The following is a 115,343-nucleotide window of genomic DNA, read 5'->3' as shown; positions in this document are numbered from 1 at the left end:
AGGTGGTCCGCCCTTATCAGCGGACTATTGCTGGCAGATACCCATTCGAGCCCAACGCGAGCAGAGAAGTTAGATTGAAAGACTTTAAGCGATTCTTTGGTTATGGAGGTACGCTTGACGCATTCTTCCAAGAATACCTCGAACCGTTTGTGGATACTTCGAAAAGTCGTTGGCGATTAGAAAAGGAAATTGGAGTTCGTCCAGAAACACTAATGGTCTTTCAAAGAGCGCAACGTATCAGGCAGTCTTTCTTTGAATCTGATAATTCATTACGCGTAGAGTTTGGGATGAAGCCTGTTTATCTAGACCAGCACATTACTCGATTTGTCTTAGAGTTGGGTGGACAAGATTTGGTTTATAAGCATGGACCAGCAAGAGCTAAATCGTTGAGTTGGCCTGCCGGTCAAGATCAGACTCGAATTGTGTTCACACCACCTGAATCTAAACGCGAAATTGCGCATACCTATGAAGGTGAGTGGGGCATATTCAAGCTTTTGGATCAATCACTTAAAGCAAGGCCAGAATCGCGTAAAGACAATATAGTTATGATTGATTTAAAGGGAAACAAGGTGCAACTAGAGCTTATTCCTTCTAGTGCCATTAATCCGTTTTGGTCAAATGAAATGGAGAGGTTCAGATGTCCACGAACCTTATAACATCAGGCTGGGGATATATCGGCAAAATGCCTGCAAAAGGGGACTTTGTGAAAGATGGTTTATCACAAGATTTCTCGGAGCGTTGGCATGATTGGCAACAGGCGGTTATTGCAGTCAGCAGGGAACAACTGGGTGAAAGCTGGAATGAGCACTTTTTAACGGCTCCTGTGTGGCACTTTGCTTTGGATATTAGCTATTTAGAAGACTCAACCTACATTGGTAGCATGATTCCTAGTGTTGATGCATGCGGTAGATACTTTTTCTTTACTATAGCTCGTGCCGTAAAAGGTGAAGCTGCGCAATATTGGGGTGACAGAGCTTGGACAGAGGACAGTGCCGCTCTTGCTCTTTCAGTACTTGAGGACGACTTTGTCTTTGATGTTTGGCATAAGAGTACTCAAGAAAAAAATGACCTCGTTGCGAATGTAACAAGTGAAGTGAGGCCTCTAGAGTTTCTTTATCAAAGCCAAATATCTACAGTTTTTCATGATCACGGCAATACTGATCAAAATACGCTTTTGAATTACCTCATTAAAGAAAAATTGAGTAAACCATGTTTTTGGTGGACTGAAGGTTCAACGAAGGTTGAACCATGCATGTTCATTACTAGTGGATTTCCTTCAATTGGTCAGTTTTCAGCCATGCTTGATGGCGGCTGGAAAAAGTGGAATTGGTAGGATAGAAGAATGAATTGGAACTATTTTACCTTTGCTAAATCGCACGCAGGAAAAGTACGCCCTTATAACGAGGATGCTCTGTTGGATATGACAGAACAGCATATTTGGGTGGTTGCCGATGGAATGGGTGGACACAGTGCTGGCGATATAGCAAGCCAGATGCTAGTGGATAGAGTCGCGCGCCACATGCAGGATGTCTCCAATACTAGTATCGATGATATCCGAAGAGTGGTTCAAGAAGCGAACTTAGAAATTTACCAATACGCACAAAATCACTTAGACGGTAAAACGATGGGAACAACACTTGTTTTGTTGTTTATTCAGGATGGGTATTACCACTGTCTTTGGGTGGGTGATAGCCGAATTTACCAGCTTAGAAGTGGTAATTTTGTCCAAAAAACACGTGATCATAGTCAAGTCATGGACTTAGTGGATCAGGGCTTATTGGCATTTGAAGATGCCGAATCTCACCCTCTTGCAAATGTTATTACCAGAGCTGTTGGGGTCGACGAAAGTGTCACTATTGATCAAGTTTCAGGGCAGTTGGCTGACGGCGATCAGTTTCTACTCTGTAGCGATGGACTCTCTAAGGAACTTACGAGTGAGGAAATTCATCGGACATTGTATGCAGACTCAGTCAACCAAGCTGGATTAGCGCTCATGCATTCGGCTTTGGTTCGGGGCGCAAGTGATAACGTAACTTGTGCTTTGATCAAAGTTCGCCAAGCGCAAACGGAGTGCGAAACAGTAACTAGAGAAGACGCGACAATACCTGTCTTTCTAAGAGGGAGAGCTTATGAGTAATGAAATGTTTGATTGGTATGAACAAGCGTTGGCCCCTATATCTCAAGAAAATCCTACAGGTGTTGATCCTAGAGAGGATGTATCACCACAGTCTGCTTACTATCGGTTGAAAGATCAGCGTATGGCCGCCCGCAACGCTGAACGTAATGCTCTTATAGAAGAAGAAAGTATCTATACCCACAGTAATTTATGGCGAGTATTTATTGAAGATGTCCCAGAAATACTCACGAATCAGTCTAAAGATTTGGAATTTGTTGCCTGGCTTATAGAAGCCCTAACTCGATTGTATGGTTTTCGTGGTATGGGCGTTGGCTACAAACTCGCAACCAGTTTAATTGAGAACTTTTGGGATGATCTGTACCCAATGCCTGATGAAGATGGTATTGAGACAAGAATATCGGCGATTATTGGCCTCAATGGTATCGATAGTGAAGGAACACTTATTTTTCCAATTGCTTGTATACCATTGACTGACTTAGGCGTGGAGCAAGCTTATGCCTATTGGGAATATCAGCAAGCTATAGAGCTTGAGCGCTTAGACGAAGATAAGCGCCGAAATCGAGTCGAGCTTGGAGCTGTTGAGCTATCTGAAATTACAACTACGGTTAAGTCGACTTCTGATACGTTTTATCGAGAATTAATCACGGATTTGGAGTTCGCTAAGGAATCATTTAATGAATTCAGTCAGCGATTAGATGAAGCGGTCGGTGATGTGACTCCTAGTTCTTATATATCAAAAAGACTTGAATCAATACACTCGGCATTAAAGCACCTTCTTGGAGATCGTTTTAATCAACCACAAGCAGTGATTGAAGAGCTAGAGGATCTTGATGAATCTTCTTCTGAACAACCGTTAAGTTCACAAAGTTGTGATGCATTATTAGCGACAAACATGAAATCACGAGAGCAGGCAATTAGACAATTGCAGCAAGTAGCTGATTTCTTCCGAGAGAGTGAACCTCACTCACCAGTTTCTTACTCCATCGAACAGATCATTCGTTGGTGTGGGATGCCTCTGCCGGAGTTACTGGCGGAACTTATCTCCGACGGGGATGCAAAGAAAAGCTACTTCCGTTTGGTTGGCATAGCAGAACAAAATGAAAATTAATAAAGGGAGAATGGTATGACGAGTATCCACTCGAAACTATCACGAGTACGGAAGCCTCGTGTCCACATTACCTATGATGTTGAAACTGAAGGTACAACTCTTAAGAAAGAACTGCCTTTTGTTGTAGGTGTAATGGGTGATTTCGCTGGTCAAAACACAGAAGCGTTGAAGCCATTAAAAGACCGCCGTTTTATTCAGATCGATCGAGATAACTTTGACGATGTACTCAAAAAAATGAATCCATCGGTGAAGTTTAAAGTTGCGAATAAGCTTGCGAATGACGATTCACAGTTTGAGGTCGATTTAAACTTTAAATCAATGCAAGACTTTGAGCCTGCTGCGATCGTAAATCAAGTTGATCCACTACGCCAATTGATGGAAACGCGTAATAAACTGCGTGATTTGATGACAAAAGTTGACCGCTCAGAAGAGCTTGAAAATATCCTAGAGGATGTTTTGAACAATACGGACAATCTGGCAAGACTTGCAGGCGAGTTAGATCTTGACAAGAAAGCGAAGTCAGACAGTACTGAAGGAGCGGAATAATGACGACTGAAGCTGAAAAACAGTTAGATCCAACAGTTAATGAACAGACAACTTCATTCTTAGATCAAGCTATTGGTGCGACTAAGCAGACCGAAGCTTCTCGTGCTGAGGAGCTGATTAAAACGCTCGCTGAAGAAGCAATGAAAGGGACAGTTACTTGGAACAAAAACCTAACAGTAACTTTTCGTGAAGCGATTAATTTGCTCGATAGGCAGATTTCTGATCAGTTGTCTGAAGTAATGCATCACCCAGAATTACAGAAACTCGAAGGTTCTTGGCGCGGCTTAAATTATCTAGTGATGAATTCAGAGACCAGCTCTACTCTGAAAGTTCGCATGATGAGTATGACCAAGAAAGAGCTACATAAAGACTTGAGCAAAGCTGTTGAGTTTGATCAAAGCCAGATCTTTAAAAAGGTTTACGAGTCTGAGTTTGGTAGTGCTGGTGGTGAACCGTATGGTGCATTGATTGGAGACTATGAGTTTACCAACCACCCAGAAGATATTGAGTCGTTACGCCTAATGTCAAATGTAGCGGCTTCTGGTTTCTCTCCATTCTTGTCCGCGGCTTCACCAGCACTATTCGGCTTTGATGAGTGGACTGAGCTGTCAAAACCACGCGACCTAGATAAGGTATTTGAATCACTAGAATACGCCCAATGGCGTTCGTTCCGCGAGAGTGCCGATTCGCGCTTCGTTAGTCTGACGATGCCAAAAGTCCTTGCTCGTTTGCCATACGGACAAGCTACCGCTCCAGTCGAAGAGTTTGGGTTTGAAGAGTTCGAAGTAGATCCTGTTTCAGGTATTGCTGTTAACGCTGAACATAACGACTACTGTTGGATGAACTCTTCGTATGTTCTTGGTGTTAAGTTAACCGACGCATTTTCAAAATATGGATTTTGTACTGCCATCCGTGGTGCAGAAGGCGGCGGTCGAGTGGATAACTTGCCAACGCATTTCTTCATGAGTGATGATGGCGACCCTGATATGAAGTGCCCAACAGAGATTGGTATTACCGACAGACGTGAGGCGGAGCTTGGTAAGCTTGGTTTCTTACCGCTTTGTCACTACAAAAACACCAACTATGCAGTGTTCTTTGGTGCGCAAACCTGTCAAAAACCAGCGAACCATGAATCCCCTGAAGCAACGGCCAATGCGGCCATTTCTGCCCGCCTACCTTATATGATGGCAACATCTCGTTTTGCGCATTATTTGAAAGTAATGGCTCGAGATAAAATTGGTAGCTTTATGGAAGCAGAAGACGTTGAGTCTTGGCTGAACCGCTGGATCCTAGGTTACGTCAATGCTTCTGAAGGCGGTGGTCAAGAGATCAGAGCGAAATACCCTCTAGCAGACGCTCGTGTTCAGGTTAAGGAAATTCCTGGCGCACCTGGTTCTTACAATGCCGTAGCATGGCTGAAACCTTGGTTGCAAATGGAAGAACTGACGACATCTTTGCGACTTGTGGCCAAGATCCCTCAGTCAGGTGGATAAGAAATGAATTGGCTGGTCGAAAGGCCAGCCATGACCAATCTTTATGTTCTAGATGGAATTAGCAGTGTCACTTAACTTTCGCGACCCTAGCAAGCTAAAACATGAGTTCAGTACCGGAGGCTACGCTGAACTTGATAGCCCGTGGTTGACTCGATTCAATGAATCTTCTGATCTTGTAGCGTCAGCGCGAATTTGGTTAGAAGGTACACGTTCAAGAGATTTGGACAGCTTTCGTCATAGTGTGATGAACACAATTAACCGCATTGATGAGCTATTAGAATCTCAACTCAATGAAATATTACATCATCCTGAGTTTCAACAGCTCGAAAGGGGGTGGGTTGGAGTTAGGTATTTATGTGAACAGGTTGATTCTCGTTCATCGGATTCTGTAAAAGTTAAGGTTTTAACGGCGACATGGAATGAAATCAGTAAAGATGCTTTAAAAGCCATCGAGTTTGACCAATCAGCACTATTTAAGTTGCTCTATCAAAATGAATATGGCACGGCAGGGGGAGAACCCTTTGGTGTGGTGGTTGGAGATTATCAGCTTCGCTGTGATCCTAGTAAAAATTATTTTGATAGAGATCTGTCTGTGTTGAGTAAGATCTCTCAGTCTGCAGCTGCAGCATTCAGCCCATTTATCATGTCTGCGTCGCCAGAGATGTTTGGTGTTGATAGTTTCGCTCAACTCTCTGCGATAAGAGATATAGCAGCCCAATTTGAACAGGAAGATTATGCAAAGTGGCGTAGTTTGAGAGACAACGATGATGCTAAATTTATTGGTTTGACTGCACCTAACGTCTTGTTCCGTCAGCCATACAAAAGTGATGGCTCGCGGAATGATAAATTCAACTTTCAAGAACACATCTACGACTCCAACCGAGATTTGCTGTGGGGGAGTAGTGCGTACTGTTTTGCTGCCGTATCAATTAGAGCATTTCAGGAACATGGTTGGTTCACGCATATGCGAGGGATTAAACAAGGCGATTACAGTCAGGGTATTATCGTCGCTCCTACAAGGAGCACGATGCGTGTTAATGGCAAGAATGACCGTGAAAGATGTCCGTTAAACTTGAAAATCTCTGAGAGAAAAGAACAAGAATTGTCTGAGTGCGGTTTTATTTCTATTTCTCCAATACCTGAGACCGATATGGTAGGGATGACCTCGAATGTATCTCTCTACAAGCCCAAACAATACGCAGAAAAGCATATTTCAACGAATGCAAAACTGACATCGATGTTGCAATACACATTGTGTGTATCGCGAGTCGCACATTATCTCAAGGTTATGGGGCGTGACAAAATTGGTGGGTATCAAGACGCGGAAAGCCTAGAGCGTGACTTTCAACGCTGGTTACACCAGTACACTACCGCATCAGATGAAGCGTCTGATGAGCTTCGGGCTAAATACCCCCTAAATGAAGCAAAAATTACAGTTCGAGAGAAAAGAGAAACTCCTGGACATTATTACTCAGTTATCCATTTGCGACCGCATTTTCAACTCGATCAAATGGTATCTAGCATTAAATTAATTACCGAATTATCACCAGAGCACATGGTGTAAGGAAATAACAATGACTCAATGGAAAAATGCTTTGTCCCAAGGCCTATTGCAACACGCTCTAGAGCAATTAATTGATGAAATTAAAGCAACGCCTAAAGATGCGAGCTTGAGAAGTTCTTTCATTGAGCTTCTGTGCATTGATGGGGACTTCGAGCGTGCGGACGCTCAGCTCATGCAATCGATTAAATTGTTTCCTGAGTATCTGCCTGGTGCAAGTCAGCTGCGACATTTAGTGAAAGCAGCTCAAGCTAGAAAGGATTTTATTAATGGTGCGGCTAGTGCCAAAGTATTAGGTGATGAGGAATTAACTAAAGATCTTGTTCGATTTAATCTTGCTCTCGGAAATCAAGAGTACGAAGAAGCGTCACGTCTATCACATCGCATTGAAGAGCATCGTACTATTAAAGGGTTTAACGTAAACGGCACAAACTACGAAGATGCTAGAGATATTGATGATCGTTTAGGTGGTTACATTGAACTGTTTTCTACAGCAGGTAACTATTTTCTTGTACCCATATCGAGCATCCATACGCTAGAAGTTAAAGCACCTACTTCTTTGTTAGAGAGTATTTGGCGACCTGTCGAGTTTGATATCGATGGACTTGGTGAAGGCGAAGGCCATATGCCTTTGACGTATGTCGACTCAGAGACCGATGCGCAAAAGTTAGGTCGAGAAACGGATTGGAAGCAGATTGGTGAGCAAGAATCTTTTGTTGGCTTGGGTCAAAAATGTTGGTTAGTCGGTGACTCAGCGCTTCCAATCTGTGATTTGACTACATTATTAGAACAGAAACAAATAGCGTAGAAATATCATGTCGTTAACCGTTTCTCTGCTCGACAAATTGATAGATAGTGATCCTCTCACTCGAGATGAGAAAGACTTCCCTGCAAGCCAGCAACAGATGTTGAGCAGCTTACTTAGAGATCTAGAGTCGATGCTGAATAGTCGTATTGGATGGAAAAACATTCCTGATGATCTTCTAGAGGTTCGTTATTCAATATTGAATTATGGGCTGCCAGATTTTTCCTCAATGCCCTATAGCAGCCAAGAAGGGCAGAATCAGCTTTGCGACATCGTTCATGATGCAATTAAAGAGTTTGAGCCGAGGTTAAGGAACCCTCATGTCCAGATTTCGGACGAGAAAAACGCTATTGATAGGGTATTGAGGTTACAGATAAATGCCACTTGCTTAATTGATAACAGTATTCATGAAGTGCGATTCAATTCTGAAGTAGAGCCGGTAAATTTAGGTATGAAACTGAGTAGAGCAAAATGAGTGAAGAGTTTCTCAAGTACTATAATCGCGAGTTAGCTTATTTGCGTCACAAAGGGCAAGAGTTTGGTGAGCAGTATCCCAAGATTGCCGCGAGACTTCGTATTAGTGAGGAACAGGTTGACGATCCACACGTAGAAAGATTGTTAGAAGGCTGCGCATTCCTAACAGCAAGGATTAGACAAAGCTTAGACAATAGTTACCCTCAGTTTACAGAGTCTTTGATGGGACAGTTATATCCGGATTTTCACGCCCCAATCCCGTCAATGTCAGTCATTAAAATGAGCTGTTCTAACTCCACTTCCTCTTATTTTGATGTAGAAGAAGGCGAGCGAGTTGTTATCGGTGCTCCTGGATATCATGAGTGCGAGTTTAGAACTTGTTATCCGGTCAGAATGTATCCTGTTGATGTGACCTCTGGCGTTTTTAAAAATGCGCCTTTCAAGCCAGTTGGCTCACGATGGGAAAGCAATGCTCATTCAGTTTTGAAAGTACAGCTCACGGCTCAAGATGAAGAGACTCCTCTTGGTGAAATGGGGGTAGAACGGCTGCGCTTCTATTTAAACGGTCAATCTCAATTGACTTTTAAGCTCTACCAAATGCTGTTTCAAAACCTAATTGGTTTATCTGTTGTTGTGGATGGCAAAGAAGTTCGTCCTTTAACCAAAAGACATCTTTCTGAAGTGGGATTTTCAGAAGATGAGAAAGTTGTGCCATACAGTAAAAGAAGCTTTTCAGGAGCAAGATTACTTGTTGAGTATTTACACTTTCCTGAGAAGTTTATGTTCTTTGATATCACCGAACTTGGATTATCAGAGCTAGATCTTAGAGAGCAAGTCGAACTGTATTTTTACTTTGATACCAACGATGACTGGCTTCCAAAGCAAGTGGACGAAGAAAGCTTAATGGTAGGCTGTGTGCCTGTGATCAACTTATTTAAAAGTATTATGGAGCCTAAGCGTATTCTACCAACTGAATACGATTACCACTTGTCTCCACAATACCAAGAAGCTGAAAGTAATGAGGTTGTCTCAATTTCTGACGTAACGTTGAGAAACTGGAACAAAACGTACCACAATTTGCCATGTTATCACGCTGGTGAGCACACGCATTATACGAACACTAGTGAGATTTATTGGTTGATGAGACGTGAGGATAAGAACTGGGCTGGTGGGTATGATGAGCCAGGTAGAGAAACTTACATTTCTTTTGTTGATAAAAAACATCAATTGTTCAGCCCGGATAGCCGGGAAAACTGGTTAATGTACGTGGAAGCTGAGTGCTGTAACCGCAACTTAGCGCAGAAACTTCCATTTGGAGGTGGGCTGCCGCAAGTATCTTTACCGGAGGTAAATGACAATTTCGAATCTGTTCGTTGTTTAGTTTCTTTATCAGAAACTATTCGGCCAGAAATGGATGAAAGCACACGATGGCAGTTAACTAAGCTTTTAACTTTAAACCATTTTACCGAGGAAGATGGTTTAGCAACTTTGAAGCAGACCCTTAATCTCTATGCATTTTCTGGGACAGCAGAAACGAAAGCGGTAATCGATGCTTTAACTAAGTTAGAGTTTGAGCCTACTACAGGAAGAATTAGTCAGAAAGGCAAAGTTGGATTTGCGCACGGTATAAAAATTATTTTGACGGTTTCTGATCAAATTTTACCTAAAGAGCAGATCTTTCTCTTAGGTAGTGTTTTATCTGTTTACTTCTCGCAATATGCTGAAATTAACATTTTTACGCAGTTAGAAATAAGACTTAAGTCCACAGGAAAGTCTTTCCACCTATGGCCCGCATTAACTGGCGATAAGGTGTTGCTATGAGCGCGGAACAATTTTATCGAGAATTAAAGCAACATCCATTGTTTGAAGCGATTCATCTTATTGAACACGAAGTTCTGCAAGCAGAGGCGCAAATAGGAACAGATGCGTTACCGAAGCATGAAAAGCTAAACTTAAAGGTTAATCCATCATTAGGTTTTGAAAATGCTCAGCTTTGTGAACTGAAAAATATAGATGACAGCAAGTTAGAGATTGAGACCAATTTAATAGGCCTAACGGGTGAGCAAGGTGTGCTTCCCCAGCACTATAGTGAATTGGCTTTACATCGCCAAAAAGAAGGTGATACGGCTATGGTGGACTTCTACGATATTTTCAATCATCGCTTATTATCTCTTTATTATCGATGTTGGCAATTGAGTCAGCTGACTGTTCAGTCTCGTGCGCATGCGCAGGGCGCGCGTTCGCCGTTAGAAAGCTGTAAATCGGCATTAACTGGGAAAAGGAGTTCACTGTCCCGGCACTATGGTGGTGTGTTTGCTTCACCAATGAGAAGTAAAGGTGGACTAAAAAGTATTCTTGAATGTTTATCTGGATGCCAAGTAAAAGTTCATGAATTTCAAGGACAATGGTTACACCTTACGAAAGAAGAGCAAACACGCCTTGCATCCCGAACTATGCCTGAAGGGCAGTTTGCTCAACTTGGTTTAGGAGCTTCTTTGGGTTCGAAAGCATGGAATATCAACGCGGGGACAACAATAGAATTTCTGCCAAAAGATAAACAGCTAGTTAGTAAATTGCTTCCTAACCAACCCAATATAGCAATCATTAAGAACGCTGCTTATGAGTTGATTGGAAAACATAAACAACTGAAGTGGCAGCTCACCACCAAACATAGTTTGCTACCACAAGCTTGTTTATCGAAACAGCAGGGGCAGTTAGGTATTGGTTCTGTGCTTAAAAAACACGAACGTACAAAAGATCGAACTATAACAATTACTATTTAAAGGAAATGTAATGGCTTCACTCTCACTTTCAGCGTTGGTCGAAAGATTGTCTCCTCAGGCTAAGGAAACACTTGAACAGGCAGCTGCGATGGCAAGCTCCCGAACTCATCACAGTATTGAAATGTCTCACTGGTTAATGATGATTATCCGCCATCCTGACGATATTTACTCTGAAGTTTTTGACGAATTTGATGTCGATAAAATCAAGGTTGAAACCGATATTCAAAAGGCATTAGAAAACTACAAAACAGGATGCCAGTCGGTGCCAGGGCTATCAGCTCATACGGTGACTGTTATGCAAAATGCCTTGTTATCTGCAACCATTGAATTCAATCAAGAACAGTTGGGGTGCATCCATCTTTTATTTGCCTACTTGTCTGATGATACGTTAGTCAACATGGCTGGTTCGATTAGTCCTGAACTAAACAAGATAGAACCATCTCGCTTATTGAACTTTAAAGAAAGTAATGCCCCTCAATCAAGATCGAATGACTTAGCGCAGTCAAACGCGAATTCCGCCTTGAATCAATTTACAACAGACCTTACTGAGCAAGCTAGGGAAGGTAAAATAGATCCGGTGATTGGTAGAGATAATGAAATTCGTCTAATGATCGATATTTTATTAAGACGCCGACAAAACAACCCGATTCTTACGGGAGAAGCTGGCGTTGGAAAAACAGCCGTTGTTGAAGGTTTGGCGCAAAAGATCATTGATGGCGATGTACCTCCCGCTCTGCAAAATGTGGCGATTAAGTCTCTGGATTTGGCATTACTGCAAGCCGGCGCAGGCATGAAAGGTGAGTTTGAAAACAGGCTTAAGAACCTTGTGAAGGAAGTAAACGACGCTCCACAGCCTATTATATTGTTCATTGATGAAGCTCATGGCCTAATTGGCGGTGGTGGGCAAGCGGGCCAAGGTGATGCGGCGAATATTCTGAAGCCAGCATTAGCGAGAGGCGAACTCAGAACGATAGCAGCAACTACGTGGGCAGAGTATAAAAAGTATTTTGAAAAAGATGCAGCTTTAACTAGGCGTTTTCAAGTCGTAAAGGTTGATGAGCCAGCCCCTGAGCTCGCGATCGAAATGTTACGAGGCTTACTTGATGTAATGGCACAACACCACGATGTTCATATCACTAACCAAGCTCTCAATGCAGCGGTCCAACTCTCAGCTCGATACATTAATGGTCGTCAACTGCCAGATAAGGCGGTTTCTGTTTTGGATACGGCCTGTTCTCGAGTTGCGTTAAGTCAGTCATCTACACCGGGAGGTCTAGATGCGAAAAGAAACAAACTTAAAGCAAAGCAAGCTGAGTATGAGCATCTTAGCCAAGAGAATCGATTAGGAGCATCTCTTGATGTACAGCTGCAAAGTGTCCGAAAAGAGATTGATGCGCTATCTAATGACATTATTGAATTAGAAGTACTTTGGGAAAAAGAAAAAGAATGGGTAAGTGAAGCTAAGTCACTTAGAACCCAAATAATCCAGGAGGGTTCTGAGACTGCGAGAGACAAGTTACAAGAGCTTGAAAATAACCTCTCCGCTAACTCACAGCCCTTAGTTTTTTCGCATGTAAATGAAGCGCTAATCGCAGAAGTTATTTCGGATTGGACCGGTATACCGCTGGGTAAACTTCAGGATGATGAAATCCAAGCAGTATTGGGTTTGAAAGAAAGTTTGTGTAAGCGAGTTGTCGGGCAGGATCACGCTTTAGAGCTCATGTCTGAAGTGATAAAAACCGCGAGTGCGCAGCTCACGGATGAGACACGACCAAATGGTGTATTTCTCCTAACCGGACCAAGCGGAGTGGGTAAAACCGAATCGGCTTTGGCGATTGCAGAGAAAGTGTATGGTAGTGAAGAAAATGTCACGACTATCAATATGTCGGAATTTAAGGAAGAGCATAAAGTCTCATTGCTATTAGGTTCTCCTCCTGGTTATGTCGGTTATGGAGAAGGAGGTGTACTGACTGAAGCTGTTAGACGTAAACCTTATAGTGTAATTCTCCTCGATGAAATGGAAAAAGCGCACCCTGGTGTTCAAGATATTTTTTATCAGGTATTTGATAAAGGCTCAATTAAAGACGGTGAAGGTCGAGATATAGACTTTAAAAACACTATTATTATTATGACCGCGAACACAGGGACCGAAACGACGATGTCTTTGTATTCTGATCCTGATTTAGCGCCTGAGCCGTCAGCACTAAAAGATGCTTTACGCGATGATTTGTTGGTTGACTTTAAACCAGCATTTTTAGGGCGTGTGAATGTATTACCTTATTTGCCTCTATCAAGAAAAGTATTGATAGAAATAACAAAATTAAAGTTGGATAAAATTACGACTCGTATTCGTAAGCACTATAACGCTGACCTGTTTTTTGATGAGGAACTAATTAATGATATTGTAGACAATAGCAATGAGTCTGGGAGTGGTGCGCGTGTGGTACAAACAACCATAGAAAATACATTGCTTCCGAAGATTTCTCATGAAATATTGCATGCAATTCTTAATGATAAGACGTTTGATGAAATTATTGTTAAAGGTACAACTAGTGGACTCGATGTCTCAATAGTTTAACATCCTTTACACTCTCAATAATAATTGGGAGTTGGTTCATATTAACTATTATTTTTTATAAAAAACGCTTAAATTCAATCTTATTTAAAGATATAACAGGGCGTATTTAAAATGAAGTTTTTGATACATTAATCACTAATTATCACCAAACGTCAGATAATTAAATTACTACGATATATGTCAATTAATAATGCTATAGGAGATTAGCATGCAGTCTAATACGTATCTTAAATACGCAGATATTAAGGGTGAGGCAACAGCCGAGCAATACAAAGATTTGATTACACTACTATCTGTAGATTGGAGTGTAGGTCGTGAGATCTCATCATACACTGGTACAGCGATGGACCGTGAAGCGAGCGCTACTCGTCTATATGATTTGACTATCACCAAACTTCAAGACCGTTCTTCTCCTGACTTATTTAAAGAAGCGACGATTGGTAAAGGTAAACCAGCGGTTTTCCATATTACTAAGCAGGGTGAGAAGGTTGAAGAGATCATGAAGATCGAACTGACTGATGCGATGATTTCTAACTACTCAGTTTCTATCCAAGACGATCGTCCAGTTGAAACTATCACAATTTCTTACACAGAAATGATGATGACAGTGACTCCTACTGACGATAAGAACAACACTTCTGCTCCATTGGTATACGGCTACAGCGGTGTTAAAGGTCAACAAATGTAATTTTCATGCGGGGGAGTATTCCTCCGCATTTTTTGAAAGAAGTATTTAATGAAAAGAGCAACTCAAGATAACAATTTCATCCGAATTTCTTCGCCATTCGGTAAAGATGCCATCATACTAAACTCGTTTGAGTATAGAGAAGAGATCTCAGAACTTTTTTCATTGCGTGCTAAAGCTTACTTTAATGATCAACGAAGTGAGTTAAACGAAATTATTGGTAAGGAAGTTACCATTACCCTTGAAAATAATGAGGATGTTTCTTCAAATCCTCGTTATATGCATGGTTATGTTTCTGCTGCAAGATTAGAAGGGAAAAGGGTTTCTAATACACATAAAGGCGAAAATTATAAAAACATAGAATTATTAATAGAGCCTAAATTACGTTTCGCTGAATATCGAAAAAATTGCAGAATATTTCAGCATAAAGATATAAAGGAAATTATCTCTGAAGTACTATCGGAGCATAGTGTTGCCTTTAGTTTTGAATTAACCAAGTCCTATCCTAAATACACATACAAAGTACAATATGAAGAATCAGATCTTGAATTTGTTCGACGTCTGTTATCGGAGGAGGGGCTATCATTTTGTTTTACACATACTAAGTCTGCCCATACGCTCAATATTTTTGATGACATCAGTTTTTATAAGCCGGGTACTGAGTTTTTAGTCGATTTTGATACAGGTACGGCGAAATCTAGCCACATTTCTTCTTGGCATGAAACGCAAATTCTGACTACTAAAGCGAGTCAAAAGTCAGGCTATAACATGCTCAAGCCTTCTTCGAATCCTAAAAATACTGCAAAGGGTGAAAGTGATTTTTTTACAGTACCTGGAAGCGAGTATTTTGAATACATGGGTGAAATGGAGAGCAATGATCAATACGCACTGAGAAACACGCATGCAATAGAAGCACTACAGCAAAATGCATATTTGTGTCGTGGCGTGGCTACGTGCAGAACATTCAGTGTGGGCAAGTGCTTCAAGTTTAAAAAGCATGAAGATAAATCTCGAGTCGGCAAAGAATATGTACTGTCTTCTGTTTTTTTGTCTGCTGCTGTTTATAACCAGACTGGTCAAGGTGGCACCGGTGCGCAAGGTGTCAAAGTCTCGTTTAGTTGTGTTGACTCAAAGACAATCCTGCGCCCTTCAGTTAACTACCCTAAACCTCAGATGAAAGGTTTGCAAACCGCAGTAGTTACGGGGAACAAAGATGGTGAAATTTACATAGACAAACATGGCCGTATCAAAGTTCAGTTTCACTGGGACCGTGTTGGTAAATACGATGTAAATAGTTCATGTTGGATTCGTGTTGCGCAAAATATTGCAGGTAACGGATGGGGGTCGGTGTTTCACCCTAGAGTCGGACAAGAGGTCATCGTCGAGTTTGTTAACGGAGACCCTGACCAACCAATCGTTACGGGGTCACTATATAACGGTAGTCAACTCCCTCCTTACGCTTTACCAGAGCAAAGTTCTCAGAGTGGTTATAAATCACGCTCTGTACAAAAAGGTACATCCAATTTTAATGAGTTGCGCTTCGATGATAAGCCTGGTGAAGAGCACATTTATCTTCATGCTGAAAAACTGTTCCAAATGCTAGTTGAAGACTGTGTTGATATCGCCGTTGAAAACAGTAAAACCGAAAAAGTGACCAATGATGTTAATCAAGAGGTTGGTCAGAACGCGAGCTTGAAAGTAGGTAAAAACTTTTCGAATGAAACGGGTGAAGTGCTGTCTTTTAATGCAGGAAAGAGCGTCGAGATCAAAGTAGGTGGTGCTTCTATTCAGATGTCTAGCTCTGGAGAAATCAATATCAAAGGTAATAAAATATCCATTAACGGCTCAGCTATTGCTCTTAAAGCTGGGCAAATTTCATTGAACTAAGGTGATTTAAAGTGGGTAAACCAGCCGCAATTTTGGGTAGCTTTCATCTTTGCCCTAAAAAAACAGGAAAGATACCGCATGTCGGTGGTCCCGTCGTTGTTGGTTCACCAAACGTAACGATTGGCGGGATACCTGCGGCAAGACAAGGCGACAAGCTTATTTGTATCGGTCCTCCGGATAGTATCTCAGCAGGTTCTTCTAGCGTAACAATCAACGGTAAACCAGCCGCGAGAGTCGGCGATTCAACGTCTCATGGTGGCAAAATTCTATCTGGTATGCCTACGGTTTTAATCGGAGGCTAGATGCCACTCGCATTTCAAACGCATCTTCTATCTTTTAATGGCCGTTCACACACCGTTCGCGAGATAGCTGATGATTCTTTTAGATTGTCCGAGGAAATCCGATCCCCTGACTTTGCTCAATCAATAGATGAGCATATATTAAGCCTCCTGCGCTCTGAGCGCGAGAGTCTTGAGCAAGCTGATATCAAGGGGAATCTCTGTGTTCTTTTACCATCTTCGGTAGACAAAAGTTTGCTTAAAGCATTGATAAGCGAGCTTTCTATTTTCGTTGACCAAACTGTCAATACTGAAATTTACTTTTATCCTTATGGCCAAGCTGCATTTTTGATGGCACTAAATCGGATAAATCGTGAAGTTAATGAAACGCAAGCGACTTGGATACTGGCTATAGAGGTTACGAGCGATGTAGAAGGGCATGTCAAACCTCAAAGCTCTATCATTTTAACCAAGTGTTTTTTTCGACATTCAGGTCTTGTGCCTGATGTTGTTCGAATTGATTTAGATGCCAAACAACAACGCATCGCCGTGGACAAGGTGTTTAAGCAATTAGGAGTAAGTTGTGAACATCCACTCAGTCAATTGTATTTATCCGTTAATAAGAAAGAACCGCAATGGTTAAACTCAATGCAATTCTTGTCTCCGTGGGTGACCGATCAAACTCAGTATCAATTTGTTGATATCAAACTTGGCGGATTGGGTGCATGTGGCGGCGTTTTAAAAGCGTTAGTGATTGATGAGCTTCAAAGAAGCAGCCCCTGCCCAGACTTTCACGTGTTGCAAGCCGACATCGAGCCAGATGGCTATGCGGTAGGAGTAATATACAATTGGCGTAGTGAATAGGTCTGGCTATTGCTTTTCCTTCTAGTAGCTGAGGTTTTAGTGATGCAAATGTTATGGGGGATTGACTCGAAATTGGCCCTTTAATGATGTTTGGACAATGACTAGTCGCAGCTTGCTTTTCAAAATAGCTTTGCTCACCGCGTTTTTACAGTGTTCTTCTCGCTTTCTGATTAAATAGCCAGCCATAGAACACAAACCACATGAAAAGCTGTTCGACTCAAGATATCCTTACCGATATAAAATAACTTGAGTTTTTGGCTTGTTCGAGATCCCACCCGTGACGCATTCCTGTTTATAAACGGTACATGGACTCTGACAGAAGCAAGCCTGCTCATAGAATTGGCGGAAAGTGAATTCGAATGAAGTTTATCCACACCTCAGATTGGCATCTTGGTCGACAATTCCACAACGTATCACTACTCGAAGATCAACAAGCAGTACTCGAACAACTGATTAACTATATTGAACACAACCCCGTCGATGCAGTTGTAGTGGCGGGAGATATCTATGACCGTTCGGTGCCACCAACGGTTGCAATAGAACTGTTAGATCGAGTCGTGAAACGCATTTGTACCGAGTTAGAAACACCAATGATATTGATATCTGGCAACCATGATGGTGCAGAAAGGCTAGGTTTCGGCTCAGAGCAAATGAAAAATGCAGGTCTCCATATTGTTAGCAACTTTGAAGATATGCTCACTCCCATCATCATAAAAACGGACTCTGCGGATGAGGTCGCGTTTTATGGTATGCCTTATAACGACCCTGAACAGGTTAGGTTTGCCTATAAAGCCTCGGTATCCACTCATGATGAGGCTCATCAATTGCTTGTTGAGCAAATTAAAGAGCGCTTTATCTCTAAGCAAAAGCGCGTGCTCGTGAGTCACTGTTTTGTTGATGGGGCCATCGAGTCAGACTCTGAACGACCATTATCTATTGGTGGCTCAGATCGCGTGAGTCATGAACACTTCGTAGATTTTGACTACGTCGCACTTGGTCATTTGCATCAGCCTCAAAAGAAAGGCGCAGAGCATATCCGTTACTCTGGCTCTCTCATGAAGTATAGCTTTGGTGAACAGAACCAGAGAAAAGGTTTCACGTTAGTTGAACTGGACAAGAAAGGATTCGTTTCTGCAAAGCATATTGATCTTACGGCTCCTCATGAAATGCGTATTGTAGAGGGCGAGCTGGATAAAGTTATTGAGCAAGGGAAAACAGACCCCAAGAATGAAGATTATTTGTTAGTTCGTTTGATGGATAAACATGCGATTTTAAACCCAATGGAAAAACTTCGTTCAGTGTATCCAAACGTTTTACACCTTGAGAAACCTGGCATGTTAATTGGGGTAGAGCAGGAAATGGCGCAAGCAAAGTTGGCGCGAAGCGAAATTGATATGTTCCGAGATTTTTTTATTGAGGCGCAAGATAGCCAGTTGTCTAAAGAGCAAGAGCAAGCTGTTACTGACATTATTAAGCAATTATCACAGCAATAGGGACCAAAGATGAAACCAATTAAACTAATCATGCAAGCCTTTGGTCCGTTTGCAAAAACTGAAATCATTGATTTTGAGAAGCTTGGCAGTAACCCTCTATTTTTGATTAATGGTCCTACAGGTTCCGGTAAAACGTCGATCTTAGATGCCATTTGCTTCGCCCTTTATGGTGAAACCACAGGTAATGAGCGACAAGGTATTCAGATGCGGTGTGACTTATCCGCGCAAGATTTACCAACCGAAGTAGTTCTCGAATTTTCGTTACACGGCAAACAATACCGAGTTGTTCGATCCCCTGAGCAGGAAGCGCCCAAGGCCCGTGGTGAAGGGATGACGATTAAAAAGCACACTGCGGCTCTTTATGAACTCGGTGAGACTGAAACGCTTATCACCAGCAAGACGACTCAGGTTAAAACTGAAGTTAGCAATATTATTGGCTTGAATGAAACTCAATTTCGTCAAGTTATGGTGTTGCCTCAAGGAAAATTCCGAGAACTGTTGCTTGCTAGCTCTAAAGAGCGTGAAGAAATTTTTGGCCAGCTCTTTCAAACTGACATATATAAAAAAATTGAGTACGCGCTCAAAGATAAAGCGAGTGCAATTAGTAAAGCGAAAGGCGAATTTGATAATCAAATTCGAGGTGCTTTACAAGTTGCAGAAGCGAGTTCTGAACAAGAACTATTACAACAACTGGAACAAGTAACTAAGCAATTAGAGTCTGATAAAAAGAATGAGCAAGCAGCGTTAGATAAGCTCAATACTGCTAAATCTGAATTGCAAAAAGCGGAAACCTTGAATGGAGAGTTTTCGAAACGAGAGCAAGCAGAAAGCGCACTCAAGCTGCATCTAGAACACTCAGATTCGATAAAAGCTCGTCAACAGCAATTAGAAAACGCTAAAAATGCCAATAAGATAGAGTTGCCCTACATCTCATTACAAAATGCAAAAGCTCAAACGCAAGAGCTTAGGCAAAAAATCGTAGCTTTGAAAGAGAGTCTCGAAAAAGCTCATGTCGTTGCGAGAGAACAAGAAAACTTGCAGCAAAGTGCAAAAGAGGCCGCGGCAAAGGTCCCGCAGTTAACGCAACTGCAGTATCAGCTTGAAAGTATGAAAAACAAGTTGGTCGAGAAAGACAATTTGGAAAGTAAAATAACGGCGGGTTATCAACAAAAACAACAATTTGAAGCAACGTTAAAACAGTACATAGAACTAAAAGATAAGTTAACGTTACAGGCCCAGCAGGGACAGAAGGAGCTAGAGAAAGCACGAGTTGATGTTGCGCTTATTGGCAGCATCGATGCGGAAATAAAACAAAAACAACGGCTGCTACAGGATCTACAAAAGCTGCATGATCTTACTTTAGAGCTCTCTAAACTCAATGCGCTAACTGTAGGTAAGCAGCAGTCACTAAACGAAGCCAGTCAGCGCTATATGCAGTGTCAACAAGACGCTGATACGATAGAGCTTAAGTGGCACAACGCTCAAGCAGCAGTATTAGCGCAGCGACTAAAAGCAGGTGAAGCATGCCCGGTGTGTGGTAGCGAAACGCATCCTAACCCCGCAACGTTTGTTGAAGAAGCCGTTACAAAAGAGCAAGTTCAGGCGGCTAGAGCGAAAGAGCGAGAAGCTCAAACCTTGTTGAACCAACTAAGCAATCAGCTAGAACAACATAACGTTGTCATTAGTCAGTATCAGAATCAGTATAACCAGTTGAAAGAGGAGTTGGGTGAGTATGCTACATCTGAGATCTCGACGGTTCAAAATGATTTGCAAGCGCTTAATGCTCAACTCCTACGTCTACAAGCTATTGATATTGAAAAATTAGAAAGGAACGTTGAACAGCTTAATCAACGCTGCGTCGTGGGTGAAAATAAAATTCATGAGCTGCAGAATCAAATGGCGGCAAATGAATCAACCGTTAAAGCGAACCATGAACAATTGGCTCAATTACAAGCTTTTATTGACCCAAAATACAGTTCCGCTGACTTGCTTGAACGTGAAATTTTGCTGACAAAAGAGCAAATTCTGAGTTTGAACACAGGCTTAGAAAAGGCGCAAAACGCTTTGCAGCAAGCGATATTGGAGAAATCAAATGCGGAAAGTCACTTAGCGACGAACAAGCAGTGGTTATCTGAGTCAGAGCAAAAACTTAGCCAAGCAGAATTAGCGTGGAATGAGGCACTACAGGCGAGTAAATTTGAAGATGAAAGCCATTATCTAAGTAGTCGAGTGGGAGATGATGAACTTCAAGCCTGGCAGCAAGAAATAGACAGCTTCAAACAGGCACAAACCAAGCTTGAGCAAACACTACATGATTTAAATCATGCATTGAAAGATCTTGAAAGGCCTAATTTAGAGTCGTTTAACGACAGGTTAACCACTCTGCAGGCGCAATATATTGAAGTAAGGAATCAACTTGATACCACACGCTCAATATTTGAACGTCTTGAAAAGGTTCGTAAAGATATTGCCGTGTTGCATGAGAAAAATAGTAAGTTAGAAGAAGAATACAAAGTCTTTGGTACGTTGTACGACGTTGCTAGTGGTAAAACAGGCAGCAGGGTTAGCCTACATCGCTTTGTTCTTGGTGTACTGTTGGATGATGTGCTGATTCAGGCCTCTCAACGTTTAAGCCTTATGAGTAAAGGGCGCTATATTCTTGCTCGAAAAACAGAGGGCTTCAAAGGTGCTGCGGGTCGCGGCTTAGATTTAATGGTTGAAGATGGCTACACAGGAAAAACGCGTGATGTTGCGACACTTTCCGGCGGTGAATCATTTATGGCAGCGCTTGCTCTGGCACTTGGTTTGTCGGATGTTGTGCAATCCTATAGTGGCGGTATTCGTTTAGACACTTTATTTATTGATGAGGGCTTCGGTAGTTTAGACCCAGAGTCTTTAGATCTTGCTATTCAAACGCTAGTGGACCTGCAACAGACTGGGCGCATGATCGGTGTTATTTCTCACGTTTCTGAGTTGAAAGAACAAATGGCGCAGAGGATTGATGTAGAACCATCAAGACTTGGTTCAACGGTGTCGATTAAATCTCAATGTCGCTTCGCTGTCTAATTCAGTGACTACTGTTAGATCAAAAAGCCCCTAATGTTGGGGCTTTCTGACTAAGTCGCTACTGTTCGCAAAAGTGGCCTTCTTTTGGCGATTGGGTAATCGCATATTCGCCATCGAGGTTGCGATAAACAATCGTGTTCCAAACAGAGCCATCATCCAATTCAAACTCAATAGCATAGTTGACGCCACTAACGATTTGCGCGTGAACATTCAGTATTTGTTTAAACGACGCTATTGTGTCCATTTTCTTTAAAACAAAGGCCATTGCCTTTTGTGCATCAGGGGTCGCGTTAAACTCATTCCACCCACCTGGCATGTTTCCTTGTGCATTACATACATCTGCCGAGGTCGTTAATTGTGTCGTTTCGCTCGGCTTTTCCTGCTGACAACCTGCAAGTAACACCAAAAGTGCACAAACTGACACTGTTTTTAATTTCATAACAATAACCTCTGTCTATAACGCAACGTATTATAGGAGGGTGATATGCCTACGAATGTCTATGTTGTGCAAAGTTTCTATATGCATAGGGTTAAATGCTGACAAAATATACAAGCATGGTCAGCTTGTAAGTCAAAAATAGAGCAATCTTGTTAACGATTTGCTGAGATGACGAGGTTTCGGTGTTCAGCGCGCTATTGATGATGAAGAATTGTGATGTGTCCCTATTAGGGCGATGGTGCGGCTTAGTGATCGATTTGTTATCTTCTAGAGTAAAATCAATCACTAATTAAAATTTAGGTGTTGTATGAAATCGATAAAAATATTTTTACTTTTGTCACTTGCAACTTTATTTGGTTGTACCTCGAAGCCGGATGGGGTGGAACCCGTGAATAATTTCGATTTAGAGCCATATCTAGGTAAGTGGTACGAAATTGCACGCCTAGACCATTCATTTGAGCGAGGCTTATCCAACGTTACCGCTGAGTATCAGGTTCGCGAGGATGGTGGGGTTAAGGTGATAAACCGTGGATATTCCGAAGAAGAGCGACAGTGGTCAGAAGCTGAAGGCAAAGCTTATTTTGTTGAAGATAAAACGGTTGGACACTTAAAGGTTTCCTTTTTTGGGCCAATATACTCTTCTTACATTGTTTTTGAGCTAGGTGAAAACTATGACTATGCGTTTGTTTCCGGTTACAACCACGACTATTTGTGGCTACTGTCTAGAACGCCTAACGTTGATGAGAAAGTAGTGGAGCGCTTTAAGTACGTAGCTAAAGAGAAAGGTTTCGCTATAGACGAGCTCATTTTTGTTGAACAAGAGAAACAAAGACAGCTTTAAGTTCATCAGCGTGGCTGAAAAAGCGGACAGAGGGGAAGCTTCCTAATTAAGAGCTCAGTTTGTCATTTCGCTTAACAGTAATTTGTTACCGCGTAACTTAATGTGGTCAAAATGGATATAGCCCCATCATTTGTGATTACTCGTGATGGGGCTTATATAAATTTGAGTGAGCGTCGAAAGGTTGATCTATCAACAAACGGTTATGGTTTACTTAATCAAACGAACGATCAGGGAACCTGGTGCTCGAATAGATTCAACATTGTGGCTAAGTACTGTGCCGCTTGTTGGGGCGGTGTAGCGTTTAATCTCAGCGCCAAAGCTGTCGTATTGAATCGCAAGAAGTTGGCCTTGCTCGACAAAATTCATCAAACTGACATGAGGCAGTACAAAGCCGCCGTGTGTCGCTTTCACACTGACGATTTCGTTTCCTTCCAAGCATGACGTAATAGGGTCCATATCACCTTCAACAATGTTATGCTTTTTCAGCACATTAAAAATGCCTGTTACAGTTCGGCTGATAAGTTCTTGCTCGGTGTATCGCCCCATACCTACTTCAACAGTAATACTTGGGACACCATGGTTATTCCAAACCGTTTCAAGGACGCCAGCATCTCCAGGATCATTTAAAATCGCATCAGGATTAATGAGGCGAGCCATTTCTAATGATTGCTCGATTCGGAAATCTGCAAACACGTAAAGTGGATAGGCCGCACCACTGGTTTGAGTGTGAAGGTCAATGGCTAAATCAGCATTTGGCTTGAGCAAATCATTCCACAATGCATATAAGTAACGTTGGGCCTCATTGCCGTTTTGGTCACCAGGAAAAAAGCGGTTTAAGTTTGCAGGAGACGCATCAGGGTCTGCGGAATAGAAATCGCGGCTGTGGTTTAGCATACCTGGCATGTTAATGGTTGGAACAATAGTGACAGTACCAGCGACTTCAGTGCCGATGAGCTCTCGAGCAGTTTTCTGCGCTGCTAACACACCATTGTACTCATCACCATGAACCCCTGCGGTAATCATGATTTTCTTGCCAGGTTTTTCACCTTTGAACACTAGTACAGGTAGGTGTTGCCACTGAGAGAGAGCATTCGTTGCGATGCGAAACCAAAACTTATGCTCGCCCGAATTTAGGTCTGCTACATTGAGAGATTGAATCACTTGATGACCCTGAATCACGTCATCGAGAAATTGTGTTGCCATTAAAGTTACCACTCCAAAACCATAAGCTAATCTAAAACCTTAGCGTCGTCATACCATGAATATTAATAAGGCGAGAACATGTCTCGCCTTAATTACCAATTGGTTTCGTTTTACGCAAAACCCATAATATGAGCTGCGATAACGACGATACTTGATAGGGTAAAGAGTAATAGAATAAATCGCCAGCAGAATTTTGCCCAGTCACCCCAGTCGATACGGCAGACACCAAGCGTTGCCATGAGAGATGCCGAAGTAGGGACGATAACGTTAGTAAAGCCATCGCCAAGTTGGAATGACAAAACTGCGACTTGGCGCGTAACTCCTGCAATGTCTGCCAGAGGGGCCAGTAGAGGCATCGTTAGTGCCGCTTGTCCGGAGCCTGAAGTGACAAAGAAGTTGAAGATAGATTGGAATACATACATTAACCATGCTGCAGCTACGTCAGGAAGCCCACTGATCACGCCGCCAGCACTGTTTAGAATTGAGTTCAGTACACTCGCTTCATCAGTTGTACCACCACCAAGGATCAACAATACCCCTTTTGCACAACCCACTAATAGGGCAGGTGCAAGCATAATAGCTGCACCTTCTTTAAATGCATCAGCTGCGCAGTTTAGCGTCATACCGTTCAGGCGGAAAATCGTACCGATGATCGCGACAACAAAGCCCATAGTGAAAAATTGAGACGCGATTTCTGGGATGTACCATGCGTTAGCGACTACGCCCCAAACGACCCACACCGTGGTCGCAATAACCGTAAGGATAACGAGTGTGTCACCTAGGTTCCAACGAGAATCTTGATTGCCAAGCTCTTGCTGACGGAAATACAGGTCTGTGCGATGGCTGTAAGAAAGTTTAGGATTTGACTTCACACGAGCGGCGTAGATCATTGTGAAAGCGATACCGATTAACGTAAAGCCAGCCCATAACCCCATGCGTACTGTCATGCCGGATAAAACAGGTACACCCGCAATGCCTTGCGCAATAGCGACGGAAAAAGGGTTCATCCAAGAAGTAGCGAAGCCAATTTGAGTCGCAACATAGGTAACCATTACCGTAGTGATACCATCATAACCAAGGCGAACCATAAGCGGCGCGATAATAATCGCAAACGCTACGGCTTCTTCACCCATACCAAATACCGCACCGCCTAGCGAGAACAGCAAAAATAGCACTGGAATGAATAGAGCTTCGTTACCTTTGGTCTTATCGATAAGGCGCAGGATACCGTTATCGATTGTGCCTGTGCGCATTACAACGCCGAAAGCACCGCCGATAACCAACATGAACATAATCACGCCGATTGCGCTGCCCCATTTAGAGCCAGAAACTAGCCCTTCGAAAGGGAAGTTCATTAGACCAATGCCACCACCAGAAGCAAACAGGCCAACCTTGTTGTAAACCAATTCACCGTTTTCGTCGGTTGCATAAGAGAAAGAAGAAGGATCGATAACTGTGCGAGTTTTTTCTGCACCGTCGACCATGTAGGTCACCTGTTGGCTATCAAAATGACCAGCAGGAATTAAGTAGGTAAGAATCGCAGCAAGAATACCAACAATGAAGATCAAAATGAGGGTATCTGGCATCTGCCACGACTTGGGGGTAGCAACCGAGTCTGCTGGTTGCGCATGTGTGTGAGACATAACTTACTTCACGTTAAATTCAATAAAGCATGAAATATCGATAAAATAGAATAAAAAGTCAATATTAATGCTTATGTTGAACTATAAATTCATCAAATATTTGAAGTGAAGTTAATTTGATTGTTTTGTGGTCAAATGTTGGCTTAATGTTTCAATATGCGTTGAGTTTGGATGATTCACGAGCTTTCATAGTACATCTACAGGTGATCTAATCACTTGATTTCTGTCTGTTCTGCATAAAAAGCAGCGACATCACGAAGGTCTTCATCATTTAACATTTTTAACTGTGCTGCCATCATTTCTGCAAGTGGCCCTTTACGCTCACCGGCTTGATAAGATTTCATGGCATTGTAAAGGTACTGAGCATTTTGACCAGCAAGGCTTGGATAGGTGTTGTTCGTTGCGATGCCTGTAACACCGTGACAATAGACACAGCTAGGTGATTTGATTTTACCTTTATCAGCATCACCAAACGGTTCGGCATAGATAGCGGAAGAGAAAATAAAAGAGATTAAAAGTACAAATCTGAGCATGGAAGTTATCTATTCGCTAGAAATCATGCCGATACAATAAAGCTTCCCCTTAGGGGAAGCTCAATGATCAAAATCAAATTAAAGTAGAGATTTTATACTTGATAAGAAAGTGTCGATGTCTTTCGCTGAAATATCTTTATGAGTTACAAAACGAATTGGATTTCCAGGGGTTATCGTGATGTTTTGTTCCTTTAGTTTCGCAGCGATACTTACTATGTCCACTTGAGGATCAAGCTTCGCGAACACGATGTTCGTTTGAACAAATTCAGGGTTGACTGAAAAACCAGGCAGTTCTGCTAAGCCTTCCGCTAAGGTTTTTGCGTTGATGTGATCTTGTTTTAGCTGTTCCACTTGTTCGGTAAGGGCAAGTTTGCCTGCTGCGGCAAGAATACCCGCTTGACGCATACCACCGCCGACCATCTTTCTTAAGCGACGTGCTTTTGCGATGTAGTCTTTGCTACCAAGCAGTAGCGAGCCAACAGGGGCAGCCAGACCTTTCGACAGACAGATCGTCATTGAATCAAAGTACTGACCGATCTCTTTTACCGGAACATCAAGTGCAACGGCTGCGTTAAAAACGCGAGCGCCATCTAGATGCATCTGCAAGTTATGTTTATTCACGAAGTCACGTGCTTCTGCTAAGTAAGACAGAGGCAGTACTTTACCATTAATTGTGTTTTCTAAGCTGAGAAGCTTAGTGCGAGCAAAGTGACAATCATCTGGTTTAATCGCAGCAGCCAGTTTATCAAATGGTAGCGTGCCATCTGGGTTATTTTCGACTGGTTGAGGTTGAATTGATCCCAAAACCGCCGCGCCACCAGCTTCGTATTTGTAGTTATGTGCTTGTTGCCCACATAGATATTCATCTCCCCGCTCGCAATGCGCCATTAAACCGAGCAGATTGGCTTGAGTGCCTGAAGTGGTAAACAAAGCTGCTTCGAAACCAGCAAGCTGCGCAGCAAATTTTTCAAGCTCATTGACCGTAGGGTCATCACCATAAACATCATCCCCAACGGGGGCCTTAAACATGGCTTCTCGCATGGCTTGGGTGGGCTGTGTAACGGTATCTGATCGAAAATCCATGAATGTCTCCTTGGTCAAAGTCCTAAATATATCCGCAAAGGCGCGCTTTGCTTAAGCAAGCGATCGTTTTGGCATCGGTGATCGTGCCATCGACAATCTTTTCTTCGAGTTGCTTGATTGACAAGGTGACGACCTCAATCACTTCGTCTTCATCGCACTCGTAACGGTTCGTTTTGTTAAGCTTTTCGGCAACAAATAGATACTGTATCTCATCACAAAATCCGGCAAGAGGGGTGACTTGGCCGAGAGACGTGAATTTCTCTGCACTAAACCCAGTTTCTTCCTCTAACTCTCTTTTGGCGCAGCAGAGTGGCTCTTCGTTGCCTTCTCTGGTACCAGCAGGAAGTTCCAATAGCCATTTATTAAGTGAAGGCCGAAATTGGTGGACAAGGACAATCTCACCCTCCGCTGTAATAGGGAGAATCACCGCAGCACCCGGATGATGGATTGTGGTGTGCGTAATTGCCTGTCCTGTAGGAAGCATAACGTCTTCTTCAATCAGAGAAATTTGCTTCCATTTATAAATTATCTTGCTCATGCAGTTATGAACCCTAGCTGTTACCGCATTTTTGACGTTTTTCGACATTAACCACAAATGGTGGGAAACAAAAGCAAAAAATACTGCAACACGACGAAAGCGTTTGCACTTTAAGTGAGCAATGTCTCATAAATGGAAACTTTGATTGCTTCGTCAAGAAGCGGAAAAGCATCTGCTATAAGGGGAATTCGACAAAATACATTTGTAACAAAGTTATAACAAGTGTATAAAAATGTTAACGCAATACCACTTCAGTAGCCGGAGAACGTATGACACAAACCTTATTTGCCTCAAATGCCGAAAAAGCGCTTCTCTCAGAACGCATCAATAAATTGGCGAAAGCGTTAACGGATGGCGTTTATGAGCGTGAACATACGATCAAGCTCTGCCTTCTTGCTGCACTTGCTGGTGAAAGTGTTTTTCTTTTAGGTCCCCCTGGTATTGCAAAAAGCTTAATTGCCAAACGACTCATCCAAGCGTTCGATAACAGCAGTTACTTCGAATACCTGATGACGCGCTTCTCAACCCCTGAAGAGGTGTTTGGGCCACTGAGTATCCAAGAGCTAAAAGACAACGGCCGTTATGTTCGCTTAACTAAAGGGTATTTGCCAACTGCACAAGTCGTATTTTTGGATGAAATCTGGAAGGCGGGGCCTGCAATTCTTAACACATTGCTGACAGTGGTTAATGAGAAAACATTCAAAAATGGCAGCGATATCGAGCGTGTGCCAATGCGCCTGTTAGTATCGGCTTCCAATGAATTACCCGATGAAGATAGTGGATTGGATGCGCTCTACGACCGCATGTTGGTGCGTGTGTTTGTGAATCGAATTCAGAATAAACAAAACTTTAAGTCGATGTTGACTGTGGGCACATCGCAAGAGGCACAAGTACCAGAAGGCCTAGCGATAACTGATGAAGAATATCATCAATGGCAACAACAGCTCGACAAATTGACGCTAACCGACAATGCATTCGAAAAGCTTTTCCAGCTTAAAACGATGTTAGAAAGCAAAGTTGAAGCTCAGTTTGGTGATGTGGCCAATACCGACATGTATGTCTCTGACCGCCGCTGGAAGAAAGCCGTGAAGTTGTTAAAAGCGAGCGCGTTTTTTAATGGTCGCGATGAAATAAATCCGCTTGACCTTCTACTGTTGCAAGATTGTTTATGGAACAGTCCTGAATCGCGAGATGTGGTACGTGAAGTGGTTCAAGAGTTCGCCTTAAAACATGCATTTGATCAACAAGACGCGGAGCAGGAAATTGAGTACTGCCGTGAGTCTTTGGTTGATGTTCAACATGAACTTGAAGATGCCTACCGCATGACGTTAACGTCTGAAGCGGCAACGGGTATTTTGCGTAAAGAAACCATGCGCTTTGATACCTCTAAAGCCAAGATGTACAAAGTTGGCGCAGCCGTTAACTTAGTTAAATTGGTTGTCTTGCAAAGCAACATGTCGGTTTCAGAATCAGAAAAAGGTGATAGCCGCTGGGTTTATGTACCCAAAGATGAGTTAGATCGAGTCATTAAAGAGGGAAGCGGTGATGTGTATGGTTACGTCAATCAAAACACCAACATGTGCCGTTTACGATTTGACGTTGACGCGGCGAATAACCTAGTTATCCGTGATATCGCGAACCGAGGCATTCTGGTTAGCCTAGTGACTCAAGAGGGCTTGGATGTAGAGCTCTACCAAAAGTGGTTAACGCAGAGCGAAAAAGCCGTAAATCAGCTTAGTGAGGCAGAACACCATATGCGCAAGGTGAAAGCGAACTTTCATGATGCGCTTCCGCATAGCTTTGTTGATCCTGAATTACCCCGCCTAATGGAGTCGAGTCTGCAACAGGTTAGTCAGAGACTTGAATCAATCCAAGCAGAAAGTGAAAAAGTTATCCAACGCTTTAAAAACTTACATCAGTTTTTCTCATAAGGAGACGACATGCTAGGTGCAGACGGACTTAACCTCGCGCTGATGGTGGCCGACTCCGGCATCATCGATAGCGCAGTTAATGATTTGATGGCGCGTTCACAAGTCATGATGATGGCAGAAAACAGAGGTGTTAAATCTTCGGTCAAAGGTCACTTGTTAAAGTGGCGAGGCAGTGTTAAAAAACGGATCACCAAGGTATGTGAGACAGAGCGTTTCCAACAAGAGCTGTCTTTATATCAAGAGGTTATTCATTGGGATGAAGAGGCGTTTTTTGAAAACATCGAAGATGTGATTAAAAAGCTGGAATGGCACTCTGCGTTTTACATGCAAGCTCGCCGAATGATGGAAAAGAACAAAGGGATGAATAACCCTATGTTCCCACATTACTTTTGTGATCAATGGTACCAAAGCCTCACCGATGCAATAAAACAAGCGCAAGTAAGCGAGCTTGAAGCCAATAAAGAAAAGGTGCTGAATGACCTGTATCAACGTATGGAAACCATGCGTAATATGGATAAAGTCACGGAGTCGGGTGACGCTGAAAGTGTAGGGCGCCTGTGGGATATGGCATCTGCCAAGTTGAGTAAAACAGACTTAACGGTGATGAAACGCCATGCTGAGTTTCTGAAGAAGCACCAAGGCTTGCAAGAAATTGCGGAGCAACTCGGTCGTATGGCGGGGCAAGTAAATGATCCTGAACTAAATCGTGCGCCCACTGAAGAACTTCAATTGGTCGAAGAGAAAAGTGATGAGGCGACGGATGATATTGTCGGTATTCACGAAAGCGATGATCTAAATAAGCTACTTCCCAACGAAACGATGTTTTTGGCGTATCCTGAACTTGAAGTTGTGTTCTATAAACACTTAGTTGATAAACGGCTCATGAACTATCGTACACAAGGCAAATCGCGCACGTTACGTAAAGTTAAAGCTCACCGACCTGACCATAAAGCGGTAGATATCGAAAAAGGCCCCTTCATTGTTTGTGTGGACGCGTCCGGTTCCATGAGTGGCTTTCCTGAGCAATGCGCCAAAGCCATGGCTTATGCTCTGATGCAAATCGCACTAGCGGAGCAACGTGATTGCTATGTCATTATTTTTTCTACGGAACACATTACCTACGAACTAACCAAACAAGATGGTCTGCGCGAGGCGGCGGACTTTCTAACTTATAGCTTCCATGGTGGTACAGACTTAGAGCCAACTTTGATTAAATCTATCGACTTGATGAGCGGTGATAAATATAAAAACGCAGACATGGTAGTCATTTCCGACTTTATCGCGCCAAAACAACAAGACGAGTTACTGGCCAAAGTGGATGCGCTCAAAGCGAAGAAAAACCGTTTTCACGCGATTAGCTTATCGAAATACGGAAATCCTGCATTAATGTCGATGTTTGATCACACTTGGTCTTATCACCCTAATGTTGTGGGAAGATTGCTAAAAAGGGTCAGCAACTATTAAACGCCTTAATGTTTCATGGGACAAAACGAACTGAAAGCGAGATTTATATTGCTTCGTTTTAAGCCAATAAGATCGAACTTTGGTCGAATTGACTTAAAAGAAATCAAACGAACAGAAAATGAAATATTTTTGTTTGACTATCTTCCCTCAATCCGTAAAGTAGCCACCAACGCAACGGGGTAGAGCCCTGAAGCGTAATAAAAAGGCGCCTTGGCAGAGTGGCTATGCAGCGGATTGCAAATCCGTGGACCTCGGTTCGACTCCGGGAGGCGCCTCCATTATTCTTTTGAGAGCGAATGGCTTTCGAGAAAAAAATGCGACACTAGCTCAGTTGGTAGAGCGCAACCTTGCCAAGGTTGAGGTCACGAGTTCGAACCTCGTGTGTCGCTCCAAATTATTCAGATATGGCCATGGCGGTATCTCGATGCCAAGTGCATCAACTTAAAACCAGCGAAAGCTGGTTTTTTTGTATCTGAAGACTGATAAATTCACACCATCTCTTTTTCATTACCTGTGAGCTTAGCAACACCATCTCTGTCACGAGTTTCTGATATTAAGTGTGACCCGATGTTTCGCACCTCAGCCAATTTCAGTTTACAATACGGGCTTCCAAAGGATTTGACGAAGACGCATGAGAAATACCGACGATTACATCATTTTTTATCACTTGATCGAGCAAGGTTCATTCAGTGCTGCCGCGAGACATATGTCACTGACCAAATCGGTCGTCAGTAAACGCATTGCCAAGCTTGAACAAGAGCTTGGTGTACAGCTTCTCTACCGAACAACGCGAACGCTAACGTTGACTGAAGCAGGACGAGCGTTTTTTACTCATGCAAAAGCGGTTTATCAAGCGGTGGCAACGGCGGAAGAATCCATTGTGGGTTTAGGTAAAAACTTATCTGGACACATTAAAATTTCGGTGCCTACTATCTCTGGTGAATTAATTCTTCCTCAAGTGATTAATGAATTTAATCAGAAATACCCAGACATCAATATCGATATGGATCTAGATAATCGTTTCGTCGATATCGTGAATGAACGTTTTGATTTGGCAATTAGAACGGGTGTGTTGCCAGATTCTAGTCTGATTGCAAGAAAGCTGGTGGATGCGAATTGGATCATTTGCGCGTCACCCCAATACCTAGCTAAACATGGCATACCTAAACAACCTCAAGCCTTGGCTAAACACAATTGTTTAGTCTATTCCTACCAAGAAACCGGAGCGCATGAGTGGGCGTTTAAAGATGGAGACGAGGTATATCAAATCACCGTCGACGGTAATCTCTGTACCAACAATTCTTCTGTATTGAGAAATGTGGCGCTGTTAGGGCAGGGAATCATCTATGTGCCGCGTGTCTTGGTTTATGAAGACTTAAAACAAGGCAGTCTGATTCAGTTATTTAAAGACGAAACAGCCAAATGTTTGGGTATTTATGCGGTGTATCCCTACACTCGTCAGCAACCAGAAAAAATTAAGATCTTTATCGATCATCTATACACAAGCTTTCAAAGTCAAAACCATCGATTTTAAGCCAATAACTCAACACCGATCGTTATATTGGTGTTGAGCTTATGTTTCCATCTTCATTTCTAAGAATCCTCTTAAATTTAGGGGCTTACGCTTCTCCTCGTTTTCTTCACTAATATTGATAACAAGATACCCCGCACAACTGTTAACAAATGGTTTTGCTATTGTTTCTTTTAAGAAACGGTCTGTTTCTTACTTTAAATTTCTCAAATGTGAAAGATAAGTGACAGAAAAATAAAGAATTATTTTGTTTGTTGTTTATTGATTACGTATTGCTCGCCCGTCTGACATAGACGCAGAGAAATGGACTGCTTATAGTGGCTCAAACGCCATGCCTGCCGCTAAGCGGTGTTGTGAGCGAAGTACAATAACTAGAGATACGGATATGAAACAAAAGCAGCTGATTGAAGAATTTAAAGCCATCGTTGGGAAAGAAAATGTTCTAACCGACGAGGTTAAAACGAAATATTACCGCTCGGGGTTTCGTTCGGGTAGTGGTAATGCGCTTGCTATCGTGTTTCCTAACACTCTTCTAGAACAATGGAAGATTATTAAACAGTGTGTTGAAGCAAACTGCATCATTATCATGCAGGCGGCTAAAACAGGTTTAACAGAGGGCTCGGCTCCGAGTGGTAATGATTATGATCGCGATGTGGTTGTGATCAATATTACCAAAATCAAGAAGATTCACTTATTAGATGGCGGTAAGCAGGCGGTTTGCTTGCCTGGTGCGAGCTTACACTCTTTGGAGAAAGAGCTGAAGGCAGTGAATCGAGCACCGCATTCTATCATCGGTTCTTCATCCCTAGGTGCCACTGTGGTTGGTGGTATCGCTAATAACTCAGGCGGTGCGCTAGTTAAGCGTGGTCCTGCTTATACGGAACTGGCGATCTACGCGCAGGTCGATAAGCAAGGCCAGTTACATTTGGTGAACCACCTTGGTATTGAAGGATTAGGTGAAACGCCAGAAGAAATTCTAACAAACCTGCAAGAAGGGAACTTTGACCCAGCGAAGATCATTCATGATGAGCGAATGGCATCAGACAGAGAATACGATGAACGTGTTCGAGACGTGACTTCTGACATTCCTTCTCGCTTTAATGCCGATGAACGCCGATTATTTGAAGCCAGTGGCTGCGCTGGTAAGTTGGGGGTTTTTGCCGTTCGGGTTGACAGCTACCCAGTCCCCGAAAAAGAGCAGGTTTTTTACCTTGGCACCAATGACCCTGCGAAACTAACGAAGTTGCGAAAAGACTTCTTATCTACGTTTGATAACTTGCCTGAGATGGGAGAATACTTGCATCGAGATATCTTCAACATGGCAGAGAAGTACGGCAAGGATGTGTTCTTATCCATCGACTTGTTAGGCACAGATAAGCTGCCAAAAATGTTCGCACTTAAAGCTAAGGTAGAAAACTTCTTAGAGCGCATCCCGTTTGTCAGTAAATATCTGCCAGACACCATTTTGTACTACGCGAGCAAGTTGTTCCCACAACATTTACCAGAGCGAATGCTGGATTTCCGTGACAAGTATGAGCATCACCTGGTATTGAAAATGAGTGATGGTGGTATTGCTGAAGCACAAAAATACCTCAAAGAAGTTTGGGCTGTTGAAGACGACTGTGATTTCTTCGAGTGTACGCCGGAAGAAGGTAAAAAAGCTTATTTACATCGCTTTGCAGCCGCTGGTGCAGCAATTCGGTACGAGACGATTCATCGAAAAGACGTAGAAGACATCGTTGCACTTGATATTGCTTTGCGACGCAATGATGAAGAGTGGCTAGAAACTTTGCCTGAAGAGGTGAGTAAGAACCTTGTTCAAGCGCTCTATTATGGTCACTTTATGTGTTACGTCTTCCATCAAGATTACATTTTCAAAAAAGGGACTGACACGAAGTTGATGAAAAAGCTGATGCTAGAGCACCTCAATAGCCGTGGTGCCAAATACCCAGCAGAACATAATGTGGGTCACTTGTATGAAGCCGAAAACTCGTTGCAGAAGTTTTACCACGAATTAGACCCAACCAATACCTTTAACCCTGGTATTGGTAAAATGGACAAATATAAGCGCAATTGTAACTGCTGTGCGTAATGTGCTGTCTCACTATGATTAATAATCGTTGTTCATCGTTCAAATGATGAGCATAAGATAAGCCCTGATGACACTTGTGACATCAGGGCTTTGTGTTTTGGGTCTTTTATTGATGACTGGTATCGGCGTTGAAACAGCGACTAAAGAGCACGTACCGCGGCGGCGGCGATGATGCCTGCTGCAATTGCTGGTAGAGGCTTTTTCACGATGAACATGACAACAGCAGTAGAAAACAGTGCTGCTCTAGCACCATTATCACCCTCTACTGCTAGCGGAGCTAAAAGGGCAACCAGTACGGAGCCTGACATCGCAGTAATGAAACGTTGAACCCGTTCGCTAATTGGAATGAATGACATAACATACACTCCGCCCCAGCGGGTTATGAGCGTGACTAACGCCATAGCGATGATGATAAGCAGTGTGCCACCTATGGTTGTTTCGATGTTCATGCTTTCTTCTCCTTCCAACAAGCACCCAAGACTCCGCCAGTAATGGCGCCAACCACTACGTGGCTATTCTCTGGCAAATACCAATACGCCAACATAGAAGAGGCTGCTGCTATGGCCCAAATTGCAAAGATTCTTAAGTCTTTCGGCCCAGCCACCACCATAGACAGCAGGAAGCATCCCATAACCATATCGAGCCCGAGGCCCACCGGATCTTTGATTGCGCTACCAAAATAAATGCCGATCCAGGTGCCCACAATCCAAAAAGACCACATCGCTAAGCCGCCACCAACAAGCAAACCAAAGCCTGGTTCTTTTCTACCAAATGCATTGAGTGCCATTGCCCAGTTAGCGTCTGATGCAACCAGCATTACACCGTAACGTTTTGTTGGTGGGAGTTGTCGTAACCATGGATAAAGTGTGGCTCCCATCAAGAGGTGACGAGCATTAATCGCAAATACAGTAATAAGAACTGGAATGAGAGGGACTTCTGCTCCCCACATTTCTAACGTGGCAAATTGTGAAGCACCGGCGAAGACCAGTGTGCTCATCAACATAGTGGGAAATACATCTAGTCCAGTCTGTACCGCAGCAACACCGAAAGCGAGGCCAAATATGACCACGAACATAGAGAGGGGTAAAAGTTGGGTGAATCCGTTCCAGACGTCAAGCCGATTAAATTCGTGCAACTCAGCGGAGGAGCGTTGAAGATGTTGAGTATTTTCTGTCATAGAGATACCTAGCTAGCAGGCAAAGGGGCAGTGCCATACGAGTGTGTTTGTTATTCTTTTGTAAACTTCATGTTTAACATCAATTAGAGGGGCTTTCAAACACTAAGTGCTATATAAAATTGAGCCATCCAAGCGGCTTTAAGAAACAGAGTGTAGAGAGTCGCACTTGGTAGTGCTAAAGGAGATTAAAACAACAGAAATGGTAAGCTCTGTTTAATTGATAGAATCACGAGCTAGTACAGATTAGTAAATAAGAAAGAAAGCGAGCACGAGGCTCGCTTTTTCGCTCTGTTACGAATAACTGAATAGGTTTATTTTACGTAAACACGAGGGTTCGCGCTTCCCCAAACCGTGTATAGTTCAGGGAAGATGACTTCTGCGTGTTTTTCCATCTCAGCAGCTGAAATCGTTTTGCCTTGTTGGGAGCCAAACAAAACAACTTCAGAACCAGGCTCAACATCTTTGATACCTGTAACATCTACCATTGTAGTGTTCATTGAAGCAACGCCCGCAACTTTTGCACGTTGGCCATTGATCAGAACTTCTGCCGCATTCCCCATTTTTCGTGGGTAACCATCAGAGTAACCAACAGGAATGTTCGCCATTAAGCTTTCTTTGCTTGTTGTGTAGCTACTGTCGTAACCGACTGTGCTATTTTTTGGCAGGTGGTGAACGGATGCCACGCGTGTTTTGAAAGACACGATAGAAGGGTACTCAGGGTTAGTCGGTAGGTCTCCGTATAAAACGCCACCAGGGCGAACCATATCAAGCTGCGCTTCAGGAACATTAAGCGCGGTGTAAGAGTTTGCTACGTGCAGTAAAATGTTGTCGCGTTTTAGATTCGCTTCTTTAATCAGCCATGCAGAACTGTCTTTGAATGAAGCTAACTTTTGGCGCACGTCGTCTGCATTGTAGTTAGGGAAATGAGTCATGATACCAACAATATTAACGCCAGCTTGTTGAGCGATTTCTAGCGCTTCTTTCTTGCCCGCTTCTGTCGTCATATCAACACCATTACGTCCCATACCACCGTCGTTCAGAGCTAGGTGAACTTTGATTTCTTTACCAGCTTTCTCGGCTAGTTTAGACAGTGCTTTAGCTTGCTCTGCTGTGCCTATCAACTCTTCGACATTTAGGTCGATTGCGGCTTCAATCTCGCCAATATCCGCTGAGCGTACACGCATAAGTTGGCCTTTAAAGCCACTGTCGCGAACAGTTTGTGCTTCGGCGTTACTTGCAACGGCAACGCAAGGAATTTGTTGCTCGATAATAGTCGGCATCAGGCCTGCGATACCATTGCCGTATGCGTCGGCTTTCATCACGGCGCAGATTTTCGTTTTGCCATCCATGTGCGATTTAAACTGCTCAATATTATCGCGGAACTGACCTAAGTTTATTTCTAGCCAAGCGTTAGCACCTTGAACTTGCTCTGCTTTTGCTGCTGTATTGCTAATTTGAAGAGGAGCGGCAGTGGCTTGCATTACAGGAACCGCGACTGCAGCAGCGATAGTCAGTGATAGTAAGGTTTTATTTAAGCGCATAAAGTCTCCGTACGCGTTTTTTGTATTGGTTATGTTATTGAGTACTTGGGGAAAGTACCTGACGAAGTAAAACGCTCCAAGTGGTGCTTTGGAGCGTTTATTAAGATAGTGATTTAATATATACCTAAATATACCTCAGTGATGACATTCAATTTAAGCAAATCGGGATTGATTTGATATCTACTAAGGTATCCACTGAGTTTAACTCAGTTTAAAGCGGCTCATTACATCTTTAAGAGAAATGGATAGCTGGCTTAGTTCGCGGCACGCCTGTGCGGTTTGCTCCGAACCTTGCGAGACCTCTTGAGATGCCAAATGTATGTTTTCAATGCTGCGGTTAAGCTCTTCCGCTACAGAGTCTTGCTGGTTACAAGCCGTGGCGATTTGGGTACCCATGTCTGAGATGTCCGAAATCGAATGCTCAATGTCGCTCATCAGCTGTTTTGATTGAATGCCTTGTTCTGCACATTCTGAGATACTGGTTCTAGAAAGTTCAGTAGCTGATTTTGCGTCTTTTGCAAGTGATTGTAGCTGCTCAATGATCGAAGTGATTTCACTCGTTGAATCTTGCGTACGGCCGGCAAGAGTTCGAACTTCGTCTGCAACGACGGCAAAGCCACGACCAGACTCACCAGCACGCGCCGCTTCAATGGCTGCATTAAGTGCAAGTAGGTTGGTTTGATCGGCGATGTCGCGGATAACATCCACGATCACGTTAATTTTATTCGATTGCTGTTCAAGCTCTGCTACGGTATCGCCTGCAGCGCCAATTACATTTGAAACTTCTTGAATCGCGTCAACCATACCTTGGGTCTCACGAACACCGTGTTGTGCGCGGCGGTTTGCTTCGTTAGCTTGGTTCGCTGAGTCTTCAGTGTTACGAGCAACATCGGCTACGGCCGCTTTCATTTCTGTCATTGCTGTTGCGATGTGCGTAATTTGCAGCTGTTGATCTTTCATACCAGACGCAGAAATATCGGAGATTTGATTCATCTCTTCGACAGCGCTGCTTAACTGAGTAACTGCAGCAATCACATTATCGATAACTTGGCGTAAGTCGTCTTGCATCTTAGTGGTCGCGTCTGCCAGTTCACCAAGCTCGTCATTGCCGATTGCTTTACGGTCAATGTCACTTGATAGATCACCTGTCGCGATGGCATTTGCTTGCTCAACAACAAGTTTAAGTGGGCCACAAATTAGGCGAGTCAGCACGTATGTCATGCCTACCATGATCAGTAGAATAATCACGTTACTTGCAATTGAAGAATTACTCAATCCATTTACAGAGGACAGGATATGAGTTTTGTTGCTATCCATAGCTTCTTTAAGGAGACGGATTAGTTCGCCTAACTCTGAGTCAACCGCTTCGAAAGCAGACAAAGAGTTCGCCAAAATAGGGTGGGCCTTGCTTTTGTCGTTAGCTAGCATCGCTTCATTGTACTGGTCCATAGTAATCAAGTACTTTTTCCACTGACGCATAAGACGCTGGTAAGTTTGCTGCTCTTCGCCAGGCCAGATAGTTTCACCGTAAGCGTTGAGCTCTCTAGTGATCTTTTCGCGTTCTCTAATATTGTTAGAAATTTTAGTTTTGACTTGGTCTGCGTCTTCATAAGTGTACGCAGCAAATTGAGCTCGGCGCCAGCGAGACAAATGATCTCGAATCGAATCGACCCTTTCCATTGCAGGAAGCGTATCATCGGTATAGTTTAAAAGCTCAGATTTGATGCTTTTGAGCTCTGTAGATAAAAACACGCCAAATGCAATGTTGACGATGGCAATGAGTAAAAACGATAGCGATATCTTTTTCGCTATAGAAAGATTCTTGATAGACATTAGTGATATACCTTGTTTTTCTTATGTTGTGTCGCCAAAGTAAACCACATCCTTATATGTGATATTTGTCCATTAAATTACTGCAACTCGTGTAACGTACCATTATTTATTGATATTTTCGATAATGAATTGAGCTTTGTTTGAAAATAAAAAAAAGTCAATGATTTTATAAAGGTACGACCACATTCGATATAAAGTTATCGGTAACAAAATATGATGTTCTGTACGCAGTCGTGCCAAGAGTAGGGAATCAAATTGTTACAGATGTTACAGCGGTGAAAAGATCAGCGTTCATAACGTGATAGTCGCGTGTTTACCTCGAAGCAGTTACGGGCACTAGTATGCGTATGACTTAATAGACAATGAAAGGGAACGGGTGCTTATTGGTCTAATTGAATGCCAAATGTACTAGTCAGATCGCTTTTTAAGCACTTAAATCAAAAAGATAAAATTTATTGTTGACCAGATAAATTAATCCGTTAAAGTACGCCTCGTTCTCACGGCAAAGGCCGCAGAGACAGATGGTGTCTAACCCATCGCATGATTGCGTTGCCCTGGTGGTGGAATTGGTAGACACAAGGGATTTAAAATCCCTCGGCGTTCGCGCTGTGCCGGTTCAAGTCCGGCCCGGGGCACCATCAAAATCTTTGGTGACAGAGATAAAAAATCAGAAAGGCGCCTTGGCAGAGTGGCTATGCAGCGGATTGCAAATCCGTGGACCTCGGTTCGACTCCGGGAGGCGCCTCCACTATTTCGAAAGCCAGTCTTAAATGACTGGCTTTTTTCGTTTTTAATCCGCCTTTTCGTAACCCTTCGCGCTTTCCTAAAGTCTCCCATGTTTTGATCACCATTCAATATTTTTAACGCGCTAATTATTGATTTTATAAATGTTAGACAACTCAATAATTGTATAGTGTGATTGGTGATAGTTTCTCTTCGATTGTAATCCGAACTTTTTGTATTACAGGCAGCAACCTAGCTAGCGTCATAGTTAGTATCGCTTGGTGCGTATATGCAGAAAGGAGGATTCTAGTCCTTAACGTGAGAGAAAAATAATGAAAACATTCAACCTTAAACCTACACTTTTACCCTTAACTTTGCTGCTCAGTTCGCCTGTAATGGCGGCACAAAATGGCACCATGATGCAGTATTTCCATTGGTATGTGCCAAATGACGGTGCACTCTGGACACAAGTTGAAAACAACGCGTCGGCACTATCTGATAACGGCTTTACTGCGTTATGGTTACCACCCGCCTATAAAGGTGCTGGTGGTAGCAACGACGTCGGTTATGGCGTTTATGATATGTACGATTTGGGAGAGTTTGATCAAAAAGGTTCGGTGCGCACCAAGTATGGCACCAAAGATCAGTACCTAAGCGCCATCAATGCTGCCCATAAAAACAATATCCAGATTTATGGCGATGTGGTGTTCAACCATCGCGGTGGTGCGGATGGAAAGTCTTGGGTTGATACCAAGCGAGTAGATTGGAACAACCGAAATATTGAACTTGGTGATAAATGGATTGAAGCGTGGGTAGAGTTTGATTTCCCTGGGCGCAACGACAAGTACTCAAACTTTCATTGGACGTGGTACCACTTTGATGGCGTGGATTGGGACGATGCTGGCGAAGAAAAAGCTATCTTCAAATTCAAAGGTGAGGGTAAGGCATGGGATTGGGAAGTGAGCTCGGAAAAAGGCAACTACGATTACCTTATGTACGCTGATCTAGACATGGATCACCCTGAAGTGAAGCAAGAGCTGAAAGACTGGGGCGAGTGGTATATCAACATGACGGGTGTGGATGGGTTTAGAATGGACGCGGTGAAGCACATCAAATATCAATACCTGCAAGAATGGATTGATCACCTACGTTGGAAAACAGGGAAAGAACTTTTCACGGTCGGAGAGTACTGGAACTACGATGTGAATCAGCTGCATAACTTTATCATCAAAACTTCTGGCAGCATGTCTCTATTCGATGCACCGTTACATATGAACTTCTACAATGCGTCTAAATCGGGTGGTAGCTACGATATGCGTCAAATCATGGATGGTACGCTGATGAAGGACAATTCAGTCAAAGCGGTAACCTTAGTAGAAAACCATGACACTCAACCTTTGCAGGCTTTGGAGTCGACGGTTGATTGGTGGTTTAAGCCGCTCGCTTACGCGTTTATCTTATTGCGTGAAGAAGGTTATCCATCCGTGTTTTATGCAGATTACTACGGCGCGCAGTACAGTGATAAAGGGCATGACATCAATATGGTCAAAGTGCCTTACATTGAAGAGCTAGTAACACTGCGTAAAGATTATGCGTATGGCAAACAACATTCTTATCTCGACCACTGGGACGTAATTGGTTGGACTCGAGAAGGTGATGCAAAGCATCCACATTCAATGGCCGTGATCATGAGTGATGGACCTGGCGGCTCGAAGTGGATGTATACGGGTAAACCAAGTGCTCGCTACGTAGACAAGTTGGGTATCCGAACTGAAGAAGTTTGGACTGATGCGAATGGTTGGGCTGAGTTCCCAGTAAACGGCGGATCTGTCTCGGTTTGGGTTGGCGTTGAATGATCCATTCCTGTGATTTTGATACAGAGTAGGCAATTCTTAATAAAACTTTTCAATGAATCAATGTGTTGTTTGATATTCATTCTGCAAATGAGTAACTTATATTTGAGCATAATCTAGAGGAAGATAAAGAATGGAATCTATTGCTGATGTATTGGTTGTGGCTATTGTGTTCGGTGCCATATTTGGGGGCGGGATAATAAAGTTAATCTTGAACCATCGTAAAGAAGTAAGAGCGTTGGAGATATCTGAACGTAATACGATGAGCCGAGAAGAACAAGATAACCTTAACAAGCAAATTGGTGACTTGAAGCGACGTGTTGAAGTGTTAGAGCGAATTGTCACAGATAACAAATATCAACTTGAAAAAGAAATTGCCTCTCTGTAGATCACCACTTAATCGTAAAGCCGGCGAAGTCCGGCTTTTTCGTGTCTGTACGTCAGACCTTTCGGATGTTTAACTCAGCGTTCATCAAAAAAGTCTTTGTCGCGAATGTATTTACTCATAAAGTGATAAGAGAACGGTCGCATTAACCAACTAAATAAGGAGCGCCCAAGCCGTATGAGCGTTGGGGTGTTCTCGTATATTCTCCCGTTATATAACCATAGCATTTTGCCTACATGCCAATACAAAAAAGGTACGGGCGGCATAAAGGTCACGATGTCGATGTCGCAACAAATCCTGTATGTTTTGTGCCCCAAACGGTAGCGTTTCTTAAACGTCCAATCCCCGACAGCGGGCTGTCCGAAAGTGACCACGCGTTTAATGCTTTTTGGGTATTTTTTCTCAATATAGTCAGCAAAAACACTGCCAATCGCGCCACCTGAAGAGTGGCCAGTAATAGTGATTCTTTTCCCCCTGAGAATAAGTGGTACAACGATACCTTCGAGGCGTTCGATCACGGTCAACCCTAACCGATCTTCATTCCGGCTCGGTAAACTTTCTTGGAACAACAGATGATAGAAACCCGCGTGAATGCGATAGTTTAGTCCCAACCTTCGACAGCTTCTCGTCCACATCGCGAAGTTCAACAACCAATCACTGATACTGTGTGAGCCTTTAATCACTACGACCACTTCACTCTGTTTTTTACTCCAGAGCACGCGAATCATAATCTTACCGTGTTCATTTCTAATGACTCGTTGCCCATTAGGATCGAACCCGTATTGAGTTTGCCTGAAGACGCGAGGGTAGGCGAGATTACAAAGCACCGCATAGCGCTCGTATTGGTATCGTTTTAATGGTTTCACGTTAACTTTCTTAGTGGAGCCTAACGGTTGACTGTAATTAATGAATATTAAAAATACGTGAATCTTGATTTAGGGTCGGTAGAGATTCTGTATATTGGTATCGCGAATGAAAGACTCAAACTGGCTTAAATGCGTCAAGATGGTTTGGCGAGAGAGTGCATGATGTTCGCTAAGCACGTTAATTAGCTTTTTCAAAGCCTTACGATCTTGTTTATTGAGATTTGCTGTCTCTTTGAGTTGTACGAAAAATTCAATTTGACTTGAAGTGTCGTTAAAGTCACCGAGCTTGTCTTGCAATAGTTTTAGTTGTTTCACGTTGTTTTTGTGCTGTTGGGAAGGATAGAGCGTGGAAAATCCTTCTAACAAATAACGCAGCGCTTTGCACTTTATCCGCATCGAATGAATCACACTGTCACGACTTTTGTCCGAGATCTTGCGTCGTGCTTTATCAACTTTTTTAAATTGGTCGGAGATTTTTTGGCTTGCGAAGAGTAACGCAGGTACGTTGCTATCCACTCGTTCGTGTTGCGTACTTCGCAGCAGACTATTCCTGACCAAAGTGCAGTGCGTTGTGTATTCTTCTGTAGCTAGCCAACGCGTAACTTTTGCCTGTTCGTAAGCACGTTCGGCTTCGATAAAGCCAAAAAGCTGCTCAAGAGACGATTTGTGGTTTGGGAGCATTTCAATGTATTGTTTTTTGCCCAAGATAAATACGTCCAAATCACGCAGCTTATTTGTTTTCTTCATCATTATTTTTAAATGATGTTTCAAAATACTCAGTTCAAAAGGAGGTATCAGTTCGCGAAGTAGTACGCATAGTGAGCGTATGCGCCTTAGTGTGACGCGATACTGGTGTGTATATTCAGGATCCAAGTCTTCGATGATTCCCAGCTCCAGAGAGCGTGCATAATCAAATTCACTAAGGAAGAAGTAGGGCGCTACGAAGTCGAGTTCGGAATCAGTATGTAGCGGTAATTGAAATGATGACTTTCGAAACATGATGAGCGCTTATTTGTCCCCTGCAGTACGAGTTAAGTTTATACCCATACTGCCAATTTGTGCGACTTGTCGATTCCTCATTGACATGAAGTGATGAAGCAAAGTAAACGAGAGCAAAGCATGCTGATGTTCTTGTGAGCAAAATGATCGCCCTTTGTTCGTTTGAGTTGGCTTTTTAACCATTTGAATAAAAAAGACTAATTTTTTGTTGACCAGATAAATTAATCCGTTAAAGTACGCCTCGTTCTCACGGCAAAGGCCGCTGAGACAGATGGTGTCTAACCCATCGCATGATTGCGTTGCCCTGGTGGTGGAATTGGTAGACACAAGGGATTTAAAATCCCTCGGCGTTCGCGCTGTGCCGGTTCAAGTCCGGCCCGGGGCACCATCAAAATCTTTGGTGACAGAGATAAAAAATCAGAAAGGCGCCTTGGCAGAGTGGCTATGCAGCGGATTGCAAATCCGTGGACCTCGGTTCGACTCCGGGAGGCGCCTCCACTATTTCTAAAAACCGGCCTTGTGCCGGTTTTTTACTATCTGGTATTGTCAAACTATTCTAATACACATTTATTATTGAATAATTAATTTTTGTACAAATACCAACCTCAATTATCAGTTAATCACTCTTTAACAGGTTTTCCTGAATTGCTATCTATAGCGTTATATTATCAATGTGATTTTAGTTCAATATTGAAAATAAAGTTGTGCATATATCCTGCTTGTTTCTCTATATGCCTCTAGTTGATATTCCACTGTATCGCTCAGTCTGTCTTTTAATCGAGTATAAAACTAGGTGAGCAAAAAACTTCCACCACTTTAATTTAACGTAAATTTAACAATTAAAGATGGATAATATTACTCATGAGTTGTTGAGGTATATTATTAGAATGACTCGCTATTAAGTTAATGAATTTAAAGGTTATAACTTTATGCGATGAAATTGAGATTGTTTTAGTTAAATTTATAATTGTTTGATTTTTAATGATTTAAATTGGCTGTAGTGCAAGTGATTTATTAAAGTCATTGTTGAATACAAAGGCTGTTCATATAAAACAATCATAAGATTATTTTAAGTAACTGACAAAAATGGATAAATTTATTATTACACAAACTTAACCTAAATTACTTATCACTCTGGTTGAATTTTGACCGGTTGCTTTGCTATGATTCCGGCTCTTATATTTTTGGTGGTTATCCTTTTATAACCATGTTGATGTATATAGGAACATATTTGGCTTTATAGGCTAGGGCATTTTATTTCCTAAAATTTATATTATTTTACCCTACCATTTCTGCTTATATTGGCGGGAGGGTGAACTCGTTATTAAATTAAAATTAGGTGAAGCAGTGATAAAAAATATTAAAATAAATAGAACAATCCTAAATAAAGGGTTGTCATTTTTATTAGTAATATTCGCTTGTTTACAGAGCATCCATTACGCCAGTGCAGCAGGAAGTACGACGGGACAGCAAAATACATTGGTTATCCTGCTGAACTTCAAAGAAAACCCAAATGAGCAGCCATTAACTTTGTCAGAGGCAAATAATCTAATCTTTGGCACAGTAAATGACTTCTACCGTGAAAGCTCTTTTGATCAAATGTGGCTGTCTGGGAAAGTCGTGGGTTGGTTTAATTTACCGTTGTCTAATCAGGTTTGTGATTTTACCGCTGTTCAAGATGCAGCGGATCAAGAAGCCATCGCAGCGGGAGTGAAGCTTGAAGAGTACGATCGTATTGTTTACTTGATGACAAAAACGGCATGTGGTGTCGCTGGATCCGCAACTATTGATGGCATGCCTTCACGCGCGCACATCAATGGTGATTTTTCTCCGATGAACATCGCTCATGAGCTTGGACATAACTTTGGTTTGCATCACTCTCGTGCTCTTGATTGTGGCGAGCATACGCTTTCAGACAACTGTACGTTGCGTGAATACGGTGATACCTATGATGTAATGGGTGGTCCAGACATCGGCTATTTGAATACTTTCCAGCGCGAGCGACTAGGATGGCTAGAGGGAGAGCACGCTTCAAAGACACTGGAAGTTACTCAAAATGGTACATACTCCATCGCGAATTACGAGACGACTAGTGCTCAGCCAGTTACGATAAAAGTACCTCGTGGTACTGATCCTTCTACAGGTGCAAAAAAATGGTTTTACATTGAATACCGCCAGTCTATTGGGTTTGACGACTTTTTAGATGCTCGTTCTTACTCGTTCTATCGTGGGGACGTTACGGATGGCATCATCATTCGAAGCGCTGTAGAAGGCGATGGGCGCAGCAGTAATCTGCTTCACTTTAAAACTGATTCTGAATATCGTGCGGTTTTTGGCCGAAATGACTGGTTTGACCCATCTATGCCGGTCGGTGGTAGCTATACTGACCCAGACTCAGGTGTAACATTGAGTTTGGTGAGTGCAGCGAACGGCATCGCCGAAGTAAGCGTTGTCTTTGACGGCTCTGACAACGGTAATATCGGGACTTGTACTGTAAATGCTCCATCAGTGACTGCGAAAGCTGCAACAAGCCACTCGGTTGCAGCCGGCGATGAGGTTCAATATCAGGTCACTATTACCAACAAAGATAGTGCAGATTGTTCAGCGAGCAGTTTTTCTGTAAACGCGTCAGTGCCAACTGGTTGGAAAGCGAGCAGCAGTGCAATCACGCTAGCAGCAGGTGAAACCGGACAAGTAATGATATCAGTCGTATCTTCGGTTGAGGCTAGTGATAAAGACTATGCTTTGAAGATGATCGTGACGCACGGAGAAGACTCAAGTCTGCAAACCGCAGCATCCGTGAACTACTCTGTAACCAATGAAATCTCGCCATCACCAGAGCTCGTTGCTGTTGATGATCAGGTGACTATGTCTTCGAAACAGTCGGTGATTATCGATATGATGGCAAACGATGTTGTTGGAGAGCAAAACTCTGCAAGCGTGGTTTCTCTTACTAGACCAAGTAAGGGGCGACTAGAGCTGTTATCAGATGGCACCCTGCGTTATACACCTGAGAAGAAATTCAAAAATAACGACAGCTTTACCTATACCATAGGTGATGGTCAAAGCAGCTCGACCGCTCAGGTCTCAGTGAAGTTAGAGTCCTCATCTGGTGGCGATTCTGGCAACTCTGGTAACAATGGGAAAGGTAAGAATAAATAGAACGGTATAGTTCGAAAGAAAACGCCTGACGAGTTAACGTCAGGCGTTGTTTTATTAAGTTGTAAGTAGACCTTATTCAGGGCAGTTAACAGGCTCTGGACAAGTTGGACATAGCGTACATTCTGCAGACGCTGTTATCGCTTCTACGACAACATTGCCGAAGATAGTTTCACCACTCGCATCCACAGTATCTGTAAACGCTCTGACTTCTTCACCCGGTAATGGAAGGCCTTCACCATCTCCTGGGATTGGCTCGTAGTTACCAGTAAAGTCGTAACACTCAGCAGGCGCAAGCATACCAACCTGGATTGGATTCGAGTCTTTGTTGTCGATTACGACAATGCCGTCAATGGTGACATTGGAGGTATTACATACACTACCACTGTAATTGACTTGAAGACCGTATTCATTAATACCAGTATCTTCAAATCGATTCACGACGACGACACTACAGTCTTTCTCTAGAGACAATGAACCAGGGATGTTTTGGCTTGGGCATTCCCAATCTGCGTTGTCAGAAACCGCAACACCACCACCAGTTTCAAGTGCTGCGCTTACTTCTGCATAGTTAGTGATACCGTTTTGGTCAATAATAAACGAACCATTAAACTCTTGCGTTTGTCCAACGGCGAGCATCGCTAAATTGAACACATGGTCACCAGCAGCCATATCGTTGTCAACGGCTGTAGTGTCTGTTGCCACAACATCATACAATGCAAAGTCACCGGTGTTTTCTACAGTGAGTTTATAGTTGTATTTCAAAGTGTTACCATTGACAATATCACCAAATGTACAAGTTTTAGTGATTTTAATGTCTGGTACGCCTGGTGTGTAACAGAATGAAATATGACTTAAGCCATAGTATCTACCATTTTTCCCTACAGGTGAATGCAGCAAGGCATCATCTTGATACAATAATCCATCTGTGAAGTAGTTATATAGGTTTCCGTCAGGACCACCTTTAACAAAGATAGCTTGCATAATCACAGGGCTATCACCTTGATCCCAACTGAAGGTTTTTGCCCCAGGTTGTTGATCAATAACCACTTCAAGCATGCCATCACCGAAAGTGCCGTCTGTAACTGGCTCAAGCTTGTATTCTATCAAACCATCGATCCCTGGAAGTAATTGTTGACAGGTGTTATTCCCTTCAACAAATATTGGTTGCACGCCTCGGCTTGAAGGGTCGCCAGCGGATGCGTAAACAATTTGAGAGCTCAGCACTAAACTAACCGCTATGACCCAAGTAAACAGCTTAAACATGCTGCTGATATTGATCGCTGTAAGTATATTCTGGCTACATAAAGTGGAACAACGGTAACTCTTATTGCCCCACCAAGAGTTAAATATGGTTTTCATAAAACCTCCTTGTGTAAGTGGGCTCGCTACGTCCTTGAGCCCACATACGTGATAGTTTTCTCACAGAGTTAAACTGCGTCGGTTGACTAGCATAGAGTGTTCCATATTTAACCTTTTGTATTTGTTGGTTATTTTTTATTTTTGTACAGAGGGGTGAACAGTTTGTTTATATTTTCATAAATGGTTGAGCTAAAACTTATTCGCTAAACTACTGAATATGTTTTAGTTAAATGAGTATTCAATTAGATGTGTAAAGGATGTAACACTATGCAAACAGGTGTTACACATCACCTTCACATTAGTTGGAACAGGTGAGTAAGCGTCTATTTCATATTCATAGTGGACAGTTTCAATACCGTCGTTTTTGTGCACCTGTCACAGGTGTAAACAATAAAGTGTCAATCTGTAACATTATCCTAGAACACGTATATATCTTTGTTATCGTAGGTTTTTTTGTCTCTTTTGTTTTCTTTCTCTTTCTTTAAAATTGAACACTCTGTTCATTCTCTTCGCTGTTGAAAATATTTAGTTTAATAAAATCATAACCTTAAGTAGTGGCATGCTCTATGCGTTATACAAGCCGAAACGAAAGTTGTATCTCGCTTTCACTCTTTCTTAAAAGGCAATTAATGACATAGGGACCTTCGTCTAGCTTTAGAAGCGTTCTAAGGAGTAGGTTATGAATTCTTGTAAGTCAGGTATCTGGCATACGATGAAGAGCTTTCTTTATGCAATATTTACAAGTTTGCTAATAGGTAGCTCTGCATTTGCAACACCAACAGATGGCGTATTTGAGTTAGAAGCAAATGCTAATGCGATAGATGACTCTGGAGTGGGAGCTCCAGATGACTGGTCAACGCCGCCAAACAGTGGTGGAGCATTAGTATTTAGCTTTGAGAATGACACGGCAACACCGGATACAATCTTTACTGGTGGTAATAAAGACATCAAAGACATACCAGAACTCGGTTGGAAGACTGGGACGGTACTCGATAAAGGGGATATTCTTCATGCGTATGCAGCGGCATACAACATTAATAATGACCTTGTACTCACCTTTGGTGCAGACCGCTTTGGTAACAGCGGTGATGCCTTCTTAGGTTTTTGGTTTTATCAAGACTCAGTCAGTACAAACCCAGACGGTACATTCACTGGTCAACATATTGCTGGCGACCTTTTGATTCAGGTGAATTATTTGCAAGGGGCAAATGAGGGGCCAGAAATTTTGGTTCTTGAATGGGACACAACTTGTGCGAAAGCTGATAACAATAATCCACAAGATGGTCAGTGTGCTGCGACAAACTTACGTTTGAAAGTTAAGACAAATGCACTGTGTTCACCGGGCGCGCAAGATGTGTGTGCTTCAACCAATACAACTGACTCACCTGCACCATGGGCGTATACGCCAAAAAGTGGTGTCGAAAATGTCTTCCCTCCAGAAACCTTCTTTGAAGGTGGTGTAAACCTTACTGAACTTCTACAAACAGACACCTGTTTTAGCTCATTTGCAGCCGAAACAAGAGCATCAAGCAGTATTACCGCTCAGTTGAAAGACTTCGTGGTTGGTGACTTTGAGTTGTGTAGTGTTGATATCACCAAAACATGTAATCAAGCGGTCGTGAATGATACAGAAGATGGTTACGTTTACTCATACAGCGGCGACGTGATTAATGATGGTGTTGGTACGCTATACGATGTTGTTGTAGAGGATTTAGAAGCAGGTACTACACATAGCTTAGGTGCCATTGCTTCAGGTGACAGTGCTTCATATAGCGGCAGTTTTGAAAGTACAAATAACGGTCTAACTAATACGGTAAGAGTCACAGCAGCTGCGACTCCGGGTGGCCAAGCGACCATTACTGATACCGCAAGTGATCCATGTGAGTCATTGAGCTTGTCTCCAATGATTAGTGTAACGAAATCATGTGAAAGCGGCTTCAAACTTACTGAAAACGGTATCATTGCAGAAGTGAGCTTCTCGGGAATGGTATGTAACACAACGCCTGGACTTACTTTAGTGAATGTTTCTGTTGTGGATGACTCAGGTACGCCTGAGGATACTTCTGATGACGTGAAAGTGGTAGATAATATCGAACTCGCTTCGGATCAATGTCAGTCTTATACTGGTAGTTATATCCCAACGGCATTTAGCAATGCAGAAACACAATCTTTCCGTGATACTGTGACAGCGGTTGGTTTCTTGAAAATCGATAATACTCAAGCGACGAATACAGCTTCTGCAGACTGTGACATTTGTCCTGCACCAAGCAACTAATTGACGTCTTGTGAATAAAAAGCCTGGAGTATTCTCCAGGCTTTTTCATATTGAATTGCGTGATTTAGTTCGGTTTCCCTTTACCGTTTCCACCACCATTCCCACCAGAACTCGATTGTAAGGTGATGCTAATCGTCGCGGTTGAAGAAGATTGACCGTCACTGATCGTATAAGTGAATGAATCATTATTCTTAAACTTCTTCGAAGGTATGTATTCAATGGAGCCATCGCTCAGTACACGGGCGCTGCCTTTGTTTGGCTTAGCGACCGTAATTGCAAGAGAAGTCGATTGTTCAAATGAGTCATTATTTAACTGTTGGATGCGAACGACGGATTTATCACTGATCGTTACGCTATCATTCACCGCTTCAAGTGGTGACGTTGACTCAGATAACACTGTGTAAGGTAGCTCGGTTTTGGCTGATTGTTCATTTTCAGCATCTATAACGTCAACGGCTATGCTGTAAGAGTTCGGTTGAGCATCGCTGTTTGACGTAACCATGACCGTCGTTTCTGCACTCATGCCGGAAGGAACCGTCAAGGCTCTTGCGTCATAATTCCAACCGTCAGGAACGCTTAAAGCTGTTGTATAGGTCGCGTCTGCACATTCTGTATTGTTCTGGTTCGTCACTTTAAGATTATACGCTAATGTTTCTCCGGCATTAGCATCAAAACCTGAAAGTGGGGTTAGAGAGAGTAGAGGCGATGTCGCAACGCATTGCCCTGATTCACCACCAAATATGACACTGACCTGTGCGTTTTGACCATTAGCACTTTCCAAAGTAATCGACACGCCTGTTTTTGGATCGGTGAACGTTCCACCAATCGGAAGAGCAGGGTCTTCCCAGTCATTACTCCCAAATAATTGTTTGAAAGTGGAGTCAGGCTTCATGTGTAGCAAGCGGCTACTTTTAAGATCACCGTCTGTCGCTAGGCGCACAACCACACCTTCTGTCACATCTTGGCGGTATACGATGTACGAACGGTCACGTAAAAAGCTGTCGTAGCCAAGAGCTTGTCGATATTCAACGTAAAACCATTGGCGCTGGCCTGTAATTGGATCGGTACCTCTTGGGATTTTTAAAACTTTTGATGAAGTACTTTCAAAGTCTTCATAGGCATCAATAGAGTAAACACCATCACTAGAAATGATTTGAGCAGGGGAGGTCTGCCACCCTAAGTTTTCCAGTTGGAAGGCGCTAAAGTAACCCATATCGTAGTTACCCATCGTATCGTAGCTATCACCGTACTCTATGACACGGCAATCACCAGCCAACGTACCGTCTTTACAGTCGAGTGCGGAAGCGTGATGCAATCCAAAATTATGTCCTAATTCATGGGCGATAACTCGAGGCTCGAAAACCGCATTTATTGACGCTCTAGAGGGAGTTACTCCTTGACTACCAGAGCCTTCTGATGCACATCCAGTTTTGGTTGTTAAGTAGATAAAACGGTCATAGTTTGATAGTTGATATCCCGCAGTTTCAGCCATTTTGTTGGCTTCCGCAGCTACAGCATCATCATCGCAAATTTGGTTTGATATCGGCAAGGTGAATGTTCCAGCAACATCACCAGTTAGCCAAAGTTGCCCCTGGGACATTTGCGAATAGAAGTCGCTAACGGTATTAAAAACAACATGATGGGCGTCTTCTTTAGAGATCGGGATCTCTTGAGGGTTTTCTTGGAAATTGACGAGTACAACTAATGTTTTTTGTTCACCACTAGCCACTTGCTCAACATAAGCCTCTGATGAAAAAGAATATGCTGGCACGAGGGTTACAAAGCCAAGAGCTAGCAAGCGTAAATTTGACGCAACAAAGCCCAATTGAGGGAGGATGACCTTCTTCAATTTATATACCTACTTAATATTTTGATATTAAATGAAATTACAAATTCATAATGTTTTAAATAAAATAAATAACGAGCTCTACCCAAATAGAACCAGTAATTATCAAGTGTGCATTATGTTTTATAAAGTTTGTTTTATATTTGTGTGTGTTTATTACTTTTAAACACGAGGCGAGATATTAGCAGAAGGGGTGGTTAAAATTCAACCATGCATTTCGGTTTTTATAAGTTCATGAATTATAATGTTTAACTAATTTTTACTGGTGGTTTTTATAAAAATAATAAGAGACAATATTGTATGCAACAAAAGTAGTTACAAAGACAGTAGTAATATTACACCGTGTAGTATGCAACACTCTTAATTATTTGTTATTTCTTTTGTTTCCTATATAAATGACTTATTAAAAATAAGATGCTATCAATTCCATAGAGAAAATTGTCAAATTAAAGAAATATTAATTTCAAAAAACAAGAGACTTATTATATCTGGATATAGGCAACGCCATTTTTGCCATTTTTCTTTATCTCATACATTGCATGATCGGCTTTTTGATAAACTTCATTAAACTGTTGTTTTCCTTTATCAAATAGACAAACACCGATGCTCATTCCAATCGTTACTTTATTTAAGTCCTGATTTATCACAGGAATGATGGAACTTAAGAGTCGATCACAAAGTTGAGATATTTCTTCTTGATTTGAATAAGAGCTTAAAACGACAAACTCATCTCCTCCTATGCGTCCGACTTGAGACTTGCTTGGCGCAAGCTCTGTTAAGCTATTGGCTATATTAATGAGGAGAGTATCACCAGTATGATGGCCTAGCTGGTCGTTAACTGCTTTAAAATTATCTATATCAACAAACACTAAGGCAGACTGCTGAGACGGCTTGGTTTGAGGTTGATGATTAAAGTTTTCCTCAATTGCTTTTCTATTTAATAGTCCGGTCAATGGATCACTCGAAGCTAACTTAGCCAGTTGCTGCTCATATCGCTTTTCTTTTGTAATATCGATATGAGTGCCCATCATGCGCAGTGGTTCGCCATCAGAACCATACTCGACGATGCGCCCTCGATCGTAGACCCAACTATCACTGCCGTCTTTATGAATCATGCGATGAACTACCTCATAAAGGTCGGTTTTGCCAGCTAGGTGATCTTCAAATGCACCCACCGCAAGATCATAATCTTCAGGGTGGAGATTGTTTTTCCACGTTTCAACCGTCGCGGTTAACTCATGGGGCTGATAACCTAGCATTTTGCCCCACTGCATGTTGAATATCGTCAAAGTACCTGAAGGAATATGCTGCTCCCACAAACACAGTCCATTACTGTCGAGTGCAGCATTCAACTTTTCTTGTAGTCGCGCATTCTTCCGCTTCAGCTCTTCATTTTCTTTTTCTAAGCAGGCAATTCGAGTTAGATATTCTTCCATTTTGCGCATAATTTACGTCGTTTTCGGAGCGACAATATACGAAAAATACTTTGCAATTTCTATGATTGAGCTTGGAGATATAAGTATTGAATATGCGGTAAATAATAAAGAATCGGTGATGTTACTTAAGAGCAGCAAAGTAAATGCTTGGAAAACAAAGAAGGAAATAGGGGGTAAGCGAGGGGCTCTCCTGGTGCAAAGTCTTAAATGGAGGCCTTTGCACCGGGACTACTGAGGGTTAGCGGTTTAGTGCACCACAACGCTCAGGTTGGTATGTGATATCGACAATTTCAATTGTCTTCACTTGATTATTTGGCATTGGCCATTCAAGTTTTTGGCCGACAGACAAACCGATCAGTGCGCTGCCTACGGGCGCAAAAATAGAGATATCATCACTGCTTTTCAGTTCAGAAGGGTAAACCAGTGTCTTTGTCATGGTTCTGTCTTCACCTGAAAATTTAAACTCTACAGTCGAGTTCATCGTGACCACGTTATCTGGCATTTGTTCTGGCTCAAGAACTGTTGCTCGGTCGAGCTCTGCTTCTAATTCCACAAGCTCCGCTGCGATGTTTGGCATTTTATCCAACAAGGCTGTGATTCGGTTCATATCTAAGCTTGAGATGTAGATAGAATTGTTTTCTGACATTTTATGACTCCCAAATAAAAGGCCGCCTCACAAAAATGGGACGGCACTCTATATGTCAATTACGGTATCAATCATATGGACGCTATTCCATATGAACTAAACCTGATTTTAGTCTTTATAGTGCGACTTAGCTAGTAAAAAATTTTTGTTGTGAAGCTTGATTTTTCTAAATCTTTCAATCACTTCAGATATTGTTCTCTGATCACCTTGAAACGGTGAAGTCAAGTGAGTGCGTCGTTTAGAAGCAAAGCAGGATTTATCGTAGGTGTGCTCGGTTTCGATGGTCAGCCTAACTTCATAAAAGCAAAACGGTATAGTCCGTTGCTAGCATGGCTTCGGTTATCTCAGTTTGTTAAAACTACCAATATCCGTTAATAAATTACTTTTTATTTCGCAATAGTCAGATAAATACGTTCATCTACCCCTTTAGGGTAGTTTGAAATTGTAATTGATTTACATCATGTATTAATTTTCTTTCACAATTAACAATGAGCTCAGTGATAAGAACCTAACCCTTAGGAATTATAATGAGCAAGTTGAAGCTAGTAGTCATCGGTAACGGTATGGTAGGGCACCGTTATATTGAAGACTTAGTCGAGAAAGCTGATATGTCTAATATGGACATTACGGTTTTCTGTGAAGAACCTCGTGTCGCATACGACCGTGTGCACCTTTCCTCTTACTTTTCTCACCATACTGCAGATGAACTTTCTTTAGTAAAAGAAGGCTTCTACGAGAAACACGGTATTAACATGTTGATCGGCGAACGCGCGATCAACATCAACCGTGAAAACCGCATTGTTTACTCAAGCACTGGTCGCGAAGTTCAATACGACAAGCTGATTCTTGCTACTGGCTCATTCCCATTTGTTCCACCTATCAAAGGTCACGAAAGCAAAGACTGTTTTGTTTACCGTACTATCGAAGATCTTAAAGCGATCGAAGCGTGTGCGAAGAAGAGCAAATCAGGCGTTGTTGTCGGTGGTGGTCTGCTAGGTCTTGAAGCAGCAGGCGCATTGAAAGCACTGGGTGTAGAAACGCATGTTGTTGAGTTCGCACCGAAGCTAATGGCTGAGCAACTTGACCTTGCTGGTGGTAACCAACTTCGACAAAAGATCGAGCGTATGGGCGTGAACGTTCACACTAGCAAAAACACGCTTGAGATTGCGGCAGAAGGCACAAACGCACGCAACGTTATGCGTTTTGCTGACGGCTCAGAGCTAGAAACAGACTTCATCGTATTCTCTGCAGGTATTCGTCCACAAGACAAACTAGCACGCCAAATGGAGCTAGAAGTGGCACCTCGTGGCGGTGTTGCTATCAACGATCATTGTCAGACTTCTGATGAGAACATCTACGCGATTGGTGAGTGTGCGTCTTGGAACGAAATGTTCTACGGCCTTGTTGCTCCTGGCTACAAGATGGCGACAGTTGCTGTTGACCACCTACTAGGTAACACAGAAAGCAAATTCGAAGGCGCTGACATGTCTGCGAAGCTGAAACTTCTAGGTGTAAAAGTAGGTTCAATCGGTGACGCGAACGGTCGTACTGAAGGCTGTAAGAGTTACGTTTACCAGAACGAAGAACAAGAAGTTTACAAACGTCTTATCGTTTCTAAAGACAACAAGAAACTGCTTGGCGCGGTTATGGTTGGTGACACCTCTGACTACGGCGACCTGCTTCAACTTATGTTGAACGAAATCGACCTACCAGAACACCCAGATGCGTTGATCCTTCCTGCTCACGCAGGCGCTGAGAAACCAGCATTAGGTGCAGACGCTCTACCAGAAAGCGCAGTTATCTGTTCTTGTTTCGACGTAACCAAAGGCAAGATCGCTCAGGCAGTTGCTGATGGTAATCATACGCTTGCTGACATCAAAGCAGTGACTGGCGCAGGTACAGGCTGTGGTGGTTGTATTCCTCTAGTGATGTCTGTTCTAAATGCTGAGCTTGCTAAATCGGGTATCGAAGTGAAGAACGACGTGTGTGAGCACTTTGCTTACTCACGCCAAGAGCTGTTCCACCTAATCCGTATTGAAGAGATCAAAACGTTTGATGAGCTTCTGGAGAAATACGGTAAAGGTTACGGTTGTGAAGTTTGTAAACCATTGGCTGGTTCTATCTTAGCTTCTTGCTGGGGTGAGCACATTCTTAAGCCACAACTGGTTAAGCTGCACGACACGAACGATAACTTCCTAGGTAACATCCAAAAAGACGGTACTTACTCTGTTATTCCACGTATGGCGGGTGGTGAAGTAACACCTCAAGCACTGGGTGCGCTAGCGAACGTTGCGGCAGAATACAACCTATACACCAAAGTCACTGGCGCTCAACGTATTGGTCTGTTTGGTGCTCAAAAAGACGATCTTCCAGAGATCTGGCGCAAGCTTATCGACGCTGGTTTCGAAACAGGTCAAGCGTACGCAAAAGCACTTCGTATGGCGAAGACATGTGTTGGCTCAACTTGGTGTCGTTACGGCGTTCAAGACTCTGTTGGTCTAGGTTCTTACATCGAGAACCGTTACAAAGGCATTCGTACACCTCATAAGATGAAGTTCGGTGTTTCTGGTTGTACTCGTGAGTGTGCGGAAGCACAAGGTAAAGACCTTGGTATTATCGCGACTGACGCAGGTTGGAACATGTACGTATGTGGTAACGGTGGTATGAAACCTCGTCACGCAGACCTACTTGCAAGTGACCTAGATAAAGAAACACTAATCAAGTACATCGACCGCTTCATGATGTTCTACATCCGTACTGCTGCGCCACTACAACGCACATCAGTTTGGATGGAAAACATGGAAGGTGGCGTTGACTACCTACGCGAAGTGATTGTTGAAGACAAACTTGGCATCAACACTCAACTAGAAGCTGATGTAGCGAAGCTTGTAGACGAGTACGAGTGTGAGTGGACTGCGACCATCAACGACGAATCACAACTGACTCGTTTCGCGCACTTCATCAACTCTGACAAGCGCGATGAAAACGTTGTGTTTGTACAAGAGCGTGAACAGCACCGCCCTGCAACCTTCACGGAAAAACATCCTGAAGCGAAAGGCGACATCCTACACGTAGCGATCACTGAAGCATAAGGGAAGGTTGATTATGTCATTTGAAAAGATTTGCCAAATCAGCGACATCGTACCGGGCACAGGTGTTTGTGCACTGGTTGATGGTCAGCAAGTTGCGGTATTCCGCCCAACACAAGCAGAAGAAGTGCTGGCGATCAGCAACACAGACCCGTTCTTCCAATCAAACGTGCTTTCTCGCGGTTTGATCTGTGAGCACCAAGGCGAGCTTTGGGTGGCTAGCCCACTTAAGAAGCAACGCTTTAACCTGACAACAGGTGCGTGCATGGAAGACGAGCGTTTTAGCGTGAAAGCGTACAAAACCCGCGTAACCAACGGCGAAGTAGAAATCTCTGCGTAAGCTTGGTTTTCATTCCCTCCTCTTAGGGGGAGGGAATGAACTGAAACCTAGATTCAATAGACAAAGGCTTTCCAAGCATCATCTCAGGGGAACAGGGAAGCGAGGTGTTGTAGACAGCGTTCAGGTGTCAACGGGAAGCCTTTCTCTATTCAATCTTTAACTTTTTAACTTTCAATTTTGGATAAGGACACATTCATGTCTACTGATTTTAAGCCTGCAGAATTCGTGCAAACCATGATCAATGTTGGTGAAGCGAAAACCAATACAAGCACGCGAGACCTTCTGCTTCGCGGTACGATGGCTGGCGTTATTCTTTCGCTTGCGGTGGTGGTTGCTATTACCGCGATTGTACAAACGGGTATCGGTCTTGTAGGAGCACTTGTTTTCCCCGTTGGTTTCGTAATTCTAAGTGTGATGGGGTATGACCTAGTAACCGGTGTTTTTGGTCTAGCGCCTCTGGCTAAGTTTGCTAACCGTCCGGGCATCACTTGGGGTCGTATCTTCCGTTGTTGGGGTCTTGTAGGCTTGGGTAACCTTATCGGTTCTCTGATCGTTGCTTACCTAGTGGCTATCTCTCTAACAGGTAACTTCTCTCTAGAACTGAACGCAGTAGCGAAGAAATTTGTGGCTGTTTCTACCGCGCGTAGCCTTGGTTTTGAAAACATGGGTATGGACGGATGGATCACGTGTTTCGTACGCGGCATCTTCTGTAACCTAATGGTATGTCTAGGCGTTATCGGCAACATGACAGCACGTTCAGTATCTGGTCGCGTAGCAATGATGTGGTTCCCAATCTTCATCTTCTTCGCTCTAGTATTCGAGCACACAGTAGTAAACATGTTCCTATTCCCACTAGGTATGATTCTAGGTGCGGATTTTGGTATCGCGACTTGGTTGAACTTCAACCTTATTCCAACCATTCTAGGTAATATTGTTGGTGGTCTCGTAATGACTTGTATTCCACTGTACCTAACTCACGCGAAAACAGCGCCTTCTATCAACGTAGTTGAAGAAGAAGTAAAAGCAGAGCCTGCAATCGCAAAATAAACCGCTTTTATCTGGCCCTACCTATGGTAGGTAGGGCTGTTCAACTCATTTAACTTTCGATAAGTATTGTATTGATTTAGCTATAAAAAGTAATAACTCCTTGGGGTGATTTTAACCTGGAGTTAATGACTTGAGTGTTACTTTTTATGTCCAAATTTTCGATAGGCGTTGATATGACAACTGTTAACTCATCTTTAAACAGCGGCTTTGTTTCTCTTGTTGGTGCAGGTCCTGGTGATCCTGATTTACTCACAGTAAAAGGCTTAAAAGCCATTCAAGCGGCTGAAGTTGTTGTGTACGACCGATTGGTATCAAAAGAGATTCTTGAGTTGGCCCATGCATCAGCAGAGATGATTTATGTTGGGAAAAAGCTCGATTTTCACTGTGTACCTCAAGATCAAATCAACCAAATCTTGGTGCAGAAAGCGCAAGAAGGTAAACGCGTTGTGCGCCTAAAAGGTGGGGACTCATTTATCTTTGGCCGTGGTGGTGAAGAGCTAGAAGAGCTAGCGGAATTTGGTATCAAATACGAGGTGGTTCCGGGTATCACAGCAGCAGCGGGTGCAACGGCTTATGCTGGTATTCCATTAACGCACCGTGACCATGCGCAAAGTGTTCAATTTATCACTGGTCATGTACAAAAAGATGGTCGTGAAATTGAGTGGCATTCACTAGCTCAGTCTAATAACACGCTTGTATTCTACATGGGTTTGAAGCAAAGCGGCCATATTATGGATAAGCTGATCACACATGGGTTAGATCCTGAGATATCATGCGCCATTATTGAAAACGGTACGCGCCCAGAGCAGCGCGTGTTCCAAGGAAAGTTGAACGAGCTATCGATCATGGCAGAGCAAGCCGTGAGTCCAGCATTGATTGTGGTTGGCAGCGTGACTCAACTTCACAACAAGTTGGATTGGTTCGCAAAGTAATACTGCCCAGAAGTGACTATATTTTACAGGGGCTTTGTTGCCTCTGCATTTCTTGCTTACGCATAGGCATTTGATCAATGAGGTTGTTGATAAACGACCAGTCTGTTTCTGCGCCCCAGCGGTGCTTTTCTAGACCATCTTTACCAAGCAAAATAGCGGTATGAGAACCTTTTTCGACCTCATAAAGACGAGCTAGCATTTTTAGGTCGAACTCTTCTTTAAGCCAAGCAGGAAAAGTATAACCTTGTTCTGTAATGACCAGCGTGACGACATCTCTGTCTTCCAACTCACACTCATTCATAAGTGTTTCTAGCAAGAATTGTTTGACGTATTCATCATTTTCTGGCGCAAAGTAGAGCACACTTCTATGTGGCCAGTATTTGGAGTGCGCTGGATAACCAAATGCTGTCGATGACAAGATACAAGAAAGCAGTATCACTAGTAACTTTCCGCCCATGACAGTTCCCCTAGAAACCCAAATAACTTTTTATACGTTAAGTTTAGTGGAATTGGCTCATTGTGCTTTTTCCAAAACTGGCATAGGGTAGGCAGCAAATAAATTGAGCGTAGAAATAGATGAGTTCGGAAAGCAAACAAAAAATCGCCATTTTGGTTGATGTACAGAATGTGTATTACACCTGTCGCGAAGCGTATCGAAGCAATTTTGATTACAACCAGTTTTGGTATGTTGCCACACAAGGGAAAGAGGTGGTAAGTGCTCGTGCTTATGCTATTGCGAGCAATGATCCCAAGCAACGTCAGTTCCACCATATTCTTCGGGGTGTTGGCTTTGAGGTGATGCTTAAACCCTACATCCAGCGTCGTGATGGTAGCTCGAAAGGCGATTGGGATGTGGGTATTACTCTCGATGCAATTGAAATTGCTCCCGAAGTTGAGGAAGTGATTCTAGTTTCGGGAGATGGAGACTTTAGTCTACTAGTAGAGAGAATTCAGCAGCGCTTCAATAACACGGTGACCGTTTATGGTGTACCTAAGCTAACATCCCAAACTCTGATTGATTGTGCCGACAATTTTGTCGCGATTGATGACGATTTCTTGCTGTAGTAATAGTGCAATAAAGAAAGGCGAGTCACTCAGGCTGTACGAAACGTACAATGACTCGCCTCTAATTTATCGTTGATTTGGCTAGTTACGAAGGAATGATCATTTGCCCTAGCAAGTAACCCAAGCAACACGCACCAATCACGCCGATTAAGCCCACAGACATGAATGAGTGGTTGAAGTACCACTTACCAATCTTAGTTGTGCCCGAGGTATCGAAGTTCACAGTCGCGATATCTGAAGGGTAGTTGGGAATAAAGAAGTAGCCGTATACCGCTGGCATCAAGCCGATAAGCAGCGCAGGTTCCAAACCTAAGCCGAGACCAACAGGCAGCATCATGCGAGCCGTTGCAGCTTGAGAGTTCACCACAACCGACACAATGAATAACGCAAGCGCGAATGTCCAAGGATAGTTGGTTACCATCTCAACGATGCCAGATTTAAATTGAGGCATAGCGTACTGGAAGTAGGTATCTGACATCCATGCAATACCGAAGATAGCAATCGCCGCCACCATACCAGATTTAAATACCACCCCATTTGGTACGTCACGAGGGTCAGTTTTGGTCGCAAGCAAAATGATACCGCCGAAGCAGAGCATCATCATTTGAATCACAACTGCCATGCTGATTGGCTTCGAGCCATCTACGATGGTACGAATGTCTGGCCACATCGCGATAACGACGATAACCAAGATAGAAGCAATGAACAGCAATACAGAGTTACGAGCACTTGTTGGTAGTACTTCATCAAGAGACGTTGCAGTTGTGTTGAGGATTTTTTCTCTCCACACAGGATCTTTCAAACGCTCTTGGTATTCTTCATCGTCGTCTAGCTCTTTACCACGCTTTAGGCTGTAAAGTGACATCAACAACGTACCGAATAGCGTTGCAGGTACGGTAACGAGCAGAATTGAGAGCAGAGTGATCTCGTGTTGAATGTTGGAGAGTTGCGCCAAGTAGTAAACCACTGCTGCTGAAATTGGCGAGGCTGTGATTGCGATTTGAGAGGCGACAGAAGCGGCAGCCATAGGACGCTCTGGACGAATGCCGTTTTTAAGCGCAACGTCGCCAATGATTGGCATGATAGAGTAAACCGCGTGACCTGTACCAAGTAGGAAGGTCATAAAGTAAGTCACGAACGGAGCAATAAGGGTGACGCGTTTTGGGTTCTTACGAAGCACACGCTCGGCAACTTGCAGCATGTATTTCAAACCGCCAGCGGCTTCAAGAATGGAAGCACATGTTACCACCGCTAAAATGATCAACATGACGGTGACAGGAGGAGAGGTTGGCGGCATCTTAAAGATGAATACTTCAATCACCAAGCCAATTCCGGATACGACCCCAAGGCCTATACCACCATAACGTGAGCCGATATACAGCATCACGAGCAAAAATAGAAACTCAAGATACAACATGTGGATTTCCTTATTCAAAACAGAGGGCTACATAGCCAAATTACCTCTTTGTATTGTCTCGATATTCAGAAAGAAAATACTTCATGTTGTTCACAATCCGCTGGATAAGAAACAGCAATATTCAATTATTGGCAATAACTCACGCTACACAGGGAAACTGTTAACACAGTTTTATCAGGGTGTTTTTATGCTGTGTATTTTTGCGATCATGTGAGCGTTAAATGCGAAGAGGTTTAAGAGTTTGTTGCTATTCATCGCATACGTAACCAGACCTTACAGCTCAACAGAACTCGGAAATACATTCATAACTAACCCTAAGAGTGCTTCTTTGTTATGAAAACGCAAAGGATAATAGTTTGCATTGCGATTGGTGCTTGGGTATAAAGGTGTCAGAATGACTACACCAACAATAAGCCATCATGTCTGAGCAATTTTTCCCGCAACTGTTTCAAACTTCGAGTGAGATTACACCTTACCTACACGGTGATATCGGCGAGATAGGGCAAGAAGCTATCCATATCGAGAATGATATCAACCCGATCATCCAAGGCCTTTACCAGCAAATCTCGGAGGCTCATCCGGAAGCGGGAAAAGCATATTGGTTGACAAGAACGTGGGATTTACTTTGTTGGCAGCCAGTTTATGTCGCATTCATCTCTATTTACGGTTACCACACGTTGCCAAACATTCGCGAGATAGCGCAGCACCTCAAACCTTGTTTTGTTTCTGGGTACCGATTCGCCGACGAAGCGCATATACATGGCGAGCCAGAAGCGTTGATAAAAGAGGCGGGGCGTCAAATCCGAGAACTGTTCGACTTCTATCAACAAGAGATGAGTCAATGGACACGCATTCGTCCTGGCTTCACCCATCAATTGATGTCGGACGGAATCATGGCTTGTTTAATTCGTCTCCAACAGCGCTTTCCGCAAATGACTAACTCGACACTTCAGGAGCATGCGGTCTTGTGGCTAAGCGCAATGGGTTTGGATGTTGATAATAGCCGCTCACTTCATGAGACGGAATCTGATCAGCCGCTAAAGTTAGTAAGAAAAAGTTGTTGTTTAGTCTATAAGTGTGAAGGCAGAAAGCTTTGTGCAGATTGTCCTCGTTTAGAGGAAAATCGACAGCTTATGAGCAAGAAGGTTCTTAATTAACATTTATTTAACTTGTGTAACAGTGCTCGATTTGAGAGTGAGAATAAGTATCATTGCATGCTCTTGTTGACAACAAAAAGATAAATACAATGATGAAAAGGACGTTTTCTTTCAATCTCATCGTACTTGCGATGAGCAGTGGATACGCAGTTAGCTCAATAGCAGCAGAAGATCTTCAACAAACATCGACTCCGAGCGATGAGCAATTGGTTGTTGTAGGCAGTGTGATGCCGAAATCGATCTCCGATATTCCAGGAACGGTTTGGTTTGTTGGCCAAGAAGAGATTGCTCAGCAATATCGTGCGGGCAAGACACTGGGTGATATTCTTTCTGCAACCATCCCTTCTTTAGACGTCGGCACCGGTGGTCGAACTAACTATGGTCAGAACCTTCGCGGTAGAGCAATGTTGGTAATGATTGATGGTGTCTCGTTACAGTCTTCTCGCCCGATTAGTCGTCAGTTAGACGCAATAGACCCATTCAACATCGAGCGAATTGAAGTACTATCTGGTGCAACCTCCATTTATGGGGCAGGCGCTACTGGTGGTGTTATTAACATTATCACCAAGAAAGCGTACTCGGATGACTTGTCGTTTGAATCCTACGTGAGTGGCACTACAGGCTTTAATAGCAGCGATGACTTTGATTACAAACTCGCTCAGTCTATCTCGGGTGGTAATGAGCGAATTACCGCTAGAGGTTCGGTTGTGTACACCGAGACACAAGGTGCATTTGACGCAAATGGCGACATTGTCACCCCAGACATTTCACAGGGCTCTTTGCAGTATAATTCAACGCTCGATGTTATGGGATCGACCGAGATTCAAATCTCCGATGCCAGCAAGTTAAACCTTGTCGCACAATACTATGACAGCCAGCAAGATTCGCCATACGGTTTGTACATTGTTAACAATAAATTTGTTGATGTACGAGAGGGGTTCGATTCCGACCGTGAACATGGTACAGAGCGAGTTCTCTTAAGTGCGAACTACGCTCACGACAGCGTATTCGGTCATCAACTGATAGGCGAGTTATCTTACCGTAGTGAAGACCAAACCTTTACTCCTTATTACCAAAGTGCCTCTCAACAAAAAACAGAAGTTTTTGCTGGGCGCTTAGCGTTAGCTAAAAGCTGGGAGTCATTCAAACTTGTTTATGGTGTCGATGCGTACTTAGACCGTTTTGAAAGTAACCAGGCTCTGTTCGATCCAACCATTGCGAACAGCTCTGGGAACTTAATTAATCGAACCTATGCCGAAGTGGGGCGTTATCCAGATGTTGATGTGGCGTCTTACGCAATGTTTGTCCAAGGGGATTACCAAATCAATCAAGATTGGTCAGTACAAGCAGGCTACCGCTACCAATACATGGACAATAAGATTGATGATTTTGTTGCCTATAGTATACAAAAGAAGATCGCATCGGGTAATGGTGTATCAGCGGATGCGGTACCAGGTGGCAGCACTGACTACTCTGTGAGCTTATTTAATTTGGGCACCATTTATCAGCTTAACGATGAATCTCAGCTTTGGGCGAACTTCTCTCAAGGTTTCGAACTCGCTGATCCTGCAAAGTACTACGGCCAAGGTAGCTACGATGCCGCGGATGCAAATGGTCACTACGCGTTGAACAATAGCATTAACGTATCTGACTCAAAAATGTCGGGCATCAAAACGGACAGCTATGAAATTGGTTACCGATTAGATACCGATACTGTCGCACTGCAAGCGGCGGGTTACTACTCGGTGTCGGATAACTCAATCAAGTATGACAAGAAGACGCTCCTAATCACCAATGTTGATGACGAGCAACGTGTATACGGTGCCGAAGCAAACATTAACTACTGGGTAAACCGTGATATTTTGTTAGGTGCATCAGGTCACTATGTGGTTTCTGAGCTGAAAACCAACGGTAAGTGGGAAGATCTAAGCGCGGGTAAAGCAAGTACATCAAAAGCGAACGCGTGGGCGGCTTACTATCAGGATGGCTATTCAGTACGTTTACAAAGCCAGACGATGTTTGATTACGAAGATGACGCAAACAATAAACTAGATGGATACACTACGTTTGATCTTCTTGGTAACGTAACACTACCTATCGGGCAGTTAGGTTTTGGTATTCAAAACCTATTTGACGAAGACTACACAACCGCTTGGGGACAACGTGCGCAGATTCTTTATGCAGCACACTACGATGCAGCAGCGTACGACTACAAAGGAAGAGGTCGCACATTCACACTGAACTACAGTGTCGAATACTAAAGCTAACTCTCTCCGAATATCAAAAAAGCCGCTTGAAGCGGCTTTTCTTTTAGGCTTGATCTGTCTGCGCTGTGTCTACAACGTTTTCCGTGTGTTCTGAAGCTTGGTTTTGTTCTTCAGCTTCCATTTTCGCGCGTTCAGCTTTGGAGATATAACGCGGCTTATTGCTCTTATGTAGCTTAGCGTTATGCTTCTTCTGCTTCGCTTTCAAGATCTGATTGATTTTCTTCTTGCGGTTCATGGTGGTGGTCCTTTAATTTAGCGAGGCAGGATAGTTACTTTTTTATCAAGTTACAACTAAATAAGCGCCGGTATCGGTCGCAAAATTCAAGTACGTTCCTATGTCCAATCATCTATCGCGTTTTAATGGAGCCCAAATGAAAACACTGTACACCGAACGTTTGATACTGCGTCTTGTGAGTGTAGATGATGCACCATTTATACTAGAACTTTATAACCACCCAGACTTCTACCGTTTTGTCGGAGACAAACAAATTCGTACCGAATATGAAGCGGCGCGTTACATAAAAGAAAACATGCTACGCATGCAACAAATTAAAGGCGTGAGTTTACTCGTTGTAGAGAAGAAAGAAGATGGGCAACCCATCGGGATTTGTGGGTTGGTTAAACGTGACACATTACAATACTATGATCTCGGATATGGATTTTTACCTTCCGCTTATGGCTTCGGCTACGGAACGGAGTCTGCAACCGCAGTGCTGGAATACGCTAGAGAGGAAATGAAACTCGATAATTTGGTTGCCATCACCAATAATGACAATATTCGTAGTATAAGTTTGCTCAAAAAACTGGGCTTTGAGTTTGAACGAGTTGAGCAGCAATATGATAATGGCCGCACGTTAGAACTTTACACAATGATGTTGTGATTTTTGGATAGCGCATGAGCGATATTTTACTTGGCAAACTCGCCACTGAATTTAAGACAGTAAAAGCCATGGTAGAGGTTTACTGTCATGACCATCATGGAACAAAACGTGACTTATGCTCAGAATGTCGTGAGCTGCTTGAATACGCAGAAGTGCGCCTCGACCGCTGTCCTTATGGAGAGAATAAACCGACGTGTAACAAATGTCCGATTCACTGCTACAAACCAGAGCCGAAAGAACAAATGCGTTTGGTCATGCGTTACTCTGGCCCCAGAATGTTACTGAAACATCCCATCTTGGCGGTTCGTCATTTGCTTCATGAAAAGCGCATGGTACCGGAAAAGCCTGCAGCGAACGCGTCAAACCGTCACAAGCGTTTATCTAAACAAAAATTCGAAGAATAAAAAAACGAGGGCGACATGCCCTCGTTTTCGTTGAGTAGAAGCGGCGTGGTTAGAGGCCAGCGGCCATACGCTGCTTGGTTTTGCTCGCAGCAAGTAGCATGTATACGCCAGTCGCAACCAAAGCGGCAAACAAGTAGCCTAGCAAGCCGTGTTCTTGGCCCATGAATTTATCAGCGACAACAGGACCAGCAACAGAGCCGATGCTGTAGCTAAACAGCATGACTTGTGTCGCAGAGACAATAAAGCGTTCATCAAGACCTTCGCAACCTAAGTTGATTGCAATCGGGTACAAAGCAAAAGTAGCTGCACCTAAAAAGAATAATGCAGCAGCCAATACCACGGCTGACGAGGAAATAAACGTCATACCGATCGAAAAAATACCCAAAATACAGAAAAACGCCATTAGCACTGTGCGGCTCATGTATTTGTTTAACGCGGTCACCATTGGTTGAACTAGCATGCCACCTAGAATCACTAGCGCCATCAATGTACCAATGTCTTGATGGCTAATTTTACGGTTAGTTAACTCAACTGGCATTAATCCGTAGATCGCGCCTAAGGTCAAACCTGAAACAACACAACCAATAATTGCTGCATGGTTTAGTTTGGCAATTTGCTTAAATGATAAAGCGGTTGATTCATGGCTGTTTGGCTGCTCACACTCAATGAACATTAGCACCAGCATCGCCATTAGGATCAACGTCGTGATCGCAATAAACGGAACGCCGCCACTTACGCCAAGCACGCCAATACCAAACTGGCCTAATGCTGAACCACCATAAAGCGATAGCATGTACAAGCTCAAACGTTTCGCACGCGATGCTTCGTCTCCAGACATTAGCCAAGACTCAACAATGACAAAAACACCAGCAACCGCGATACCCGCAATAAAGCGAGCGGCAAGCCACATCAATCCGTTAGCAAACACGGGTAGTGTGACGATAGTTAGCGAAAATACGGCCAAGCAACCAATAAACGCGTTACGGTGACCAACTTGACGTACGATACGTTCAATAAAAATAGCACCGGTTAATAAGCCGCCATAAAACACACTCGCCAACCAACTCGCGTAATCTGCTGAGATGTTGTATTCACCGAGCATGAGAGGGATCAAGCTCATTAAATAGCCCGAAGCCACCGCATAAAGAGACAGTGCGACGACTGGAACTGTAACTCGTGGTGATGCTGCAGGAACGACTGTGTTTTCCACTGTTTTGCGCCTATAAGTTAAATGAAATCTAAGGGTTATTCGGCGCGAATATGAGGCTAATAGTTAGGCAAGTAAAATGATAAATTTAAGTCGTTTCGATAAATAATATTTGTTAACTAGATAGGTTGATAAGTTGCATAAAAACGCCAACCTACAAACAAGGTTGGCGTGGAAGATTATTTAGTAAGTGCTTGATTTAACCATTGATCGAATTGAGTTTTAGGTAACGCACCATTGATCATATCAACGCGTTGACCATTCTTGAAAACCATAATGGTAGGAATACTGCGAATACCAAATTGCGTCGCAAGTTGTTGTTGAGCTTCGGTATCAATCTTAACAAAACGAGCCGTTCCGGCTTGCTCATGAGCAACATCAGAGAAAACAGGAGCAAAGCCAACGCACGGGTTGCACCATGGGGCCCAAAAATCTACTACAACAGGCATATCACTTTGTAATAGAGCAGAAAAGTTATCTTGTGTACCTTCGATAGGCGAGCCGTCTAAAAGTGCACTTTTACATTTACCGCAAGTTGCAGATTCGGCAACGCGCTCATTAGGGACACGATTTAGACCGCCGCACGAAGGGCAGCGAGTTTTAAACGATGACATGACTTCTTCCTTTATTACGTATTGATGAAAACATGACTTACCAGTCAGCCTCATTATTTGTATACTTATTTTTTAACCTGCCGAAATAACGCAGCGCAGGTTTGTATTTGAGCCTAAGGTTCTAAGAAATTTTATTAAAATACAACAATAAATAGGTCTGCGATGACAAATTACTACGCTGAAATTACAGGTTGGGGGAAATGTGTTCCGCCAGCCGTGCTCTCTAACGATGATCTTAGCACTTTCCTCGATACTTCCGATGAGTGGATTCGTACCCGCACTGGTATCGAAAACCGCCGTATTAGTCATGTAAACACGTCAGACATGGCGACCGTTGCTGCTAAACATGCATTAGCTCGAGCAGGCGTCGATGCAACAGACGTGGATTTAATCATTGTGGCGACTTGTTCACCAGATTCATTGATTCCAAATATCGCGTCTAAGGTACAGCAGAACCTAGGTATTCGTGCAGCCGCTGCCTTTGACTTAAATGCCGCATGTACGGGATTTGTCTATGGCCTAGAAACGGGCACACGTTTGATTCAATCAGGTAACTATCGTAACGCGATCATTATTGGTGCGGAAAGATTGTCTTTCTACATCGATTGGGCAATGCGAGATACCGCTGTTCTATTTGGTGATGGTGCGGGCGCCGTTGTGTTATCAAGAACGGAAAAAGAAACGGGTTTACTACAGTCTCAAATCGGTTGTGACGCAAAAGGCCGCGATATTCTGTCCGTACCAAAGTTTGGTACTTGTATGGATCGCTTTGCGGAAGACAACGGTTACTGGGATTTCAACTTTGTAGGACAAGAAATTTTCAAACGTGCGGTAAAAGGTATGGGGCTAGCTGCGAAAACCGTACTGAAAGCATCACAGTTAACGACGGAACAAATCGATGTTGTGATTCCGCATCAAGCGAATATTCGTATTATTCAAACCTTGTGTGACCTGTCTGGAATTCCACACGACAAAGCGTTTGTTAACATTCAAAACTATGGCAATACTTCAGCTGCGACGGTGCCAATTGCATTGTGTGAAGCGGTAGAGCAAGGTCGAGTTAACCCAGGTGATAATATGCTTCTTGCTGCGTTTGGTGCAGGTTTGACATGGGGTGCGGCAGTATTGAAATGGGGTGACCGCGTAACGCCAGTTTCTGAAAGTGATGCGGTTCTGCCTGAATGTGAGCAATCCGCGTTAGAATTACTTGAGCGTGCCATTAAGCTGTGTAACGAACGCCGTCGCGACGAGGTGTAACGGACACTCTGCAAACATAAGATGAGTAAGGGAGCGCGAGGCTCCCTTATTTGATGATGCGTTCTACAGCTAACCTGTAAAATATCTTAAGCCATAAAACCCAGGTTTGAATGAGTAAAATTACGGATGTTCGGGAACACGTATTCCAGTGCAGCGTTATCACTCACGCCCATCCAATGCGCTAGTGTTGAACCAACTTGATCAGCGGCAATTTTGGGTATGAGTCGGCCTTGAGAGTAATCATCGTTTCCGCCCAGTATTAGTTCCGGCCATGTACCGATAGGTTGTTTCCCATTTACCGCGCCTCCAATTAATAGTTGATGGCCACCCCAGCCATGATCGGTACCATTTCCGTTGCTCATCATCCGTCGACCGAAGTCAGACATAGTGAAAGAGGTGACTTGCTTGTTTAGCCCTAACCGTTCGACCGCACGATACATTGCTAAAAGGTTTGTCGCGAGATCCTCAAGTAACACTGGATGACGTGCCAGTTGCGAATCGTGTAGGTCATACCCAGAGTGTTTAACGAAAAAGACTTGTCGTTGCTGCTTCAGGACATCTTGGCTTGCTATCAATTTGTACACGGTTTGCATCTGCTTGCCGAGCGTCGACGACGTAAACAGCGGCTCGTCAGCAATGTGGTTGAGTTGCTCGCTCAGTACACTGCTCATTACCATCGACTCATCAACCATCAAATTAAAATGACCATTAAATGGATTGTCAGTTTGATGAGAGAGAAGGCGATCATAGATACCTTTGTATAAAGGGTTATCAATCGCGGTAAGCTGAACCGCGCGATCTTTTTTCAGGACGGTTTGGCGGTGTTCCATTGCCCGTAACCAAAGCGAGTTGCCATGCACACTGTATAGCGGTGTTATTTCTGATTCAGAGTTTAATACATCCAACATTCTGCCAGCCCAACCAAGATTTTTAGACTCGCTCATTCCACCAAGTAACCAAGCGTCTGTTTGAGAATTATGAGAAAACAGTTGCTCGGGAAGTGATGCTTCACCTTGCTCAATAGCTTGTTTGGTGACGGGATGGTTGAGAATGCCACTATTGAGCACGATGCTGGCATCGCCTTGTTCGAAAACGGAAGTTAACGCATTTAACTTTGGGTGTAAGCCGAGCTTCACTGGGTGATTTGAGCTATCGACAGCACTTAAATTGATAGGGAGTATGTCTTCTTTGGCGACAGAGAGTGGCCCTCTGACTTTGGAATATTGACGATAGTGCGCCTCCGATAATGGCAGTATGGTGTTGAATGCATCGTTTCCGCCTGCTAAATACACACATATTAATGCTCGAAAGTCATTGGATGGCGCTGCGAGAGAGTAACCTGGCAGACTAAGAGAGGCTAGTGCGCCCATCGATAGCGTGCTTTGTATAAAATGTCGTCGTGAAATATCCATAATTCACTCCTAATCCTGAATATAGAATTCGTCGCCAGAAATGGCGGTAAATATCACTAGAGCGAGTTTTGTTGTTGGCACATAGTCCCCACGATAATCATTCAGGGCGGTGAGCATGAGCTCTTTCAATTCAGCAGAAGCCGTTCCAGCAAAGAAACGCTCGTTAACCAATTCGACTAAGGCACGGTGATCGTCCAGAAGAAGATAAAACTCGTTAAGATCGAAGTGGTAGGAATCACCACCTCCTCTACGAGTGCTGGTTAACATATAGTTGACCAAATCGGTATAAACAGACCAATTGAGAAGTTCATACTCTGGAGAGTTAATACCAGACTCCGTAAACTCGTTAGACGGCTGATAGTCTGGAGAGTAAAAATTAAACACGGAAGGAGAACGAAGCGGCCCTTGATTAGCGATGTTCATCATCTTTGTTGCGTCTTCGTAACGTGATCCTTTAACCGTAAAACCTGATGCTCGATGAAAATTAGTCAGGACCAGTATCGGTTCTTTCACTTTTATAGGCGGGGTATCCGTCATCCCTAATGCTTCAGGGTCGAGCAATATGGCTCGAACAACGGCGGTTAGATCGCCTTTTTCTCCTTCCCCATTGTTGTTAAATATCGTAGCAACACGCGCGACGTACTCTGGGCTTGGATTTGAACTGACCAAACGTTGGATAAGTAACTTTGAAACAAATGGAGCAACATTTGGGTGAGACATCAACATATCAATCACTTTTGAAAGCTCTTCTTGTGCGGTTAGACCCGATGGGATCACGTTCCCTAGAAATCGCTTCTCGCCGGTGTCGTGTCTTTGACTGATAACTCGCATCGGTTTCACGAATGCGATGTCGGAATTTTTCCATCCAGTTAATGCTCGCGCGAGCTCTTGAATATCAGTTTGATTGTACGTGGGGATAGGTTTGCCTGTTGCGTGGTTTAGTTTTTTACTGCCATCTAAATTGAGTTCATACAAACCGATAGTGAATAACTGCATTAACTCTCGAGCAAAGTTCTCATCGGGAAGCGTTCCTGTCGTACTATTTTCTTTTGCACTACCGAGCATAGATAAATAGCTTCCCATGACTGGATGGATGGAAACGTCGTACAACAGGTCTCGGTAGTTGCCAAACGCATGTTCAACCAACAGATCGTAGTAATTCACCAACCCTGTAGGTTTGCTGGAAAGAACGCCGCCATAACGAGAAACGACTACGATCTGACTCAATGCATAAGCCGTTCGCTGCCTAAGCTGATCTTCAGCAGTAACAACAATTTGATACCAAGCATTTTCTCGGTTTGACTGTAGGCCTTTAGAAAAAGGCGTTTGATAAAGTGGTTGATGGTAGGTTGCTGGCAGGTTGATTTGTTTCTGTATCCAATCCTCTAACCCGTTTTCCCTAACCTCATTAATTAACGCAGGTGTTGGTCCAAAAGAGGTTTGATAGAGAAAACGCGCAACGGTTTGATCGGATGGGGATTGCTGTATTTGTGCTGATACATTAGACACATGGCTCAACAATAAGATAGCCAATCCTAGTACCCAAGCAGAGATTTTATTTAGCTTCTGACGTCTCATAGTTAACTCGCTTACCCGAAGTAACGATTTAAGTCCATTTAACGGGAGTTATTAAGCTCTTTTGAGCTGTTTAGTAAATTTATGAAAATCAAGCAGCTGCATAGGCGAGTATAGTAGCTATAAGTGGTGAACAAAAAACTCAAACGGTGAATTTGGTACTATAGTGCTAGAAGTTTTTGATGCTATTTTTTCTAAGATACTGATATTAAATATGGCCAATGAAGAGTGACAAGCAGAGATATCGCAATGGATATAGAAGGGGGACAGCTAAAGTACTGTTAACAAGAGATTGGTATGTTTGTTAAGGCTTAAGTTAGTTTCAAGAAATTATTGAGCCAATAAATAAAGTCCATTGGTTTACACAAGAGAAAACCACACGGATGTTCTCTTGTACAAAGCAACAAAGGTTATTTTCGGGCAAGCTTATGGTGAGCACGAGAGAAGTGATCGGCACAAAATGCGCCCACAATCGAGAGTTCGCCAGCTAGACAAAGCGAAGCTGCGACTTCGGCTAACGCTTTCGCATTGCCGTTGCCGTGCAAACCCAAAATATCCAAACATGCTTTTTGCGTTGGAAGGCCAGTACCACCGCCAACCGTTCCCACCATGATGTTTGGCAAGGTCACGCACGCGTACAAGTTGCCTTGAGCGTCCACATCCATACGAGTGATTCCAATGGCAGACTCTGCAACGCAAGCGGCATCTTGACCACAAGCAATGTACAGCGCGGCAAGGGCGTTTGCGTAATGCGCGTTGACGCCAATTGTCCCGCTGAGTAAACCGCCCACTGTGGTCATTTTGCCAAATTGAACCATAGACTCCGGCGTCGTATGCAGATATTTTTCCACCAACTCAGCAGGAATGGTCACTTCGGCGGATACTTTCTTACCGCGTACCGAGCGCAGTGTGTGTGCGTTTGGTTTTTTGTCGCCTGATAAGTTGCCATCCAAGAATGCTTGAGTTGGTTTGATTGGGCTGGTCGCCAAAATATGATGGAACACTTCGTTTGTTGCGATGGTCACCATGTTTTGTCCGGAAGCGTCACCAGTCACGTATTCAAAGACCAAATAAACATGGTTTCCTTCGATATTTACATTGATGTCTTTGAGTTTGCCATGTGAGGTGGTGGATTCCGCAATTTGACGAAATACGTCAAACTGGGTCACAACCCAACTGACGAACTGGCCGGCGTCAGCAAGGTGATTAAAGGCGAATACTGGTGTTCGGCTCACCCCTTCACTTAGTAACAATGCGCTCGCGCCACCAGCGGCGGTGATAAGATTTGCGCCACGGTTGTAGGAAGCGACTAACGCGGCTTCTGTCGTTGCGAGCGGAACCAAAAAGTCATCGTTCGCATACAAACCGTTGACGCGTAAAGGACCTGCGATGCCGACCGGCACATTGACAGTACCAATGAAGTGCTCGATGTTGTTGGAGTAAGCGTCGCAATGTGACTGTGTGAAAGGATCAAGAAGATGATCTTTATTGGTCACTTGTTCCAATACTTGCCAACGGCGCGCCAAATGCTTATCCGATAGGCCAGGGCTTAAGCAGAGACGTTTCTCTGGCTTGTGAAACTTCGGTTCTAATGCCGATTGAATCTTACTGCTGGTTTCGATATCGGAAAGGGCGGAGCTTTGAACAGGGTTATCTTGGTTTAACTTCGGCATACAAACGTTAACTGAAAAATCGAACCAGAGATTGTAGTGATTGGGGCTTTGATTACAACGTTGATTATACGTTTTGCAACAAATACCACTGTGCAAGCGCCTTTATTATCCAAGTGATTTTATATTGGAGCGGCGAATTTACCGGAAATAAATGGGTTTTGACAATGAATGTTGCAGTAAATGGCAGAGCCGGGAGGTTATGGCTCTTAGAGAAACTGGCCTGTAGGTGTTTGGATTCGGCAAGGTGTAAGCATGAGTGCCTTAAAAGCGGAATGGTTCAATCTATGAAAGGAATAAATTGTCTAACCCAGTCCCTTGGGTCAGACGTTAGTTTGAATCAGTTATTCAAAAACTAGTTGAAGGCGCGAGCCACACGTCCCGCACTTTGAATACGGTAATGGCCAACGTAAGCAGGAACAAATACAGATTGTCCTTTCGCAGCGGTTAACGTCTCACCGTTATCACTGATGAGTGTCAGGTCGGCATCAATCGCCATCAAAATCTCTGCGCTGTTTGCCTCAACCACTTCATTGTTCGGTTGGTTAAGAATGCTGAAACTAAAGTCTGCCACTGGGACCGGATAAAGGCTTTGGCAACCATTGGCATTGGGTTTAAGAACAAGGCTGTTAAACGGCTTAGGCACAAAATCTGTGCATTTAACCAGTTCTTCAACATCCATGTGTTTCGGCGTGAGTCCTGCACGCAAAACATTATCTGAGTTCGCCATGATCTCTAATCCCGTTCCTTTAATGTAAGCGTGTGGCGTTCTTGCGCTCAGGAACATCGCTTCGCCAGGTTGCAGCGTGATGACATTCAACAGTAATGGCGCAAACAAGCCGACATCGCCGGGGTATTGAGTGGATAGATCCAAGATGAGCTGGAAAACGTCGTTGTCAGTGCCTTGCTCTGATTGACGTGAAGCGTGGGCAAGAAGCTGTTTCAGTGCACGCGCTTTTGTTTCTCCTTCCATGGTCAGAATGTGCACAAAGAAATCGCGTAAACCTTGTGAGTTGATTTCGCGTTTGAATGCATCTAGCGGTGCGCGTAGCTCATCGATATCGCAAAGGCTAAATGCCTCAATAATCTCGGCATACGAGCGAAAACCGTTCATGGCTTGGTAACTTGTCAGCGCGTACACCAACTCAGGTTTGTGGTTTGGATCCTTGTAGTTACGATGGCTTGCGTTTAGTGGGATCCCGGCACTTTGTTCTTTTTCGAAGCCTATTTCGGCATCTTGTTTGCTTGGGTGAACTTGAATCGACAGTGCATGTTCGGCCGCTAAGATTTTAAACAGAAAGGGCAGGTCTCCAAATTTTGCTGCGGTTTCTGCTGATAAATAAGCGGGTTGGTTTTGTTTGATCAGTTCAGACAAAGGCAGCGTGTTTTGCTCAACCTGAACTTCAGAGCAGCCGTTTGGGTGAGTACCCATCCATACTTCTGCTTGAGGCTCATTCGTTTCGTTAGAAAAGCCAAACAAATCGTGAATAGAAGAGGTGCTTCCCCAAGCGTAGTTTTGGATTTTGTTGTTCATTTGAAAGAAGCTATGCGATGAAATAGTGTTCAAATTCATGAATTTTTCCCATAGTTAACCCTCCGAACTGAATCGGAAGAAAAATTGAGCAGAGATACGTTAAATAAGGAGGGCGAGCGCGGTTAGGTCACTCGCCAATTTGCCCGAGGGCGATAAGTCGATTTACAACCGAGGTTTTGGTTCGAGTGGTTTTCGTGAAGGTTGCGCTTGCAAAAATGGCAGCAACAAAAGGCCAATGACGGCTGCACAAACTGAAATGGTGATGAAGAAACCTGTCCAATGATATTCTTCAAGAATTAATGCCAGTGGATAGCCAGACAATGCAGCGCCCATGTAGGCGAACAAGCCCACGAATCCTGTTGCCGCGCCGGCAGAATCTTTGTGAGAGCACTCAGCCGCCGCCATACCGATCAGCATTTGTGGCCCAAAGACAAAGAAGCCGATGGAGAACAATCCCGCTGCTTGGAATGCAAAGTTGGTCAGAGGCATTAGCCAAAGCGCAGAGACAGATAAGAAAATCCCAATCGCGAACAGCAAGTTCATTGGTCCACGGTTACCGCCAAAGAGTTTGTCTGAGCCCCAACCCGCAACCAATGAACCAACAAAACCGCCGATTTCAAACATCGACAGAGCAGCGTTGGCATTAATCAGGCTATAGTGATGCTGCTCGGTCAAGTACAGGTTTCCCCAGTCATTGATTGCGGTTCGGACGATGTAAACCAACACATAACTGAACGCGAGCAGCCAGATGTATTTGTTGTTAAATACGTACGATTTCAGAATTTCGCGGTAGGTGAGGCCACGTCCGTAATTTTCTTGCGCAAGTTCTAGTGCGTCGTTGCGCCATTGGCCGACACTTGGTAAACCCATTGTTGTGGGTTTGTCGCGCAATCGCCAACAAACGAATAGACCGAGTAATACCCCGATGATGCCGGGTAGAATAAAACCTTCACGCCAGCTGTAGTGCAACGTTAAATAGCCCACCAAAATAGGGATCAGCGCGCCACCAACGTTGTGTGCGGTGTTCCAAATCGCCCATAAGAAGCCACGCTCGGAGCGTGAATACCAAGTGGTTAACAGCTTGGAGCATGAAGGCCAGCCCCAGCCTTGGAACCAGGCGTTTAAGATCCACAGAGTAATGAAAGCCGCGAGTGAGCTAGAAAAACCGAACGCGATATTGACCAGACCTGTCGCAATCAATCCTAATCCCATGAAATAACGAGGATTAGAGCGATCCGAAATCATGCCAGAAATAAACTTCGAACAGCCGTAAGTAATGTAGAAAAGTGTACCGATAAGACCCAAATCGCCTTTATCTAAGCCAAGATCGGTAATCATCGCTGGTGCGGCGTAGTTAAAGGTCTTACGGGTAAAGTAGAAACCTGCGTAGCCGATGTACATCCCCAACATAATGTGCAAACGCCAATGGTGGTAACGCTGGTCGATTTGCTCGTTGCTCAGGCTCGGTTGAGTAAATTTAGGTGAACGTAAAAATCCAAACATCTTGAGTTACACCTTAGGTAAAGTAATGCTGATTTGTGTGCCGATCACTTGATCGCTGGTGGAGTAGATAACCATTTTTCCACCTAACGCGTGCACACGTTCTTGCATGCCGCGAACGCCCATGCCTTTCATGCTGTCCTGAACTTTGAAGCCGACACCATCATCGTGAATCATCAGTGACACCGCCGTTTCTCCAATTGTCAGCTCAATATTGATCAACTGCGCTTCTGCGTACTTGGCTGCGTTATTTAATGACTCTTGGCATAAACGGAATAGGGTGACTTTGAGTGTGTCACTCAGGCTGGTGTAATCGCCTTGCCAGTTCAGTTGAACATTCGTTCCGTGATTGGCGAATTCCATCTCTCGCGTCAGTTGCTCGACGGATTCTTTCAAGTCCAAATCATCCAGCATTTTTGGTCTTAGCTTGCTTAACAGTCGCTTAGTGGTGTCGTACACGTTGAGGGAAAGCCCTTCGATCATGTCGGCGCAACCCACGCTTGTTTCGGCGTTATTTACCCGCTTAATGATGTTGGCTTGTGTGCGGATCGCCGTGATGTTCTGTCCAATTTCGTCATGTAGCTCGCGCGCAATATCGCGTCTTACCGATTCTTCCGCTTTGATAAGCTGGCGAGACAAATTCTGATTGCGTGCAAGCTCGCCGCGCAGTTTGTGATTGAGGTCTTTTTGTTTCTGAACCCCTAAACCGAGCATAATGCCAGTAATGGTTTGCGCCGAGAGAGATAATAACAAATCGGTGATTTCTAGATTCGATACGCCGCTACGAGCCGCAATCAGCGCTATGCTGTTGAGCATGGTGGCGAGCAGAGCACCTTGCCAACCGTAACGCAGAGCAAGCACGATGATTGGAATCGCCATACAAAACGGCGCAAATCGTTTTAGCTCTTCAGGTAAACTGGTTTGCACCAAAATACTGCCGATCAAAAGCAGCGCATAAAGCACGATATGACGCACCTGAAATACGACGGCATTACTAAGTAGGAGAGAGCTAAGCGGAGACCAACGACTTTGGAACAAATAGCTCCACAACAGGTAGCACATAGGCACCACGAGCAAGCCTCCAGAAATGCTAGCCAGCCATACCATGTAAACAGAAGGCACGTGAAATCCGACCGCCATTACGTTGATGAAGGCGGTAATGATGATCACAATGCCCATGACGGCTAAGTGGCGGTTTTGGTCTCCGTAGTAGTATTTTTTCGCAATCAGAGTGACCGGGATACTGGCAATGCTCGCAATCAGCACGGTAAGCCACTGCGGTTGACCCAGTAACATTGCAAGTGCGATGGAAAGTCCCCACTCCGAAAGGTAAATCGTCGGCCAATAAGCGGTGCGAGTGTGTAGGGCGACACCTAATCTTAAAGCGAAAGGAAACAATAAGATCGCCAGTTCGGGATCATTGACAAAGTAATAGGCAATCACCCATAAGCAGAACCAGGCGCAAGCCATAACAAATAGTCCGCAAATGGTGGTAACAGCGCAAGCTCGCATTAAAAGGACTCTTGAGAAAATAGTTTGGCGAGCTCAACGTTGTTTTTCACGCCGAGTTTGTCGATGGCATTCGCACGATGCACATGCACGGTCTTGTGGCTCAAGCCAAGCTCTGCCGCGACAGACTTTACATCCAACCCGGTCGCAAGTAGCTGACATACCTCGTTTTCACGTTTTGTCAGTTGGCATAGAGAGGTGGTGTTGTCGCTAGGCGTTGCAAGTTTAAGTGCAATATCTGATGTGAGGTAACAGCCGCCAGAAGCACTGGTTCTCACGGCTTGAATAAGTTCGTCTGGGCTACAGCGTTTACTAAGATAGCCTTTTGCACCTAGCTTTAGTGATTTTTCCACCATCGCAGGGGAGTCATGCACGCTAAGCATCACGCAGGCAATGCCAGTTGGTATTTCGCTAAGAAAGTTTAAGCCGCTTTCATCTGGCATGGAGATATCTAGGATGACGACATGAGGGTGTACCGCAGGCAAGCCTTTGCGCGCTTCGGCGACAGAGCCGAATTCACCGACAACGGTAATATCACTTTCTAAATTTAATAATTGTGCGAAACCTGAACGCACGATGACGTGATCATCAACTAGAGCAACATGAATCATTATTACAACCAAATAGAGCAGACGACTAACAACAATAAGCTCCAACAGGAGCCAATAGAAAAACCTTTAATGATACTGAATTGATCAACTCATTTTAATGATCTTGCGCGCTTTACCGAAGTAAAGCGCGCAGAGAAGTTAGGCTTGGTTTTGTGCAAGTTGAAGCTTCTTCGCGTGTCGAATCTTCTTCTCTTCCGCGATAGCGACGAAAGCAAGCAAAACAATACAAATCATGGCGGAGGTATCTAGAGCTGCGAAGGTACCTTTCCAACCTGTTAAGCCGAAGATAGGTGTACCGTCTGCAATCATACCGAGACCAAGTTTCGCGAAGCTGTCACCGATTAGGTAAGCGAATGTACCTTTTACGCCGTCAGCCACACTGATTGCTTTTTTAGGGACAAAACCAACCGCGGCAACACCGATAAGAAGTTGCGGACCAAACACCAAGAAGCCCAATACAAATAGTGAGGCTAAGTACATGAACTCGCTAGTGGCGTGTTGGTAGAACTCAAGCGATACGATGATCAAACCAAGAGACACACAAGCAACCAATGCGCGGCGACCGTTTGCTAAGTCAGATAAGTAACCCCACATCAAAGTACCCACAAGCGCACCGACTTCGAATAGAGTAAAGCCAGAGATTGCCGTTTCTTTTGACAGACCAAGTTCTTGGTACGCGTATACCGTTGACCATTGGTCGATACCGATACGAACGATGTAAAGGAAGATGTTGGCAAAGCAAAGTAGCCAGATAACTTTGTTTTTAAGAACGTATTCAACAAAGATTTCTTTTTTGGTCATCTGGTTTTCTTCAGCGGCGGTGTCTTCTTCACTCACTGCTTCATCGAAAAGTTCTTCTACTTTACCTAGACCGTAAGCTTCTGGAGAGTCGCTACCAAAGCGCATACCGATAAAACCAACGATGATCGCGATGATAGAAGGGAACACGAACATGCCGATTACGTGTCCGTCGAATAGGTAGTTGGCACCGAAAAGAGCAACACCCGCTGCGCCCGCACCACCAACGTTGTGTGACATGTTCCACAAGCCTAGGTAAGAGCCGCGTTTGTTACGAGGTGTCCATTTTGTAATGGTTGAGTAACTAGAAGGGCCACCAGTACTTTGGAAGAAACCACTCAGAGCGTAGAAAGCCACCATCAAGAACAGGCTTGCACTACCGCCGCCCATGCTGAAGCTGAAACCAAGCATTGCAAGACCAGAAAGGATCAGCATAAAAGGGAGGAATTGCTTGGTGTTCTTACCGTCAGCGTAGTAAGAGACAACGGTTTTACCGATGCCGTATGTGATGGAGAAGCCAAGGCCAATAAGACCTAGGTCTGTCATGCTCAAACCGTAAGTTGAGATCATGTCGTTTTGCGCGACATTGAAGTTCTTACGAATCAAGTACATGGTTAGGTAGCCGATAAATACGACCAAGTAAGATTGGATGAACGGTTTAAACCACATCTTTCTTCTAACTTCGACAGGAAGATCGAGGGTCGGCTTCCGCACCTGTTCGAGGAATTTTAACATGATGAACTCTCTTGTAATTGTTTTAGAAACACAACGGCGACCGTTATGTGCTCTTGTTACCTTTGACTGAGCGGAATTCTAGAGAGTGGTTTTGTGAGGCACATGAGATGGTTGCCTAGATCGGCTAGGAAAAATTCCTAGAAATGCCTAGGAAGGCGGAAAAGCGTGAAAAGAGTCACACAAAATCCTTACTAATTTATGGGTTTTTGACAGGGTTCTTATCGGATTGGAAAGCGTTCAAATGCAAGCAGGTTAATATATGCAAGCTTAGTGCTGACAAGGGGTGAGCACGTTTGGTTGGAGAGAATAGTGTCTTGTCGCTAAGTATCAATTGGGAACGAGAAGCAAACAACAGAGACCCAGAGGTCTCTGTTAGAAATATTAGGGATTTGGCTAGGTTGACGTGTTAAGGCGCAGGGCTGTATAGACGTGGCGAGCCGTGTTTTGGTAAGTGAATTAGGTTCAAATGGTTTCTTCTTGCCCATTCGACAGTTAACGCTGTAGGTGCAGATAAGCAAACCAGAGTGGGGATACGCGCGCGAACGGCTTTGTGGATCAACTCTAAGCTGCAACGGCTTGTCATGATAGCGAAGCCACTTTGAGGCTCGATGTGATTGTTGGCCAATGCGCCAATCAACTTATCTAGCGCGTTGTGACGGCCGATGTCCTCTCGGCACAACTTGATGTTGCCTTGTAAATCTGCAAATAAAGCGGCGTGTAACGCGCCAGATTCACGTGCGGCTTCTTGATGCAGTGCGACTTTGTCTCGCAGCCCTTCAAATACATCGGAGCGCGGAGGAAGAGACGGTGTTAGCGGTGCCAAATCAGGCAAAGCTTGTTCCAGAGCCTCTACACCACAAATGCCGCATCCGGTTGTGCCGGCAAGATTTCGGCGCTGTGTTTTTAACGCCCAGAAAGCGCGGTTGCTGATTTCCACTTCCGCATAGTGAGATTCGTGATCGCCACCAATTTCAATGTCTTTAATCTCTTTGAAATCGTGGACGATGCCTGTGCTTAGGCTAAATCCTTTCACGAAGTCTTCCAGATGGCCTGGCGTCACCATCATGACCGCTTGGCTAATGCCGTTATAGCTGATAGCTAAGGCGGATTCACTCGCCAGCGACATTTGTTGCACTGGGCGGCCATCAATCAATTCTCGGTAATTGAACGCACTTGGTTGAGGTGGTGCTTGATTGAAATCGGACAGTTCAAAATAAGATTGAGTAGTACATCTCATGAAATCACCTCATAAGCCGTTATGTATGCCAAAAATTGACGTGTGGATTCTTGTTATCGATTGAATATGTTTTTTGCTTCTGCGAAGCACTGATCGGTTAGCGCGGAGAAGGGTTCTTGTTTTCGCTTTAACAAACCTAGCGGGGCGTGAACGGCGGCTTCTTCGATAGGGATAATGCGAAGCGTATCGTTCAACTCTTCCAATCCACAATTCAGCGGCATAATGGCGCAACAAAGGCCACTGGTTACTGCTTGGATCAAGTGAAAGGTGGAGTTACTTTCAATGACGGTTTGCGGAACCAGCCCTTTACTCACAAAGCTAAGATCAATGGAGTGGCGATAGTGCATGCCCTTCGAAAGCAGCCCTAGCGGAATGTTATTGAGTGACTCCCATAACACTTCAGATTCGGCAAAATCAAAATGACGCTCATCGAATAAAACGCCAAGTTTGGTTGAATCTAGCTCGATAACATCGAAGTAAGCGGTGTTAACTTGATCGACATAACACATCCCCAAATCAAGTTGATTTCGATTGAGTTGGTCTATGATCTGTTCGGTCGTCATGGAGAGTATTTGAAAGCGTAACTCAGGGAACTGTTGAGCTAATGGTTTGAGCAATTGCATAGGGTTTTGGCTGGCGAGTGGCACCATTCCAAGCCGAAGAGAGCCGACCAATTGACCACGGCAGTTGGCGGCTTCGGCTTGCAATCCATCATGAGCTGCTAAGACGGTTTTTGCCCAAGCCAAAATGCGTTCTCCGGCTTCAGTAAATCCTTCAAATCGTTGACTTCTTTGGATTAATTCGAGATCGAGCTCTTCCTCTAGGCTTCGGATCCTCATGGACAAGGTAGGCTGCGTAATGTGGCACAATGCGGCGGCTTGACCAAAGTGTTTGGTCTGTTCAAGTGCGATGAGATATTTAAGTTGTTTGATATCCATAATGGCTTGTTAACCTTGCGTTGTGAGTCACATGTACGGGGGAACTCCCTAAAAAGGGCACAGCACTACCGTACTTTTTAAGCGCTGGAGCGTTTTAACTGGGGAATGGAAAACCAAAACCAAGTCAAGAATAAAACCACACTCAAAATTGATCTGAATCAAGGCTATTCCTGATATTAATTAGGGTCAAATTTAAAGTATCTATAGTGTGATAGATACTATCTATTATCAAGAGTGCCGATTTTATTGAGTTCGTTAAGCGAACTAGGTGGAATCGGATGGGAAAACGATTAACCTCATAAATTGTATTGATTAAAAATGTGATGACCGTCAGTGGAAAAATTCGTCATAGATTTTGTTTATCACTCGGTCAGGATTATCAATTGGACGCATATTGAATAACGACTTAATCTTTGATTTAGATCAAGGCGCAACAATGCGAATTGAATCTAACAGTCTTAGAAACAGTAGGCGGGTATCCGATATCAAGAATCTAGATAAGTAAACGCTCGGACAAGCGAGAGCATGTTGAGTGGTTACTTATTTGGATTAAAAAATACATGGATTAGAAACTAAGCCCTTCAATACTTCCGCATTATCTCAATAAATAACGCGCTTGTTTTCACGGGCACCCTGCTTGCTGGTATATCTGCGAGGAGTAAAGTCGTGAGCCAAAAAGAACAAATAAAAACATACAAAGGTCCAGCTGGTGGTTGGGGTGCACTGAAAGCCGTAACCAGAAGTTGGTGGGGCAGTGAAAATGCAGTTAAAAACATTCGCACTATGCTCAAAACCAACCAAAATGGCGGTTTCGACTGTCCGGGATGTGCATGGGGTGAGTCGCCAGATAGTGGTAAAGTCAATTTCTGTGAGAATGGCGCGAAAGCGGTAAACTGGGAGGCGACCAATCGTCTGGTTGATCCTGAGTTTTTTGCCAATCACAGCGCTTCTTCTCTCTCAACTCAAACCGATTACTGGTTGGAATACCAAGGCCGTATCACGCACCCAATGCGATACGATGCTGAATCCGATCATTACGTGCCAGTCTCTTGGGATGAGGCTTTTGCACTTGTCGCGAAACATCTCAATCAATTGGATTCGCCACACCAAGCTGAGTTTTATACCTCTGGTCGTGCAAGCAACGAAGCGGCGTTTTTGTATCAGCTATTTGTGCGCGCATTCGGTACCAACAACTTCCCAGATTGTTCCAACATGTGTCACGAAGCCAGTGCAATAGGGATGAAAGACACCATTGGCGTTGGTAAAGGCACAGTGATCTTTGATGATTTTGAAGAAGCTGATGCGATTTTCGTGATTGGTCAAAACCCGGGTACGAACCACCCACGAATGCTTGAACCTCTGCGTGAAGCGGTAAAACGTGGAGCACAGGTTATCTGTCTAAACCCGCTGAAAGAGCGCGGATTAGAGCGTTTCCAAAACCCACAGATGCCGATTGAGATGTTGAGTAACGGTTCAGAGCCTACCAACACGGCGTACCTGCGTCCTGCTTTAGGTGGAGACATGGCAGTGTTTCGTGGCATCGCGAAATTCTTGTTGCAATGGGAACGCAAGGCATTGCAAAACGGTGGAAAAGCGGTATTTGATCGTGAATTCATCAAGCAACACACAACAGGTATTGATGAGTATTTGGCTGAAGTGGACGCAACCTCTTGGGAACACATCGCGGAACAATCGGGTCTTGATTTAAGTGAAATCGAGATGGTGGCGAGCATGTATCGACGTGCAGAACGTGTGATCATGTGTTGGGCGATGGGGTTGACTCAGCATCGTCACTCTGTGCCAACCATTAAAGAAGTCGCAAACGTGCAAATGTTACGAGGTAACGTTGGTAAGCCGGGAGCGGGGCTTTCACCAGTGCGTGGTCACAGTAACGTTCAGGGCGACCGTACGATGGGCATTGATGAAAAACCTTCAGATCTGTTGTTGGATCGCATTGAAAGTCGATTTAACTTTGACGTCCCGCGTGGTGAAGGCCACAACACTGTGCAAGCCATTAAAGCGATGGAAGAAGGGCAAGCGAAAGTATTTATCGGTTTGGGCGGCAACTTTGCACAAGCAACGCCAGACACAGAACGTACGCACAACGCGATGCGAAACTGTAATTTAACCGTACACATTTCGACGAAGTTAAATCGTTCTCACCTTGTCACAGGTAAAGATGCGCTTATTCTTCCATGCTTAGGCCGTACCGAGATTGATCAGCAAGCGACTGGCCCACAAGGCGTGACGGTTGAAGATACCTTCAGCATGGTACATATCTCATTTGGTCAGCTAAAACCGCGTTCGGAGCATTTGCGTTCAGAACCAGCGATTATTGCCGGTATTGCCAATGCTACACTCTGGGCAAAACCAATTGATTGGTTATGGGCGATTGAAGATTACGACCGTATTCGCGATTTGATTGCAGACACGATTCCGGGCTTTACCGACTTTAACCATAAGCTTAAACACCCGGGTGGATTCCACTTGGTAAACCCAGCTGCCGAGCGTCGATGGAATACACCAAGCGGCAAAGCACAGTTCAGCTCTAGCGAGTTGCCGAAGCAGTTGATCAGCGAAGCGATACTCGAAAAAGGCCAAAAGCCAGATTTGATCTTGCAAACCATGCGCTCACACGACCAATACAATACGACACTTTACGGCTTGAATGACCGTTATCGTGGAGTATTTGGTATGCGCGAAGTGCTGTTTATCAATGAAGCGGATATTCGTAAACTCGGTTTTGAACCGGGCGACAAAGTGGACATGGTGTCATTGTGGGAAGATGGCGTTGAGCGCCGTGTGAGCGGATTTACGCTTGTTGCCTATGATGTACCAGCAGGTCAGGCGGCGGCTTACTATCCAGAAACAAACCCATTAGTTCCTTTGGACAGTTATGGGGATAGAACGTTTACGCCAACCTCTAAGTTTATTGCGATAAAATTGGAAAAATCGACATCCGATAAGATCGCTTTGGTGGAAGCGGAATAGTGACCAAACCGGCACAACGACATTTCCGATAAGCAAACGGCTGATATTAATTATCAGCCGTTTTTAATTGCGCTCAGTCTGCATTTAGTGCGCATAGCTTGTGTATAATGTTAATGACATTATGCTGCTCGATAATAGACAGATAAGGCCGATTTGAATCTAATTTCAAGTAGTAAAACTAATAAGAAGATGCTTATGACCTTGAAAAATATAATTAAATTAACAATCAGTCACTTAGTGGCAGTTTCTATTGGCATTGCGATAGGTATCTATACTTTACCGATCCTTATTGCACCACCTGCGCCGACCGATGAACAAGTTGCTAAGAGCAAGCAAGGTGCAGAATACAGCGCAGTGTTTAAGAGGGAACTCAAAGGTAGCGACGCTTTTCATTGGGGAGAGGGAGAAATTCATTTGAGTTCTGAAGTCATTACGTTGGTAGGAAAACTCGCTCCCGGACCAGACTATAAACTCTATCTATCTCCTAAGTTTGTCGAAACGGAACAAGAGTTTAATGACCTTAAATCTGAGATGAGCTTAATTGGTGATGTCAAAACGTTCGATAACTTCGTTGTTGAGGTTCCTCAAAGCACTTCAATTTCTGAATACAATACGGTTGTTGTATGGTGCGAGACATTCGGTGAGTTCATTACTTCGGCAAAGTATCAATAAACCTTAGCAGTAGAGTGAAAGGCTTTTCTTTTCACTTTACGCTAGGATGTTGTTTCGCATAATTAAGAGGCAAAGACTCTTAAACACTCTAAATTTAAGAGCCTTTGTTTAGAGTTATTGACAGAACCATTCGACCTGTAAGTCGTTTGCACCTTTCAGGCTACGTTCTGGAAAAACAAGATTTCGAACTATTTAGAGTTATTCTCTGTTTGGCTTGTTTCGTTCGATGACGCTAATCGCAATGGCTAAAAATAGAATATCTTTTACTAAAAAGAAGTTTGTCACCAAAACCCCATCAGACACTTTCCATGTATTCGGTGTCGTAATTAGAAAGCTGAGTGTCGCAAGAAAAATAATTGCGGCGGCTATGCCAGAAAAATAAGCGACTCGTGTGTTTTTAAGGCCAACGATTAATCCAATAGCTACAATGATTTCTGTTGCGCCAATGATGTTTGATACGGCTTGAACTGACATCACATCATACAACCAACTCATCAGAAAATGATTTTCAACGAGCGGTTGTATAAGCTTGGCCTCTGTAGGTGTGAATTTATAAATACCAATCCATATTAGAACTAAAGAAACGCCGAAAACTCCGATAAGATATCCAATTGAGTCACATTGATGATGGCTTTTTACGTTTTGCATAATTAACTACATTCTCCTGTTTGTTAGCGCTTCCAACAAGACCTATAAGGTTGGTAGAAAATTTCATAGGTTTTTTTCGCTCAAACAACAGATATTAAAAATCACGTGATACAGAATTACGTGTTTGATAGAACTTAAGGATATTTCGTGGAAGTTAAAATTTTTCAGGTTGACTCGTTTACATCAGAGGTTTTCAAAGGTAATCCCGCGGGTGTTTGTATCACAGAGTCAAGCCTTGATGAGGAAACGATGTTGGCCATCGCGGCCGAGATGTCGTTATCTGAAACGGCATTTCTGTCACTCAGTACAATGCAACTTCGTTGGTTTACACCGAGGACGGAAGTTGCTTTGTGTGGACACGGCACACTTGCAACGGCGCACGTTCTGAAAGAGCAGGGGTTATATAATACTGGAGATACGATTGAGTTCGTTACGCTATCTGGGGTTTTAACTGCACAACTCGATCATGAAGAAATTCATTTGGTGTTTCCTGCTCCAACTTTAGATATGCGAGCTAGTATTAACAAAGACTTACTTCATGGTTTGGGGCTAGATGCCGCCAATGTAGTCGCCTACGGTCAGTTTGATAATAAGCAGTTGGTCGTCATTAATGATGAATTTGTGCTTGAACAGCTCGACCCTGATTTTGGTGCGCTGCTTAAACAAAAAGGCCGTGGCGTCGTCATCACTGCTCAATCAAGCACTGACGCCGATTTTGTCTCTCGATACTTCGCGCCTTGGGTAGGTGTTAATGAGGACCCAGTTACAGGCTCTGCACATTGCGCTTTATGTGTTTACTGGGCTAAAGAGCTCAACAAAAAGCAACTGAAAGGCTTCCAAGCCTCCAAGAGAAGTGGGGTCGTCCATACAGAGTTGTTAAGCACTGAGCACGTTAAGCTTTCTGGAAATGCAGTAACGATATTGCGAGGATATATGAGAATCGCGTAGCGGTCCTTGTGGGAATGATTTTATTTTCGTGTTACCCAATGCTCAATAGTGAAGACGCTTGAATGCTGCTTATTTAAGTGGCTGATTTTTTTTTGTAAAAACACCCCTGGCACGGTGGTGTATAACGATTGGAGAGTTATATGAAAACTATCGGCCTTCTAGGTGGTATGTGAATAGCCACCGACTTGATAGACACCTTTTAGTTAGGCAAAATGACTAAAAGAGAGGTGCTTATGAGCAGCAAAAGATATCCAGAAGAATTTAAAATTGAAGCGGTCAACCAAGTGATTCAGCATGGCTATGCCGTTAACGACGTTGCTGCTCGCTTGGTGATATCCAGTAAGACGCTTTATAACTGGGTATCAAAGTTCTCTAAGCCACCGACTCAGTGTAAACAAGATGGCGATCTTCTCACTGAAATTGCGCGCTTGAAGAAGCAACTCAAGCGAGCCGAGCAAGAAAGGTATATTTTAAAGGAAGCCGCAAGGTTGTTTGCCAACGAGTCAAAGAACGATACGCGTTCATAAAATCTCGCAGTCATCACTACCCCATCCGAGCGATGTGTCGCTGCTTAGGGCTACACCCTAGTGGTTATTACACATGGCTGAAAGAGCCACAAAGTAAGCAGTATATTGAAGAAAAAAGCTGTTGCTCAAAATCAAACAGCTTTGGCTTGAGGGTGGTGGTTTACATGGATACCGCAATCTTCACTTGGATTTAAAGGATGAGAAAATAGCCTGTGGGAGAAATCGAGTTCTGAGATTAAAGCAGAACGCTAACCTCAAAGTTTTACGAGGTTAGAAGCGTCCAAAAGTGGATTACTCCGGTCTTTAATAATGGCCTCAATAGAGAGTTTTAAGTGTTAGCGCCAAATCAGTGGTGGGTGAGCGATATCATTTATATCCACACGCACGAAGGATTTTTGTTCTTGGTGGTTGTAATGGATTTTTACGCTCGGCAAGTTGTCGGTTGGTCTATGTCACCAAGAATACGGAGGATCTTGTTTTATTAGCGATCACGATGGCATATTGGAACTGAAAGCATGAGTCGCCAACCCAAAACTGCGACATAGATATATAAAGATAAGATAATTGTGCTCATGCTCAATTATTAGGCATGTATAAACTAATCGCCGTACGATTTATCCCTTCCATGTAATGCAGAAGGTGGCGGAAGGCGTTTGCTGGTGCTCTCTCAGCCTGTGTAGGATGTAATAATTCATAGCAATAATCATTAAGTGGATGAAAACCAAGTAATGCCGCTTGCTGTCGCCACGCTTCAAGTTGCTGTTTGGTTTTTGGGCGTAAGTTATGAGCCCCTTGCTGTAGAATCGCGTGAGATAACTGTTGCCATTTCAGTAAAAAATCAGAGAGTTGATTTCGTTCCATTTAGTTTTTGTCCTTTGTTTTTATTTGCACTAAGCCGAATTTTTCATCAGAGAGTGGGGTTTTGGTAAACATCGCCAATACCTCAAAATAACTCTGTTTTGCATTGCAGTTCCAGCGACCAAAGAGCAGTTGCTGATGCTCATTACTCATAGATAAGTCTATATTTTTTGGGATACGAACATTCACCCTTGTATCGCATGTGGTAACGATCTCCGCTTCTTGATAGTGACAATATGGCATGTGTTGCGTCTGGTATGCTTGTTCGCAGCATAGCCAACCTAATTGATCCGTATTGGATGCAAAACGGTTTGATAAACGACGGGTTTGCATACGCTGCCATTGGGCACGAACCTGAAGTTCTGGGTGATCAAACAAGGTTTCCCATTCAATATCGGTAGGAGACGATGTGATTTTAGTATCTTTTATGGATAACTCATTGTGATGCGTTATTTTTGATTGCGCCGAAAACGACATCAGTGCCAATGAAGGCAGAGCTTTGAGATCGCACTGAGTATGCGCAAACGCCAATTGACTATTCCAGCCTTGATTTCGCTGTGCTTTTCGACCATCGGTGATGGTAGTCCATTGGTGCTGAACATGATCATAAAGATAAAAACGATACCCTTGAGCGCCTTTATCGGTACGCCAAAACTCCACACTTATCCCCATTAGGTTGTGATAACTCACTGGATGATAACGGCGCTTGTGTTCACCCGCTAAGAGATACAGTGGACAAGGCAGTGGCGTTTGTTGTAAAGCATGAAGTTGCAAGCTTAATGCCGTGATCTGCGGTATGACGGTGGCGTAGTCAACATCAATATAGTTAGCGACTAAATACTCAATCGTATTCAATACACTATTGAGTTGGGCTGACAGAGAGGGTAAATCCACTTGGTTTAACTCAAGTACCAAAGTATGCGCTTGTGCCAGTTGTGCAGGAACGATGTTTTGCACGCCCACTGAGAGCGTCTCTTCTAACCATTGTTCTAATTGCTGTAATTGAGCGCGTTGCTTATCGCTGATTTGTTCAATGAAGATCGCCTCATCCATGGCTAAGGTATTGCCTTGTATGGAAAGTGCAATCAGTGCCGCCGCTTGGTGTACGCAAGGGTGTTGTTTGCATGAGCAGGTGGCAAGTTCCCATTGCGACGCTCGTGGGAAATAGAGACGAAAGGATTTGCTGCTTGCGAAATGACATTGAACGATGGCGTGTTCATCATGGATTTCTACATCAAGGGTAATCCCTTTTCGCCAGTGCTGAATGGCCTTGGTGACGGTGCTCTTTCCCATAATAGGGGCGAGGTCATCACAGTGCTGTATAAACCAATCGTTAAGGGAAAAAGGCGCCAAAGAGGAGGCGACCTCTGTGGTGGTTTCAGGAGTAGTTTGACTTTCACATTGACGTAATGCAATAAAAAACGCCACTTTATGAAAGCAGGTATTGATGGCACCACACGAGCAAGTTAAGGCATCAATGCTCTTTTCACTGAGCGTTAATTGGTGTTGATCAATGACGCCATTTAGGTGAGAGGGGGTGATGTCCCACTCACTGATATCCATATCTTGGCTTTGTTTGGTGGCGCGACGTAATAAACCGCGATTTGTCCAGTTAACTAAGAAATCATCGCTTAATTGTTGCGACCAGTGTAGCAATGTCATTATTTGATTACCTCAGCAACCCATTGACTTAAATGTTCGGGCGTCATTGATGCTATCTCCATCCCCTTATGTAACAGTTGGTTGGTGATTTGATTGTCGTACTGTGGAATGCCCGCCGTATCTAATGCCGTTAATCCAAGCAGGGTTACGCCATCGCGGTGCATTTTTTCAGTATAGTGATACAGCGAAGCGGGTGAGCCACCTTCATAGAAATCACTGATCAATACCACCATGCTACGAGCCGGATCCGTGATGCGTTCATGCGTGTATTGCATGGCTAAACCGATGTTTGTCCCACCACCTAATTGAGAATTCAACAAGATGGCCAGAGGATCCCCTGCATGATCGGTGACATCGACAACCCGTGTATCAAATAAATAAAGTTTGACATTGAGCATAGGCAATCGACAAAAAATGGTGGCTACCACAGCGGCATGGATCAAGGAATTTAACATCGAACCACTTTGGTCAACCACCAAATGAATGTCCCACGGCACTTTATTTTGTTGGGTTTGATAAAAGAAAGGGCGTTCTAAAATAAACGTCTCTGTGTCAATTTGGTAGTGCTTTAAATTTCGTTTAATGGTGTGATGCCAATGCGTATAGGATAACGGCATCGGTTGTGCGTGGCTCATCGGTATTCTGTGATGAGAAAAAACACTGCGAATTTGTTGTACGAGTACCTCTTCTAACTCTTTGCATACGGTTTGAATAATGCGTTCTAGCTCAGAATGAAGAGAGGCTGGGATTTGTTCGCGAAACGATAACAGCAGTTGCAATAAATCCAAATCGGCCGTTTGTTGCTTGAGGGTATCTTCATCGAGTAGCAGCGATGTTAAGCCATAGCGCGCTAAACCGTGTTGTTGTAAAATCTCTACGGTGGATTTAGGAAAGGCTTTTTTTACGCTTGAGAGCCATGTTATTGGGCTAGGTAAACCGCTGTTGATGCCACCTTTAGACGACACGGTAAATCGGTCTTTATATTCCTGTGAATACAGTTGATCCAGACACTGATCTTTTAATGCGTCTTCTTGATTAAGGGTGTGTGAATAGCGTTGGCCTAAGATTAACCGCCAACGTCGATTTTGCTCATTAGTCATGAGAGATCCCCCATAATGATAGCCACTCTTCAGCTAGGTGTTGAAGTTGATTCGCTTGAAGTAAAGTATCATGACTTGGTATCGTTAAATTGAGCCATAAAGTATCGCTCTCTTGGTGACATAAGTGCCCAAACTCTTCGATTTGATTAGGGGTCATGAGCATAAAGGCGCGACGCAAAGCGGGAAGCGTGTGCAGAAAATCGTGTTCATCAAACTCAGAAATGATCTGATCTAACGCCGGTTGGATCGCATCATAATATTGGTATATTTGCGTGTCGACTAAGCCCAACCCATAACAGAAATCCCCCAGAGAATCCGGAGTGAGATGGCATTGGCTGGCGGCACTTCTCATCATTAATATCACGTTTTGTTGTTCATCTTCTTCGTTTGAAGAGGGAGCAATCGATAAGGCCAATCCTGCAAATACCCCTTGTATCTCAAAAGGGACGGCAATGTCAGACAGCGAATGAATCGCATCCAATAAAAAATAGGCCGGACATAATTGTGGCATTCGATTAATCAGCTTTCCAAGATCAGAAAGCAAGGTTGCCTCAGCGGTGCTGGAATGCCCATTAATGGCACGAGGCAGCCGAGTGCAAAGACGAACATAACAACGGTAAATCAAGCGTTCTATCTCGTTTTTCGTGTCTTGCACAAACAACGAACTGTTCCATTGAGAGCGAAATAACAGCGTCAGTGTTTGATTAAGAATATGCAGATCACTTTCTTTATCCACCTGCTCAGAGAGGCGATGTAAGAATGGGGTAAGCCATTTTTCCAGCCCCATCTGCAAAGAACGCAATAGCAACGCCACAAGATTTTCGCTGTTTAGGTATTCATCAGCGAGGTGTTGTTGTATTTTATAGTTGATCGCTTCTACAATGGTGCTGCCTTGGTAGCCAAGCTCAATTAATGTGGTTTCTGTAGTAAGTTCGTATTGAATCAGCCACTTTTCTCGTACGCGATAAAGATCCGTTTGAGTGACAAAATTCGGGCCTGCGATCTGAGTGGCGTAAGGAATCGATAAAAAAGCCAAACGATGTAAACACTGAGAAAGCGCAAGGTGTTTGGGACTTCGATAAATAGCCAGCTCTTTAGTAATAGTGAGATCACTGAGTGTTTTTGGTAATGCAAAAGCATCACATTGACGGTGAAAGTCAATGATGATCGGCGAAGAAGGCAGCGTATTCGGCACCTTTCCGTATTGTGAATCAACAAAAAAAGCATCAAGCCATAATGAAAAACGCGATATGTGATCGCTTAAGCTCGGATCTTTTTCTAAGATTAAGCACGCGGCCTCACAAAACTCACTGCGTCCGACTGGCACTTGGCGCAGTTGAGCTAAATGCTCGGCGGCCACCACCAAATCGACCAATTGCGGCATGGCAACAGGGTGCTCTTTTTGCTGTAAGAATGACATGAGCTCTGTCGCCAGTTCCGTGTGCAGGCGGGTGGCTAGTGTTGCTCGTTCTTTCTTCGTGCTTGATTTTAGTTTTTTCCACCAATGCGCATAATAGCCACTTTGCGATAAATGCGCGCCGTACTGGGGATGACTTAATCGTGATAAAGGATAAGGGATCAGGTATTGATAAGACGTTTCCACTTTTATTTGAGGTAAAAAATCGGAGGTGCCTTGTTGTAAATAGTGCGAGATCCCCATGCAGTGAAACGCACCACAGACCACCAATACGCGTTTTCCCTCTTGGATATGAGGCGCAATGTGGCTTGCCATGTACTGTTCACGGTATTGAGTGTGACGATCCGTCTCGACACGCCCCTCCCGCATTTGCAGTCCAAATAGGTGCATGCGTGTAAAAAACTCAGAAGGTGACAAGGTCACATTGGCTTCAAAATGGCGATCCCACCACTGATCAAAATGTTCGCACCCAGAGCGTTGAAGTAACGCGTCAAGGTAACGGTGTTGAAAATGCTTTTTTTCACTGGAAGCGTAAATTAACGGGTTATTTCCTTCTTCGTTTTCCTCTTCCTCGTTACTCTCATTCCAATAACCGTAAGGCAAATCAATAAATTGGCAAGGAATGTTCTTTTTCTTTGCGACTTTTAGAGCGTTCCATTCAGGTGACATCTCTGCAAATGGGATAAACCCGCGTTGAGCATAAGGGTCACTCTGGGTCTCATTCGTTAAGCGTGCTTGTTTGTGTAGATAAATCGCCACTGGCGCTTGGCATTCATCGGCTTGCATGTAGGGCAGCAAGGATTGTGCATCATGTGGTGTTTCAATGAGAATCACATCAGGTTTGGCTTGTTTGATCAATTGCAACAAGTACCAACTGCATGTTGGACTGTGATGACGAATGGGAGCCCAAATGAGGTTATTATCGTGATGGAATTGAGCCGCAAGAGAAAGAAGATCAGATCCCTGCATGTTTGCATCCATCTAAGAATAGGGCCCATTGTGGGTCATTCGCACGCTGACGAGTGATCACCCGGATGTAATCGCTTAATGATTCATGATCTTTTTGATTGTCTTTAATGACGGTGCCCATTAAAAATTGAGCCAAATGCACAGGAGTAACGTGATTATCCCCAAAGTAGTGGCACTGCATGGCGGCATGAAAGGCTAAGTTGATGCTTTCAGGTATGGAGAGTAACGTCGAAGGCGTTGGGATGCTCACTCCTGCCACTTGGCCTGATTTCAATTCATCAAATACCGTGACTAATACATCAATGGTGTCATTCTCTAAACGTAAATCGACTTTTTCATGTTTGAGTCGATCATTCACTTGCGTCATGACTAATTCAATGCGTTGCTGGCGTTGAGCTAAGGGTTTCAATACTTCAAAATTAAAACGACGCTTGAGAGCAGAAGACATTTGATTAACGCCTCGGTCGTTTAAATTTGTAGATGCAATGATGGTGAATCCAGGCTGAGATAATAGGTAGTTGGTCTCAGATTGAATCTCTGGAATGTGCAAAATGCGATCCGATAAGATAGGGATCAGGTTATCTTGCACTTCTGTTGGGCAGCGCGTTAACTCTTCAAAACGCATGATGGCCCCTTGTTTCATGGCATTAAAGAGTGGGCCGGGTACCATGGCATCCATGGTTGGGCCTGATTTTAGCAGGGTAGCGTAGTTCCAACTGTAGCGAATGTTTTCTTCAAATAACCCAGCACTGCCTTGAACGGTATAGGTACTGTTACCACAGATAGCGGCGCTCAGCAGTTCAGACAGTAACGATTTTGCGGTGCCAGGCTCACCAACAAGCATTAAGCCTTGTTGACCAAGCAGCGTGACGATGGCGCGCTCTACCACCGCATCGTTACCGTAAATTTTACGTGTGATGATTTGCCCTGAAATTGGCGTGTCGCTACCAAGAATGAAGGTGCGTACCGCTTTAGGACTGAGTTGCCAATGAGCGGGCTTTGATGATGTATCCGCATCTTGTAGTGCTGTTAATTGTTCTTTGTACAGTTGCTCTGCGGGTAATCGTTGTACTGCAAACATGGTTAATCCATTTCATGTGAGTCATGCCACCAATAGGGAGTTGATGGCATGTATTAACGTGTTTAATGTAGGGTTATTTTATTGATTCAATATCATTAATTACTTCACTGTAGACCATTGGGGAGACGTTACCCAGCTCCAGTAAGTGATTGTTGCGATCCGAATAATAATGATAATCACCCGTGAAAAACTTAACGTGTGGGATGGTTTGATTCTCGTCATAATCGTACGATCCCATACAAAAGCCTTCTTCCATATAAATCAGGGCGCTGATGTTGGCTTGAACAAAGTATTTTTCGAACCATTGCACCGAGCCGCCATCCAAAGGCTCACCGGTTCGCCATCCACGTTTTTCCAACGAGCTGCGCATACGTGATGTGCCGAATTTTTCTTTTTTATAGCGAGTGATCGTTTTATACGCGTGATCGTCTTCGGCTAACGTAAAGGTTGGGCGTGACAATTGAGCAAAAGGCGGCACAATCTCATAATCATCCAATAGATTATTCCACTCGATGCACGTTGCTTCTTCCAGCGTTAATGGGTGGACGACAGAGAACAGGCTCTCGTTGTCTATCGTAATGTTTTCATCATCAATATCCACAAACTGGTTGCTTTCGTCTAGACGAGCAAGCGTGATCTTATCTTGGTGCTGAATTGACCAAACCACACGACGTGCAATGTAACTGAGTAGTGGGTTGTGACCCCATGTTTGATTAAATAAGCTTGGTGAGAAAAGACGACCGGTGATCATCGCTTGCTCTAAACGATCAACCGCATTACGGTACACTTGTTTGATGTGTTTACGGAATTGAGTCAGCTCTGCGCGGCGTACTTTTAACAGCTCAGCATCATCGTCTTTACGTGTCGCTGGTGCCGATTTTAGCACTTTGCCATCTAAGCTGGTGATCAGTGAACCTTCATCGCAGAGTGTTAACGTTAGCGTACGCTCCCCAAATGGGAAAGCCGCGTTTCCTTGTTGGTCAAAGCCGAGATCCGCAGACACAAGATCTGAAATCTCATCGCGAGAAATGCCTCTTTCTTTTGCCAGTTGATTCAGGGCTTTAATGCAGCGCTCTTTCAATCCTTGGCTACGGGCTTTGCGTGACCAGTGATCCAGCCAAGTGAGTGCCACGGTAGAGCTTTGGTAAGCTAAGACTTCAACTTTATAGAAGGCACTGGCAGACGCCCCGTTGCGTGATTCATCATCGAGATCTTTGCCGTAGGCTTGCATCAAGGTGTCATCACCCAGTAAAGCCGCAGAGAACAATACCCATCCTAAGCGACGCGATTTATCATCCGCTTGTTGATAGAGGGCGTCCCATAACGGTTTGAAGCCTGCGTTATCACAGTGTGCGATCACCTTAACCAATAAACTTGAGTGCTGTTTCGCGCTCTCTTCTGATAATTTAGAGATCACCCATTGCATGACTTTTGGTGGTAACGGGTTACCTGTTGTCCAATGAAGTGATGGTAAATTCTCAAGCTCGATGCCTTTTGGTAGTGCGCCAGCAAATTCACTTAATAGTGCTTCAAGCTGGGTAAGGGTATCCGTTGAAAGTGGTGCATCGGCATCTAATTGCGTTTCAAGCTCGCTCTGAGCTAGCGTGATCGTAATGGCGATGTTGTTCATCAATAGGCTTAATGTATGGTTTTTCTCTTTTACTCGGGCTTTATTTAATGCCGGAAGCGCCTCTGGAATAGGGGCTTGAGATAAGGCTTCAGCCACTTGCTTTCGAGTCGCGAGTTTTTTATGCGCCAATAGGTCAATAATGATAGGGTACGTCTCATTTGGCGACCATTGAAGCGCTAATGCCATTGATCGTGCTGAGGCATTGGGACTGAACGCTTTAAATACGGTTAACGTATTGGCGGATTGCAGTGGTAAATAGAGTGACCATAGCAGATCCATCGCCAGAGAATCCATTGTGGATAAGATAATCTCCGCGGCCTTAATGGCATTCTCTTGGTAATACTCTAGGAAAAACTGAAATGCGTGTTTATTGGTTTCTGTATAACCGCCATCAGCCTCGATATCTTGAACCCAAAAAGTCAGGCAAAGCAGTGCATTTTGCTCATTATTATCATGGTGTTCCATGAGTTTTTTAAATAATGCTAGCTGATAATAGTGTGGACAAACGTGATGAATTATGGCACTCAGTGTCACCACTAAAGCACGCTCACCATGTTGGCTCAGCAAGTTATTGGCGATTTGTTCGACATAAGAATCGAAGTTTTTCACCCAATTTTCAGAGGTGTCACAGCCACACTCAGGATCACGACAGTTTGCATTGGCTTTGATGGATTTAATGGCTTGCTTAACGGTTTTATGATCATCATTAGACACGGCTTGTAATAATTGTTTCACCGTATTCGCTGGATTTGTATCAACACTCACCTCATTTTCTTGTCCGGATAGAGTGGCAAGCAATGATTTTATCTCAGCGACTTTTTCTTTTTTGAACAATGGCGTCGTTGTGCTCACGATGATGTCGGTCAGGCTTGGATCTGACACCAATGAAAGCAATGCTTCACACGCGTGAAAGCGCACATTTTTTTTACGAGAAGATAAGGCATTCAATAATGCATCACTTGCTGTGGAACCTTGTTTAAGCAATCCTTTTGTTGCCGCTTGTCGTACGCTCTCAATGGTATCATCAAGATAGTCAATTAAGGTAGGGATCGCAGCAGGATCCGTCGAGACACTCAAGGCGTTGACAAGGAAAAAGCGCTGCGGGATTTTTTTGGTTTGGAGTGCAGAAATCAACACATGTGGAAAACCTGTACCAATAACAGCCAGCCCTTTTTCCTCTTTCTTATCAATGCGAAGCTCTGAGCGTCCCCAATCGACAATACGTTGAACCATGCGAGTGGCCACATTCTCATTACAGAAAAGGTTAAGAAGCTCTACTTTATGCAGATGCTTAAGTATGAATTTTTCCATGTGTTGGTCTGATAATGCCGACAACACAGCACTGTTTGTTCTTAGGTCGTAAGCACTTAAATGCTCAACAAGGTAATCCGCACGAGCGTCGTCAATCTGTTGATTTTGCTTTTTTAAATGTAATGCAAGCCAAGGAAATAACGCCATTGCTCGTGAATGGCCATCATAATTTTGTGGCACAGGGTAAGCTAAGGCTATTTGACAAATTGCGTCACTGTGTTGGTCGAAGTAAGGTGCAATGTCATCATAATCGACACGATGATTCTCAGCAATTATGCACAGTTGTTCTGGAGTGATGCTGTGACACGTGAATGCTAAGAAATCCAGAGAATATATATATCTTGCTTGCGTTGCAGCGATGTTGATGGCGTCACACACGTCTTGGTGTGGCCAGCATGCAAACATCTCCTCTAGTGTGCTTTGCTCTCTATCATCAACAACGTCCTCGGCAATTTTTGTTAGTAAGCAAGCAGGGGTTTGATCGACATTGATCTGTTTATTTTTTAAAAATTCAAAGTAGAGAGATAAAGAAATGGATTCTAAGAATGAAGGCAGCGCATCAATTAATGGTTGAACATCACCTTGAGCCTTCTTTATCAAAGACACCGAGTAGTCGGTCATTTTACCATATTGATTCCAACGATTGATGTTTTCAGGTTCTTTACTGGCTTGAGTAAATAAATCAATACAATCAGCAATGGTATAGCCATTAGAAGCCCCACTGAGTGTATACCATGAGTTTATCTCAGTCGCGAGATTGAGGATCTGCTTTTTGTGCAGTTCCCACAGTATATTCTTATATTGGTCGCCATCTTCAAAGTGCTCACGCAATTCATCTTTTATTTCATAAAAAGAGTCGTTGTCTTCAACAATTTTTTTAGCAATATTTAGTTCTGATTCAGTTATCATACTACGCTCACTATTTAGTGATTTATTTTTATTAAAAAGGTAAGTCTGCCTTGTCTTGGCGTCGTCGATCTTCTATCTGATTTGATCAACAATGCCATCTCGAATTAATGACCGTTTTCAGGAACCAAGCCCGCACCTTCAGTTGACTCGGTACACAGTGAGCGGCATTAGCTACAATGCCGCTTTTTCTTATTCAACGATATGTGGCATGAAACGTTCTTTATGAAGCTGGAGTACTTCACCTGTGAACTCTCTCACAGCGATACCGGAAGATTCCATATCTAGTGCTTCGCCATCTACCCACGGAGCGAGCCAAGAGCAAACGATGGCTTTTGTTTCGCCCTGATCTGCAGATGTAGTTGGGCAAAGTTCTTGATAAATGAAATCATCTTCAGCGTAAAATCCAGAGGTTTCGTGAACGAGCTTGTCATCATGATAGAACTCAATGTTGTTGCTCATTCGGCCTTGGAGCGGCTTTTTTACGTAATGTGAGAGGTGGGGGGGCTTTTCCATGAATGATGGAATAACGTATTGCCATGCTTCAGCGTTTGCAGTAACAAAAGCCTCTATTACACGATCTTCCTTAGCAAGCACGTCTTTTAAATACGTTAACCATGCCCAGACTCCCTTATTTGAGACGAACCATCGCCAAGCGGGCTCCATGAAACGTGTTTTATTAGACCACTTGTGCCACTCTAAAAGGGGATTAGACGTTTCAGCATATAGGTCCCGAACCATGTCTTCCCAAGGGTAGAGTGCGAAAATGTAATCTAACTCTAAATCGTCAAGTAACCACGTACTTCGATTTAGGGAGAAATCATAAACCAGCCTATTGATGTCGGAGAACTGGACCAAATGTTCGGTTTGCTCGTTAAATGCATGGAAAAGCAGTTCTGTAGTGATACAGTCTTCAGTCAACTTTGTATCACATAAGAAAGCCACACGCTTGGGCGATTTACCTATCACTCGGTCTAAAGTCTTAGTCAAGTTTTCATAATGTAGATTGTATTGGTCGTTTGCCTGATCGAGCTTAGTAACCAAATGATCCTGCATAATCACAGAATCATAATACATCGTTGGAGTGTCTAAGTTACCTTCGTAGAACTTTAAAACCTTACCATTCTCAAAATCATAGGCGATATCAAATCTGCCGTAGATTGCCTCATGATTTTGCTCATAGGTATGGATGGCATACTCAACAAACTCGGGAAACTGTTCGATGAATTCCCTTCCATAAAAGGTTGGAATTAGGGATTTGTAGGCTTCAGAAAAAAGAAAGTCTAGAGAATTGACGAGTAGATTGTAAACCTGCTCGGAAGCAATGTTGATGGCTTTAACCTCCTCTCGTGTAAAGCGATAGAAAGGGGTTTGGGCATCCTTATTCTCAGGAAAAACAAACTCGTCTTCCAATGGCGTTAAAGAAGTATTGCCACCATGAATCAATGCGATCGCAGATGTGCGGGGGCACTCTGCTTCCAGAGCGAAGTAATCTGGTGTCACGGGTAATAGTATTTTACGCATATTTGTGTGCATGAAGGGGGAGCCCCCCCCCTTATTTCCTGAGATGAAACTATCCACCCCACGAGCGAGATGAACTGAAACCCATCGAGCTACTGCGGCTGGAAGAACGTTTTGTTGAGAACGCTTGACGTTGTTGAGATAGTGTCTTGTCGGATGATGCTTTTGCTTTGATTGCAGCGGCACGCTCGGCAGATGTTTTTTTAACAGTTTGCGCACTGTAGATCCGTTTCTCTTTGGACGTTGTCGTGCTGTAGCTATCCATCGTTGAGTAAGACGTACGCGAGTAGCTATTCCAACTCGAATAATTCGAGACGTGGCGATAACACTCGTTGTCGTCGTCATCAAAAAGATAGCCGGGTTCGCAATTTGACTGACTGCTCAACTCTCGAGCGAGTTGTGAGTTGGCTTTTCCGGAATGGGTCTTATCCAGTTGAATAATATATTCAGTCACGCCACTCTTCGTGTCACCTTTGACGTTCAGTACCGCGACGTACAGATACTTCACGTTATTGAGGTAACCGTATCGTGCACCTACAACTTCGGGATGAATCTTTTGAATTTCAGCCAGAAACTCTTTGAGTTCGATATCTTCGTTATTCAGTGTTAAAAGAACGTCATCAACAGCATTTTGAATTTGATCAGGCGAGGGCGTTATGGTGTTGTCGTATTGGTGAGAGGAGCTATGTACTGTGGCCATTACAGTCATGCCGGTAATGAAACCAGCGCCACCCACCAACGCAATCTGAGACTTTTTCATTGTTTGCACCTATGCTGGTTAGTTGCTCATTGAAGCTGCGTTGATGAGACCAGCACTAATTGAAATGCTAGCAAGCAAAATAGCTTTAGCTTTTTCACCTGCGTTGATACGCTCAACAATAGTGGGAAGAGTGAGACGAACCAAAGCAAATACGGAAATTTGAACAACCATTGCAACCACACCCCAGATCGCAAAGTCTATCAAGTTTACTGATACTTTTGAGGCAGCAGTCAACGCTAAAATGAAACCTAAAAGGGCACCGCCAAACGAAATCGCTGCTGCTTCATTGTTTTGTTTTATCAATGCAAACTCGTCGTGAGGTGTAAATTTGGTATATACAAAAGCGAAAACAATAACCATCAGTAACGAAAGGCCAAAATATGCAATGAAAGGAATTAGCCCAGAAAGGGATTGCATTACATTAAATTCATAGGAGTTGAACATCTAGAGTTATCCTTGTTGGTGATTAATAGTTAACTGTGTGAGAGGTATGGAAACGCCAAGTGCGATGGAGCAGATGTAATTTCCTCGGTGAACAATATCGTGGTTGTCGTTAACCACGACTTCTTGCTCGACATTGACAATGACGATCTCTTGCATTTGCGCGGTTATATCTCGAAAGAATACAGCGAAGTTATTGTCAATAGTGTTTAAGTCATCGCCGATGACTTCCACGACTTCTAGGCCACCAAGCACACCCGTTAATCGGTGATATTCAGCGCCTTCAAAAGAAAATATTTCACTTTCTTCAATTATGTTTCGCCAGTAGTTTTCTGTTGCTTTATCACTCTTCGAACAAAACTCGTCTCCGGCATCTAATTGATATTTGAACAGCATAATGTCGATAAGGTTGTCAATTTTGTTTTCGCCAAAAAAGTTAAACTGAAAGAAGTAATCGTCTTCGGTATAGAAACGATGCGTATGTTCACCTCTTTCATTGTGGCTAGATTTACCGGTCACTTTTTTCGTCTCAGAACCAATCTGAAACTTTAGTTCAGGCGTGAAACGAAGCATCGGATAATCAACAGTGATAAGTTTTTGGAGGTCTATACCTAAAGTCGCTGTTTCACATTTCGTGTTTTCAACGAGATCAGGATTAGTTTTTAATTCAAAAAGTGTTTTGAGTTTTCTTAACATAAATAATTCTTCAAATGAGTTTCAATTTTCTGGATCTCTTGGTTTGCGATGTAATGAATAAAATCACCACCGCTGACCATGGCATCATCATCGGGGTTGAGCTGCAAATTTCGCCCTAGCTTGTCACTCTTTTTGGAAAAGCCTATCGAGATGACTTTTAGCTCTCGCTTAAGGATTGCCGACAATTCAGAGAAAGCCATTTCTCGCATTTGAATGGGGAGTTTAAGTGTGAAATGTGTTGCTAAAAAAGCAGGGTTAAGCAGCGCCTCTGTGCAAGAGCTGCTACCAGGGAACATTGCTGAGCGTGAAAGTAGGTGTTCGTCATGAATATTGATAATCTCAGTGCGGCCACTCGCGCCTTCTAACAGAGCTTGAATGTCCTCACACTCTGAATAGACTACGATATGGGCGTTGGATCCAATACGCTCTAGGTAGTGATCGACGGCAACTGCAGTTAAATAGTTAACTGCATCTATACCCGTGTTTACGATAATGCTATCGCACTTTTCCAAACCCAGTCGTTTTAGCTCTTTAACAGAAACATAGTTCTCAACATTTACATAGAGAATATCGGTGTTCATCAGAGGATGCTCTAAACCTTTTTCATCAGAAACGATGACGATTTTTTCTTATTTGCTTGGAGAAGCTTTGTCAGCTTAGCCGTGCGTTGTGGTATCCAACCAAAGACAATGATATGTCTACTGAGATCGCTCACGTCAATTGTTCCTGCTACAAATCTTTTTTTCAGTGTTAAGTACAATTCGCCTAACTTCGCCAGCGCTGAGCCAAATAGCAAAATACCAGTAGGGGCGATAATCAATGCATAGAACAACCGGCCTCCAGGCGTTACTGGTGAGATATCCCCGAAGCCAACTGTGCTCATTGAGACACTGTACCAATAGGTATAATCAATAAAGTTTTGGGTCAGCGGTTCACTGAATGCGGCGAGCATTGCCCATGTAAAAAGGTAGTGAATGAAATAGGTGGCGAGGAGTACTCGCCACGTTGTATTTCCCACCATCCTTTGCAAGAAACTCACTAGCAATGGACGATGTAAAAACATTGAATCACCAACCTAAACCGTCATCATCGGTTGTCGCTGCGTCGATTTTATCTTGTAGGCTATTTGATGAAGCGTTCTTACGTTCACGTTGCAGTCGAATGAGTTCTCTTTCTTCTTCTTGACGTCGGGCGAGTTTTGACACGGCACCGCCGCCAGCTACAGATACGCCTTTAATCTCTGCTGCAAGCTCTGTTTGTGCTTTGTGAACTTTAATTAGCTCAGCATTCGCACGATAGTTTGCAATCAGTTGCTCTTCTGCTTGGATTTCATTTTCCATCTCTACAATCAAAGTGCGATTTTCTTTAATTGTATCTAGCGTGAACTCATATGCTTCAATCTGTGGCGTATACTTCGCTTTTAGTGACTTGATCTCGTTATGAATTTCTAGGCCTAAAGCTCGGAATTCTGTTGCTTTTTGCTCATCACCAGCTGCTTTAGCGTTGTCATGGCGTTGTTTGATGTCTGCCAAACTCGCTTCATAACCTTCTACTTGAGACTCGTAAGCTTCAAGGTCTCGTTTTTGGACACGGTTTTTTGCCTCGCACTCATCGACTTTCTGTTTTGCGCCAGTTAGACGTTTACGAGCACGAGCAATATTCGACTCATGAATTTCTACGCCATAGCGGTCATCGATAGCCTCTTCTGCTTTCTTGGCTACGGCTTCGCCAAGTCCAAATAATTTTTTAAACAAACTCACGGTGTATTTCTCCTGAAATTAGTTTTGCTGATTATGCTCAGTAATCAGCTGCGCGACTTCAAACGCGTTGATAGCCAGTTTATTAAGCTCTTTCTCTACGCCTTCGATAGGCGTGTTAGACAATGTCTCACCTAAAATCACATAGCATTCTTCGCCATCGATCTCTTCCAAGGCGAAACTAGATAAAGGCAACAGCTTTGCTGCTTTCAATAAGCAATAATTCAGTTTTGCTGGATCCTTAACCTGATCGACCGAGGCCAGCACTGCCTCAGCGGTCATGTATTCTCCGTTTATGACAACAGCAATTGCTAAGTCTTGATGCTCTTTTAAAACAACAGAAAGAGAAGATTCACCGATCACTGTAGGGATGAACTTAGTTTCATTTAAAGATGATGCCAATTCGTTAGCAGTCCACATATTCACTTCCATCTGTATTTGTTTGCTATAAGTTGTGCTCACTCATGAGGAAAAACGTTCCCACTGAGTTTACTTCAAACCGCACAGGTGGCGGTCAAACGATATCGTCTTGTTCAGGGGAGGAGAGTACGCCTTTAACCATTCGGTTAGCTTAGAAATATCAATGGGCGTATCGGACCTGCTTGAAAAACAAAGCAATTATATCGTGATGGTTAGGGTTATTCACTTGGCAAAATGTCTGTTCGTATAAGCAATCTCACGGTTCTTGCCGACATAAAGAAAGCATGTTCTATTTTGATGTGTCTTTGGTGCTTTTTGATAACTTGGATGTGCAATTCAATTAACGGGTTTGCATGCGACAAAAAGGTATACGTGAGCAGGATCTGCTTGATTCGTACTCTTCTTTCCTAAGGCTAAATACACCAGAGGAAGTTTTTCTATTGGACAGAAAACTGTAGTAACGCACCATTTTAAAATGGTGCCGAGGGATACGACTCACGAACCGTAATATCATATCTTCCTTCGTCAACGTCTTCGTTTTGTTCTGACCATCTCGATGGTCTAGGTACTTAAACATGCCCGTTCCTCCGTTGTTGGCTCATCGCTCGCAGCTTCAATTTGATGGCTGTCCGCCGTGTGTTCAGACATCCACTCCGTTACACGTTGCTGCCCTAATTATGGTGTTGTGTAGCGACTAAGATAGTCGTAGCACCGCAAATCAAAGTTTGGGCCTTCATCAGCGTTTGTTTCTTGCGGAATTTTTTGCGTGAGAGAGTTGTAATCGTCGTAGCTCACTAAACCAGTACGAGTTCGATGGATTTGCTCAAGGTCGAAAATATGTTCTCTGTCTGGCGTACCACCGCCTTGGGAATGATAAATCATTGGTCCTAGGTATTTGTCTTGACAATTTATCGATACCACTTCATTCATTACACGAACATCAACGCTGAAACGAGCTAAAAAGCTTTCTGGTGTTTGTAGCAATCATTTACTGCTATCTTTGATGTCGCCACCGATGTGCCAGGGATGGACACAGTTAGCAAGGCAAGAGTTGGGCAAAAGCCAACACAAACGGGTAAGCGACATTCTCTCCACATCGATCGCCTCAGGTTCATTCCATGCGTTTTCAAGGATGGAATGGCAGGGTAACAACGTTCTAATGATAGGAAAGATTCATCGATACTTTACATGTGTTGTTCTGGAGCGAGTCGACTAATAACTTGCATCATTTGGGACGACAGGTCTGCGTACAATTCGTAATTGGATGATAAGGTAATGATTCCTTTCTGCTCACAAAGTGCTTTAACTTGAAAGAATGATTTGAACTTCTCAATGCCTGCTTCTTTGGCTTGTCGATTTGCAGCCACCACGCCCCCCGTCGCTATTGGAAAGAACAACGACGGGCTTACCTCGCCAGTCGGGACGGAAAACTTGCTCAGCACTACAATAAAATGAGTTCGAATCGACTAAGGCATACATTATTTTTGCTCTCAGCAGGTTACTTGGTCGATGACAACGTATGGATCTGATGACTACACCTTCTAACGAAAATGAGTCACATTCGGTAATCAGGGTTGGTTGATACTTACTGTGTGCCGATAATAGCCGCTTGCGATGAATATGAATTCACCATTGAGGTTTGTGACAATAACGTCGTTCTGTTTAACATCTATATGTCGAAAACGATCAGCAAATCCTGATCAAATATACCTAGCCCTTGCATGGAATCACCACATGCTCGCCCGATGAAGGTTGCATTGGGATGCTCTACTAGCAGTTCGTCTAGATCTAGAGAGTTGAATGTATTCAGTAGCTGGAGACTAAATCCAGTGATGCCAGCATGTGCGCTAATTGGAATAACTCTCATAAATAATACTGTGTAAGTGAACAGTATTATTTGGTGTGAAAAGTCATTTTGGCAAGTGGGTGTAAACTGTCGGCCTAATATCTCAGCAAATTTAATTATGTGATTTGAAGGTTTGTTCCTATGTTTCTGATAATCAAGAATATATGAGGACAAACGTAGTGATGGAATTAGATCAAAGGCGACTTACCGCGGTTAAGAACCTGCTTATTGAGATCGAGTTTTGCACTGATGAGGTGGTCGAAGAGGGGAGTCGAAAAGGGCTGTATATAGATATAAACGATTGGCATCTTTACCCAGTGTTTCAGTTTGATGAAGAGATGGAAATATATGGTTAACTAAAGAGACGTCTTGATGACTTAAGAGCAGGCCGAGATGAAGTTGATGTCCTTCACGGGAGCTTTTCTGAGAAAAGCGTGCTGATGTGCAAGGCGGTTACGTCTTACTAGTTGGTCGAGAAAGCTTTGAGTTTCGGTGACTTAAAAGCTCATTATGAACTGGTGTCGGCAGAAGCTAGACAGAGTGAGTATCTGACCGCTCGTCCTATTGAGTACCTAGGAAAAGACGAATTCGACGTATTTGTCGACGATTGGAAGCTTGGAGACTATCGAATGATCCCGAGGAAAGAGGTTAAGGGCATTTCGGGGTGGTGAAGCTGAAGTAGGAAACATCAAAGCGTGACTTTGAGCCTAGTAATTTCCCCTATCAAAAGTTATCCGAAGGAGTTAGGGTAACACTATTATTCTGAAACTATGAGGCATCATACAATCTAATTTCTTTTAACTTTCATTAACCTATTGATTAGATTGTTGGTATGGTATTAAAAAGGTTACATAATAGGAATATGAAATGGGCTAAAAGCCGCATAGAAAGCGTTATGCTCTTTGGAGGGGATAATGACATCCTTATCCGATATTAGCTCTAGGCTTCAATAATCTTTACTTTGTTGTATTCGCGTAGAGCTCGCCCACCGATAGGATTAGTACAGGTTAAGTTGATTAAGTATTCACCTGTTGAAAGTAGGTTGGCGGCCTCAGTGAGTGTTGGAACACAAACCTTATTTTTTGCCTTGTTTGTCCTGTTTGAGTCAGTTGGCGTATGAATCTTTTTATTTAGCACATAATGACCATCAAGGTTCTGCTTTGCGACAAACTCTAAGCCTTTAACTTTACCACGTGTACCAGTAGCTGAGATTTTGATTACGTTTTTATATTTCATTTTAAGTCACCCTGAATTGCGTGCGTAGATCATAAATTGGTAAGCCTGCGTAATCAAAAATAAATTAATCTCTAAAAATCAAAGCAATAAAATGCATTGGAACGAGCATAACAAAGCATTTAAGAGGGATTCTCAACGCTTGGCATTTTCAGTTTGAGTCGGCAGTAGTGTTTACGGCACAATGCTTTAGGTAGGGTGGTTTGCGTTGTTCACCCCTTAACGCGGCGTTATGCTGCAATGAGCTTTCGATATGATCTAATGTTACATAAATCGTTATTATCCCGAGAGAAATCGAATCATGTATCAATTGCGCTGCACTAAGAAATCACAAGACTTGCTGGGTCTTAGACCCCAAGACATGTCAGATATTGAAAGCGAACATCATATTCTCGGTAATTGGTATATGCATACATTTACTCAAGAGCGTCGAAAATGTCTCTTTTTCATGGAAGAGAAAACTCTGATGTCTTTTGTGCTTATCGGTTTCAAAAAGTCAGAATTCAAGCATTTTAATGAAGCTTTCAAAAGTGGGTTGTTGACCTTACTAGAGCTTGAAAATGCTCCAAATGAGATTCTTTCTTCGTTTGGAAATGCAGAGCTGAATATTAGCTTTACCAAAACTGACAGTCGAAAGTTACTTGGTCACGTTAACGATAAAATGTCGTTGTACCAAGATTTCATATATTCAGATGGCGGTTTTGAGCATTGTGATGTAGCGCAGATCACCGCAAAAATTAATAGAATGCCTCAAAAAGAGCTGGGTTGGGCATTATCAATAGATGTCTTCAATGAGCTCTTCAACTAGCAACATAACAAACTGTTCAAGAGGGATTCGCAACGCGTGGCATTTTTACTATGCGTTACGTTTGGTGTTTAGGTTGTATGTGGGGGCATCGGTATTGCGTTGCTCACACCTTAACAGGGCGTTGTGAAAATGAGGGGAATTAACATGTTAGATAGTGAAAAAATCGAATTAATAGAATCTTATGTCAGTAGCTACAATGCTTTTGATGTGGTTGGATTACTCGATCTTCTTGACGATGGTGTAGTGTTCGAGAATGAGTCAAATGGAGAAATTACCGCTCGTTCAAACGGCAAAGTTGAGTTTGAAAGCTTGGCTTCTGAGTCGGCAAAGATTTTTAGTGCTCATCAGCAAGTTGTGCTAGCTACGGAGATGTTGGAAATGGCAGCGACGGTCAACATTGAGTATATGGGGACTTTGGCAATAGACCTACCTAACGGTCTCAAAGCGGGGCAGGTTTTGGAGTTAAAAGGTCGAACATACTTTGAGTTTCAAAATGGTAAAATTAGTTACATAAAAGATGTCAGCTAAATTTGTATAACAAACAATTTAAATAGATTCGCAACGCTCGACATTTTTGGTTTAAATCAGTTTTAGTGTTTAAGGCGGTGTGCCGCGGCTTTTGTATTACATTGCTCACACCTTAACAGGAAGTTTTGCCTTTTCACGTTGAACAATTCGTGCTAATAAGTGCTTTAATTTGATTGGTCTTGTGAATGTATTGGTTGTTGTCATGAAATCTGAGTTTATAGTTATCGGTTTAATTAGCAGTTTTTCTATAGGTAGCTTAGCTAACGATATTCGGATTACCACGCCTGTTGACGAAAAAGAAGTAGGCTGTTCCAGTGTTGTTTGTAAAAATATTATTGCAGAAAAAAGTGTTAGTAAAGCAGGGGACTTTCCAGAAAGAACGGGTAATGAAACCTTCTCGGCTATAGGGAATGTATTATTCGTAGTTGGTGAAATGGGTTTAGCTGAAAACTTGCAAGAAGATAATGTTGACCACAGGGTTATGAAGCACCCTTGAACATAGGTATAACAAAGCATTTAAGAGTGATTCCCAGCGTGTGGTATTTTTACTGTGCCTCGATTTTAGTGTTTAAAGTGGTTACGTGAGCTTCGGTATTGCGTTGCTCACCACTTAAGCGGCGTTAGTGCTCTCGCTAAAAATCAAGAATAAGGATTTTTAATGTCAAAATTTCAGTTTTATAGTAAGCCCGATACCAATGATAAAGCGTTTACATTTCTAGATATGGGCACAAACAGTTTTCTCGATGAAAAAGAAATATTATTTAAGCAGGGGTTTGAGGTCTCAGGAGATGTCATTTTTGCCGCTACTCCAAAAGAGGCTGTAGAGAAATATAGATCAAATTTTTTATATGTATCAGAAGAATACACGTATTCAAACTTGATTACAGCGATACCTTTGCTATTGATTGATTGTTTTAGGTGGGCATTTGGTCGCCGTTCAAAGCACTAAAAAAGTATTTAAGGCAGATTCGCAATGCATGGCATTTAGGTTTCTTTTAAATTTAGCGTTTACGTCCATAGTGGTTTAGGCTCAGTGGCAGTGTTGCTCATTACTTAACGCGGCGTTAGCCCTCAAAAGTAAAATATGGATACTTCCCCAGAAATAGAGTTATCTAAAGAGTAGCATAACTCAATTGAAGTCCTCAGAAACAAGTCGTTTCCTGAACATCAAGTAACTCGTTCTTACTATAAGCAACTCCCGTATATGAGGGCTTTAAAGTACAGAGATGATCAACTGGTTGGTGACATGGGGCTGGACTATAGAGTTGTTAGCGTCGGCGATGAAATTTACAAATATTGGGCGTTAGTGACTTTTATGTTGAACAATCACCTCAAAGAAATGGTATTGGAACTGCCATGTTGTCTCAACTCAGCGAGTATGCCTCAAGCAAACAGATCGACTTTATTAATTTAATCTCCGATTTAGATACTTTTGTTATGGTAATGGTTATCTTCGTCTTAGTTCTTTAAGCTCTTGGTTGCGAATACATGATCATAAGAATGATGGCGTTGCAGTTGATCAAGTCGATGATTTGTATGTTAAACCGATTAGCGGTAAAACTTGGGCTGTTGGTCATATAAACTGGTTAGGGTATATGTATTAGTCGGGTATCGGGCTAGCAAATTGTTCAAGAGGGATTTCAGCACGCGCGGCATTTTTTACTATGCGCTGGTTTTAGTGGTTAAGGCGGCATCGGTGTTGCGTTTCTCACACCTTGACAGGGCGTAATATTCAAATTAAGCCAATAAGGTTCTGTCCAAAATAAGCTACGCGCGGTGTGAAATAGGGGCTCGAAAGAGCCCCAAGCATTGTCATGACTTAGACTTTGTCCCTACTTTACGGCTCTTCCTCTTAACGCTTCAAAGGTTGCTCTAACGCGAGATGTGGTGTTGGAAGTGGCGTTTTCTGAAAGCGGCGTCAATAAACTTTCGTCGCAGATAGTGAAACGGGCCATGCAGTCTTGCTCGAACTTAGATTGCTTCTCCTTCTTGCCCAGACCTCCAATCGTTCGACCCATGTCATACTTTTTGTCCATGAATTTGGCGAGCTCATCATTTTGGTACTTCTCTACATTAAAGCTTCTATAGCCGTAGCCCATGTTAGACAGTATCGACTCTAGAAGGGCCAAGGCCTGCTGAATGTCCTCGGCTTCATACTCTTTTAGCTCTAATCCTCTTGAATCAGTTGTGCGACTGCCGTCGGCACGTTCAATTTGACCAATAGTTTCACACAAATGGTGGATCGGGGCAGCGAACTGATGAATGGTATCGCCGTTTTCGAGAGTAACAGTCCCTCGTTCAATGTTTGCCACGCGTTCGAGGTTTTCTTTGACTGCAAGTTTGAGATACACCTGAATTTTCTCGAAGTAGCTGTCTTTTAGAGACATGATGTGTGGTTGAAAGTGCTCTGTGGCGTATCTACGCTCTATGTCGTACTTTGAGTTTGGTATCTTAGTAGCGGTATCCAATGGGATCTGGAAGATAACGTCAAATGAGACGACAGAGTCTCTATCAATAACAGTTCCTCTTACTGATATAGACTTACCGTTATCACGTGGTAGACGCAATTGATACCATACCTTAATGTTTGCAGTATTTGCGTTTTCTTCTCTCATGTCGGAAATGATTTTATTTGCTTCAATTACACTGATCATAAGTTGTCCTTTTTATTATATTTATTAGTAAGGTTATTTAAATAGTAAGCTCTTGTTTTTCCAAGCAATATAAAGTTATTTTACATATTTTTACTATTAAATATTAATTCGTGGTTTTTTTCATACTTGGATTGCTAAGTTAGTGATTTATTTGCATTAGTTTGTTTGGTAATTAATTTACTTATATTTAAAAAATATTTTTAGTCAACTTATTATTCTGATTAAGAACCATAATAAGTTGACTAAAATTAGTAAGCTAGAGTTTACTCTTTAAGGTTAGAGCTAGCCCTTGCTCCTCGCACATCTCTAAGTAGCGTTCGATATGTCCGCTTGCGTTTGCATCTTGTATAGCATTCAGAATCTGGGGGATGGTGTGGACGGTGTGTAGTCCGTCGTCGCGCCTTAACTGGAAGTCTTGTTGCTCTTTGTAGTCTCCCAGATGGCTTTCTGCCTCAATAGTAAGGGGAACAAAAGCCCAACATATGCAGCAATGATTCAATGAACTCAATCAATAGCTCTGCCAGATGTTGATTGACTAATGCAAAGAATTCATCACGAGTCATTTTGGGAGAATTGAACCAAGATTTGCTGTAGCGTTCCTTATGCCATTTTTGATTGATTTTCACCCTGAAAACAAAGGCATGAAGCTTGGAGTCGTATTCCCTGGAACCGCCCTCGTTGTAAAGTTGAAGGTAAGTGCGGAGGCGTGAGTACTTGAGAGCTTTATTGTTTTTTGTGAAATCTCTCGCTCTGAAGCGAAGCACCACATTGCAGTGGCGGTCATCATGACTCAGAAGATGACCGTGCTCATTCTCTATGGTCTGGGTTGGGCCTTTAACAATGGCATAAGCACGCTTAGATTCAAGAATATTTAACTGTTTAAGGCTTTGACTGTCACTTTCGGTCATTGTAAATCGACCGTTATTCAGCAGTTTTTTAGGGAGTATGCGTTGCTGTGTCCCATCTTTGAAGAAGGAAAGTACAAGGCTGGCCTGTTAGTCTTGTTTCGTGATTTATTGGGCTTACTTAAACGATAGGACATACCGTTGGGTAGCTTGTCTGTTTGAGATTTGTAACTAAGCCTAGCTTGCACACCAACGGCTTCTAACTGCTCTAGAAAAACTGGGAGGGTTGGCTTTGCATTAAGAAGCCTGTTTTGTTCAAGAACAAAGTCTAGCTTGCGTCGTGTTTGGGCTTTATCGCCCCCTTTAACTTTTTGGTTTGGTGTGATGCGAATGGGCTTTAGTTTATAGTTCTCATCCCTTTCGTTAATCTTATCGCCTGGATTGGCGACGCTACCGAGTCCAAATTCCTTTTCAATTTCACGCATGACCATCGTGGCTTTAGGGTGGTTCTGCCATTCGTTAACGACTTTCTTTGTTTTGACATCTATGGCTCCGCAGTTGATGTGGATATGGCTATGGTCAGTGTCATGGTGAATAAACACAACATATTTTGTGTGTTGAAGTCCCATTCTACGCATATACTTCTTCACGAGCTTGCGCTATTGTTTATGGCTAAGCTGCTCACCTTTCTGAAGAGATATCATTCGGTGGCTGGTGGGTTTCTGCATTCCAGTCTTGCTTTTATAATTTGCTATCTCACG

100 protein-coding genes, 6 tRNA genes and 4 pseudogenes (1 of these 110 running past the window's edge) are annotated in these 115,343 nt (G+C 43.4%); 56 read left to right on the top strand and 54 right to left on the bottom strand.

Annotation, left to right across the window (positions count from 1 at the left end; all coding sequences use genetic code 11):
- The 18 genes from tssM to R7P74_RS03795 form a co-directional block, all read left to right on the top strand.
- Nucleotides 1-656 carry the final stretch of a type VI secretion system membrane subunit TssM gene (tssM, locus tag R7P74_RS03880; protein WP_318122690.1) on the top strand. The gene continues 2,863 nt to the left of window position 1, outside the view, so only the last 656 of its 3,519 coding nucleotides appear in the window; its start codon lies beyond the left edge, outside the window; the stop codon is at nucleotides 654-656.
- Nucleotides 638-1,333 (top strand): type VI secretion system-associated protein TagF, encoded by a 696-nt coding sequence (tagF, locus tag R7P74_RS03875; RefSeq protein ID WP_005387528.1) that lies wholly within the window; start codon nucleotides 638-640, stop codon nucleotides 1,331-1,333. The genes tssM and tagF overlap by 19 nt, the downstream gene beginning before the upstream one ends.
- 9 nt (nucleotides 1,334-1,342) lie before the next feature.
- On the top strand, nucleotides 1,343-2,137 hold the full coding sequence (locus tag R7P74_RS03870; RefSeq protein ID WP_005387527.1) for a PP2C family protein-serine/threonine phosphatase: 795 nt from the start codon (nucleotides 1,343-1,345) through the stop codon (nucleotides 2,135-2,137).
- Nucleotides 2,130-3,245: a type VI secretion system protein TssA gene (gene tssA, locus R7P74_RS03865; RefSeq protein WP_258514666.1), complete on the top strand. Its 1,116-nt coding sequence runs from the start codon at nucleotides 2,130-2,132 to the stop codon at nucleotides 3,243-3,245. Before R7P74_RS03870 ends, tssA begins: the two co-directional genes overlap by 8 nt.
- Before the next feature lie 15 nt (nucleotides 3,246-3,260).
- On the top strand, nucleotides 3,261-3,791 hold the full coding sequence (gene tssB, locus R7P74_RS03860; RefSeq protein WP_005387524.1) for a type VI secretion system contractile sheath small subunit: 531 nt from the start codon (nucleotides 3,261-3,263) through the stop codon (nucleotides 3,789-3,791).
- Nucleotides 3,791-5,284: a type VI secretion system contractile sheath large subunit gene (gene tssC, locus R7P74_RS03855; RefSeq protein ID WP_005375950.1), complete on the top strand. Its 1,494-nt coding sequence runs from the start codon at nucleotides 3,791-3,793 to the stop codon at nucleotides 5,282-5,284. The genes tssB and tssC (R7P74_RS03855) overlap by 1 nt, the downstream gene beginning before the upstream one ends.
- A gap of 52 nt (nucleotides 5,285-5,336) precedes the next feature.
- On the top strand, nucleotides 5,337-6,848 hold the full coding sequence (gene tssC / locus R7P74_RS03850; protein ID WP_225473122.1) for a type VI secretion system contractile sheath large subunit: 1,512 nt from the start codon (nucleotides 5,337-5,339) through the stop codon (nucleotides 6,846-6,848).
- A gap of 10 nt (nucleotides 6,849-6,858) precedes the next feature.
- Nucleotides 6,859-7,653: a type VI secretion system accessory protein TagJ gene (locus R7P74_RS03845; protein ID WP_318070638.1), complete on the top strand. Its 795-nt coding sequence runs from the start codon at nucleotides 6,859-6,861 to the stop codon at nucleotides 7,651-7,653.
- Between the two features lie 7 nt (nucleotides 7,654-7,660).
- Nucleotides 7,661-8,125 (top strand): type VI secretion system baseplate subunit TssE, encoded by a 465-nt coding sequence (gene tssE / locus R7P74_RS03840; RefSeq protein ID WP_017635621.1) that lies wholly within the window; start codon nucleotides 7,661-7,663, stop codon nucleotides 8,123-8,125.
- Nucleotides 8,122-9,945 carry a type VI secretion system baseplate subunit TssF gene (gene tssF, locus R7P74_RS03835; RefSeq protein ID WP_005387518.1) on the top strand — a complete coding sequence of 608 codons (1,824 nt, stop codon included), beginning with the start codon at nucleotides 8,122-8,124 and terminating at the stop codon, nucleotides 9,943-9,945. The genes tssE and tssF overlap by 4 nt, the downstream gene beginning before the upstream one ends.
- Complete coding sequence (gene tssG, locus R7P74_RS03830; protein WP_318122689.1) at nucleotides 9,942-10,907, top strand: type VI secretion system baseplate subunit TssG; 966 nt, start codon at nucleotides 9,942-9,944, stop codon at nucleotides 10,905-10,907. The genes tssF and tssG overlap by 4 nt, the downstream gene beginning before the upstream one ends.
- A gap of 10 nt (nucleotides 10,908-10,917) precedes the next feature.
- Nucleotides 10,918-13,485: a type VI secretion system ATPase TssH gene (tssH, locus tag R7P74_RS03825; protein ID WP_225473120.1), complete on the top strand. Its 2,568-nt coding sequence runs from the start codon at nucleotides 10,918-10,920 to the stop codon at nucleotides 13,483-13,485.
- Between the two features lie 208 nt (nucleotides 13,486-13,693).
- A complete protein-coding gene (locus R7P74_RS03820; RefSeq protein WP_005375967.1) occupies nucleotides 13,694-14,173 on the top strand; it encodes an Hcp family type VI secretion system effector in 480 nt (159 codons plus the stop codon).
- A gap of 48 nt (nucleotides 14,174-14,221) precedes the next feature.
- Nucleotides 14,222-16,057 carry a type VI secretion system tip protein TssI/VgrG gene (tssI, locus tag R7P74_RS03815; protein ID WP_225473119.1) on the top strand — a complete coding sequence of 612 codons (1,836 nt, stop codon included), beginning with the start codon at nucleotides 14,222-14,224 and terminating at the stop codon, nucleotides 16,055-16,057.
- An 11-nt stretch (nucleotides 16,058-16,068) separates the two neighbouring features.
- On the top strand, nucleotides 16,069-16,359 hold the full coding sequence (locus R7P74_RS03810; RefSeq protein ID WP_005375969.1) for a PAAR domain-containing protein: 291 nt from the start codon (nucleotides 16,069-16,071) through the stop codon (nucleotides 16,357-16,359).
- Entirely contained in the window at nucleotides 16,360-17,199 is an 840-nt protein-coding gene (locus tag R7P74_RS03805; RefSeq protein ID WP_225473118.1) for an NAD/NADP transhydrogenase subunit beta, read from the top strand.
- 359 nt (nucleotides 17,200-17,558) lie between these two features.
- Nucleotides 17,559-18,692: an exonuclease SbcCD subunit D gene (locus R7P74_RS03800; RefSeq protein ID WP_225473117.1), complete on the top strand. Its 1,134-nt coding sequence runs from the start codon at nucleotides 17,559-17,561 to the stop codon at nucleotides 18,690-18,692.
- 9 nt (nucleotides 18,693-18,701) lie between these two features.
- Nucleotides 18,702-21,758, top strand: coding sequence for an AAA family ATPase (locus R7P74_RS03795; RefSeq protein WP_225473116.1), 3,057 nt, complete (start codon nucleotides 18,702-18,704; stop codon nucleotides 21,756-21,758).
- A 58-nt stretch (nucleotides 21,759-21,816) separates the two neighbouring features.
- Here R7P74_RS03795 and R7P74_RS03790 read toward each other — a convergent pair whose 3' ends face one another.
- Nucleotides 21,817-22,197 (bottom strand): cystatin domain-containing protein, encoded by a 381-nt coding sequence (locus R7P74_RS03790; RefSeq protein ID WP_005387498.1) that lies wholly within the window; start codon nucleotides 22,195-22,197, stop codon nucleotides 21,817-21,819.
- A gap of 307 nt (nucleotides 22,198-22,504) precedes the next feature.
- Here R7P74_RS03790 and R7P74_RS03785 point away from each other — a divergent pair, with 307 nt between their 5' ends.
- On the top strand, nucleotides 22,505-23,038 hold the full coding sequence (locus R7P74_RS03785; RefSeq protein ID WP_017820207.1) for a lipocalin family protein: 534 nt from the start codon (nucleotides 22,505-22,507) through the stop codon (nucleotides 23,036-23,038).
- A gap of 207 nt (nucleotides 23,039-23,245) precedes the next feature.
- Here the strand turns inward: R7P74_RS03785 and R7P74_RS03780 are convergent, their stop codons facing one another.
- The 5 genes from R7P74_RS03780 to R7P74_RS03760 form a co-directional block, all read right to left on the bottom strand.
- Nucleotides 23,246-24,241 (bottom strand): succinylglutamate desuccinylase/aspartoacylase family protein, encoded by a 996-nt coding sequence (locus R7P74_RS03780; protein ID WP_054574303.1) that lies wholly within the window; start codon nucleotides 24,239-24,241, stop codon nucleotides 23,246-23,248.
- 110 nt (nucleotides 24,242-24,351) lie between these two features.
- Nucleotides 24,352-25,884: a putative basic amino acid antiporter YfcC gene (yfcC, locus tag R7P74_RS03775; RefSeq protein WP_213877391.1), complete on the bottom strand. Its 1,533-nt coding sequence runs from the start codon at nucleotides 25,882-25,884 to the stop codon at nucleotides 24,352-24,354.
- A 212-nt stretch (nucleotides 25,885-26,096) separates the two neighbouring features.
- Nucleotides 26,097-26,417: a c-type cytochrome gene (locus R7P74_RS03770; RefSeq protein WP_149192240.1), complete on the bottom strand. Its 321-nt coding sequence runs from the start codon at nucleotides 26,415-26,417 to the stop codon at nucleotides 26,097-26,099.
- A gap of 78 nt (nucleotides 26,418-26,495) precedes the next feature.
- Nucleotides 26,496-27,500 carry a low-specificity L-threonine aldolase gene (ltaE, locus tag R7P74_RS03765; protein ID WP_005375978.1) on the bottom strand — a complete coding sequence of 335 codons (1,005 nt, stop codon included), beginning with the start codon at nucleotides 27,498-27,500 and terminating at the stop codon, nucleotides 26,496-26,498.
- A gap of 22 nt (nucleotides 27,501-27,522) precedes the next feature.
- A complete protein-coding gene (locus R7P74_RS03760) occupies nucleotides 27,523-28,038 on the bottom strand; it encodes an NUDIX hydrolase (RefSeq protein ID WP_213969379.1) in 516 nt (171 codons plus the stop codon).
- A gap of 269 nt (nucleotides 28,039-28,307) precedes the next feature.
- On the opposite strand from R7P74_RS03760, the gene R7P74_RS03755 reads away from it, so the two are divergent.
- The 6 genes from R7P74_RS03755 to dld all read left to right on the top strand — a co-directional run bounded on the left by R7P74_RS03755 (nucleotide 28,308) and on the right by dld (nucleotide 35,056).
- On the top strand, nucleotides 28,308-29,969 hold the full coding sequence (locus R7P74_RS03755; protein WP_053303672.1) for an ATPase RavA domain-containing protein: 1,662 nt from the start codon (nucleotides 28,308-28,310) through the stop codon (nucleotides 29,967-29,969).
- A 9-nt stretch (nucleotides 29,970-29,978) separates the two neighbouring features.
- Complete coding sequence (viaA, locus tag R7P74_RS03750; protein WP_033907023.1) at nucleotides 29,979-31,433, top strand: ATPase RavA stimulator ViaA; 1,455 nt, start codon at nucleotides 29,979-29,981, stop codon at nucleotides 31,431-31,433.
- A 204-nt stretch (nucleotides 31,434-31,637) separates the two neighbouring features.
- Nucleotides 31,638-31,711, top strand: a tRNA-Cys gene (locus R7P74_RS03745).
- Nucleotides 31,712-31,749: 38 nt separating this feature from the next.
- Nucleotides 31,750-31,825: transfer RNA gene (locus R7P74_RS03740), tRNA-Gly, on the top strand.
- A 239-nt stretch (nucleotides 31,826-32,064) separates the two neighbouring features.
- A complete protein-coding gene (locus R7P74_RS03735) occupies nucleotides 32,065-32,967 on the top strand; it encodes a LysR family transcriptional regulator (protein WP_005375982.1) in 903 nt (300 codons plus the stop codon).
- A 382-nt stretch (nucleotides 32,968-33,349) separates the two neighbouring features.
- Nucleotides 33,350-35,056 (top strand): D-lactate dehydrogenase, encoded by a 1,707-nt coding sequence (gene dld, locus R7P74_RS03730; protein WP_262634107.1) that lies wholly within the window; start codon nucleotides 33,350-33,352, stop codon nucleotides 35,054-35,056.
- A gap of 140 nt (nucleotides 35,057-35,196) precedes the next feature.
- On the opposite strand, the gene R7P74_RS03725 is transcribed toward dld, so the two are convergent.
- The 4 genes from R7P74_RS03725 to R7P74_RS03710 form a co-directional block, all read right to left on the bottom strand.
- On the bottom strand, nucleotides 35,197-35,505 hold the full coding sequence (locus R7P74_RS03725; protein ID WP_005375985.1) for an AzlD family protein: 309 nt from the start codon (nucleotides 35,503-35,505) through the stop codon (nucleotides 35,197-35,199).
- On the bottom strand, nucleotides 35,502-36,233 hold the full coding sequence (locus R7P74_RS03720) for an AzlC family ABC transporter permease (protein ID WP_054865294.1): 732 nt from the start codon (nucleotides 36,231-36,233) through the stop codon (nucleotides 35,502-35,504). Before R7P74_RS03720 ends, R7P74_RS03725 begins: the two co-directional genes overlap by 4 nt.
- Nucleotides 36,234-36,544: 311 nt before the next feature.
- Entirely contained in the window at nucleotides 36,545-37,774 is a 1,230-nt protein-coding gene (gene alr / locus R7P74_RS03715) for an alanine racemase (protein WP_262634106.1), read from the bottom strand.
- Nucleotides 37,775-37,975: 201 nt separating this feature from the next.
- The gene (locus R7P74_RS03710) at nucleotides 37,976-39,607 is read right to left on the bottom strand and encodes a methyl-accepting chemotaxis protein (RefSeq protein WP_213886026.1); all 1,632 of its coding nucleotides are present in this window, start codon (nucleotides 39,605-39,607) and stop codon (nucleotides 37,976-37,978) included.
- Nucleotides 39,608-40,158: 551 nt separating this feature from the next.
- Between R7P74_RS03710 and R7P74_RS03705 the strand changes: the two genes are divergently transcribed.
- The 4 genes from R7P74_RS03705 to R7P74_RS03690 all read left to right on the top strand — a co-directional run bounded on the left by R7P74_RS03705 (nucleotide 40,159) and on the right by R7P74_RS03690 (nucleotide 42,571).
- Nucleotides 40,159-40,245, top strand: a tRNA-Leu gene (locus R7P74_RS03705).
- 36 nt (nucleotides 40,246-40,281) lie between these two features.
- Nucleotides 40,282-40,355, top strand: a tRNA-Cys gene (locus tag R7P74_RS03700).
- Between the two features lie 307 nt (nucleotides 40,356-40,662).
- The gene (amyS, locus tag R7P74_RS03695; protein ID WP_262634105.1) at nucleotides 40,663-42,186 is read left to right on the top strand and encodes an alpha-amylase; all 1,524 of its coding nucleotides are present in this window, start codon (nucleotides 40,663-40,665) and stop codon (nucleotides 42,184-42,186) included.
- A 130-nt stretch (nucleotides 42,187-42,316) separates the two neighbouring features.
- On the top strand, nucleotides 42,317-42,571 hold the full coding sequence (locus R7P74_RS03690) for a hypothetical protein (RefSeq protein ID WP_005375990.1): 255 nt from the start codon (nucleotides 42,317-42,319) through the stop codon (nucleotides 42,569-42,571).
- Between the two features lie 74 nt (nucleotides 42,572-42,645).
- Here the strand turns inward: R7P74_RS03690 and R7P74_RS03685 are convergent, their stop codons facing one another.
- Together R7P74_RS03685 and R7P74_RS03680 are read right to left on the bottom strand one after the other, a co-directional pair.
- Nucleotides 42,646-43,434 carry a lipase family protein gene (locus R7P74_RS03685; protein ID WP_005375991.1) on the bottom strand — a complete coding sequence of 263 codons (789 nt, stop codon included), beginning with the start codon at nucleotides 43,432-43,434 and terminating at the stop codon, nucleotides 42,646-42,648.
- Between the two features lie 69 nt (nucleotides 43,435-43,503).
- Nucleotides 43,504-44,433 (bottom strand): CHAD domain-containing protein, encoded by a 930-nt coding sequence (locus tag R7P74_RS03680; protein ID WP_318122688.1) that lies wholly within the window; start codon nucleotides 44,431-44,433, stop codon nucleotides 43,504-43,506.
- 301 nt (nucleotides 44,434-44,734) lie between these two features.
- Here R7P74_RS03680 and R7P74_RS03675 point away from each other — a divergent pair.
- From R7P74_RS03675 to R7P74_RS03665, 3 genes are all read left to right on the top strand, one after another.
- Nucleotides 44,735-44,821 (top strand) — tRNA-Leu (locus R7P74_RS03675).
- A gap of 36 nt (nucleotides 44,822-44,857) precedes the next feature.
- Nucleotides 44,858-44,931, top strand: a tRNA-Cys gene (locus tag R7P74_RS03670).
- A 981-nt stretch (nucleotides 44,932-45,912) separates the two neighbouring features.
- Nucleotides 45,913-47,595 carry an Ig-like domain-containing protein gene (locus R7P74_RS03665; RefSeq protein ID WP_318122734.1) on the top strand — a complete coding sequence of 561 codons (1,683 nt, stop codon included), beginning with the start codon at nucleotides 45,913-45,915 and terminating at the stop codon, nucleotides 47,593-47,595.
- Between the two features lie 72 nt (nucleotides 47,596-47,667).
- On the opposite strand, the gene R7P74_RS03660 is transcribed toward R7P74_RS03665, so the two are convergent.
- Entirely contained in the window at nucleotides 47,668-48,954 is a 1,287-nt protein-coding gene (locus R7P74_RS03660) for a hypothetical protein (RefSeq protein ID WP_213866317.1), read from the bottom strand.
- A 679-nt stretch (nucleotides 48,955-49,633) separates the two neighbouring features.
- Here R7P74_RS03660 and R7P74_RS03655 point away from each other — a divergent pair.
- On the top strand, nucleotides 49,634-51,229 hold the full coding sequence (locus tag R7P74_RS03655) for a DUF11 domain-containing protein (protein WP_167416012.1): 1,596 nt from the start codon (nucleotides 49,634-49,636) through the stop codon (nucleotides 51,227-51,229).
- Between the two features lie 64 nt (nucleotides 51,230-51,293).
- Here R7P74_RS03655 and R7P74_RS03650 read toward each other — a convergent pair whose 3' ends face one another.
- The 3 genes from R7P74_RS03650 to rnk form a co-directional block, all read right to left on the bottom strand.
- Entirely contained in the window at nucleotides 51,294-53,078 is a 1,785-nt protein-coding gene (locus tag R7P74_RS03650; RefSeq protein ID WP_318122687.1) for an Ig-like domain-containing protein, read from the bottom strand.
- Between the two features lie 479 nt (nucleotides 53,079-53,557).
- Nucleotides 53,558-54,511, bottom strand: coding sequence for a GGDEF domain-containing protein (locus R7P74_RS03645; RefSeq protein WP_137283133.1), 954 nt, complete (start codon nucleotides 54,509-54,511; stop codon nucleotides 53,558-53,560).
- A gap of 238 nt (nucleotides 54,512-54,749) precedes the next feature.
- Nucleotides 54,750-55,157, bottom strand: coding sequence for a nucleoside diphosphate kinase regulator (rnk, locus tag R7P74_RS03640; protein ID WP_005376048.1), 408 nt, complete (start codon nucleotides 55,155-55,157; stop codon nucleotides 54,750-54,752).
- Between the two features lie 527 nt (nucleotides 55,158-55,684).
- On the opposite strand from rnk, the gene nirB reads away from it, so the two are divergent.
- The 4 genes from nirB to cobA all read left to right on the top strand — a co-directional run bounded on the left by nirB (nucleotide 55,685) and on the right by cobA (nucleotide 60,565).
- On the top strand, nucleotides 55,685-58,249 hold the full coding sequence (nirB, locus tag R7P74_RS03635; protein WP_318122686.1) for a nitrite reductase large subunit NirB: 2,565 nt from the start codon (nucleotides 55,685-55,687) through the stop codon (nucleotides 58,247-58,249).
- A 13-nt stretch (nucleotides 58,250-58,262) separates the two neighbouring features.
- Nucleotides 58,263-58,586, top strand: coding sequence for a nitrite reductase small subunit NirD (gene nirD, locus R7P74_RS03630; protein ID WP_005387969.1), 324 nt, complete (start codon nucleotides 58,263-58,265; stop codon nucleotides 58,584-58,586).
- Nucleotides 58,587-58,781: 195 nt separating this feature from the next.
- Complete coding sequence (locus R7P74_RS03625; RefSeq protein ID WP_025767739.1) at nucleotides 58,782-59,633, top strand: formate/nitrite transporter family protein; 852 nt, start codon at nucleotides 58,782-58,784, stop codon at nucleotides 59,631-59,633.
- A 173-nt stretch (nucleotides 59,634-59,806) separates the two neighbouring features.
- Entirely contained in the window at nucleotides 59,807-60,565 is a 759-nt protein-coding gene (cobA, locus tag R7P74_RS03620; protein WP_053349923.1) for a uroporphyrinogen-III C-methyltransferase, read from the top strand.
- A gap of 16 nt (nucleotides 60,566-60,581) precedes the next feature.
- On the opposite strand, the gene R7P74_RS03615 is transcribed toward cobA, so the two are convergent.
- Nucleotides 60,582-61,022, bottom strand: coding sequence for a DUF4174 domain-containing protein (locus R7P74_RS03615; RefSeq protein WP_005387976.1), 441 nt, complete (start codon nucleotides 61,020-61,022; stop codon nucleotides 60,582-60,584).
- A 119-nt stretch (nucleotides 61,023-61,141) separates the two neighbouring features.
- On the opposite strand from R7P74_RS03615, the gene R7P74_RS03610 reads away from it, so the two are divergent.
- On the top strand, nucleotides 61,142-61,630 hold the full coding sequence (locus tag R7P74_RS03610; protein ID WP_005376059.1) for a LabA-like NYN domain-containing protein: 489 nt from the start codon (nucleotides 61,142-61,144) through the stop codon (nucleotides 61,628-61,630).
- 85 nt (nucleotides 61,631-61,715) lie between these two features.
- On the opposite strand, the gene R7P74_RS03605 is transcribed toward R7P74_RS03610, so the two are convergent.
- A complete protein-coding gene (locus tag R7P74_RS03605; protein WP_318122685.1) occupies nucleotides 61,716-63,047 on the bottom strand; it encodes an anaerobic C4-dicarboxylate transporter in 1,332 nt (443 codons plus the stop codon).
- Between the two features lie 419 nt (nucleotides 63,048-63,466).
- Between R7P74_RS03605 and R7P74_RS03600 the strand changes: the two genes are divergently transcribed.
- A complete protein-coding gene (locus R7P74_RS03600; RefSeq protein ID WP_042520969.1) occupies nucleotides 63,467-64,204 on the top strand; it encodes a siderophore ferric iron reductase in 738 nt (245 codons plus the stop codon).
- 89 nt (nucleotides 64,205-64,293) lie between these two features.
- Nucleotides 64,294-66,465, top strand: a complete 2,172-nt coding sequence (locus R7P74_RS03595) for a TonB-dependent receptor (RefSeq protein WP_005376064.1) — start codon at nucleotides 64,294-64,296, stop codon at nucleotides 66,463-66,465.
- Between the two features lie 49 nt (nucleotides 66,466-66,514).
- Here the strand turns inward: R7P74_RS03595 and R7P74_RS03590 are convergent, their stop codons facing one another.
- Nucleotides 66,515-66,706 carry a DUF2986 domain-containing protein gene (locus R7P74_RS03590; RefSeq protein WP_005376066.1) on the bottom strand — a complete coding sequence of 64 codons (192 nt, stop codon included), beginning with the start codon at nucleotides 66,704-66,706 and terminating at the stop codon, nucleotides 66,515-66,517.
- A 136-nt stretch (nucleotides 66,707-66,842) separates the two neighbouring features.
- On the opposite strand from R7P74_RS03590, the gene R7P74_RS03585 reads away from it, so the two are divergent.
- On the top strand, nucleotides 66,843-67,352 hold the full coding sequence (locus R7P74_RS03585) for a GNAT family N-acetyltransferase (RefSeq protein WP_054579612.1): 510 nt from the start codon (nucleotides 66,843-66,845) through the stop codon (nucleotides 67,350-67,352).
- A gap of 14 nt (nucleotides 67,353-67,366) precedes the next feature.
- Nucleotides 67,367-67,756, top strand: coding sequence for a nitrous oxide-stimulated promoter family protein (locus R7P74_RS03580; protein ID WP_054575964.1), 390 nt, complete (start codon nucleotides 67,367-67,369; stop codon nucleotides 67,754-67,756).
- A 49-nt stretch (nucleotides 67,757-67,805) separates the two neighbouring features.
- Here the strand turns inward: R7P74_RS03580 and R7P74_RS03575 are convergent, their stop codons facing one another.
- Both R7P74_RS03575 and trxC read right to left on the bottom strand, forming a co-directional pair.
- Nucleotides 67,806-68,966, bottom strand: a complete 1,161-nt coding sequence (locus R7P74_RS03575) for an MFS transporter (protein WP_033907039.1) — start codon at nucleotides 68,964-68,966, stop codon at nucleotides 67,806-67,808.
- 176 nt (nucleotides 68,967-69,142) lie between these two features.
- Entirely contained in the window at nucleotides 69,143-69,577 is a 435-nt protein-coding gene (gene trxC, locus R7P74_RS03570) for a thioredoxin TrxC (protein ID WP_005387991.1), read from the bottom strand.
- 162 nt (nucleotides 69,578-69,739) lie between these two features.
- On the opposite strand from trxC, the gene R7P74_RS03565 reads away from it, so the two are divergent.
- Nucleotides 69,740-70,834, top strand: coding sequence for a ketoacyl-ACP synthase III (locus R7P74_RS03565; RefSeq protein WP_053349917.1), 1,095 nt, complete (start codon nucleotides 69,740-69,742; stop codon nucleotides 70,832-70,834).
- 86 nt (nucleotides 70,835-70,920) lie between these two features.
- On the opposite strand, the gene R7P74_RS03560 is transcribed toward R7P74_RS03565, so the two are convergent.
- The 10 genes from R7P74_RS03560 to R7P74_RS03515 form a co-directional block, all read right to left on the bottom strand.
- Nucleotides 70,921-72,246 (bottom strand): DUF1501 domain-containing protein, encoded by a 1,326-nt coding sequence (locus R7P74_RS03560; protein ID WP_318122684.1) that lies wholly within the window; start codon nucleotides 72,244-72,246, stop codon nucleotides 70,921-70,923.
- Nucleotides 72,247-72,255: 9 nt separating this feature from the next.
- The gene (locus R7P74_RS03555; RefSeq protein WP_318122683.1) at nucleotides 72,256-73,824 is read right to left on the bottom strand and encodes a DUF1800 domain-containing protein; all 1,569 of its coding nucleotides are present in this window, start codon (nucleotides 73,822-73,824) and stop codon (nucleotides 72,256-72,258) included.
- Between the two features lie 407 nt (nucleotides 73,825-74,231).
- Nucleotides 74,232-75,494, bottom strand: coding sequence for a hydroxymethylglutaryl-CoA reductase (locus R7P74_RS03550; RefSeq protein WP_225473099.1), 1,263 nt, complete (start codon nucleotides 75,492-75,494; stop codon nucleotides 74,232-74,234).
- A gap of 352 nt (nucleotides 75,495-75,846) precedes the next feature.
- The gene (gene manA, locus R7P74_RS03545; protein WP_262634096.1) at nucleotides 75,847-77,064 is read right to left on the bottom strand and encodes a mannose-6-phosphate isomerase, class I; all 1,218 of its coding nucleotides are present in this window, start codon (nucleotides 77,062-77,064) and stop codon (nucleotides 75,847-75,849) included.
- A 123-nt stretch (nucleotides 77,065-77,187) separates the two neighbouring features.
- The gene (locus tag R7P74_RS03540) at nucleotides 77,188-78,528 is read right to left on the bottom strand and encodes an MFS transporter (RefSeq protein ID WP_262634095.1); all 1,341 of its coding nucleotides are present in this window, start codon (nucleotides 78,526-78,528) and stop codon (nucleotides 77,188-77,190) included.
- Between the two features lie 6 nt (nucleotides 78,529-78,534).
- The gene (uhpB, locus tag R7P74_RS03535) at nucleotides 78,535-80,037 is read right to left on the bottom strand and encodes a signal transduction histidine-protein kinase/phosphatase UhpB (protein WP_318122682.1); all 1,503 of its coding nucleotides are present in this window, start codon (nucleotides 80,035-80,037) and stop codon (nucleotides 78,535-78,537) included.
- Nucleotides 80,037-80,645, bottom strand: a complete 609-nt coding sequence (gene uhpA, locus R7P74_RS03530) for a transcriptional regulator UhpA (RefSeq protein ID WP_005376090.1) — start codon at nucleotides 80,643-80,645, stop codon at nucleotides 80,037-80,039. Before uhpA ends, uhpB begins: the two co-directional genes overlap by 1 nt.
- 138 nt (nucleotides 80,646-80,783) lie before the next feature.
- The gene (gene uhpT, locus R7P74_RS03525; protein WP_021707729.1) at nucleotides 80,784-82,178 is read right to left on the bottom strand and encodes a hexose-6-phosphate:phosphate antiporter; all 1,395 of its coding nucleotides are present in this window, start codon (nucleotides 82,176-82,178) and stop codon (nucleotides 80,784-80,786) included.
- A gap of 406 nt (nucleotides 82,179-82,584) precedes the next feature.
- A complete protein-coding gene (fdhD, locus tag R7P74_RS03520; protein ID WP_017447522.1) occupies nucleotides 82,585-83,415 on the bottom strand; it encodes a formate dehydrogenase accessory sulfurtransferase FdhD in 831 nt (276 codons plus the stop codon).
- A gap of 53 nt (nucleotides 83,416-83,468) precedes the next feature.
- Nucleotides 83,469-84,353: a LysR family transcriptional regulator gene (locus R7P74_RS03515; protein WP_005460961.1), complete on the bottom strand. Its 885-nt coding sequence runs from the start codon at nucleotides 84,351-84,353 to the stop codon at nucleotides 83,469-83,471.
- A 666-nt stretch (nucleotides 84,354-85,019) separates the two neighbouring features.
- Here R7P74_RS03515 and R7P74_RS03510 point away from each other — a divergent pair.
- Complete coding sequence (locus R7P74_RS03510; RefSeq protein WP_318122681.1) at nucleotides 85,020-87,344, top strand: FdhF/YdeP family oxidoreductase; 2,325 nt, start codon at nucleotides 85,020-85,022, stop codon at nucleotides 87,342-87,344.
- Nucleotides 87,345-87,539: 195 nt separating this feature from the next.
- Nucleotides 87,540-88,016: a DM13 domain-containing protein gene (locus tag R7P74_RS03505; protein ID WP_005376099.1), complete on the top strand. Its 477-nt coding sequence runs from the start codon at nucleotides 87,540-87,542 to the stop codon at nucleotides 88,014-88,016.
- Nucleotides 88,017-88,214: 198 nt separating this feature from the next.
- Here R7P74_RS03505 and R7P74_RS03500 read toward each other — a convergent pair whose 3' ends face one another.
- Nucleotides 88,215-88,664 carry a YkgB family protein gene (locus tag R7P74_RS03500; RefSeq protein WP_005376100.1) on the bottom strand — a complete coding sequence of 150 codons (450 nt, stop codon included), beginning with the start codon at nucleotides 88,662-88,664 and terminating at the stop codon, nucleotides 88,215-88,217.
- Between the two features lie 147 nt (nucleotides 88,665-88,811).
- Between R7P74_RS03500 and R7P74_RS03495 the strand changes: the two genes are divergently transcribed.
- The 4 genes from R7P74_RS03495 to R7P74_RS29900 all read left to right on the top strand — a co-directional run bounded on the left by R7P74_RS03495 (nucleotide 88,812) and on the right by R7P74_RS29900 (nucleotide 90,624).
- Nucleotides 88,812-89,612, top strand: a complete 801-nt coding sequence (locus R7P74_RS03495; RefSeq protein WP_031781164.1) for a PhzF family phenazine biosynthesis protein — start codon at nucleotides 88,812-88,814, stop codon at nucleotides 89,610-89,612.
- Between the two features lie 233 nt (nucleotides 89,613-89,845).
- Nucleotides 89,846-90,139 (top strand): transposase, encoded by a 294-nt coding sequence (locus R7P74_RS03490; RefSeq protein ID WP_225473094.1) that lies wholly within the window; start codon nucleotides 89,846-89,848, stop codon nucleotides 90,137-90,139.
- 121 nt (nucleotides 90,140-90,260) lie between these two features.
- Nucleotides 90,261-90,413 (top strand): IS3 family transposase, encoded by a 153-nt coding sequence (locus R7P74_RS29905; RefSeq protein WP_225473093.1) that lies wholly within the window; start codon nucleotides 90,261-90,263, stop codon nucleotides 90,411-90,413.
- A gap of 58 nt (nucleotides 90,414-90,471) precedes the next feature.
- The gene (locus R7P74_RS29900) at nucleotides 90,472-90,624 is read left to right on the top strand and encodes a DDE-type integrase/transposase/recombinase (RefSeq protein ID WP_390902713.1); all 153 of its coding nucleotides are present in this window, start codon (nucleotides 90,472-90,474) and stop codon (nucleotides 90,622-90,624) included.
- A 91-nt stretch (nucleotides 90,625-90,715) separates the two neighbouring features.
- Here R7P74_RS29900 and R7P74_RS03485 read toward each other — a convergent pair whose 3' ends face one another.
- The 18 genes and pseudogenes from R7P74_RS03485 to R7P74_RS03400 all read right to left on the bottom strand — a co-directional run.
- Complete coding sequence (locus R7P74_RS03485) at nucleotides 90,716-91,000, bottom strand: hypothetical protein (RefSeq protein ID WP_213899875.1); 285 nt, start codon at nucleotides 90,998-91,000, stop codon at nucleotides 90,716-90,718.
- Nucleotides 91,001-92,659, bottom strand: coding sequence for a hypothetical protein (locus R7P74_RS03480; protein WP_262634093.1), 1,659 nt, complete (start codon nucleotides 92,657-92,659; stop codon nucleotides 91,001-91,003).
- A complete protein-coding gene (locus tag R7P74_RS03475) occupies nucleotides 92,659-93,759 on the bottom strand; it encodes a VWA domain-containing protein (RefSeq protein ID WP_225473091.1) in 1,101 nt (366 codons plus the stop codon). The genes R7P74_RS03480 and R7P74_RS03475 overlap by 1 nt, the downstream gene beginning before the upstream one ends.
- Nucleotides 93,752-96,145, bottom strand: coding sequence for a DUF5682 family protein (locus tag R7P74_RS03470; RefSeq protein WP_225473090.1), 2,394 nt, complete (start codon nucleotides 96,143-96,145; stop codon nucleotides 93,752-93,754). Before R7P74_RS03470 ends, R7P74_RS03475 begins: the two co-directional genes overlap by 8 nt.
- Nucleotides 96,132-97,226, bottom strand: coding sequence for an ATP-binding protein (locus R7P74_RS03465; protein WP_225473089.1), 1,095 nt, complete (start codon nucleotides 97,224-97,226; stop codon nucleotides 96,132-96,134). The genes R7P74_RS03470 and R7P74_RS03465 overlap by 14 nt, the downstream gene beginning before the upstream one ends.
- 73 nt (nucleotides 97,227-97,299) lie before the next feature.
- Nucleotides 97,300-101,076, bottom strand: a complete 3,777-nt coding sequence (locus tag R7P74_RS03460; RefSeq protein ID WP_315957173.1) for a DUF4132 domain-containing protein — start codon at nucleotides 101,074-101,076, stop codon at nucleotides 97,300-97,302.
- 189 nt (nucleotides 101,077-101,265) lie between these two features.
- Nucleotides 101,266-102,597, bottom strand: coding sequence for a glutathionylspermidine synthase family protein (locus R7P74_RS03455; RefSeq protein WP_225473087.1), 1,332 nt, complete (start codon nucleotides 102,595-102,597; stop codon nucleotides 101,266-101,268).
- Nucleotides 102,598-102,646: 49 nt separating this feature from the next.
- Entirely contained in the window at nucleotides 102,647-103,354 is a 708-nt protein-coding gene (locus tag R7P74_RS03450) for a hypothetical protein (RefSeq protein ID WP_225473086.1), read from the bottom strand.
- 18 nt (nucleotides 103,355-103,372) lie between these two features.
- On the bottom strand, nucleotides 103,373-103,798 hold the full coding sequence (locus tag R7P74_RS03445) for a DUF350 domain-containing protein (protein WP_225473085.1): 426 nt from the start codon (nucleotides 103,796-103,798) through the stop codon (nucleotides 103,373-103,375).
- A 6-nt stretch (nucleotides 103,799-103,804) separates the two neighbouring features.
- Entirely contained in the window at nucleotides 103,805-104,491 is a 687-nt protein-coding gene (locus R7P74_RS03440; RefSeq protein ID WP_213899866.1) for a DUF2491 family protein, read from the bottom strand.
- The gene (locus tag R7P74_RS03435) at nucleotides 104,485-105,072 is read right to left on the bottom strand and encodes a hypothetical protein (RefSeq protein WP_225473084.1); all 588 of its coding nucleotides are present in this window, start codon (nucleotides 105,070-105,072) and stop codon (nucleotides 104,485-104,487) included. The genes R7P74_RS03440 and R7P74_RS03435 overlap by 7 nt, the downstream gene beginning before the upstream one ends.
- A gap of 11 nt (nucleotides 105,073-105,083) precedes the next feature.
- Nucleotides 105,084-105,554: a potassium channel family protein gene (locus tag R7P74_RS03430; RefSeq protein WP_225473083.1), complete on the bottom strand. Its 471-nt coding sequence runs from the start codon at nucleotides 105,552-105,554 to the stop codon at nucleotides 105,084-105,086.
- A gap of 4 nt (nucleotides 105,555-105,558) precedes the next feature.
- Nucleotides 105,559-106,251, bottom strand: coding sequence for a hypothetical protein (locus R7P74_RS03425; RefSeq protein WP_225473082.1), 693 nt, complete (start codon nucleotides 106,249-106,251; stop codon nucleotides 105,559-105,561).
- An 18-nt stretch (nucleotides 106,252-106,269) separates the two neighbouring features.
- Entirely contained in the window at nucleotides 106,270-106,668 is a 399-nt protein-coding gene (locus R7P74_RS03420; protein ID WP_225473081.1) for a DUF2170 family protein, read from the bottom strand.
- A 378-nt stretch (nucleotides 106,669-107,046) separates the two neighbouring features.
- A pseudogene (locus R7P74_RS03415) lies at nucleotides 107,047-107,260 on the bottom strand (transposase); the annotation flags it as partial.
- A gap of 83 nt (nucleotides 107,261-107,343) precedes the next feature.
- Nucleotides 107,344-107,652: a hypothetical protein gene (locus tag R7P74_RS03410; RefSeq protein WP_225473080.1), complete on the bottom strand. Its 309-nt coding sequence runs from the start codon at nucleotides 107,650-107,652 to the stop codon at nucleotides 107,344-107,346.
- A gap of 44 nt (nucleotides 107,653-107,696) precedes the next feature.
- Nucleotides 107,697-108,147 (bottom strand): annotated as a pseudogene (locus R7P74_RS03405) (Y-family DNA polymerase); the annotation flags it as partial.
- A gap of 12 nt (nucleotides 108,148-108,159) precedes the next feature.
- A pseudogene (locus tag R7P74_RS03400) lies at nucleotides 108,160-108,535 on the bottom strand (LexA family protein); the annotation flags it as partial.
- Between the two features lie 158 nt (nucleotides 108,536-108,693).
- Here R7P74_RS03400 and R7P74_RS03395 point away from each other — a divergent pair.
- Together R7P74_RS03395 and R7P74_RS03390 are read left to right on the top strand one after the other, a co-directional pair.
- Entirely contained in the window at nucleotides 108,694-108,870 is a 177-nt protein-coding gene (locus tag R7P74_RS03395) for a hypothetical protein (protein ID WP_225473079.1), read from the top strand.
- A 126-nt stretch (nucleotides 108,871-108,996) separates the two neighbouring features.
- Nucleotides 108,997-109,185: a hypothetical protein gene (locus R7P74_RS03390; RefSeq protein WP_213899862.1), complete on the top strand. Its 189-nt coding sequence runs from the start codon at nucleotides 108,997-108,999 to the stop codon at nucleotides 109,183-109,185.
- Nucleotides 109,186-109,453: 268 nt separating this feature from the next.
- Here the strand turns inward: R7P74_RS03390 and R7P74_RS03385 are convergent, their stop codons facing one another.
- Nucleotides 109,454-109,750 carry a hypothetical protein gene (locus tag R7P74_RS03385; protein ID WP_225473078.1) on the bottom strand — a complete coding sequence of 99 codons (297 nt, stop codon included), beginning with the start codon at nucleotides 109,748-109,750 and terminating at the stop codon, nucleotides 109,454-109,456.
- Nucleotides 109,751-110,048: 298 nt separating this feature from the next.
- Here R7P74_RS03385 and R7P74_RS03380 point away from each other — a divergent pair, with 298 nt between their 5' ends.
- From R7P74_RS03380 to R7P74_RS03360, 5 genes and pseudogenes are all read left to right on the top strand, one after another.
- Nucleotides 110,049-110,555, top strand: coding sequence for a DUF6933 domain-containing protein (locus R7P74_RS03380; protein ID WP_318122680.1), 507 nt, complete (start codon nucleotides 110,049-110,051; stop codon nucleotides 110,553-110,555).
- 144 nt (nucleotides 110,556-110,699) lie between these two features.
- Nucleotides 110,700-111,083, top strand: coding sequence for a nuclear transport factor 2 family protein (locus R7P74_RS03375; protein ID WP_225473075.1), 384 nt, complete (start codon nucleotides 110,700-110,702; stop codon nucleotides 111,081-111,083).
- Nucleotides 111,084-111,285: 202 nt separating this feature from the next.
- Nucleotides 111,286-111,579: a hypothetical protein gene (locus R7P74_RS03370; RefSeq protein ID WP_225473073.1), complete on the top strand. Its 294-nt coding sequence runs from the start codon at nucleotides 111,286-111,288 to the stop codon at nucleotides 111,577-111,579.
- A 162-nt stretch (nucleotides 111,580-111,741) separates the two neighbouring features.
- Nucleotides 111,742-112,032 (top strand): hypothetical protein, encoded by a 291-nt coding sequence (locus R7P74_RS03365; protein WP_225473072.1) that lies wholly within the window; start codon nucleotides 111,742-111,744, stop codon nucleotides 112,030-112,032.
- Between the two features lie 183 nt (nucleotides 112,033-112,215).
- Nucleotides 112,216-112,687: pseudogene (locus R7P74_RS03360) on the top strand (GNAT family N-acetyltransferase).
- A 228-nt stretch (nucleotides 112,688-112,915) separates the two neighbouring features.
- Here the strand turns inward: R7P74_RS03360 and R7P74_RS03355 are convergent.
- From R7P74_RS03355 to R7P74_RS03345, 3 genes are all read right to left on the bottom strand, one after another.
- Nucleotides 112,916-113,737 carry a hypothetical protein gene (locus R7P74_RS03355; RefSeq protein WP_225473071.1) on the bottom strand — a complete coding sequence of 274 codons (822 nt, stop codon included), beginning with the start codon at nucleotides 113,735-113,737 and terminating at the stop codon, nucleotides 112,916-112,918.
- Between the two features lie 452 nt (nucleotides 113,738-114,189).
- Complete coding sequence (locus R7P74_RS03350; RefSeq protein ID WP_225473070.1) at nucleotides 114,190-114,645, bottom strand: hypothetical protein; 456 nt, start codon at nucleotides 114,643-114,645, stop codon at nucleotides 114,190-114,192.
- A gap of 17 nt (nucleotides 114,646-114,662) precedes the next feature.
- Complete coding sequence (locus R7P74_RS03345) at nucleotides 114,663-115,232, bottom strand: relaxase/mobilization nuclease domain-containing protein (RefSeq protein WP_262634092.1); 570 nt, start codon at nucleotides 115,230-115,232, stop codon at nucleotides 114,663-114,665.
- Nucleotides 115,233-115,343: the final 111 nt, after the last annotated feature.

Source organism: Vibrio sp. 2033 (genome assembly GCF_033339735.1).
The sequence above is the reverse complement of the archived record's forward strand: the minus strand, read 5'-3'. Positions and strand labels throughout refer to the sequence as shown.

Bases quoted from the DNA above. Each gene is read 5' to 3' on its own strand.
- tagF (WP_005387528.1), top strand. From the start codon at position 638: ATGTCCACGAACCTTATAACATCAGGCTGGGGATATATCGGCAAAATG.
- R7P74_RS03870 (WP_005387527.1), top strand. From the start codon at position 1,343: ATGAATTGGAACTATTTTACCTTTGCTAAATCGCACGCAGGAAAAGTA.
- tssA (WP_258514666.1), top strand. From the start codon at position 2,130: ATGAGTAATGAAATGTTTGATTGGTATGAACAAGCGTTGGCCCCTATA.
- tssB (WP_005387524.1), top strand. From the start codon at position 3,261: ATGACGAGTATCCACTCGAAACTATCACGAGTACGGAAGCCTCGTGTC.
- tssC (WP_005375950.1), top strand. From the start codon at position 3,791: ATGACGACTGAAGCTGAAAAACAGTTAGATCCAACAGTTAATGAACAG.
- tssC (WP_225473122.1), top strand. From the start codon at position 5,337: ATGGAATTAGCAGTGTCACTTAACTTTCGCGACCCTAGCAAGCTAAAA.
- R7P74_RS03845 (WP_318070638.1), top strand. From the start codon at position 6,859: ATGACTCAATGGAAAAATGCTTTGTCCCAAGGCCTATTGCAACACGCT.
- tssE (WP_017635621.1), top strand. From the start codon at position 7,661: ATGTCGTTAACCGTTTCTCTGCTCGACAAATTGATAGATAGTGATCCT.
- tssF (WP_005387518.1), top strand. From the start codon at position 8,122: ATGAGTGAAGAGTTTCTCAAGTACTATAATCGCGAGTTAGCTTATTTG.
- tssG (WP_318122689.1), top strand. From the start codon at position 9,942: ATGAGCGCGGAACAATTTTATCGAGAATTAAAGCAACATCCATTGTTT.
- tssH (WP_225473120.1), top strand. From the start codon at position 10,918: ATGGCTTCACTCTCACTTTCAGCGTTGGTCGAAAGATTGTCTCCTCAG.
- R7P74_RS03820 (WP_005375967.1), top strand. From the start codon at position 13,694: ATGCAGTCTAATACGTATCTTAAATACGCAGATATTAAGGGTGAGGCA.
- tssI (WP_225473119.1), top strand. From the start codon at position 14,222: ATGAAAAGAGCAACTCAAGATAACAATTTCATCCGAATTTCTTCGCCA.
- R7P74_RS03805 (WP_225473118.1), top strand. From the start codon at position 16,360: ATGCCACTCGCATTTCAAACGCATCTTCTATCTTTTAATGGCCGTTCA.
- R7P74_RS03800 (WP_225473117.1), top strand. From the start codon at position 17,559: ATGAAGTTTATCCACACCTCAGATTGGCATCTTGGTCGACAATTCCAC.
- R7P74_RS03795 (WP_225473116.1), top strand. From the start codon at position 18,702: ATGAAACCAATTAAACTAATCATGCAAGCCTTTGGTCCGTTTGCAAAA.
- R7P74_RS03790 (WP_005387498.1), bottom strand. From the start codon at position 22,197: ATGAAATTAAAAACAGTGTCAGTTTGTGCACTTTTGGTGTTACTTGCA.
- R7P74_RS03785 (WP_017820207.1), top strand. From the start codon at position 22,505: ATGAAATCGATAAAAATATTTTTACTTTTGTCACTTGCAACTTTATTT.
- R7P74_RS03780 (WP_054574303.1), bottom strand. From the start codon at position 24,241: ATGGCAACACAATTTCTCGATGACGTGATTCAGGGTCATCAAGTGATT.
- yfcC (WP_213877391.1), bottom strand. From the start codon at position 25,884: ATGTCTCACACACATGCGCAACCAGCAGACTCGGTTGCTACCCCCAAG.
- R7P74_RS03770 (WP_149192240.1), bottom strand. From the start codon at position 26,417: ATGCTCAGATTTGTACTTTTAATCTCTTTTATTTTCTCTTCCGCTATC.
- ltaE (WP_005375978.1), bottom strand. From the start codon at position 27,500: ATGGATTTTCGATCAGATACCGTTACACAGCCCACCCAAGCCATGCGA.
- R7P74_RS03760 (WP_213969379.1), bottom strand. From the start codon at position 28,038: ATGAGCAAGATAATTTATAAATGGAAGCAAATTTCTCTGATTGAAGAA.
- R7P74_RS03755 (WP_053303672.1), top strand. From the start codon at position 28,308: ATGACACAAACCTTATTTGCCTCAAATGCCGAAAAAGCGCTTCTCTCA.
- viaA (WP_033907023.1), top strand. From the start codon at position 29,979: ATGCTAGGTGCAGACGGACTTAACCTCGCGCTGATGGTGGCCGACTCC.
- R7P74_RS03735 (WP_005375982.1), top strand. From the start codon at position 32,065: ATGAGAAATACCGACGATTACATCATTTTTTATCACTTGATCGAGCAA.
- dld (WP_262634107.1), top strand. From the start codon at position 33,350: ATGAAACAAAAGCAGCTGATTGAAGAATTTAAAGCCATCGTTGGGAAA.
- R7P74_RS03725 (WP_005375985.1), bottom strand. From the start codon at position 35,505: ATGAACATCGAAACAACCATAGGTGGCACACTGCTTATCATCATCGCT.
- R7P74_RS03720 (WP_054865294.1), bottom strand. From the start codon at position 36,233: ATGACAGAAAATACTCAACATCTTCAACGCTCCTCCGCTGAGTTGCAC.
- alr (WP_262634106.1), bottom strand. From the start codon at position 37,774: ATGCGCTTAAATAAAACCTTACTATCACTGACTATCGCTGCTGCAGTC.
- R7P74_RS03710 (WP_213886026.1), bottom strand. From the start codon at position 39,607: ATGTCTATCAAGAATCTTTCTATAGCGAAAAAGATATCGCTATCGTTT.
- amyS (WP_262634105.1), top strand. From the start codon at position 40,663: ATGAAAACATTCAACCTTAAACCTACACTTTTACCCTTAACTTTGCTG.
- R7P74_RS03690 (WP_005375990.1), top strand. From the start codon at position 42,317: ATGGAATCTATTGCTGATGTATTGGTTGTGGCTATTGTGTTCGGTGCC.
- R7P74_RS03680 (WP_318122688.1), bottom strand. From the start codon at position 44,433: ATGTTTCGAAAGTCATCATTTCAATTACCGCTACATACTGATTCCGAA.
- R7P74_RS03660 (WP_213866317.1), bottom strand. From the start codon at position 48,954: ATGAAAACCATATTTAACTCTTGGTGGGGCAATAAGAGTTACCGTTGT.
- R7P74_RS03655 (WP_167416012.1), top strand. From the start codon at position 49,634: ATGAATTCTTGTAAGTCAGGTATCTGGCATACGATGAAGAGCTTTCTT.
- R7P74_RS03645 (WP_137283133.1), bottom strand. From the start codon at position 54,511: ATGGAAGAATATCTAACTCGAATTGCCTGCTTAGAAAAAGAAAATGAA.
- rnk (WP_005376048.1), bottom strand. From the start codon at position 55,157: ATGTCAGAAAACAATTCTATCTACATCTCAAGCTTAGATATGAACCGA.
- nirB (WP_318122686.1), top strand. From the start codon at position 55,685: ATGAGCAAGTTGAAGCTAGTAGTCATCGGTAACGGTATGGTAGGGCAC.
- nirD (WP_005387969.1), top strand. From the start codon at position 58,263: ATGTCATTTGAAAAGATTTGCCAAATCAGCGACATCGTACCGGGCACA.
- R7P74_RS03625 (WP_025767739.1), top strand. From the start codon at position 58,782: ATGTCTACTGATTTTAAGCCTGCAGAATTCGTGCAAACCATGATCAAT.
- cobA (WP_053349923.1), top strand. From the start codon at position 59,807: ATGACAACTGTTAACTCATCTTTAAACAGCGGCTTTGTTTCTCTTGTT.
- R7P74_RS03615 (WP_005387976.1), bottom strand. From the start codon at position 61,022: ATGGGCGGAAAGTTACTAGTGATACTGCTTTCTTGTATCTTGTCATCG.
- R7P74_RS03610 (WP_005376059.1), top strand. From the start codon at position 61,142: ATGAGTTCGGAAAGCAAACAAAAAATCGCCATTTTGGTTGATGTACAG.
- R7P74_RS03605 (WP_318122685.1), bottom strand. From the start codon at position 63,047: ATGTTGTATCTTGAGTTTCTATTTTTGCTCGTGATGCTGTATATCGGC.
- R7P74_RS03600 (WP_042520969.1), top strand. From the start codon at position 63,467: ATGTCTGAGCAATTTTTCCCGCAACTGTTTCAAACTTCGAGTGAGATT.
- R7P74_RS03595 (WP_005376064.1), top strand. From the start codon at position 64,294: ATGATGAAAAGGACGTTTTCTTTCAATCTCATCGTACTTGCGATGAGC.
- R7P74_RS03590 (WP_005376066.1), bottom strand. From the start codon at position 66,706: ATGAACCGCAAGAAGAAAATCAATCAGATCTTGAAAGCGAAGCAGAAG.
- R7P74_RS03585 (WP_054579612.1), top strand. From the start codon at position 66,843: ATGAAAACACTGTACACCGAACGTTTGATACTGCGTCTTGTGAGTGTA.
- R7P74_RS03580 (WP_054575964.1), top strand. From the start codon at position 67,367: ATGAGCGATATTTTACTTGGCAAACTCGCCACTGAATTTAAGACAGTA.
- trxC (WP_005387991.1), bottom strand. From the start codon at position 69,577: ATGTCATCGTTTAAAACTCGCTGCCCTTCGTGCGGCGGTCTAAATCGT.
- R7P74_RS03565 (WP_053349917.1), top strand. From the start codon at position 69,740: ATGACAAATTACTACGCTGAAATTACAGGTTGGGGGAAATGTGTTCCG.
- R7P74_RS03560 (WP_318122684.1), bottom strand. From the start codon at position 72,246: ATGGATATTTCACGACGACATTTTATACAAAGCACGCTATCGATGGGC.
- R7P74_RS03555 (WP_318122683.1), bottom strand. From the start codon at position 73,824: ATGAGACGTCAGAAGCTAAATAAAATCTCTGCTTGGGTACTAGGATTG.
- R7P74_RS03550 (WP_225473099.1), bottom strand. From the start codon at position 75,494: ATGCCGAAGTTAAACCAAGATAACCCTGTTCAAAGCTCCGCCCTTTCC.
- manA (WP_262634096.1), bottom strand. From the start codon at position 77,064: ATGAATTTGAACACTATTTCATCGCATAGCTTCTTTCAAATGAACAAC.
- R7P74_RS03540 (WP_262634095.1), bottom strand. From the start codon at position 78,528: ATGTTTGGATTTTTACGTTCACCTAAATTTACTCAACCGAGCCTGAGC.
- uhpB (WP_318122682.1), bottom strand. From the start codon at position 80,037: ATGCGAGCTTGCGCTGTTACCACCATTTGCGGACTATTTGTTATGGCT.
- uhpA (WP_005376090.1), bottom strand. From the start codon at position 80,645: ATGATTCATGTTGCTCTAGTTGATGATCACGTCATCGTGCGTTCAGGT.
- uhpT (WP_021707729.1), bottom strand. From the start codon at position 82,178: ATGTTAAAATTCCTCGAACAGGTGCGGAAGCCGACCCTCGATCTTCCT.
- fdhD (WP_017447522.1), bottom strand. From the start codon at position 83,415: ATGAGATGTACTACTCAATCTTATTTTGAACTGTCCGATTTCAATCAA.
- R7P74_RS03515 (WP_005460961.1), bottom strand. From the start codon at position 84,353: ATGGATATCAAACAACTTAAATATCTCATCGCACTTGAACAGACCAAA.
- R7P74_RS03505 (WP_005376099.1), top strand. From the start codon at position 87,540: ATGACCTTGAAAAATATAATTAAATTAACAATCAGTCACTTAGTGGCA.
- R7P74_RS03500 (WP_005376100.1), bottom strand. From the start codon at position 88,664: ATGCAAAACGTAAAAAGCCATCATCAATGTGACTCAATTGGATATCTT.
- R7P74_RS03490 (WP_225473094.1), top strand. From the start codon at position 89,846: ATGAGCAGCAAAAGATATCCAGAAGAATTTAAAATTGAAGCGGTCAAC.
- R7P74_RS03485 (WP_213899875.1), bottom strand. From the start codon at position 91,000: ATGGAACGAAATCAACTCTCTGATTTTTTACTGAAATGGCAACAGTTA.
- R7P74_RS03480 (WP_262634093.1), bottom strand. From the start codon at position 92,659: ATGACATTGCTACACTGGTCGCAACAATTAAGCGATGATTTCTTAGTT.
- R7P74_RS03475 (WP_225473091.1), bottom strand. From the start codon at position 93,759: ATGACTAATGAGCAAAATCGACGTTGGCGGTTAATCTTAGGCCAACGC.
- R7P74_RS03470 (WP_225473090.1), bottom strand. From the start codon at position 96,145: ATGCAGGGATCTGATCTTCTTTCTCTTGCGGCTCAATTCCATCACGAT.
- R7P74_RS03465 (WP_225473089.1), bottom strand. From the start codon at position 97,226: ATGTTTGCAGTACAACGATTACCCGCAGAGCAACTGTACAAAGAACAA.
- R7P74_RS03460 (WP_315957173.1), bottom strand. From the start codon at position 101,076: ATGATAACTGAATCAGAACTAAATATTGCTAAAAAAATTGTTGAAGAC.
- R7P74_RS03455 (WP_225473087.1), bottom strand. From the start codon at position 102,597: ATGCGTAAAATACTATTACCCGTGACACCAGATTACTTCGCTCTGGAA.
- R7P74_RS03450 (WP_225473086.1), bottom strand. From the start codon at position 103,354: ATGAAAAAGTCTCAGATTGCGTTGGTGGGTGGCGCTGGTTTCATTACC.
- R7P74_RS03445 (WP_225473085.1), bottom strand. From the start codon at position 103,798: ATGTTCAACTCCTATGAATTTAATGTAATGCAATCCCTTTCTGGGCTA.
- R7P74_RS03440 (WP_213899866.1), bottom strand. From the start codon at position 104,491: ATGTTAAGAAAACTCAAAACACTTTTTGAATTAAAAACTAATCCTGAT.
- R7P74_RS03435 (WP_225473084.1), bottom strand. From the start codon at position 105,072: ATGAACACCGATATTCTCTATGTAAATGTTGAGAACTATGTTTCTGTT.
- R7P74_RS03430 (WP_225473083.1), bottom strand. From the start codon at position 105,554: ATGTTTTTACATCGTCCATTGCTAGTGAGTTTCTTGCAAAGGATGGTG.
- R7P74_RS03420 (WP_225473081.1), bottom strand. From the start codon at position 106,668: ATGTGGACTGCTAACGAATTGGCATCATCTTTAAATGAAACTAAGTTC.
- R7P74_RS03385 (WP_225473078.1), bottom strand. From the start codon at position 109,750: ATGAAATATAAAAACGTAATCAAAATCTCAGCTACTGGTACACGTGGT.
- R7P74_RS03380 (WP_318122680.1), top strand. From the start codon at position 110,049: ATGTATCAATTGCGCTGCACTAAGAAATCACAAGACTTGCTGGGTCTT.
- R7P74_RS03375 (WP_225473075.1), top strand. From the start codon at position 110,700: ATGTTAGATAGTGAAAAAATCGAATTAATAGAATCTTATGTCAGTAGC.
- R7P74_RS03370 (WP_225473073.1), top strand. From the start codon at position 111,286: ATGAAATCTGAGTTTATAGTTATCGGTTTAATTAGCAGTTTTTCTATA.
- R7P74_RS03365 (WP_225473072.1), top strand. From the start codon at position 111,742: ATGTCAAAATTTCAGTTTTATAGTAAGCCCGATACCAATGATAAAGCG.
- R7P74_RS03355 (WP_225473071.1), bottom strand. From the start codon at position 113,737: ATGATCAGTGTAATTGAAGCAAATAAAATCATTTCCGACATGAGAGAA.
- R7P74_RS03350 (WP_225473070.1), bottom strand. From the start codon at position 114,645: ATGACCGAAAGTGACAGTCAAAGCCTTAAACAGTTAAATATTCTTGAA.